The organism is Formosa sp. S-31 (assembly GCF_051172795.1).
Lineage (GTDB): Bacteria > Bacteroidota > Bacteroidia > Flavobacteriales > Flavobacteriaceae > Formosa.
This window is the reverse complement of the sequence record NZ_JAENDK010000007.1, coordinates 48,528-163,870: the sequence shown is the minus strand read 5'-3', so window position 1 is coordinate 163,870 and position 115,343 is coordinate 48,528. Positions and strand designations below refer to the sequence as shown.

Annotated in this window: 89 protein-coding genes and 1 pseudogene (1 of these 90 only partly in view); 48 read left to right on the top strand and 42 right to left on the bottom strand. The window is 36.0% G+C overall.

Features of this window, described 5'->3' with window-relative positions; all coding sequences use genetic code 11:
* Positions 1 to 1,741: the 5' portion of a pectinesterase family protein gene (locus I3217_RS09005; RefSeq protein ID WP_435049430.1), read on the bottom strand. The gene continues 2,210 nt to the left of window position 1, outside the view; 1,741 of the gene's 3,951 nt are visible here — the first part of the coding sequence; the start codon lies at positions 1,739 to 1,741; its stop codon lies beyond the left edge, outside the window.
* A 152-nt stretch (positions 1,742 to 1,893) separates the two neighbouring features.
* Positions 1,894 to 3,219, bottom strand: a complete 1,326-nt coding sequence (locus I3217_RS09000) for a T9SS type A sorting domain-containing protein (protein WP_435049429.1) — start codon at positions 3,217 to 3,219, stop codon at positions 1,894 to 1,896.
* 528 nt (positions 3,220 to 3,747) lie between these two features.
* On the opposite strand from I3217_RS09000, the gene I3217_RS08995 reads away from it, so the two are divergent.
* The 8 genes from I3217_RS08995 to I3217_RS08960 all read left to right on the top strand — a co-directional run bounded on the left by I3217_RS08995 (position 3,748) and on the right by I3217_RS08960 (position 12,569).
* Entirely contained in the window at positions 3,748 to 5,361 is a 1,614-nt protein-coding gene (locus tag I3217_RS08995) for a CTP synthase (RefSeq protein WP_435049428.1), read from the top strand.
* Between the two features lie 103 nt (positions 5,362 to 5,464).
* Positions 5,465 to 7,366, top strand: a complete 1,902-nt coding sequence (gene yidC, locus I3217_RS08990) for a membrane protein insertase YidC (RefSeq protein ID WP_435049427.1) — start codon at positions 5,465 to 5,467, stop codon at positions 7,364 to 7,366.
* 70 nt (positions 7,367 to 7,436) lie between these two features.
* On the top strand, positions 7,437 to 8,132 hold the full coding sequence (locus I3217_RS08985) for a toxin-antitoxin system YwqK family antitoxin (protein WP_435049426.1): 696 nt from the start codon (positions 7,437 to 7,439) through the stop codon (positions 8,130 to 8,132).
* Positions 8,133 to 8,168: 36 nt separating this feature from the next.
* Positions 8,169 to 9,356: a tRNA 2-thiouridine(34) synthase MnmA gene (mnmA, locus tag I3217_RS08980; protein WP_435049425.1), complete on the top strand. Its 1,188-nt coding sequence runs from the start codon at positions 8,169 to 8,171 to the stop codon at positions 9,354 to 9,356.
* A gap of 14 nt (positions 9,357 to 9,370) precedes the next feature.
* The gene (locus I3217_RS08975; protein ID WP_435049424.1) at positions 9,371 to 10,312 is read left to right on the top strand and encodes an NAD(P)H-dependent flavin oxidoreductase; all 942 of its coding nucleotides are present in this window, start codon (positions 9,371 to 9,373) and stop codon (positions 10,310 to 10,312) included.
* Positions 10,313 to 10,377: 65 nt separating this feature from the next.
* Positions 10,378 to 11,757, top strand: coding sequence for an MATE family efflux transporter (locus tag I3217_RS08970; RefSeq protein WP_435049548.1), 1,380 nt, complete (start codon positions 10,378 to 10,380; stop codon positions 11,755 to 11,757).
* Positions 11,758 to 11,761: 4 nt separating this feature from the next.
* Positions 11,762 to 11,992 carry a hypothetical protein gene (locus tag I3217_RS08965; protein WP_435049423.1) on the top strand — a complete coding sequence of 77 codons (231 nt, stop codon included), beginning with the start codon at positions 11,762 to 11,764 and terminating at the stop codon, positions 11,990 to 11,992.
* A 4-nt stretch (positions 11,993 to 11,996) separates the two neighbouring features.
* Positions 11,997 to 12,569, top strand: coding sequence for a phosphatase PAP2 family protein (locus I3217_RS08960; RefSeq protein WP_435049422.1), 573 nt, complete (start codon positions 11,997 to 11,999; stop codon positions 12,567 to 12,569).
* Here I3217_RS08960 and I3217_RS08955 read toward each other — a convergent pair.
* The 4 genes from I3217_RS08955 to I3217_RS08940 form a co-directional block, all read right to left on the bottom strand.
* Positions 12,559 to 14,178 carry a phospholipid carrier-dependent glycosyltransferase gene (locus I3217_RS08955; protein ID WP_435049421.1) on the bottom strand — a complete coding sequence of 540 codons (1,620 nt, stop codon included), beginning with the start codon at positions 14,176 to 14,178 and terminating at the stop codon, positions 12,559 to 12,561. The genes I3217_RS08960 and I3217_RS08955 overlap by 11 nt on opposite strands.
* A complete protein-coding gene (locus I3217_RS08950; protein ID WP_435049420.1) occupies positions 14,175 to 14,795 on the bottom strand; it encodes a lipid-A-disaccharide synthase N-terminal domain-containing protein in 621 nt (206 codons plus the stop codon). The genes I3217_RS08955 and I3217_RS08950 overlap by 4 nt, the downstream gene beginning before the upstream one ends.
* Positions 14,795 to 15,508, bottom strand: coding sequence for a glycosyltransferase family 2 protein (locus I3217_RS08945; protein WP_435049419.1), 714 nt, complete (start codon positions 15,506 to 15,508; stop codon positions 14,795 to 14,797). The genes I3217_RS08950 and I3217_RS08945 overlap by 1 nt, the downstream gene beginning before the upstream one ends.
* An 81-nt stretch (positions 15,509 to 15,589) precedes the next feature.
* Positions 15,590 to 16,144, bottom strand: coding sequence for a DUF2911 domain-containing protein (locus tag I3217_RS08940; protein ID WP_435049418.1), 555 nt, complete (start codon positions 16,142 to 16,144; stop codon positions 15,590 to 15,592).
* 167 nt (positions 16,145 to 16,311) lie between these two features.
* On the opposite strand from I3217_RS08940, the gene I3217_RS08935 reads away from it, so the two are divergent.
* The 3 genes from I3217_RS08935 to I3217_RS08925 are packed head-to-tail and all read left to right on the top strand — an operon-like array spanning position 16,312 to position 19,010.
* Positions 16,312 to 16,866: an RNA polymerase sigma factor gene (locus tag I3217_RS08935; protein ID WP_435049417.1), complete on the top strand. Its 555-nt coding sequence runs from the start codon at positions 16,312 to 16,314 to the stop codon at positions 16,864 to 16,866.
* Positions 16,850 to 17,449 carry a hypothetical protein gene (locus I3217_RS08930; protein WP_435049416.1) on the top strand — a complete coding sequence of 200 codons (600 nt, stop codon included), beginning with the start codon at positions 16,850 to 16,852 and terminating at the stop codon, positions 17,447 to 17,449. Before I3217_RS08935 ends, I3217_RS08930 begins: the two co-directional genes overlap by 17 nt.
* 13 nt (positions 17,450 to 17,462) lie before the next feature.
* Positions 17,463 to 19,010 carry a hypothetical protein gene (locus I3217_RS08925; RefSeq protein WP_435049415.1) on the top strand — a complete coding sequence of 516 codons (1,548 nt, stop codon included), beginning with the start codon at positions 17,463 to 17,465 and terminating at the stop codon, positions 19,008 to 19,010.
* Positions 19,011 to 19,236: 226 nt separating this feature from the next.
* On the opposite strand, the gene secA is transcribed toward I3217_RS08925, so the two are convergent.
* The 6 genes from secA to I3217_RS08895 all read right to left on the bottom strand — a co-directional run bounded on the left by secA (position 19,237) and on the right by I3217_RS08895 (position 27,220).
* Positions 19,237 to 22,596, bottom strand: a complete 3,360-nt coding sequence (gene secA / locus I3217_RS08920; RefSeq protein WP_435049414.1) for a preprotein translocase subunit SecA — start codon at positions 22,594 to 22,596, stop codon at positions 19,237 to 19,239.
* Between the two features lie 171 nt (positions 22,597 to 22,767).
* Positions 22,768 to 22,989: a DUF2795 domain-containing protein gene (locus I3217_RS08915; RefSeq protein WP_019387375.1), complete on the bottom strand. Its 222-nt coding sequence runs from the start codon at positions 22,987 to 22,989 to the stop codon at positions 22,768 to 22,770.
* Between the two features lie 156 nt (positions 22,990 to 23,145).
* Entirely contained in the window at positions 23,146 to 23,718 is a 573-nt protein-coding gene (locus I3217_RS08910; protein ID WP_435049413.1) for a cob(I)yrinic acid a,c-diamide adenosyltransferase, read from the bottom strand.
* A 25-nt stretch (positions 23,719 to 23,743) separates the two neighbouring features.
* Positions 23,744 to 24,448 carry an ABC transporter ATP-binding protein gene (locus I3217_RS08905; protein WP_435049412.1) on the bottom strand — a complete coding sequence of 235 codons (705 nt, stop codon included), beginning with the start codon at positions 24,446 to 24,448 and terminating at the stop codon, positions 23,744 to 23,746.
* A 126-nt stretch (positions 24,449 to 24,574) separates the two neighbouring features.
* Entirely contained in the window at positions 24,575 to 25,348 is a 774-nt protein-coding gene (locus I3217_RS08900) for an O-methyltransferase (RefSeq protein ID WP_435049411.1), read from the bottom strand.
* Positions 25,349 to 25,360: 12 nt separating this feature from the next.
* The gene (locus I3217_RS08895; protein WP_435049410.1) at positions 25,361 to 27,220 is read right to left on the bottom strand and encodes an ABC-F family ATP-binding cassette domain-containing protein; all 1,860 of its coding nucleotides are present in this window, start codon (positions 27,218 to 27,220) and stop codon (positions 25,361 to 25,363) included.
* Positions 27,221 to 27,326: 106 nt separating this feature from the next.
* Between I3217_RS08895 and I3217_RS08890 the strand changes: the two genes are divergently transcribed.
* The 4 genes from I3217_RS08890 (at position 27,327) to I3217_RS08875 (ending at position 33,009) form a co-directional block, all read left to right on the top strand.
* Entirely contained in the window at positions 27,327 to 28,121 is a 795-nt protein-coding gene (locus I3217_RS08890; RefSeq protein WP_435049409.1) for a polysaccharide biosynthesis/export family protein, read from the top strand.
* Between the two features lie 3 nt (positions 28,122 to 28,124).
* The gene (locus tag I3217_RS08885; RefSeq protein WP_435049408.1) at positions 28,125 to 30,614 is read left to right on the top strand and encodes a polysaccharide biosynthesis tyrosine autokinase; all 2,490 of its coding nucleotides are present in this window, start codon (positions 28,125 to 28,127) and stop codon (positions 30,612 to 30,614) included.
* Positions 30,615 to 30,727: 113 nt separating this feature from the next.
* Positions 30,728 to 32,020, top strand: a complete 1,293-nt coding sequence (locus I3217_RS08880) for a nucleotide sugar dehydrogenase (protein WP_435049407.1) — start codon at positions 30,728 to 30,730, stop codon at positions 32,018 to 32,020.
* An 11-nt stretch (positions 32,021 to 32,031) separates the two neighbouring features.
* Positions 32,032 to 33,009: an SDR family oxidoreductase gene (locus I3217_RS08875; protein WP_435049406.1), complete on the top strand. Its 978-nt coding sequence runs from the start codon at positions 32,032 to 32,034 to the stop codon at positions 33,007 to 33,009.
* Between the two features lie 86 nt (positions 33,010 to 33,095).
* Here I3217_RS08875 and pckA read toward each other — a convergent pair whose 3' ends face one another.
* The 3 genes from pckA to I3217_RS08860 are packed head-to-tail and all read right to left on the bottom strand — an operon-like array spanning position 33,096 to position 35,832.
* Entirely contained in the window at positions 33,096 to 34,733 is a 1,638-nt protein-coding gene (gene pckA / locus I3217_RS08870; RefSeq protein WP_435049405.1) for a phosphoenolpyruvate carboxykinase (ATP), read from the bottom strand.
* Positions 34,734 to 34,740: 7 nt separating this feature from the next.
* Positions 34,741 to 35,034 carry a hypothetical protein gene (locus I3217_RS08865; protein WP_435049404.1) on the bottom strand — a complete coding sequence of 98 codons (294 nt, stop codon included), beginning with the start codon at positions 35,032 to 35,034 and terminating at the stop codon, positions 34,741 to 34,743.
* Between the two features lie 12 nt (positions 35,035 to 35,046).
* Complete coding sequence (locus tag I3217_RS08860) at positions 35,047 to 35,832, bottom strand: universal stress protein (protein ID WP_435049403.1); 786 nt, start codon at positions 35,830 to 35,832, stop codon at positions 35,047 to 35,049.
* Positions 35,833 to 36,007: 175 nt separating this feature from the next.
* Here I3217_RS08860 and I3217_RS08855 point away from each other — a divergent pair, with 175 nt between their 5' ends.
* The gene (locus I3217_RS08855) at positions 36,008 to 37,390 is read left to right on the top strand and encodes a hypothetical protein (protein ID WP_435049402.1); all 1,383 of its coding nucleotides are present in this window, start codon (positions 36,008 to 36,010) and stop codon (positions 37,388 to 37,390) included.
* A gap of 103 nt (positions 37,391 to 37,493) precedes the next feature.
* On the opposite strand, the gene I3217_RS08850 is transcribed toward I3217_RS08855, so the two are convergent.
* Entirely contained in the window at positions 37,494 to 38,159 is a 666-nt protein-coding gene (locus I3217_RS08850) for a YceI family protein (protein ID WP_435049401.1), read from the bottom strand.
* Positions 38,160 to 38,311: 152 nt separating this feature from the next.
* Between I3217_RS08850 and I3217_RS08845 the strand changes: the two genes are divergently transcribed.
* From I3217_RS08845 to I3217_RS08820, 6 genes are all read left to right on the top strand, one after another.
* Positions 38,312 to 38,857: a nucleotide exchange factor GrpE gene (locus tag I3217_RS08845; RefSeq protein ID WP_435049400.1), complete on the top strand. Its 546-nt coding sequence runs from the start codon at positions 38,312 to 38,314 to the stop codon at positions 38,855 to 38,857.
* A 57-nt stretch (positions 38,858 to 38,914) separates the two neighbouring features.
* Complete coding sequence (gene dnaJ / locus I3217_RS08840; protein ID WP_435049399.1) at positions 38,915 to 40,042, top strand: molecular chaperone DnaJ; 1,128 nt, start codon at positions 38,915 to 38,917, stop codon at positions 40,040 to 40,042.
* Positions 40,043 to 40,455: 413 nt separating this feature from the next.
* Complete coding sequence (locus tag I3217_RS08835) at positions 40,456 to 41,385, top strand: ABC transporter ATP-binding protein (RefSeq protein ID WP_435049398.1); 930 nt, start codon at positions 40,456 to 40,458, stop codon at positions 41,383 to 41,385.
* A 1-nt stretch (position 41,386) separates the two neighbouring features.
* Positions 41,387 to 42,700, top strand: coding sequence for an ABC transporter permease (locus I3217_RS08830; RefSeq protein ID WP_435049397.1), 1,314 nt, complete (start codon positions 41,387 to 41,389; stop codon positions 42,698 to 42,700).
* Positions 42,701 to 42,702: 2 nt separating this feature from the next.
* The gene (locus tag I3217_RS08825) at positions 42,703 to 43,554 is read left to right on the top strand and encodes a mechanosensitive ion channel family protein (RefSeq protein WP_435049396.1); all 852 of its coding nucleotides are present in this window, start codon (positions 42,703 to 42,705) and stop codon (positions 43,552 to 43,554) included.
* 48 nt (positions 43,555 to 43,602) lie between these two features.
* Positions 43,603 to 44,766: a sigma-54-dependent transcriptional regulator gene (locus tag I3217_RS08820; RefSeq protein WP_435049395.1), complete on the top strand. Its 1,164-nt coding sequence runs from the start codon at positions 43,603 to 43,605 to the stop codon at positions 44,764 to 44,766.
* 51 nt (positions 44,767 to 44,817) lie between these two features.
* On the opposite strand, the gene I3217_RS08815 is transcribed toward I3217_RS08820, so the two are convergent.
* Positions 44,818 to 45,561: a hypothetical protein gene (locus tag I3217_RS08815; protein WP_435049394.1), complete on the bottom strand. Its 744-nt coding sequence runs from the start codon at positions 45,559 to 45,561 to the stop codon at positions 44,818 to 44,820.
* 116 nt (positions 45,562 to 45,677) lie between these two features.
* Here I3217_RS08815 and I3217_RS08810 point away from each other — a divergent pair, with 116 nt between their 5' ends.
* The 5 genes from I3217_RS08810 (at position 45,678) to nadB (ending at position 51,326) form a co-directional block, all read left to right on the top strand.
* Positions 45,678 to 46,556 carry a PPK2 family polyphosphate kinase gene (locus tag I3217_RS08810; protein WP_435049393.1) on the top strand — a complete coding sequence of 293 codons (879 nt, stop codon included), beginning with the start codon at positions 45,678 to 45,680 and terminating at the stop codon, positions 46,554 to 46,556.
* A 74-nt stretch (positions 46,557 to 46,630) separates the two neighbouring features.
* Positions 46,631 to 48,001, top strand: coding sequence for a M20/M25/M40 family metallo-hydrolase (locus I3217_RS08805; protein ID WP_435049392.1), 1,371 nt, complete (start codon positions 46,631 to 46,633; stop codon positions 47,999 to 48,001).
* Between the two features lie 2 nt (positions 48,002 to 48,003).
* Positions 48,004 to 48,594, top strand: a complete 591-nt coding sequence (locus I3217_RS08800) for a hypothetical protein (RefSeq protein WP_435049391.1) — start codon at positions 48,004 to 48,006, stop codon at positions 48,592 to 48,594.
* 159 nt (positions 48,595 to 48,753) lie between these two features.
* Positions 48,754 to 49,749: a quinolinate synthase NadA gene (nadA, locus tag I3217_RS08795; protein ID WP_435049390.1), complete on the top strand. Its 996-nt coding sequence runs from the start codon at positions 48,754 to 48,756 to the stop codon at positions 49,747 to 49,749.
* A gap of 2 nt (positions 49,750 to 49,751) precedes the next feature.
* Entirely contained in the window at positions 49,752 to 51,326 is a 1,575-nt protein-coding gene (gene nadB / locus I3217_RS08790) for an L-aspartate oxidase (RefSeq protein ID WP_435049389.1), read from the top strand.
* 59 nt (positions 51,327 to 51,385) lie between these two features.
* On the opposite strand, the gene lysA is transcribed toward nadB, so the two are convergent.
* The gene (gene lysA, locus I3217_RS08785) at positions 51,386 to 52,591 is read right to left on the bottom strand and encodes a diaminopimelate decarboxylase (protein WP_435049388.1); all 1,206 of its coding nucleotides are present in this window, start codon (positions 52,589 to 52,591) and stop codon (positions 51,386 to 51,388) included.
* Positions 52,592 to 52,768: 177 nt separating this feature from the next.
* On the opposite strand from lysA, the gene sucC reads away from it, so the two are divergent.
* Positions 52,769 to 53,959 carry an ADP-forming succinate--CoA ligase subunit beta gene (sucC, locus tag I3217_RS08780; protein ID WP_435049387.1) on the top strand — a complete coding sequence of 397 codons (1,191 nt, stop codon included), beginning with the start codon at positions 52,769 to 52,771 and terminating at the stop codon, positions 53,957 to 53,959.
* A 38-nt stretch (positions 53,960 to 53,997) separates the two neighbouring features.
* Here the strand turns inward: sucC and I3217_RS08775 are convergent, their stop codons facing one another.
* Positions 53,998 to 54,333, bottom strand: coding sequence for a DUF1456 family protein (locus tag I3217_RS08775; RefSeq protein ID WP_435049386.1), 336 nt, complete (start codon positions 54,331 to 54,333; stop codon positions 53,998 to 54,000).
* Between the two features lie 380 nt (positions 54,334 to 54,713).
* Here I3217_RS08775 and I3217_RS08770 point away from each other — a divergent pair, with 380 nt between their 5' ends.
* A complete protein-coding gene (locus tag I3217_RS08770; RefSeq protein WP_435049385.1) occupies positions 54,714 to 55,115 on the top strand; it encodes a TerB family tellurite resistance protein in 402 nt (133 codons plus the stop codon).
* Between the two features lie 2 nt (positions 55,116 to 55,117).
* On the opposite strand, the gene uvrB is transcribed toward I3217_RS08770, so the two are convergent.
* The 5 genes from uvrB to I3217_RS08745 form a co-directional block, all read right to left on the bottom strand.
* Positions 55,118 to 57,118, bottom strand: a complete 2,001-nt coding sequence (gene uvrB, locus I3217_RS08765) for an excinuclease ABC subunit UvrB (RefSeq protein ID WP_435049384.1) — start codon at positions 57,116 to 57,118, stop codon at positions 55,118 to 55,120.
* Between the two features lie 56 nt (positions 57,119 to 57,174).
* Positions 57,175 to 61,545 (bottom strand): choice-of-anchor L domain-containing protein, encoded by a 4,371-nt coding sequence (locus I3217_RS08760; RefSeq protein ID WP_435049383.1) that lies wholly within the window; start codon positions 61,543 to 61,545, stop codon positions 57,175 to 57,177.
* A gap of 142 nt (positions 61,546 to 61,687) precedes the next feature.
* Positions 61,688 to 64,453, bottom strand: a complete 2,766-nt coding sequence (locus tag I3217_RS08755; protein WP_435049382.1) for a T9SS type B sorting domain-containing protein — start codon at positions 64,451 to 64,453, stop codon at positions 61,688 to 61,690.
* Between the two features lie 37 nt (positions 64,454 to 64,490).
* Positions 64,491 to 65,315 (bottom strand): ABC transporter permease, encoded by an 825-nt coding sequence (locus I3217_RS08750; protein ID WP_435049381.1) that lies wholly within the window; start codon positions 65,313 to 65,315, stop codon positions 64,491 to 64,493.
* Between the two features lie 11 nt (positions 65,316 to 65,326).
* Positions 65,327 to 66,223, bottom strand: coding sequence for an ABC transporter ATP-binding protein (locus tag I3217_RS08745; protein ID WP_435049380.1), 897 nt, complete (start codon positions 66,221 to 66,223; stop codon positions 65,327 to 65,329).
* A gap of 96 nt (positions 66,224 to 66,319) precedes the next feature.
* On the opposite strand from I3217_RS08745, the gene I3217_RS08740 reads away from it, so the two are divergent.
* Positions 66,320 to 67,381, top strand: a complete 1,062-nt coding sequence (locus I3217_RS08740; RefSeq protein ID WP_435049547.1) for a hypothetical protein — start codon at positions 66,320 to 66,322, stop codon at positions 67,379 to 67,381.
* On the opposite strand, the gene I3217_RS08735 is transcribed toward I3217_RS08740, so the two are convergent.
* The 5 genes from I3217_RS08735 to I3217_RS08715 all read right to left on the bottom strand — a co-directional run bounded on the left by I3217_RS08735 (position 67,378) and on the right by I3217_RS08715 (position 71,940).
* On the bottom strand, positions 67,378 to 67,899 hold the full coding sequence (locus tag I3217_RS08735; protein ID WP_435049379.1) for an IS1096 element passenger TnpR family protein: 522 nt from the start codon (positions 67,897 to 67,899) through the stop codon (positions 67,378 to 67,380). The two genes, I3217_RS08740 and I3217_RS08735, sit on opposite strands and share 4 nt — an antisense overlap.
* 36 nt (positions 67,900 to 67,935) lie before the next feature.
* Positions 67,936 to 68,952, bottom strand: a complete 1,017-nt coding sequence (locus tag I3217_RS08730; protein WP_435049378.1) for a COX15/CtaA family protein — start codon at positions 68,950 to 68,952, stop codon at positions 67,936 to 67,938.
* Positions 68,953 to 68,970: 18 nt separating this feature from the next.
* The gene (locus tag I3217_RS08725; protein ID WP_435049377.1) at positions 68,971 to 70,389 is read right to left on the bottom strand and encodes a CCA tRNA nucleotidyltransferase; all 1,419 of its coding nucleotides are present in this window, start codon (positions 70,387 to 70,389) and stop codon (positions 68,971 to 68,973) included.
* Positions 70,390 to 70,465: 76 nt separating this feature from the next.
* Positions 70,466 to 71,026, bottom strand: coding sequence for an L-threonylcarbamoyladenylate synthase (locus tag I3217_RS08720; RefSeq protein ID WP_435049376.1), 561 nt, complete (start codon positions 71,024 to 71,026; stop codon positions 70,466 to 70,468).
* On the bottom strand, positions 71,026 to 71,940 hold the full coding sequence (locus I3217_RS08715; protein ID WP_435049375.1) for a polysaccharide pyruvyl transferase family protein: 915 nt from the start codon (positions 71,938 to 71,940) through the stop codon (positions 71,026 to 71,028). The genes I3217_RS08720 and I3217_RS08715 overlap by 1 nt, the downstream gene beginning before the upstream one ends.
* A 193-nt stretch (positions 71,941 to 72,133) precedes the next feature.
* On the opposite strand from I3217_RS08715, the gene I3217_RS08710 reads away from it, so the two are divergent.
* Entirely contained in the window at positions 72,134 to 72,892 is a 759-nt protein-coding gene (locus tag I3217_RS08710; RefSeq protein WP_435049374.1) for a Kdo domain containing protein, read from the top strand.
* Between the two features lie 137 nt (positions 72,893 to 73,029).
* On the opposite strand, the gene I3217_RS08705 is transcribed toward I3217_RS08710, so the two are convergent.
* Both I3217_RS08705 and I3217_RS08700 read right to left on the bottom strand, forming a co-directional pair.
* Entirely contained in the window at positions 73,030 to 73,740 is a 711-nt protein-coding gene (locus I3217_RS08705) for a glycosyltransferase (protein ID WP_435049373.1), read from the bottom strand.
* A gap of 122 nt (positions 73,741 to 73,862) precedes the next feature.
* Positions 73,863 to 74,621 carry a glycosyltransferase family 2 protein gene (locus tag I3217_RS08700; RefSeq protein WP_435049372.1) on the bottom strand — a complete coding sequence of 253 codons (759 nt, stop codon included), beginning with the start codon at positions 74,619 to 74,621 and terminating at the stop codon, positions 73,863 to 73,865.
* A gap of 359 nt (positions 74,622 to 74,980) precedes the next feature.
* On the opposite strand from I3217_RS08700, the gene I3217_RS08695 reads away from it, so the two are divergent.
* The 3 genes from I3217_RS08695 to I3217_RS08685 all read left to right on the top strand — a co-directional run bounded on the left by I3217_RS08695 (position 74,981) and on the right by I3217_RS08685 (position 76,558).
* Complete coding sequence (locus tag I3217_RS08695) at positions 74,981 to 75,403, top strand: glycosyltransferase (protein ID WP_435049371.1); 423 nt, start codon at positions 74,981 to 74,983, stop codon at positions 75,401 to 75,403.
* 65 nt (positions 75,404 to 75,468) lie between these two features.
* Positions 75,469 to 75,741 (top strand): galactosyltransferase-related protein, encoded by a 273-nt coding sequence (locus tag I3217_RS08690; protein WP_435049370.1) that lies wholly within the window; start codon positions 75,469 to 75,471, stop codon positions 75,739 to 75,741.
* Positions 75,719 to 76,558: a glycosyltransferase family 2 protein gene (locus I3217_RS08685; protein WP_435049369.1), complete on the top strand. Its 840-nt coding sequence runs from the start codon at positions 75,719 to 75,721 to the stop codon at positions 76,556 to 76,558. Before I3217_RS08690 ends, I3217_RS08685 begins: the two co-directional genes overlap by 23 nt.
* On the opposite strand, the gene I3217_RS08680 is transcribed toward I3217_RS08685, so the two are convergent.
* A complete protein-coding gene (locus I3217_RS08680; RefSeq protein ID WP_435049368.1) occupies positions 76,555 to 77,379 on the bottom strand; it encodes a glycosyltransferase family A protein in 825 nt (274 codons plus the stop codon). The two genes, I3217_RS08685 and I3217_RS08680, sit on opposite strands and share 4 nt — an antisense overlap.
* 65 nt (positions 77,380 to 77,444) lie before the next feature.
* Entirely contained in the window at positions 77,445 to 78,260 is an 816-nt protein-coding gene (locus I3217_RS08675; protein ID WP_435049367.1) for a 2,3,4,5-tetrahydropyridine-2,6-dicarboxylate N-succinyltransferase, read from the bottom strand.
* 136 nt (positions 78,261 to 78,396) lie between these two features.
* On the opposite strand from I3217_RS08675, the gene ruvX reads away from it, so the two are divergent.
* The 9 genes from ruvX (at position 78,397) to I3217_RS08630 (ending at position 86,437) form a co-directional block, all read left to right on the top strand.
* Positions 78,397 to 78,807 (top strand): Holliday junction resolvase RuvX, encoded by a 411-nt coding sequence (gene ruvX, locus I3217_RS08670; RefSeq protein ID WP_435049366.1) that lies wholly within the window; start codon positions 78,397 to 78,399, stop codon positions 78,805 to 78,807.
* Between the two features lie 120 nt (positions 78,808 to 78,927).
* The gene (locus I3217_RS08665) at positions 78,928 to 79,212 is read left to right on the top strand and encodes a hypothetical protein (RefSeq protein ID WP_435049365.1); all 285 of its coding nucleotides are present in this window, start codon (positions 78,928 to 78,930) and stop codon (positions 79,210 to 79,212) included.
* A gap of 114 nt (positions 79,213 to 79,326) precedes the next feature.
* Positions 79,327 to 79,917 (top strand): peptide deformylase, encoded by a 591-nt coding sequence (gene def / locus I3217_RS08660; protein WP_435049364.1) that lies wholly within the window; start codon positions 79,327 to 79,329, stop codon positions 79,915 to 79,917.
* A 54-nt stretch (positions 79,918 to 79,971) separates the two neighbouring features.
* Entirely contained in the window at positions 79,972 to 80,409 is a 438-nt protein-coding gene (locus I3217_RS08655) for a DUF5606 family protein (protein ID WP_435049363.1), read from the top strand.
* A 95-nt stretch (positions 80,410 to 80,504) separates the two neighbouring features.
* A complete protein-coding gene (gene mazG / locus I3217_RS08650; protein ID WP_435049362.1) occupies positions 80,505 to 81,278 on the top strand; it encodes a nucleoside triphosphate pyrophosphohydrolase in 774 nt (257 codons plus the stop codon).
* Between the two features lie 501 nt (positions 81,279 to 81,779).
* Positions 81,780 to 83,288 (top strand): aminotransferase class V-fold PLP-dependent enzyme, encoded by a 1,509-nt coding sequence (locus tag I3217_RS08645; protein WP_435049361.1) that lies wholly within the window; start codon positions 81,780 to 81,782, stop codon positions 83,286 to 83,288.
* Positions 83,289 to 83,369: 81 nt separating this feature from the next.
* On the top strand, positions 83,370 to 84,251 hold the full coding sequence (locus I3217_RS08640; RefSeq protein WP_435049360.1) for a carbohydrate kinase family protein: 882 nt from the start codon (positions 83,370 to 83,372) through the stop codon (positions 84,249 to 84,251).
* 208 nt (positions 84,252 to 84,459) lie between these two features.
* Positions 84,460 to 85,116 (top strand): TetR family transcriptional regulator C-terminal domain-containing protein, encoded by a 657-nt coding sequence (locus tag I3217_RS08635; RefSeq protein WP_435049359.1) that lies wholly within the window; start codon positions 84,460 to 84,462, stop codon positions 85,114 to 85,116.
* A gap of 7 nt (positions 85,117 to 85,123) precedes the next feature.
* Positions 85,124 to 86,437 (top strand): ABC1 kinase family protein, encoded by a 1,314-nt coding sequence (locus I3217_RS08630; RefSeq protein ID WP_435049358.1) that lies wholly within the window; start codon positions 85,124 to 85,126, stop codon positions 86,435 to 86,437.
* Positions 86,438 to 86,551: 114 nt separating this feature from the next.
* On the opposite strand, the gene I3217_RS08625 is transcribed toward I3217_RS08630, so the two are convergent.
* Positions 86,552 to 88,123 (bottom strand): arylsulfatase, encoded by a 1,572-nt coding sequence (locus I3217_RS08625; protein ID WP_435049357.1) that lies wholly within the window; start codon positions 88,121 to 88,123, stop codon positions 86,552 to 86,554.
* Positions 88,124 to 88,284: 161 nt separating this feature from the next.
* On the opposite strand from I3217_RS08625, the gene I3217_RS08620 reads away from it, so the two are divergent.
* Positions 88,285 to 89,619 carry a globin domain-containing protein gene (locus I3217_RS08620; protein WP_435049356.1) on the top strand — a complete coding sequence of 445 codons (1,335 nt, stop codon included), beginning with the start codon at positions 88,285 to 88,287 and terminating at the stop codon, positions 89,617 to 89,619.
* A gap of 12 nt (positions 89,620 to 89,631) precedes the next feature.
* Here the strand turns inward: I3217_RS08620 and I3217_RS08615 are convergent, their stop codons facing one another.
* Both I3217_RS08615 and I3217_RS08610 read right to left on the bottom strand, forming a co-directional pair.
* The gene (locus tag I3217_RS08615; RefSeq protein WP_435049355.1) at positions 89,632 to 89,985 is read right to left on the bottom strand and encodes a DUF779 domain-containing protein; all 354 of its coding nucleotides are present in this window, start codon (positions 89,983 to 89,985) and stop codon (positions 89,632 to 89,634) included.
* Positions 89,986 to 90,054: 69 nt separating this feature from the next.
* Positions 90,055 to 91,551, bottom strand: a complete 1,497-nt coding sequence (locus I3217_RS08610) for an aldehyde dehydrogenase family protein (RefSeq protein ID WP_435049354.1) — start codon at positions 91,549 to 91,551, stop codon at positions 90,055 to 90,057.
* A gap of 206 nt (positions 91,552 to 91,757) precedes the next feature.
* Between I3217_RS08610 and I3217_RS08605 the strand changes: the two genes are divergently transcribed.
* Complete coding sequence (locus tag I3217_RS08605) at positions 91,758 to 92,675, top strand: AraC family transcriptional regulator (protein ID WP_435049353.1); 918 nt, start codon at positions 91,758 to 91,760, stop codon at positions 92,673 to 92,675.
* Here the strand turns inward: I3217_RS08605 and I3217_RS08600 are convergent.
* Entirely contained in the window at positions 92,662 to 95,205 is a 2,544-nt protein-coding gene (locus I3217_RS08600; protein WP_435049352.1) for a hypothetical protein, read from the bottom strand. The two genes, I3217_RS08605 and I3217_RS08600, sit on opposite strands and share 14 nt — an antisense overlap.
* A 10-nt stretch (positions 95,206 to 95,215) precedes the next feature.
* On the bottom strand, positions 95,216 to 96,550 hold the full coding sequence (locus I3217_RS08595; protein WP_435049351.1) for a Kelch repeat-containing protein: 1,335 nt from the start codon (positions 96,548 to 96,550) through the stop codon (positions 95,216 to 95,218).
* A 302-nt stretch (positions 96,551 to 96,852) separates the two neighbouring features.
* Here I3217_RS08595 and I3217_RS08590 point away from each other — a divergent pair, with 302 nt between their 5' ends.
* Complete coding sequence (locus I3217_RS08590; protein WP_435049350.1) at positions 96,853 to 98,325, top strand: glycosyltransferase; 1,473 nt, start codon at positions 96,853 to 96,855, stop codon at positions 98,323 to 98,325.
* Positions 98,326 to 98,413: 88 nt separating this feature from the next.
* Here I3217_RS08590 and I3217_RS08585 read toward each other — a convergent pair whose 3' ends face one another.
* The 4 genes from I3217_RS08585 to I3217_RS08570 form a co-directional block, all read right to left on the bottom strand.
* The gene (locus I3217_RS08585; protein WP_435049349.1) at positions 98,414 to 98,968 is read right to left on the bottom strand and encodes a sugar O-acetyltransferase; all 555 of its coding nucleotides are present in this window, start codon (positions 98,966 to 98,968) and stop codon (positions 98,414 to 98,416) included.
* Between the two features lie 98 nt (positions 98,969 to 99,066).
* Positions 99,067 to 100,290, bottom strand: coding sequence for a phosphoserine phosphatase SerB (gene serB, locus I3217_RS08580; protein WP_435049348.1), 1,224 nt, complete (start codon positions 100,288 to 100,290; stop codon positions 99,067 to 99,069).
* A 195-nt stretch (positions 100,291 to 100,485) separates the two neighbouring features.
* Positions 100,486 to 101,382, bottom strand: a complete 897-nt coding sequence (gene ypfJ, locus I3217_RS08575) for a KPN_02809 family neutral zinc metallopeptidase (RefSeq protein WP_435049347.1) — start codon at positions 101,380 to 101,382, stop codon at positions 100,486 to 100,488.
* Between the two features lie 214 nt (positions 101,383 to 101,596).
* Positions 101,597 to 110,383, bottom strand: coding sequence for a pectinesterase family protein (locus tag I3217_RS08570; RefSeq protein WP_435049346.1), 8,787 nt, complete (start codon positions 110,381 to 110,383; stop codon positions 101,597 to 101,599).
* Between the two features lie 542 nt (positions 110,384 to 110,925).
* On the opposite strand from I3217_RS08570, the gene I3217_RS08565 reads away from it, so the two are divergent.
* Entirely contained in the window at positions 110,926 to 113,718 is a 2,793-nt protein-coding gene (locus I3217_RS08565) for a M16 family metallopeptidase (protein WP_435049345.1), read from the top strand.
* Between the two features lie 101 nt (positions 113,719 to 113,819).
* Positions 113,820 to 115,343 (top strand): annotated as a pseudogene (locus I3217_RS08560) (protein-disulfide reductase DsbD family protein); the annotation flags it as partial.

Sequence of the window (115,343 nt, the reverse complement as noted above, 5' to 3'; positions counted from 1 at the left end):
TGGCATCTGTATCGATACTAACAATAGGGGTGTATATTTTATTAGCATTGGGGTCTGGAGTAAAAGTTAGTTCGAGATTTGAAATAATATCGTCGATACCTGAAATTGCTCCTGTTAAATCGAATAAATCTACTTGTAAGATGACGATGTCGTGGATGTTATTGTTTTCTGAAACTTCTACAGTGTCTCCGTTTGTAATGATATACCCGTTGGCATTACCAAGGCTTAGCATATAGGTATTGTCTGCGGGAAGATCTATGCTATACAAGTCGTTTGTAACTGAGGTTGACCAGGTTTTTCCAGCTTCATTTGTAAACTGGATGGTATAATCATCTGGTATGTTGGCTGCAGCACTAATATCAACTTGTCCTGATAAGGAAATATATTCAGCCGCTTGTCTGTAAACTCTGTAATAACTAGGTTTTCCTGAGCTATCGTAAATTTTATAAGAACCGGTTTCTTTTGCAGTGAATTTTAATTCAACGAAGTCCTTGGTCATTTCGACTTCATCTTTTTGCCCCGAACCGGTATCCATGTTTTCGAAGGTTAATAATCCTCCGGAATCAGTTTTTGTTGCAAGCGTCACAATATCATCAGCATTTAATTGTAATTCCAGATAACGATCTATAGCTCCTGCAGAATTCACATATATTCTACCGGTATGCCCGTTAGAATCGGAAATATTTTCGTCGTATCTTGTTAAATCAGTGTTTGTTGAACGCAGGCGGTCGTTAGAACCTCCGGTCCATGATAAATCTCCTGCGGTAAAGGATGAAGGTAAAACCGGGCCCACGGTTCCTGGAGTTATACTGCTATCATACCAGCCATTAATTATGTCTGCAGAAAGTTGGTTGTTGTATAGCGTTTCATCCAGTTGTTCTGCTCCAAAATCCCAAACATCTGTTTTGTTAATTACCACATCGTAAGGTAAAACCTCTAAAGCGGGCAAATACACATCTGTTCCAGGTTCTACTGCAACAAATTTTAAAGTTGTTGGTCCGCCAACATAAGTAAATTCATAGGTGTCGCTTAAATCGTTAACAACTTTCGTGTTTATAGTACCAAGGTCTCCCTGAGTAACAGCTGTACCTTCAAGACTTAAAGAAGAGTGTTTCGAACCGATAAAGCGTACAATAGCACTGCCATCTACTGCGATATCGATTTCGCCACCAGCTTTTAAATCTAAACCGTAATTCGAGCTGTGGTAATTAATAGAACCAATTAGGCTTAGTTTTCCATCAGCACTTTGTCCGGCATCAAAAATGCTTTTATCGGTAAAATCATAAATGGTGGTTTCCGGAATAACTTTTAAAGAAGGCAAGTATAAATCTGTTCCGGAACCTACTAATGTAAAAATTAAAGTTGTAGCCGTTCCTTTGTATTCAAAATCGAATGTATCGACAAGGTCATTTACTACAGTTGTAGATTGTGTGCCAAGATCGGTTCCGGTTTCTGAAGCACCTTGCATATCGAGTGAGGAATGTTTCGATCCCAGAAAACTTATTGTAGTACTGCCTTCAACTTTTATTTTGATGACACCATTTACTTTCATGTTTAATCCATAATTTGCAGAATGGAAGGAATAGTTGCCTTCTAAAGTAATTACGCCGTCAGGACTTTGACCGGCCGGAATTATGATTCCATCAGTGAAATCATATTCCATTGGGGTAGATAATTGTCCAAACATTAATGCAGAGCATAAAGTAAAGACGAACCCCAGGAAGAGTTTGTTTTTAATCATTTTGGTTGTTTTTTGTGTTAGTTAAATGTAATCCTAAGCTGTAGTTAGTACAGCTTAGGATGGATAGTGTTAGTTTGTTTTTTAGTTTGTTAGAGTGTAATAAAATTTAAAGGGTTAATAATAGGTTTGATAGGTTACATGAATATGTATCCTTATTTTTTTATGACTTTATATACTTTAGATTGATTTCCGTTTTGAACTTTACAGAAGTACATGCCTGAATTAAGTTGTCCTAATTGTAATTCTTGGGGCTCATGTGTAGAATGTTGGGAAGTGAATTCGAAAACGCGTTTTCCAGTAACCGAATAAATAGAAATTACAGTTTTGCCTGTAAATGAAGTCGGTAATTCAAAAAATAGTGATTCACTAAAAACAGTAGGGTAGAATTTTACTGCAAAAATAGCGTTGTCTTCAATACTTAATTTATCACAGGATGATGAAATGGTTCCGGCTTCATCTATTATTAATGTGGCACCGGCACCGCAACTTTCACTGGTTACGGCATCTTTAACATCTTCTACATTGTAGGTTGTATATTCGTAAGATGGTTTATCTACACTACCAATGTTGTTTATTCCGTTTAGGCAGTTTTCAAATTGAAGATAAACGACACCTCCATCGCTCCCGTTGTAACTTTTAAATATGGATTCAATATTATCGAAATTTGTATTTTCTACATAACAGGTTGTGTTATTAGGACCTCCTCCTAAACCGATAGCATTGGCGTTGTCGACAGAGGTGTTGTAATAACAGTTTAAAATATGTAACTCTGCATTTCTTGCTCTGGGCATACGGTCTTTACAACCATCGGCCCAATAACAGTTCTGGAAGGTTACGCTAAAATGACCGTCGGCTGGAGCATTAGTTTTACTGGAACCAACAAGATTTGAAAATCTGTGATCGTTAGAACCTCCGGATCCTCCGGCTTTAGGTGGTAATAGATAGGTGAATTTACACCAGGACACGGTTACATTATCTGTAGTGTTTTTAATATCGAAATTACCATCTAAGCCATCCTGAAATTCGCAATGGTCCACCCATAAATTATTACAGCCTTCCGAAGTTAATAAATCACGTCCGTCTACGTCGTACGCTCCCGGACCTTTAAAAGTCAAGTTTCGGATAATTACATTTTCAGAACCATTGGATAAATTTAAGATTCCTGATCCTGATTGGGTTTGAGACATGTTTTCTAATGTCGCTCCGGGAAGCCCTAAAATGGTTTTGTTTACCACACGTTTGCTGATAGATTGGTACTCGGGAATGGTTATAGTTCCTTTTACAATTATGGTGCGCGGACTAGACAGCCCTAAAGCGTCTTTGAAATCCTGATAGTTATCTACCAGAATTATTGGGGAGCCGTCTCCACCTCCTGTGGTTGCAGCACCAAATCCTTCCGGGGTTGTCATGTTGTATGTTTGGGCAAACCCATAGCTGGAAATGAGAAGGAGTAAATTAAAAAGTAATTTTTTTTTCATGCTTTTTTTGATAATAATTAGTTTGTTGTATTTTTAAATTGTGAATTTGGTTGAATTTTAGTTAAAAAACTTCGGTTAAATTATGTAAATGTAATCGATTACACAAGTATTTGTTCGATTTTTAAATGTATTTTTTAATAGATTCTTTAAAACACCTTGGTTTTATTGAGTCTTTGTTGATGTGCGAGGTGGTTTTTTATGAATTTGAAAAAAGCAAAAATAGTTGAGGTTGTAAGAAAAGTAGTTAGCTAACGCGGAATTCAATTTTATCTGTTCAAGATTTAATATTTGACGTTAGATACAGCTATATACCTGTTTTATGGTTGAATTTAACATTTTAGTTCACCACGAAATAGCTAAACAAATAAAACGACCTTCAGGTTTTAATGATTTTACTTTTTCAAAACTTATTATTATTTTACTTTAATTGTTAAAAAATAAGAATTGTTTATATGTGGAATTTATATAACTATCCTTAGTTAATTCTCAATAGTTCTTTGTAAATTTGCCTGCGTTTAAAAGCGCATCATGACAACGACTACAAAGTACATTTTCGTAACCGGAGGGGTTACATCATCTTTAGGAAAAGGAATTATTGCCGCTTCATTGGCAAAATTATTACAGGCACAGGGATACAGAACTACGATTCAGAAATTAGACCCTTATATCAATGTAGATCCAGGAACATTGAACCCATACGAACATGGAGAATGTTATGTTACTGATGATGGCGCCGAAACTGATTTGGATTTAGGGCATTACGAGCGTTTTTTAAATGCGCCTACCAGTCAGGCAAATAATGTAACTACCGGACGTATTTATCAAAGTGTTATAGAAAAAGAACGTCGTGGTGAGTTTTTAGGGAAAACAGTACAGGTTATTCCTCATATTACAGACGAAATTAAAGAGCGTATTCAGATTCTTGGTAAATCAGGAGACTACGATATCGTAATCACAGAAATAGGAGGAACTGTGGGAGATATTGAATCTCTGCCTTATGTAGAAGCAGTAAGACAATTACGCTGGGATTTAGGTGAAGATAACGGTATTGTTATTCATTTAACCTTAGTGCCATATTTATCTGCTGCGGGAGAATTAAAGACAAAACCAACGCAGCACAGTGTTAAGACTTTGATGGAGAGTGGAGTTCAGGCCGATATTTTAGTGTGTAGAACAGAACACAATTTACCAAAGGACTTAAGAAAGAAATTAGCTTTATTCTGTAATGTAAGAGAAGAAGCGGTTATCCAGTCTATAGATGCGTCTACAATTTACGATGTTCCTAATTTAATGCAGGATCAGGGGCTTGATAAAGTTGTTCTTAAAAAACTAGGCTTAAGCGGACATACTCCTGATTTAACCCAATGGAATGAATTTTTAAAGCGTCATAAAAATCCGAAAACAGAAATCACTATTGGTTTAATAGGAAAGTATGTAGAATTACAGGATTCATATAAGTCTATTTTAGAAGCTTTTATTCATGCAGGTGCAGAGAATGAAGTAAAAGTAAATGTAGAGCCTATACATTCTGAATATATAAATGAAGAAAATGTAAAGTTAAAACTTGGCCATTTACAAGGGGTTTTAGTAGCTCCTGGATTTGGTGAACGTGGAATTGAAGGTAAAATTGATGCCGTTCGTTTTGTGAGAGAAAATAATATTCCGTTTTTAGGAATTTGTTTAGGAATGCAAATGGCAGTAATAGAATTTGCCAGAAATGTTGTAGGACTTAAAGAAGCAAATTCTACAGAGATGGATGCCAAAACCAAACATCCTGTAATTAGTATTATGGAAGATCAGAAATCCATAACTAATATGGGTGGGACTATGCGTTTAGGTGCCTGGGATTGTAGTATAAAACCAGATAGCATTGCTTATAAAGTATACAAGTCTGAAACCATTAAAGAACGACACAGACACCGTTACGAATTTAACAGTACTTATAAAGACCAGATTGAAAAGGCCGGTATGATAGCTACAGGAGTTAACCCGGACACGAATCTTGTAGAAATTGTAGAAGTTAAAGATCATCCTTGGTTTGTAGGAGTACAATACCACCCGGAATATAAAAGTACGGTAGCAAATCCACATCCATTATTTGTGGCTTTTGTAAAAGCGGCTTTGAAAAACAAGAAAAAATAAGTGTCAAATTGTCAAAAAGTCAAGATTGGTTGATTTTTTGACATAACAATCTACTGGAAGTACAAACAAATTTTATTTCCTGTTATACTTATATTATAAATAGATGGAAGAAAAGAAATTAGACCTGAATTCGGTTATAGGTTTTATCCTGATTTTTGGTATTTTAATGTTTATGCTTTGGCAAAACAAGCCAACAGAAGAAGAATTAAAAGCTCAGGAAGAGGCGAAGCAGGAACAGATTGCAGCAGAAAAAAAAGCTGCAGAAGAAAAAGAAACCATAGTAACTTCTGGCGAAGATTTTTCTGTAACATCAGCTTCAGATTCTTTACAATTAGTACAGTTAAAAAATAAGTTGGGAGCGTTTGCATATGCTTCAACTTTACCTTCGGCTACAGATGCCGAAACAATTGTAGAAACAGAATTGTTCGAATTAAAGTTTAGCAATAAAGGAGGGTATCTTTCTCAGGTTCGTCTTAAAAAGTTCGATGATTATAATGCAAATCCGGTTTACTTAATTAAAGATAATAACTCGGCTTTCAATATAAATTTTGGAACAACAGATAACAGAATTTTAAATACACAGGATTTATATTTTCAGCCAACAGTATCTAAAAACGGAGAGAACACGGTGGTTTCCATGAAACTTAAGGTGTCAGAATCTAAGTTTTTAGAATACCGTTATGAATTGAAGCCGGATGAGTATATGATGGACTTTACCATTCGTTCTCAAGGTTTAGGTGACGTCTTTAATAGTGCTCAAGCTGTTAATTTAGACTGGAAATTAAAAACGTACAGAGGCGATAAAAGTGCCGATTACGAAAACCGTTATACCCGTTTAACTTATCAGCATGATGGTGGTAAAATCAGTAAATTAAGTCCGACGAGTAGTGATGATGACATAGAAGAAGATGTTACCTGGGTATCGTACAGACAGCACTTTTTTAGTAGTATTTTGGTTACCGATAATCCTTTTAAATCTGTAGAATTAACTTCAGAGAATTTACTACAAAAGGATGATGATGATGCAGTCTTCACCAAGCTTTATGCTTCTAAACTGTCATTAGAATTACAGGGAGGTGAATTAAATGCACCTTTAAAATTCTATTTTGGACCAACAGATAACAAAGTGCTTAATCAATATGGTTACGATTTAGATGACAGTATTCCATTTGGTTGGGGGATTTTTGGTTGGATTAACCGCTATGTCTTTGTGCCTTTATTTGCCTTTTTGAGTGGCATTTTACCTTATGGAGTTGCTATTATTGTAATGACTATTTTAGTTAGAATAGTAATGTCTCCGGTAACTTATAAATCGTATGTATCTCAGGCTAAAATGAAAATTTTAAAGCCAGAAATTAATGAGATTAACGAAAAGTATAAGGACAACGCTATGAAAAAGCAACAGGAAACCATGGCACTTTACAGTAAGGCAGGAGCAAGTCCTATGGCTGGCTGTTTACCAGGTTTGTTGCAAATCCCAGTGTTTTATGCTTTATTCCAGTTCTTCCCGTCTGCTTTCGATTTAAGACATAAAAGCTTTTTATGGGCAGAAGATTTATCATCGTATGATACTATTGCTGAATTACCATTTAAAATACCGTTTTACGGAGATCATATAAGTTTATTCCCGATTTTAGCTTCGGTAGCTATCTTCTTTTATATGAGAATGACAACTGGTCAGCAAGTGGCTTCTCAGCCTACTCAGGAAGGGATGCCAGATATGGGGAAAATGATGAAGTATATGATTTATTTTTCACCGATAATGATGTTGATTTTCTTTAACAATTACGCTTCGGGATTAAGTTTATATTACTTTATCTCTAACTTAATTACTATTGGTATTATGCTGGTAATTAAGAATGTTATTATAGATGAAGATAAAATTCATGCTAAAATTCAGGAGAATAAAAAGAAGCCTAAGAAGGAGAATCGTTTTCAGAAGAAAATGAAAGAAATGATGGAGCAGGCAGAACAACAACAGCAAATGCAAAAACGTAAAAAGTAATAAGGAGCTGCCAATTTTGGCAGCTTTTTTGTTACTTGCAATTTATAATTTAGAATGCCGTTATATAATCATGAAAAATTTACTTACCCTACTTTTATTGGCCATAACCCCAATTTCTTTGGCCCAAACAATTAATCAGTTAGATGCTAACGGAAAGCGCCATGGTGTCTGGAAAAAGAATTTCGAGAATACTAAAGTGCTTCGTTACGAAGGTCAATTTGATCATGGAAAGGAAATAGGCACTTTTAAATTCTATAAAAATATTAATAAAAAATCGGTATTAACTGCAGTTAAAGAATTTAACAAGGATAATACTATCGCAGAAGTTACCTTTTTAGCTTCCAATGGAAAGGTGATTAGTAAAGGGCAGATGGATGGTAAAAAATATGTAGGAGACTGGGTGTACTATCACAATAATTCCGATAAAATAATGACTACCGAACATTATAATGCTAATGGTAAACTAGATGGAGAAAAGTTGATTTACTACCAAAATGGTCAGATAGCAGAACGAGCGAATTACAAAAATGGACTGTTAGATGGTAAATCGACCTGGATTTCCGAAAAGGGAGTAGTGCTTAAAGAATTTCAGTATAAAGACGACCAGTTGCAAGGAGTCTCTAAATATTACGACTTAGACGGGAATTTATTAGCAGAAGGCGCTTACAAGAAAAACCGGAAAGACGGTATCTGGAAGTATTATAAAGATGGAAAACTGGATGAAGAAAAGGATTTTACGCAATACAGTAAAAATCCTGGAAAGTAAAAGTTAAGCGGATCAGGCGCATCAAAATATTAAAAAATGAAACGAGTAATTGTAGGACTATCTGGCGGTGTAGACTCTAGTGTTGCGGCATATTTATTACAGCAGCAAGGCTACGAAGTTATTGGCTTGTTTATGAAGAACTGGCACGACGACTCTGTAACCATTTCTGATGAATGTCCATGGCTGGACGATAGTAATGATGCCATGTTAGTGGCAGATAAGTTGGGAATTCCGTTCCAGACAGTCGATTTAAGCGAGCAATATAAAGAACGTATAGTAAACTACATGTTTAACGAATACGAAAACGGTCGAACTCCTAATCCGGACGTGTTATGTAATCGCGAAATTAAGTTTGATGTTTTTATGAAAATAGCGCTTGATCTGGGGGCAGATTATGTGGCTACAGGACATTATTGCAGAAAAGGAACTATTGAAAAGGAAGGAGAAGACATCTATCAGTTACTTGCAGGGGTAGATGGAAATAAAGATCAGTCGTATTTTTTGTGTCAGTTATCTCAGGATCAGTTATCTAAATCTTTATTCCCAATTGGAGAATTAACCAAGCCGGAAGTGAGAGAAATTGCTAAAGAATTAGATTTAATTACGGCAGATAAAAAGGATTCCCAAGGTTTGTGCTTTATAGGAAAAGTGAGATTGCCGGAGTTCCTTCAGCAGCAATTAAAACCTAAAGAAGGTGTGATTGTAGAAGTTGATAAGAGTAATGAATTATATGTGAATGAATTTCAATCTTTTTCGTCAAAAATAGAAGAGCTTGAACATCTCGCTGCTAAACGAAAATATGCCATTACAGATGGTAAAATTGTAGGGAAGCATCAGGGAGCACATTATTTTACTAAAGGACAGCGTAAAGGGTTGGCAGTAGGTGGAACAGTAGAACCTCTGTTTGTAATAGATACCGATGTTACTGAAAATGTAATTTATACAGGTCAGGGACACGATCATCCGGGCTTATTAAAATCGGTGCTTTTTGTTAAAGAATCAGAAGTACATTGGATACGTGAAGATCTTGCTTTGAAAGTGGATGAGACTTTAAGTGTTATGGCGCGTATTCGTTATCGTCAACCATTGCAAAAAGCAAAATTACACAAAGTGGAAAACGGACTTTATGTCGAGTTCGATGCTTTACAGAGTGCTATAACCGAAGGACAGTTTGTAGCCTGGTATCAGGACGATGAGTTGTTAGGTTCCGGCGTAATTGCTTAACCATTTATTTCATTATGACCAATAAAATCACCTCACTTTTTAATATTCAATATCCCATAATTCAGGCGGGAATGATCTGGAATAGTGGATGGCGCTTGGCCTCTGCTGCCAGTAATTCCGGAATTTTAGGCTTAATAGGAGCGGGGTCTATGTATCCCGAAGTGTTAAGGGAGCACATACAGAAATGTAAAAAGGCCACAGATAAACCTTTTGGAGTAAATGTCCCGATGTTATATCCGAACATCGAGGAAATTATGAATATCATTGTTGAAGAGGATGTGAAAATAGTATTTACTTCAGCTGGAAATCCAAAAACCTGGACCACTTGGTTACAGGAACGCGGGATTACAGTAGTTCATGTGGTTAGTAGTGTGAAGTTTGCTTTGAAGGCTCAGGAAGCCGGTGTAAATGCAGTTGTTGCCGAAGGTTTCGAAGCAGGAGGGCATAATGGAAGAGAAGAAACGACAACACTTACTTTAATTCCTATGGTAAAAGAGCAGTTACAAATTCCGCTTATAGCAGCAGGAGGTATTGCGACGGGGAAATCCATGTTGGCGGCAATGGTATTAGGTGCCGATGGTGTGCAAATTGGAAGTCGTTTTGTGGCTAGTCATGAGTCTTCAGCTCATATTAATTTTAAAAATACAGTTGTAAATACTAAAGAAGGAGAAACGCAACTGACATTAAAAGAACTGGCGCCAGTGCGTTTAATTAAAAATAAATTTTTTAATGATGTTGAAGCGCTTTATAAAGAATGTCCTACTAAGGAAGAACTTATCGCTTTACTCGGGCGTGCACGCTCTAAACGGGGAATGTTTGAAGGCGATTTGGATGAAGGTGAATTAGAAATTGGCCAGATTGCCGGGCTTATTCATGAAATAAAATCGGTCCAAGACATTGTTTCGGAAATTGTAGCCGAATTTAAAGCTTCAAAACAACACGTATCTGCATTGTAAAAAAATACAATTCTTTACGTAATAAGCAGTTTTAAAAATTACCTTTGCACAACAAATATTTTGTCGTGCTTCTATCTCAATATACCAAAGAATTTAAATACAACTGGCAACTGGCAGCACCTGTTATGCTGGGTATGCTGGGGCATACCTTTGTTAGTTTTGTAGATAATATAATGGTAGGTCAATTAGGTACTGCCGAACTTGCGGCTGTATCTTTAGGTAATAGCTTTATGTTTATTGCTATGTCGTTAGGCATTGGTTTTTCTACCGCTATAACACCACTTGTTGCTGAGGCCGATGCTGCTAAAAATTTCAAACAAGGAAAATCTGCATTAAAACACGGATTGTTTTTGTGTACCGTTTTAGGTATTATGTTATTCCTGTTAGTATTTTTTGCGAAACCTTTAATGTATTTAATGAAGCAGCCTGAAGAGGTGGTAGAACTGGCAATACCGTATTTGGATCTTGTTGCATTTTCATTAATTCCTTTAATTGTTTTTCAGGCTTTTAAACAATTCAGTGATGGCTTGTCTATGACAAAATATCCGATGTACGCTACAATTATAGGAAATGTGGTGAATGTCGTTTTAAATTATATTTTCATTTTTGGAAAATTGGGTATGCCGGCATATGGCATTGTTGGTGCGGCGTATGGAACTCTTGCTTCCCGATTTATAATGGTTGGTTTTATATGGTGGGTTTTAAAAGTAACCGAAAAATCCAAGCATTATGTATCGCAAATAAAGCTTTTTGTTTTAGATGGATTTATGCTTAAACGCATTATTAACCTGGGGATGCCGAGTGCCATGCAGATGTTTTTTGAAGTAGCTATTTTTACTTCAGCCATCTGGTTAAGTGGTTTATTGGGGAAGAATCCTCAGGCGGCAAATCAGATAGCTTTAAACTTGTCTTCAATGACATTTATGGTGGCTACAGGTTTAAGTGTAGCTTCTATGATTAGAGTAGGAAATCAGAAAGGATTAAAAAGGTATATGGAATTAAGACGTATTGCTTTTTCCATTTTTTTAATGGCAACCATGTTTGCAATAGGCTTTGCCCTTTTATTTTTAATGCTTCATTCGCAGCTACCGAAAATATATGTCGATTTAGATGATGTTAAGAATTTTGCTGATAATTCCGAAGTAATTAGTATTGCTTCTCAATTACTTATCGCTGCAGCTATTTTCCAGATTAGTGATAGTATTCAGGTTGTGGTTTTAGGGGCTTTACGCGGATTGCAGGATGTAAAAGTACCAACACTTATAACCTTTATAGCCTATTGGGTAATAGGGTTTCCTATTAGTTATTTTTTAGGGAAAGAACATGCTTATGGTAGTTTTGGTATTTGGCTTGGCCTGTTAGCCGGACTGACTTCGGCTGCGATTTTACTATATTTTAGATTTAATTATCTAACAAAACGATTAATTTTACAAAAAGAAGATTAAATATATGGAACTTCCAAAATTTATTTTAGGCGATAATACTGACTTGCCAAACGCTATATTTGTGATTCATACTGAGTTTCCGCGCTTTATTATCAATTTAGAAGATGATGAGGTGGAATGGTTGGAAGATTTTTCTCAGGAGGACCAAAAGGAATTAGAGTTGGAAGCAGAACGTTTAATTCAGGAGGCTTCAGAGTTTTACGATAGAGAGGTATCTCGTTACGACGAAGAGTAAGAGTATGCTAGAACAACTTATTGAATCCGACAAGGCTCTATTTTTATATTTAAACAATTTAGGAACTCCAACCTGGGACTTTATGTGGTTGGGTATTACGCATGAGGTTACGTTTGCTCCTTTGTATGCCTTATTACTTTATCTTATTTATAAAAAAAGAGGCTTGCAATCTTTAATTGTAGCAGTAATTTTAATAGCACTTATGATTACTTTTACTGATCAGATTACCAATATTTTTAAGCATACCGTAAAGCGACCAAGACCGTGCCGAGCTGAAGGTGTAATGGATCAGATGCGATATATAGCTGTACGTTGCGGGCGGTATGGATTTTTCTCAGGGCATTCCTCTAACTCTATGGCTGCTGCTATTTTTGGAGGATTATTATTACGACCTTATTTTAAATATATCCTTTACATTTTAATCGGATGGAGTTTTATCGTGGCCTACAGTCGTATTTATGTAGGAGTACATTATCCACTGGATATATTATGTGGCCTGACTTTTGGAGCGATTTCCGGGTTTATGTTTTTTAAATTGTATTTGTACGTTATTAAACGCCGCGGAATTACTTCTTAGTAAGAATGTAGTAATTGTTTTTTAAGCGTTTATTTGGTTTTTTTCCGGTGTTTAAATCGAAAGACTTTTGGAATTCTACCTTGTAATGTGCGTTTAGGGACTGCATTTCCTCTTCGTTTAAATCGTTTGTTAATAGCCCAAACGATTTTTCATCGGGAAAGTCAATTTTATTTTCATTAGAGATATTCAGAATTTTATCGCCATATAACCAGAGCATTTCAGGAGATACATAATTATAGCTGTAAATTTTAAGATCCTCTTTTTCTGCTTCTTTTTTTAGCGTCGTAATCTCGTAATATTTCTCTGGAATAGTTGCTTTGTATAGCGGAAGGCCAAACATGAGTATAGCTGCAAAAAGAAGTACACTTAGAAAAAATACTTCTTTGATGGTTTTACGTTTTAAGTAAATAAAAATAAAGCTACCAATAGTAAATAAAACAGCTGAAGCCAAAGCGAAGGCTACCCATTGTCCGTTTAATTTGTCTTTTAGACCGAGATAAGCAATAACAGGAAAAAGTACTCCAATAGCTCCTAAAAGGCCAAAATTAAAGTACACAGGAAGCGTTTCCTTTTTATTTTGAAGTGTTTTAAAACGCTGGATCAGATAATCAATGTAAAATCCGGTATTTATGGCCAACGGAATTAAGACCGGCATAAGATATCTCGATTTTTTTTCAGGAATTATAGATAGTAGAATAACTGCGAAAATGGTCCAGTAAAAACTGAATTTATATGCTTTAAGGTTACGGACTTTATTTTTTAAATAAGGAAATAACAAGCTAATAAATGCTGGAATGGTCCATATCCCACTTTGCGTAAAGAAGCTCCAGTAATAATAAAATGGACGAATGTTATAACTTCCCCAATTACTGGTTTCTTTTTCTGTAATTAGTGCGAATGTGGCAGGATCTTGTAATCTAACGTAAATAAACCACCAGCCACCAATACAGCACATTAAAATTAGGACACTAAAAAGAGAGAAAGTTTTAGGCCTCATTTTTTTGAATTTATAGGTAAAGGCGTAAGCCAGTAAAAACGGTAAAAACAAAGCATAAAGAGAAACAGGGCCTTTACTTAAAAAAGAAAGTCCAAGGCAGATACCGGCAATCAGAGTATGTTTCCAGTATTTATTTTTTTTATCGAATAACTGAAACATGTGATAAATGGCAATGAGCATAAAGCCATGTGTATAAATATCCCACGGGGCTTCAACGGTAATACCTATGGTGTAAAATGAGGTTACAACCAGAAAGGCATTAATTAAACTATGCAGATTGTTTTTTAGTAAAAGGAACGATAAACGATAAGTAAATACGCCTACTATCATAATCATAAAAACAGTAGGTAATCGTAAGGCAAAAAGACTGTTAATACCAAAAATACTTGCGGATATTGCTGATAACCATGTTGGTAATGGTGGTTTTTCGTAGCGAGCCTCTCCATTCATACTCGTTAGCAGCCAATGCTGATCGGTAAGCATTTCCCGGGCAGTTATAAAGTTTCGGGCTTCCATTATGGTTACCTGCATAACATCTAAATTTGGAAGTAGCATTAAGGCTACTAAAATACAAATGGATATTACCGGGTGTTTCTCAAGAACTTTAATCATCGTGATTTTTTTAGTAAAAACAAATTGCGACTATAAATTACGGCACCTAAAATGTGGCCAACAAATAAAACCGGGTCTTTTCGTAAAACAGCATAAATTAAAATTAAGATAGATCCGGTTAAGCTTAGTGCCCAGAAACCAAAAGGTAAAGTTGATTCTTTTTTTCTTTCGGAGTACAGCCACTGGTAAACAAAACGTAAGGTAAATACAATCTGAGAAATGATGCCTAAGCTTAATAACCAAATCGGGATGTCTTCGTTTTTAAATAATAAGGCCATATCTATACGGTTATTATTGTAGTAGTAAATTACAATAAGAACAGGTACAAATAATAAGAACCATTGCATTAATTTGGGGAATTTTTCCCATTGGTTTTGAAGTTGCAGATTGCGGATATATATAAAGTAAGTTAAGGCTTGCCCCAGCATAATTGCAAAGTCCTCTCGCAAATATCCATATATAAAGAGTAGGAATGAAGCGAATAAACTAAGTGTCCAGAATAATGTGGGAGTAATTACTTTGCGCTCTTTTTCCGAAGTAATCCATTGAATAATTAGTCTTGAAGAAAATAAGATTTGAGCTACAAAACCTATGCTGTATATTATCCAGTTGTTCATTAATTACGTTTCGCTATTTCGTAATTAATATATTTTTTCTTCATCCAAACGTAGGCAAAGCAATCTACTAATGGGCCAATTAATCTATTCCGCAAACCAAATTTTGCCTGTCCTGCAATGCGTGGAAAATGCTGTACCGGAATTTGTGTGATTTTCCCATGTTGTAATAAAATCATTGCCGGTAAAAAGCGGTGAAGTCCTTTAAACATTGGAATGCGTTTAGCATAATCGGTTTTAATAACTTTTAAAGGGCATCCGGTATCATCCATCCCATCATGTGTAAAGGTTCTACGAATGCCATTGGCGATTTTCGAGGACATGTTTTTTACAAATTTATCCTTTCTGTTTGCTCTAACACCGGTAACAAGATCGTAATCTTCTATGTGTGCTAACAGTAAATTAAAATCGGAAGGTGCCGTTTGTAAATCGGAGTCAATATATCCTAGTAAAGGGGTGTCTGCGTAATCAAAGCCGGCTTTTATGGCTGCACTCAGTCCTCTGTTTTGTTTAAAGCTGATAAAGTTAAACTCGGGGTTACGCTGGCAAATGGTTTCAATTATAGCTTGGCTATTATCTGTAGATCCGTCGTTAACCAGTAAAATTTTGGTAGCCTTTGTTGCGATTTTAGTATAAGCCAATAGTTCTGTTTCTACCCGTAATAAATTGTCTTCTTCATTAAAAACAGGAACAATAATGGTAAATTGATAACTCATTAAATATAATTTGAGACTACAAATGTATTCTTTTTTGAGGAAAAGAATATTTTTTGAATTTAGTAATGATTAAGACCTAAGCTATTTTAATGGAACAGCGACTTTAACATCGTCCCAGGCCATGGTTAGCGCCAGGTTATCTGTAGAATTATCGAACGAGATAGTAAATTGTTCAACAGTATTATTTAAATGTTCTACAGGTACAGTTAAATCTAAAACGTCAAATGCAGGTTCTCGCATAGCATTCATGGTTTCATCAACTCCCCAAGGATATTGTTTACTATTAAACATTACATGCCAGGTGCTGTCGTTCGGAATGGTCCATAACGTATATTTTCCTTTAGGTAAGGAATCATTACCAATCTTTAAAGCTTTATTTGTTTCAAAAGTAGTAGCCTCGTTAGCACCTGTCCTCCAGACTTCGTTAAAAGGTACAAGGCCACCAAAAATTAAACGATCGCGTTTTGAGGGCCTGTTGTAAAACACTTCCAGTTTTAAATCGTTAAGTTTAAATTCAACAGTGTCTTTAGGAGACAAGGCTTTGTTAAACACTCCTTTTTCAAAATAGGCATAACAAAATACTCCAACGGCAACCACAAGAAGCAGTAACATAACCCACTTTAAAAATTTATTCATAGCATATATTTTTAAGGCTGTAAAGATACTCTAAAAGAAAAGTATCTTAAAAAGTAAACGGATAAATATTTTAAGATGTTATCTGTAAAATAAATTTTTTTTAACTTTTTGCAACACTTGTAAAAAAGCATCGTCTTTAAGGTGGATACTAACTTAATAAACCATAAGTGAATTCATTTTCTATAGATATCGTAGAAGAATGTAAACGGAATAACCGAAAGGCACAAATGCAGTTATACAACCAGTACTGCCAGGGCATGTATATTGTGGCGAGACGGTTTATTTCTAATACAGCTGAGGCCGAGGATCTGGTTCAGGATGCTTTTATTAAAGCTTTCGGAAAACTGCATCAGTACAAAGCTGAGGTTACTTTTGGCGCGTGGTTAAAACGTATCGTGGTTAATACCTGTATTGATTCACTTAAATCCAAAAAACTAAATATGGATCTTTTGGATGAGGTGCACCTCGAAGTGGTTAATCAGGATGACCATAGTTGGCAAGTCGAAGATGATGTCACCTTAGATGATGTAAAGCAAGCAATCGATCAGTTACCAGAAAAGTACAAATACGTTGTAATGCTTTATTTAATTGAAGGTTATGATCATCAGGAGATTTCAGAAATTTTAAATATTACCGAAATCGCATCGAGAACACAATTATCCAGAGGGAAAGTAAAATTGCAGGACCTTTTAAAATCTAAACGCTATGGCACGAGATATTAGACAATTATTTAAGGAAGAACAGGAGCAAACGGGGTTTGATCTGTTGCCTAAGGGGCACGAATCCAGATTCCTGGAAAAATTAGAAAATGAACTGCCACAAGCATCACCTAAATCAAAATTTAACTGGTTATCTATTGCGGCAAGTGTGGTTTTGTTTATAGCTCTGGGTTTTGGCGGGTATAACTATTTTAAAACGGATAATGCACAGGTTATTGCACCAACACCGGAACTTGTTAATACTGAAACTAAAGAAAAACCTGCAAAAACGAAAACTTTAGGCGATTTGTCTCCAGATCTTAAAAAAGTAGAAGATTATTATCTGGCCAGCATTCATAATGAGTTGTCTAAGGTGGAATTGACTCCGGAAAATAAGGAATTAATAGATGGTTATATTCAACGTTTGGAGGTGCTTTCTAACGAGTATAAAGCTTTGTCTTTAGAGTTAACAGAATCAGGTCCTAGTGAATTAACAGTAAATGCCCTAATCGATAATTTAAAAATGCGATTAAACCTATTGTATCGTCTTCGCGATCAGCTTAAAGATTTAAGTTCGGAACTAGACGAGACACAATTATCAATGTAAACACAATTAAAAAATGAAACAGTTATCAATACAATCGCTTTTTAGTGCCCTTTTAATAAGTTGTATAGCTTTAGGAGTACAGGCACAACAAAAATTAACCAAGGCTTCCCAGTCCTTAAAGGTTGATAAAAATGTTACGATTAAATTAAAGTCTGATTATACAACAATTAAAGTGGATACCTGGAATAAGGATATTATAGAAGTAGAGGCTTTTATCGAAAGTGATAAGTTAAGTAAGGAAGAGCTGCAACAAGCTTTGGAGCAATGGCGCGTTGACGTTAGTGGATCAGATGATTATGTAACCATTACTTCCAGTGGAATGAGTGGTAATATGGGAAACCTTGAGTTTTATGATTTGGCCTCTTTGGAAGCACTTAAGGATTTGGAATCTGAACTCGCGCCAATTCCTCCATTACCTCCAATTCCTAATCTAGGTATGTTACCAATGCCGAATATACCTGAAATGCCACAAATGCCGGCGTTACCGGAATTGCCAGAAGGGATATCCAGTTTCGATTTTGACTATGATACTTATAAAAAGGAGGGTGAAGCTTATTTAGATAAGTGGAGTAAAACCTATCAGGATAAATATGGTAAGGAGTATCAGGAAAAAATGAAGAAATGGGCCAAAGAATTTGAGAAATCCGGTTTTGGTGATTACGAAAAGGAAATGGAAGCCTGGGGTGAAAAATTCGGTAAAGAATATGGCGAAAAAATGGAAGCCTGGGGAAAACAATTTGGTGAGAGTTTCGGAAAAGATTTTGAAAAAAATATGGAAGCCTGGGGTAAATCATTTGAGAAGCAAATGGAAGCTAGAGAAAAGCAAATGGAACTTCGGGAGAGCCAGAGAGTCGCTCGAGAAAGCCAAAGAGATGCACAGATTGCTGCTAGGGAACATAGCCGTATAGCAAGAGAACATGCTAATGAAAACAGAAAATCGGTTATTATTAGAAAAACAAATAGAGGTGAATTGAATCCGAGTGTTAAAAAGACGCTTATTATTCACATGCCTAAAAAAGCTAATTTAAAGGTCGATGTAAAGTACGGGGAATTACAATTTGTATCGGCTGTAGAAAACTTAAATGCAGAGATGTCTCATACTAAATTAACAGCAAACACTATTGATGGAAGTAAAACTTCCATCAATGTGTCTTATGCTCCTGTTGAAATTTCGAACTGGAATCAGGGAAATCTGGTTTTGAATTTTGTAGATCAGGCGCAGTTACAATCCTGCAAGCGTATGGTGTTAAATTCGAATTCTTCTAATATTGATGTCGTGAATTTAACAGAAAATGCAATTATAAACGGTAGTTTTGGAGATCTAAAGATTAAAAACATAACAGATACTTTTCAGAATCTAAGTATAGTGTTAGAAAATAGTACGGCTGTAATTTCGTTACCCGAATCCGATTATAATTTACAATACCAGGGAAAGCAAAGTAAATTTATGCACCCCAAAAAGACAGCTACAGATCAGGTGGCTAATTTCTCTATAGGAGATGCTTTTAGTAATAAATCTATTATCGTAAATGCGAAATACAGTAAGGTGTTGATGGAGTAATGTAATATATATTCTTTAGTTTAATTGTCAGGAGTCTGGTCTATAATACGTTTATAGTCTGGATTTTTTTTTGATACATAATTGAACTTCTTTGAATTTTAAAGGCTGCTTTAATTAAGAAAACTACGATTTATAACTTACACTTTTTGGGATACTGTCAAAAAAAAATCTAGACTAAAAGAATAGCCTAGATTTAATTTTAATTATAACTTTTTTTAGAAGTGAATTACTGTTCTGTAATTACCCATTCTCCTTTGTCTAAAAGCGGTTCTGCCTGTTTAAACTTAACCGTTTTGTTTTCGCCGGTTCTAATGTTTTTTATAGTAACACGATCGTTTCTTCCAATCTTCGGCTTGTCTCTCACTATGGTTTCTACTACTTCAGGCTGACGTTGCGTTTGACCCGCCGCACGGTTTTGAGCTGCGCGTTCATCTAAATTAGGGATTTCTTCTTTAGACGTTTCAAGTTTTTCCTTTTTAGGAGCCTGTTGTCTGGCTTCACTAATAGCATTGGTGTCCTCAGTAGGTAATTCACCTTTAAATAAGAATGAAATTACATCCTTGTTTACCTGAGTAATCATGCCTTTAAACAGTTCGAAAGCTTCGAATTTATAAATAAGTAAAGGATCTTTTTGTTCGTGAACCGCTAATTGTACAGATTGTTTTAATTCGTCCATCTTGCGTAAATGCGTTTTCCATGCATCGTCAATAATGGCCAAAGTAATATTCTTTTCAAAATCTGTAATTAATTGTTTCCCTTCACTCTTATATGCTTGTTCTAAATCGGTAACCACTTGTAGTGTTTTTACACCATCGGTAAAAGGGACTACTATACGTTTAAATTTATCGCCTTGATTTTCGAAAACATTTTTAATAATAGGGAATGCAATTTCTGCATTTCTAGCCATTTTAGTTTTGTAATGGTCTAAAGCAGCAGTGTAAATTTTAGATGCAATTTCCTGAGTAGATAATTTAGCGAATTCCTGCTCGGAAATTGGGTTGCTCATAGAAAAATAACGAATTATTTCGAATTCGAAATTTTTGAAGTCATTAGCATCTTTATTCGTCTCAGCAATACTTTCGGCGGTGTCGAAAATCATGTTTGCTAAATCTACACTTAATCGTTCACCAAATAAAGCATGGTGGCGACGTTTGTAAACTACTTCACGTTGCGCGTTCATAACGTCATCATATTCTAATAGACGCTTACGCACACCAAAGTTGTTTTCTTCTACTTTTTTCTGTGCACGTTCAATAGATTTTGAAATCATAGAATGCTGAATAACTTCGCCTTCTTCTAATCCCATTTTATCCATCATTTTAGCAATACGCTCAGAACCAAATAAACGCATAAGGTTATCCTCTAACGACACGTAGAACTGAGAACTACCAGGATCTCCCTGACGACCTGAACGTCCTCTTAACTGACGGTCAACACGACGCGAATCGTGACGTTCTGTACCAATAATAGCTAAACCTCCAGCCTTTTTAACGGCATCGGTTAATTTAATGTCTGTACCACGACCAGCCATGTTTGTTGCAATGGTTACCTGACCCGGTTGACCAGCTTCAGCAACAATATCGGCTTCTTTTTTATGTAATTTTGCGTTTAATACATTGTGAGGAACTTTACGTATGCTAAGCATTTTTCCTAATAGTTCACTAATCTCAACATTAGTTGTACCAATTAATACCGGGCGACCAGCCTGAGATAATTTAGTCACTTCCTCAATTACGGCATTATATTTTTCACGTTTGGTTTTATAAACCAAATCTTCTCTGTCGTGTCGGGCAATAGGACGGTTGGTAGGAATCTCTACAACATCTAATTTGTAAATTTCCCAGAATTCACCAGCTTCAGTAATCGCGGTACCTGTCATACCAGATAGTTTACGATACATTCTGAAGTAATTCTGAAGTGTTACCGTTGCAAACGTCTGAGTCGCAGCTTCAATCTTTACATTTTCTTTAGCTTCGATTGCTTGGTGTAATCCGTCACTATAGCGACGTCCATCCATTATACGACCTGTCTGCTCGTCTACAATCATAACCTTATTGTCCATAACCACATACTGAATGTCCTTTTCGAAAAGAGCATAGGCTTTAAGCAATTGGTTAAGGGTATGAATACGTTCCGACTTTATGCCAAAATCTCTGAACAGGTCTTCTTTTTCATTGGCTTCTTCTTCCGGACTTAATCCTTTAGCTTCAATTTTAGCCATTTCGATTCCAATTTCAGGCATTACGAAGAAATTAGGATCGTCTTTTCCAGATAGATATTCTACACCCTTGTCGGTTAATTCTATCTGATTATTTTTTTCGTCGATAACATAATATAACGCGTCGTCTATCTTAGACATTTCACGGTTGTTATCCTGCATGTAAAAGTTTTCTGTTTTTTGAAGCAATTGCTTTATCCCTTCTTCACTTAAAAACTTAATTAATGCTTTGTTTTTAGGTATACCACGGTACACACGAAGCAATTGGAAACCACCTTCTTTAGTGTCGCCTTCAGCGATTAATTTCTTGGCTTCAGCCAGTACTCCTGTTAAAAATTTACGCTGAATCCCTACGATGTCATCTACCTTAGGTTTCAATTCGTTAAATTCGTGACGATCGCCTTGTGGAATAGGTCCGGAAATAATTAAAGGTGTTCGCGCGTCGTCTACTAAAACCGAGTCAACCTCATCGACGATGGCGTAATGATGCGGACGTTGTACTAAATCGTTAGGGGAGTGCGCCATATTATCACGTAAATAATCGAAACCAAATTCGTTATTTGTTCCGTAAGTAATATCTGCGTTATATGCTTTTTTACGCGCATCAGAATTAGGCTGATGATAATCGATACAGTCTATCGTTAAACCGTGGAATTCGAAAATAGGAGCCATCCAGGCGCTATCACGTTTTGCTAAATAGTCGTTTACTGTTACCAGGTGTACCCCTTTACCAGCCAAGGCATTTAAATACACCGGAAGTGTTGCTACTAAGGTTTTACCTTCACCCGTTTGCATTTCTGCAATTTTCCCCTGGTGCATGGCAATACCACCAATTAGCTGAACATCGTAATGTACCATGTCCCAGGTAATGGCTTTACCGGCAGCATCCCAGGAATTAGCCCACATAGCTTTGTCGTCTTCTAAGCTAACATAGTCTTTGGTGCCTGAAAATTCACGGTCGGATGCGTTTGCAGTAACTGTAATTGTAGTATTGTCTTTAAAACGTTTTGCAGTTTCTTTCACAACGGCAAAAGCCTCAGGTAAAATATCGTTAAGTACTTTTTCTGTCGCTTCGTAAGCATCGTCATTCAATTTATCAATTTCCTGATAAATATCTTCACGCCTGTCAATATCGTCGGTGTTGTTAGCTTCCTCTAGAAGTTGAGCTATCTGATCTTCGAACGGTTTTCTCCCCTCAGCAATCTGCGATTTAAAAGCTGTAGTTTTAGCTCTTAATTCGTCGTGAGATAGGGCTGAAAGCGCCGATTCAAAAGATTTAATTTTATTAACTATAGGCATTATGGCTTTTACATCTTGTTTAGATTTATCACCAACAAATACCTTTAATACAGAATTTAAAAAATTCATGAGAATATGTGTTTTTTTATATTAAGTATATAACTTAATCGATATGGTTAAGGTCTTTAAATGCAATTTTTTAAGGCATTCAAAGATACGGTTTGTTGTTATTTTTAATAAAGAATAGCACAAAAAAAAGTCTCATGCAGAGACTTTTTAACTTTTCTTTATATAATGTTTTTAATATTCATCCTCGTTCCAGAGGTAATCTTCATCAGTAGGATAATCTGACCAGATTTCTTCAATAGAATCATAAGAATCGCCTTCGTCTTCAATAGATTGCAGGTTCTCAACAACTTCTAAAGGTGCTCCTGTTCTAATTGCGTAATCTATAAGTTCGTCCTTTGTCGCTGGCCAAGGTGCATCACTTAAATAAGATGCTAATTCTAAAGTCCAATACATCTGTAATTCGTTTTAATTTGTTGCAAAAATAATTTTTTAGTTTAAAAAGTCAAGAAAAAAATGAATTATTTCATCATTAAATAAAAGAACATGGTGTTTTTGTTAAACACGTGGCTTAAAGCTTGTTGCTAAATGCCATGTTGCGGTTAGTATCTTTTACTGCTTCTCAGGAATCCATTTTACTTCGTCCGCTTTTAGGTCATGAGTCAACTTTCGTGCCAATACAAAAAGGTAGTCAGATAGGCGGTTTAAATAGGTTAGAACTTGCGGTTCTACCGGTTCAATGTCGTTTAAAGCAGTGGCTAAACGTTCGGCTCTGCGGCAAACACAGCGTGCAATGTGACAGAATGACACAGTTTGATGGCCGCCTGGTAGAACAAAGTGTGTCATTGGCGGTAATTCGTCATTCATTTGGTCTATGGCGTCTTCTAAAACCGTAATATTCTCTTCTGAAATTTTAGGAATATTAAGGCGTTCTTTGCCATTCTTTAGAATTTTCTTTTCCATAGGGGTAGCAAGCATGGCTCCTAAGGTAAATAAGCGATCCTGGATTGTTATTAATAGTGTTTTATAATTCTCGTTGATGCTCTGGTCGCGAATAAGGCCAATATAAGAGTTTAGCTCATCTACTGTGCCATAACTTTCTATGCGTATATGGTGTTTTGGAACTCTGGTACCTCCGAATAAGGCTGTAGTACCTTTGTCTCCGGTTTTAGTATAAATTTTCATAATACTCTATTTTTTTTTGGGGATATTATAGCTGGGCATGCATTTTTGTATTTCTGGTATCGCTTTCTATCAAGCCATCTCTAAGTCTAATAATGCGATGCGCGTGTTCGGCTATATCTTCTTCATGGGTTACTAAAATTACTGTGTTTCCCTGTTGATGGATGGTGTCGAACAGCGACATGATTTCTACCGAAGTTTTAGAGTCCAGGTTTCCTGTAGGTTCATCGGCTAAAATTATGGATGGGTTATTTACCAGTGCCCGACCTACAGCAACGCGTTGCCGCTGCCCTCCGGAAAGCTGATTGGGTTTGTGATCCATACGATCGGCAAGACCAACCTGGGTTAAAACTTCTTCAGCCCGTTTGTTTCGGTCTGATTTTGAATATCCGGCATAGACCATTGGTAGGGCTACATTATCTATAGCAGTAGTTCTTGGTAGTAAATTAAAGGTCTGAAAAACAAAACCAATTTCGGTATTTCTAATATCTGCCAGTTCATCATCAGACATTTTACTAACATCTTTTCCATTTAGAATATAAGTACCTCCGGTAGGTGTGTCTAAGCAACCTAATAAATTCATTAAAGTGGATTTTCCCGATCCGGAAGGACCCATTATGGCTATATAATCACCTTTTTCTATAGTTAAATTTATACCTTTTAAAACATGAACAGTTTCTTGTCCGAGTTTAAAATCACGAATAATATTGGAGATTTCAATAACGTTACTCATACGTAATACTTATGTTAGTCTTGCTGCAAGATACAGGAAATTTAATTAGTAGTAAGACGTATTAATAAAGGAAATGTTACAGGTTTTATACTTTAATCTAACTAAATGTAAATTTTAGCTTTTGTACTATAACCGTATGGTAAAATGTTCTTTTTCCTGTTCTTTTCTAAAGAAGACAAAACCGTAATGAAAGGTATCTATAGTAACTCTAACCATGGGATGATTTTTAATAGTCTCCCAGGCATCTGTCATGTCTTTGGACCAATAAATATCGTCGAAAATAAATACGGTGTCGTTATGAATTTGCGGGAGTAATAAATTAAAATAGCTTAAAGTAGCATCTTTGTTATGGTTACCATCAAAAAAAACAAAATCATAGGTGCTTTTTGGTAATTCAGGGATTACAGTTTTAAAATCACCACAAATTATAGAGGTGTTCTGTATGTTGTTGGTATTTAAAGTTTCCTTGGTAAATTTTGATACTTCCGGACAGCCTTCAATGCTGGTAACTGTTCCTTTTTTATTGCCTAAAGCAACAGCTAAAGTAGATATGCCTAAGGATGTGCCTAGTTCTAGGCTTTGTTGGAATTTAAAATAAGCCGTAAGGCGAAATAATAGTTTTGCTTGTTTTATTGAAGCCCCTGAATTTTTAGCAATGGATTTAATCTGTCTCAGATTTTGTTTGGTGTATTTAGAACCAGAGCCTAGATCGGTAATATTTAAGGTGATGTTATTTTTTAACAGTTCTGATTTGTACTTTTTTATCTGTTTATATTCCGGATATCTTTTTTTGTCGTAAAAACATTGAGTGACCAGATTGTAAACGAATGGTGAATGAACACCATGCTGATTGGAAGAACGCCAGAGAAACTGAAAGTATTGTTGAATTTGATATATCACTGAAACCAGATTTTATTCGCCTTCAAGTTTTGCAGCCAATTCGAACCAACGGTCTTCTTTTGCTTCAATGTCCTTAATTATCGTTTCCAGTTTTAACGACAATTCGTTAATCTGGTCCTGAGTCAGGTCCGGATTATTAAATTTAGCCTCCAGTTCTGTTTTATCAAAAGCCAGAGATTTTAATTTACTTTCTATATTGTTGTATTCCTTCTGCTCATTGTACGACAGTTTAGCACCTGAATCCTGTTTCCAGTTTTTCTTTTCTTTCTTTGTCGTTTCCGGTTCAGCTTCGGGACTATCTTCATACGCTCTAAAGTCACTATAGTTTCCAGGGAAGTCTTCTATAACACCTTCGCCACGAAATACAAAAAGATGGTCTACAATTTTATCCATAAAATAACGGTCGTGGGTAACCACTACCAGACATCCAGGAAAGTCTAAAAGAAATTCTTCCAGAACATTTAAGGTTACGATATCCAGATCGTTTGTAGGTTCGTCTAAAATCAGGAAATTAGGATTCTGAATTAAAACAGTACACAAATAAAGGCGTTTGCGTTCGCCTCCACTTAGTTTTTCTACAAAATCGTATTGTTTTTTTCTGTCAAAAAGAAAGCGTTCAAGAAGTTGCTGGGCACTAATTTGTCTTCCTTTTTTTAAAGGAATATAATCTCCAAATTCCCTTACGACATCAATAACTTTCTGATCGGGTTTTACGTCTATTCCTGCTTGTGTATAATACCCGAATTTTACAGTTTCTCCCAATGTTATTTTTCCGCTATCCGGAGCTGAGGTCTGGGTGAGTATATTTAAAAAAGTAGATTTGCCTGTGCCGTTTTTTCCAATAATTCCTAAGCGTTCACCATGTTGAAAATTATAGGAGAATCCATCCAGAATGGTTTTATTTTTGTAGGCTTTTTTAATATTGTGTAATTCCACAATCTTATTGCCAAGGCGTTCCATATTAAGTTCTAACTGCACCTTGTGTTCCTTACGGCGTTTGTGTGCTCGTTGTTTAATATCGTGAAAGTCGTCTATACGTGATTTTGATTTTGTCGTTCTGGCTTTTGGCTGTCGACGCATCCATTCCAATTCTTTTTTGAAGAGTTGTTTGGCTTTTCCTGTTTCTACCGCTTCCTGTTCTATTCGTGCTTCTTTTTTCTCCAGGTAATACGAATAGCTGCCTTTATAACCGTAAAGTTCGCCTTGATCTAATTCTATAATTTCATTGCAGACACGTTCCAGGAAATATCTGTCATGAGTTACCATAAACAGTGTCATGTTTTCTTTAGCAAAAAACTGTTCCAACCATTCAATCATTTCAAGATCAAGATGGTTAGTGGGCTCGTCCAGAATTAATAAATCCGGTTTATTAATGAGTGCATTGGCAAGGGCGAGACGTTTTTTCTGCCCTCCGGATAAGGTGCTGACTTTTTGGTTGAAATTATCCAGTTTTAGTTTAGATAGAATCTGCTTGTATTGCGTTTCGAAATCCCAGGCGTTAAAACGATCCATTTGCTCGAATGCCTTTTGGTAAGCATCGGTATCTTCAGGATTATTTAAAGCGTGCTCGTAATTTTTAATCACTTTTAAAATGTCATGATCGGCATTAAAAATAGTGTCTTCAATTGTAAGAGAAGGATCTAAATCTGGTTCCTGAGGTAGAAATGAAACGGTAATATTTTTTCTAAAAATAACCTGTCCGGAATCAGGCTGATCCAATCCAGCCAGAATATTTAAAATAGAGGTTTTTCCTGTTCCGTTTTTTGCTACAAAAGCTACTTTTTGGTCTTTATGGATGCTAAACGACAGGTTTTCGAACAAAGTAAGTTCGCCGTATGATTTTGATATGTTTTCTACTGTTAAATAATTCAACGGATCGTATTTTTAGATTGCTGTGCAAATATCCAAAAAGTAAACGATTAGTTTTGATATTCCGGCTGAAAAGTTATATTTGTGAGTAAATCACTTTTAACCATCCATGACCAAATCGCTATTAATCACCTGTGTAGTCTTGTGTTTTTTTCTTTCCGGCTGTGTGTCTCATAAAGAAATGGTGTATTTACAGCCATCAGTAAATGAAACAGATTCCATAGCAAAAGTGGTAGCTTCACAATCGCCTTATCGCATTCAGATTTATGATATTTTGAATATTAGAGTAAAGGCACTGGATCAGGATGCCGTTCAGATATTCAATCCAATAGGGGAGTCTTTGTTAAATGCAAATAGTAATGAAAGAGCCTATTTTGATGGGTTTACCGTGGATTTGCATGGAGAAATTAGAATCCCCGCCTTAGGAAAAGTAAGTGTTTTAGGGTATACAACCGAGGAAATAGAAAAAATACTGGAGGAGAAGTTGCTGGAGCAACAGTTTAAAGAAACAGCTAACATATTTGTTACTGTAAAACTTACGGGACTACGTTATACGGTTAGCGGAGAGGTAGGCTCTCCGGGTACCAATACCTTATTTCAGGATCGGGTGAATATTTTTGAAGCCTTAGCTAATGCCGGAGAAGTTACTATGGTTGGAGATCGGAAAGATGTTATGATTATTCGGCAATACCCGCAAGGACAAAAAGTGCATCATATCGATATTACGCAGGAGGATGCTATGAACTCCCCTTATTATTATATTCAGCCAAACGATATTATTTATGTGAAGCCGCTGCCGCAAAAATCCTGGGGGACAGGAGAAACAGGTATGCAGACCTTAACCGCAGTCGCTTCCATTTTAACTTTAGGAACGACAATTTTATTATTAATAGATCGCTTGTAATTTATGACTCAATACGAAATTGACGATCAGGAGCAAATGGAATCAGGAGGGATGACCTTCGATTTTCGAGGCTATTTGTTTAAGGTTTTAAACCTCTGGAAACTGGTGTTATTAAGTATTGGAGTTGCATTAATTATAGCCTATTTAATAAATGTTAGAAAGCAAAATGTTTATCGACTTGATTCGTTAATTTCTGTAGAAAACGATCAAAACCCTTTCTTTACTGCAAACACAAGTATTTCGTTTAACTGGGGCGGGGTTTCCGGTAAAGTAGGTAAGGTGATTACAACCTTGCAAACGCGAAGTCATAACGAGAAAGTAGTCGATTCACTACAGTTCTACATCGATTATTTAAAAGAGGGTAAATACCGTAAAGAGGATATTTACAAGAATGCACCGTTTCGGATTGTTATAGATAAAAATAAGGGGCAGTTACTTGGTTTTCCTTTGGGAATACGTTTTCTCAATAATCAACAGTATCAGGTTTTTGCAAATTTTGAAAATCCAGGGGGAACCGTCCAGTTTTATGGCGATAAACATACAGAACGGGTAAGCCTTCCTGTAGGACTTTTTGAAAAAGCGTTTAAAGTTGGTGAGCCGGTGGAATTGCCTTTTGCGAATTTTACTTTGGAAGTAAAACCGGGACAGGATATGGTCGAGAATTCGGAGTATTTTGTTAGGTTTTTGAATTTCGATCAGGTTGTAAATAGCTACAAAAACACGATAAGTGCAGGACCGTTTTCTAAGGAATCCTCTTCGGTTTTAAAACTGTCATTATCTGGGCATAATAAAGCTAAAATTGTAGATTATTTAAATGCAACAACCGAGATTTTAAGTAAAACGGAGTTGTATAGAAAGAATTTGTACGCTACAAACACGATAAAATTTATAGATAGTAGTCTGGCTCAGGTAAATTCTAATTTAAAAGATGTTTCTGATGAGATGAACTCATTTCGAAAACAGAATAAGGTTTTTGATGTGGGAGCGGAAATGTCGGAGGTGTCTTCTCGATTAAGGGAGTATGAAATGGCGAAAGAGGTAGAGCAAACCAAATTGAATTATTTGAATGCTCTGGAAGATTATTTGCGCACAAAGACCAATTATGTAAATATCGCTGCACCGTCTTCTGTTGGAATAGAAGAGCCTAATATTCAGCAAAGCGTTGGTAAGATTACTGCTTTGGCTATAGAACGACAAAGTCTGGAGTATACCATAAAAGAAGGATCAGATCTGTTTAAGGATTTAGATCGGCGAATTAATGCTGAGAAGAAAGTGCTGTTGGAAACCATTGATGCTACAAAAAGCACCATAAGATTGCAATTAAATACTTTATCACGGCAGGTGGCTAGTCTTGAAGCAAAACTTAGTGATTTGCCAGAAGATCAGCAGCAATTTTTAAAAATTCAGCGTAAGCTGGATATCAGTCAGGAAGCCTATAATGTTTATATGGCGAAACGTAGTGAGGCAGCAATCGTTAAGGCCGCGAATATTTCGGACATCACGTCTATAGATGATGCTAAAGACATAGGAGGTGGTTTAATAGGACCGAATAAGTCACTAAATTACATGATGGCGCTTATGCTGGGATTTTTTATTCCGATGTTTTTCATTTTTGTAATTTATTTACTGGATAATACCATTCATGGTTCTGATGAGGTGGAACGCTTATCTCGTATTCCTATTTTGGGATTAATTGGAAAATACAGGTATCATAACAATCTTGTGGTGTATGAAAAACCTAAATCGGCAGTTGCAGAATCTTTCAGATCTATACGCTCAAGTTTACAGTTTATTTTTAAAAGTCAGGGAATAGATCAGAATTTAGGTAAGACCATTTTAATTACTTCTTCAGTAAGTGGAGAGGGAAAAACATTCACGTCTATTAACATGGCTACGGTGTATGCCCTGTCGGGCAAAAAAACAATTTTGCTGGGACTGGATTTGCGTAAACCTAAAATTTTTGGTGATTTCGGAATTTCCAATGATTTAGGAATGGTAAATTATCTGATAGGTGAAAATAAGCTTGAAGAAGTAACGTTCCATACAGAAATTGATAACCTGGATGTGGTTCCTTCGGGGCCAGTGCCGCCAAACCCTTCAGAATTATTAATGAGTGATGTGATTAGCGATCTAATAGCTAAATTACGTAAGGAATACGATGTAATTATTTTAGATACTCCTCCGTTAGGTCTGGTTACCGATGCCTTGCAGTTAACACAATTTGCAGATGCCACAATGTTTATGGTGCGTCTGGATTACACTAAAAAAGGAATGCTTTCTCTAATTAATGCGAAATATCGTGTGGGAGAGGTAAAGAATATTAGCTTTGTTTTAAACTTCTATAAGCATAAAACAAATCATAATTACGGGTATGGCTATGGTTATGGATACGGTTATGGCTATGGTTATGGTGTTTATGGAAATGCGTACCATGATGGGGATAAAAATAAGGGTGTTATAGGTCGAGTAAAACGCTTTTTAAAACGAATTTAATAGGATAAAACATTTAAACATACGTACTTAGTGTGTAATAGCTTTATTACTGAAAGCTTATGAATTCAAATGAGTATTAGAATTTTTAAAATATACGTTTTTCATCAGTTTATATGGGAGAAAAAGATACAATTACAATAATTGGATTAGGATATGTAGGTTTACCCTTAGCGGTAGAATTTGCTAAAAAATACACCGTTATTGGTTTTGATATAAATGCTAAACGTATTGAAGAATTAAATAATGGTTTAGATAGAACCTTAGAAATAGAATCTTCTGAATTGAAAGCGGTTTTAAAACCATCAAATTCGGATGATACAGGACTATATGTTACTTCAGATATAAAGGAGTTACACAACAGCAATATTTACATTGTAACGGTGCCAACACCAACAGATGCTTTAAATAAACCTATTTTCACCCCTTTGTTAAAGGCAAGTGAAACCGTAGGGAAAGTGTTAAAGGCGGGAGATATTGTTATATACGAGTCTACAGTTTACCCGGGAGTAACCGAGGATATCTGTATTCCAATCCTTGAAGAATATTCTGGATTAAAATTTAACACCGATTTCTTTGCGGGCTATTCTCCAGAACGTATAAATCCGGGAGATAAAGTGCATACTGTAACAAAGATATTAAAAGTAACCTCCGGATCCACACCTGAAGTAGCTACTAAAGTAGATCAACTATATAAATCTATCATTACAGCAGGAACACATCTAGCGCCTTCAATAAAAGTTGCAGAGGCTGCAAAAGTGATAGAGAATTCCCAGCGCGATATTAATATAGCTTTCGTAAATGAATTATCTAAAATTTTCAGAATTCTTGATATTGATACCAAAGCGGTTTTGGAAGCAGCAGGGACAAAATGGAATTTTATCAAGTTTACGCCTGGTCTTGTCGGTGGACATTGTATAGGAGTAGATCCGTACTATCTGGCACAAAAGGCTATTGAGTCCGGTTATAATCCTGAAATTATTCTTGCGGGACGAAAAATGAATGACAGTATGGGCGCTTATGTGGCAACCGAAACTGTTAAATTAATGATTAAAAAAGGTGCTACAATAAAAGGCTCTAATGTGTTGGTGTTAGGAATTACTTTTAAAGAAAACTGTCCGGACATCAGAAATTCAAGAGTTATAGATATTATAGAGGAATTGAAAACATATCATGTTAACGTTGATGTTTTTGATCCCTGGGCGTCTGAAGAGGAGGTCCAGCATGAATATGGTTTAGGATTGCTTACCGATAAGGAGCAACTAAAGTCAAATTATGACGCTGTGATTTTATCAGTTTCACATAATGAATTTTTGGATCTGGATATTCAGAAGTTGAAGTCTGAGAATGGTGTAATATTTGATGTTAAGTCTTTATTGCCAAAAGAAACGGTCGATGCCCGTTTATAAAAACTAATGCCATGTACGATACAGTTTATCATCCATACGATTTATCCGACACCAGTTTTTTAATTACCGGCGGCGCTGGATTTATTGGTTCTAATATTGTAGAATATTTGCTTAAATACAACGCCAAAAAGGTTAGAGTACTGGATAATTTTTCCAATGGATATAAGGAAAATTTGTCGGCGTTTAAATTTAATCCGGCATTCGAACTTCTGGAAGGCGATATAACAGATCTGGAGACCTGTAAAACAGCGGTTAAAGGTATGGACTATGTAAGTCATCAGGCAGCTTTAGGATCAGTTCCGCGTTCTATAGAAAACCCAATAGCAACTAATAATGCCAATATTAACGGGTTTTTAAATATGCTTGTAGCTGTAAAAGACAGCGATTCAGTTAAACGCATGGTATATGCGGCCTCGAGTTCTACCTATGGCGATAGTAAAAATTTACCGAAATTAGAATCGGTTATAGGGAAACCATTATCTCCATATGCTGTCACAAAATATGTAAACGAATTATATGCCGATGTTTTTGGAAAAACTTATGGAACTGATGTTATAGGTTTACGTTATTTTAATGTATTTGGTCCTAAACAGAGTCCCAATGGCGCTTATGCAGCGGTAATTCCTTTATTTATGCAGGCATTAAAAGAAGATAAATCGGCAAAAATTAACGGAGATGGGGAGCAAACTCGCGATTTTACTTTTGTCGATAATGCAGTGCAGGCTAATATAAGAAGCTTTTTTGCTCCTAAGGAAGCGTCTAACGAAGTTTTTAACGTGGCTTGCGGAGAACGTATCAGTGTTAATCAATTGTGGGATGCTTTGAGAGAGGCAGCAAATTCAAATTTAAAACCGGAATACGGACCGGCACGACAAGGTGATGTTCGCGATTCGCTTGCAGATATTTCTAAAGCAGAGACTTTGTTGGGATATAAACCTCAATTTACAGTTGCAGAAGGATTAAAAATTACCTGGAACTGGTTTTCTTAATTTACAAGACATCAGTTTTTATTTTACTAAGAGTTAAAAAGGCTGCCTCCCGGCAGCCTTTATATAAAAATAATTCAAAAAGTACATCAGAAATTTGCGTCTAATGTATGATGTGTATCAATTAGTGGACCTCCTTGAACAATTTCATCTGAAGCTTGATTTGCAAACTTGTCGAAGTTAATGTGGAAGGAATGTGCTAATTGAATGGATTTACTTATGTATTCTCCTTTTTGTAACCAGGTGTTTATAGGGTCTAATATTTCTGTAGGAACACCAGGGCAATATTCCGGCATGTGCAGGCCGAAAATCGGATGCGTTTTATAGAGCACATTATCCAGCTGACCTTTAAGGATAGCTGTAATCATAGCTCTGGTATATTTTAGTTTAATTCTCGAACCAACACCATATGGGCCGCCACTCCAGCCAGTATTAATTAACCACACATTTACATTGGCTTCTACCATCTTAGCGCTTAACATTTCTGCATAGTTTGCAGGATGAAGCGGCATAAACGGTTCGCCAAAACAGGCAGAGAATGATGGAACAGGTTCTGTTATTCCAGCTTCGGTTCCAGCAACTTTTGCAGTGTAACCAGAAATAAAATGATACGCTGCTTGTCCGGGAGTTAATTTGGATACAGGAGGTAAAACACCAAAGGCATCACAGGTTAAAAAGAAAATGTTTTTTGGATTAGCTGCGAAAGACGGACTAACGATGTTGTCTATATGATTTATAGGATAGCTTACTCTTGTATTTTGTGTAATGGAACTGTTTGAAAAGTCAACTTCTTTTGTGCCCGGTTTAAAGCAAATGTTTTCTAACATGGCTCCGGGTTTTATGGCTCGAAAAATATCAGGTTCTTTCTCCTCGGTTAAGTCTATAACCTTGGCATAACATCCGCCTTCAAAATTAAAAATGATATTTTCTTTTGTCCACCCGTGTTCATCATCACCTATTAATTTTCTGTTTGGGTCTGCAGACAGTGTGGTTTTTCCTGTTCCCGACAATCCAAAGAAAATAGCTGTATCGCCGTCTTGTCCCACATTGGCTGAGCAATGCATAGGTAATACGTCTTTTTCTATTGGTAATATTAAATTTAAGGCAGAAAAGATGCCTTTTTTAATTTCGCCGGTATAGGCACTACCTCCAATTAATGCAATTTTTTTACTAAAGTTTAAAATGGAAAAATTTCCGTCATTTAATCCTAGTTCTGTTGGGTTTGGAGCTAAATATCCAGGTGCACAGACAACTAACCATTCTTCTTCAAAGTTTTCCAGATCTTCCTCGTTGGTAAATTGTAAAAACATGTTTTTTACAAAATAGTTAGACCAAGGGTATTCCGTAATGGTTCTTACATTCATCTGGTAATCCGGATGCGCACAAACATAACCGTCACGGATGTAAAGTTCCTTGCCAGATAAATAATTTGTGATTTCGTCATAAAGTAACTCAAAATTCTCGGGAGAAATTGGTTTGTTTATGCGTCCCCACCATACTTTATCTTTAGTGTAATCGTCTTTAACTAAGTAACGATCCTTAGGGGAGCGACCAGTAAATTTTCCGGTGTTGACACATAAAGTTCCGTTTTCAGTTTCTGTACCCATGTTTTTATCAAGGGTAATTTTTTGTAGTTCTTCAGGAGGTAAATTCCACTTTAATTTAACACCATTAAAACCATATTGTCTTAAATCATGAACTTTTTGTTGTTCTAATATTGTTTCCATAATGTAATTATTTAAATGTTAGGTTTTCCTCTTGAATAACCAGCGAATCAATCAGTCGTTTACTTATATCATGTTTGCCAGAGTGGTTTGGTATATATGTGGTTTTGCGTTTGTTTTTTAATTTTAAAGCATAAAATAGGCCTGTAACGGGCAGTATTACAGGCCTTGTTGCTATTAATTTGTCTGATAGTTTTTCAAAAAAGCATATCTGCATTTTTACCATAACAGCTAAGTTTGATGTGTAACTTTGCTGGTTTAGTACAGGTGATGGCATACAGAATTTAAGGGCTAATGCAGACATGCTTTTTTGTTTTTAAAGGTCTATTGCTAATAATGGTATTTTAGTTTGCTGACTCAAGGCTTTTGTTAGTTTTCCTTGTGATGTTATAGGGGTTTCTGCATGATTTTTTGGTAAAATGGCCACGAGATCTATGTCGTTTTCTTCAACATAATTAAATAAGCCATGTACTATATCTTTATCTTCAATAAAGGCATGATGTGAGTAGAAATTTTCTAAATGATAAATAATATCATTTTCATTCTTCTCATCATTTTCTGTATATCCATAACCGCCGTCTTCTTTCACTATGGTTAATACACTAACAATGGCATTAAATCGTCTTGAAACGTCAAGAAGTACATTTAATACTTCGTTGTTATGAATTTTTTCTTTGTCAATAATTAATGCTATTTTCTTAACATCGATTTTTGTGTAATCTGTAGGAATAACTATTACCGGACATTGGGCTTCAAGAACAAAATCAGACGTTTTAGATTGTAAATGACAATCGGATTTGTCCGGGCAAGTTCCCATAATTACTAAATCTACAGGAGTTTTACTTTGTAAATGAAGTAGGGCATCTATTATTTTTCCTTTTGCAATGATTGATACAATTGGATTTGTTAGTGAATTACTGTATTGGGTTACAATTTGCTCTAATTTGTCTTCGGTTTCCAATGAAATATCTCCTTCGACTACATGTGCCAATATAATTCTTGCATTAGGGTCATTTTGAATAAAATGAACCGCATACTTCAAAGCATTGGTAGCCACTTCAGAAAAATCAAATGGGACTAAAATTGTGGATATCGTTTTCATGTCGAATTATTTTTATACTATAAAGATACGACCTATCCTAAGGAGAAATAATGACAAAAGTCATAGATTAGTCTCATGCGATGTATTAATTTTGTTGGTTATGTTGTTGAAAAACAGCAATTTGTGAAAATAAGACGTTTTCAAACGTTTTAGTTTTAGAATTTAAATTATCCAAATGCAATACTTAAAAATCTATCTTCAAAAAGCGTTTTTTTTCGATCTTTTAACCTTAAAAAATCTTGTTTTTATTTGTTTTTTATTCATTCTGAATGGAAAACTTTTAGCTCAGGAAAAAAAAGTTGCTAAAAAAGGAAATTTAGCCTGGCAGTTAAGCGAAAATCCCGATATAAAATTGGCGTTAAGTGCATCTGGACAAGTTTGGTACGCTTACACTCAATGGAATCCGGGAAGTCTTGATGACGATGGACATTTTAAATCGTATAGCTACGATTTATCGCTTAGAAGGTTGCGTTTGGGTTCTGTCTGGAGCGTGGGGGACAGATTTAAGTTTTACGCTATTTTTGGAGAAAATAATTACAATAAAGTTACTACAAAATCGCCTCTAATTAAAGAGATGGATGTATATGGAACTTATAAATTTTCAGATGCAATAAATTTGGCTGTAGGGAAATCTACATGGGATGGTTTATCCCGATTAACAGCGCCGTCTACAACCACAATGTTGGCTATTGATTTACCTTTGATAGCTCAGCCTACATTAAACAGAACTGATGACATTACAAGAAATACTGGAGTGTTTTTGTTTGGCGATATCGGGCGTTTAGATTATAGAGTCGGAATCATCGATCCTTATAAAAATTCATATACCGGAGCCAGCATCCCTGCTTTAGAAGAGGGGAAATACGAATTTGAATATGATAAGTTGAATTTACAATACACAGGATATTTTAAATACGATTTTTTAGAAAAAGAACGCGCTTTAAGTCCTAATTTTAAAGGAACTTATCTGGGAGAGAAAAAATTATTGTCTGCCGGATTGGGATTTAAATATCAGAAAGACGCTTTAGTAGGACTCGAGCAAGGAGAGCAGACTTATAAAGATATGAAATTGTGGTCTGCCGATGTATTCTGGGATTTACCAATACAAACGTCTTTTGCACGATTATTTTCCGGGTATGTCGGGTATTTTAATTACGATTTAGGTCCGGACTATATTCGAATGATTGGTGTGGATAATCCGGCAAGTGGTTTTGATAGTTCAGTAGCTGAAATTAACGGAAAAGGAAATGGTTTCCCCGCTGTAGGTACTGGGAATTCTGTGTTTTACCAAATGGGATTATTGTTAGGACAAAATACATCTAAAGGGCAATGGAAAAATATCCAGATGTATGCTAACGGTCAGTTAAGCGATTTTGACGCTTTGGATGAGTTGATGTATTGTTATGGTTTCGGCCTGAACTGGTATGTAAAACATCAGAAAGTAAAATTCTCTTTAGGTGCAGAACATCGTCCTGTATTCTCTGAAATAGATGGATTAAATGTTCAAACCGACAGAAAATGGATGGGCGTTTTACAGGCGCAATTTGTTTTAAAATAGTTTGAATTGCATTAGAGTTAAGGTTAGCAAAGAGTATAATTAAAACGGCACCATTGAAATATCATTGGTGCCGTTTGTTTTTTAGGTTATACTTAATTTGTTATTAGATAGCGTTAACCGTAATTTTTAATTCTATATCATCGTTTATAAACTTGTCTCCAAGGTCATCGAACACAGATTTCGATTTAAAATTAATACCCCATTGCGTTCTGTCTATAGTAAAAGGTTCGCTCACCAAAGTTAATTGGTCTCCTGTTTTTGAAATAGTCACCGGAAACGAAACGTTCTTTTTAATTCCTTTTAAGGCAAGATTGCCAGATAAAATATCCTTACCGGTCTCGTCTTTTGTTAAACCAGTAATTTCAAAGGCTGCACTAGGGAATTGCGTTACATTAAAAAAGTCGCCTTCTTTTCCTTCAACAGTTCCTTTTAAATGGGCTTCAAGATTGGTTTTCATATTACCTTCAGCATCAAGTACATTTATGCTGTTCATGTCAATAAGGGCTGTACCACTTATTAGTTCTCCATTCTCTGTGTTTAAAACACCGTTTTCAATTTTTATCGTGCCAAAATGGGTTCCTGTAGGTTTAAAACCTTTCCATTCTATTGTCGATTTCTCGGTGTCAATTTTATATTTTACAGCCGTATTATCGGCTACTGCAACTGGCTCGGCAGCCGTAGCTTCGGTTTTTTTGGTGTCATTTTTGCAGCTAATTTGAGTTGTAGCAATGCATGCCATTGTTAAAACGGTTAAAAGACCTTTTTTCATAATGTTTATTTTAGGGTTTAATCTCAAAAATAAATAAAATAGTATGCCGATATAAAATTTATATCGAAAATGTTTGTGACATTTTGGCAAATATCGAAACATGGCAGTACTTTTGCCATTCATCGATAGTGTTTATTTAAAGTAAAAAAGACATGAGTACAAAAGATAATCAGGAAGACATTCTAAACGAAAATATAGAAGAGCAAGTAGAACAGGCAGAGGAGCAGGCTGCTGAAACTGAAACTGTTTCTGCTGAAGAGGAACTGCAAATAAAACTTAAAGAGGAAAAAGATAAGTTTTTACGTTTATTTGCAGAGTTTGAAAATTATAAAAGACGAACTTCCAAAGAGCGTGTAGAGCTGTTTAAAACAGCGAACGAAGATGTTATGAAAGCACTTTTACCGGTAATGGACGATTTTGACAGAGCTTATATTGAAATATCTAAAACTGAGGAAAAAGACCTGTTAAAGGGTGTGGAATTAATAAGTAATAAACTTAAAAGCGTTTTAAAAGGCAAAGGTTTAGAGCAAGTTGAAGCTGCCGCAGGAGATGCTTTTAATGCAGACCATCACGAGGCAATTACTCAAATTCCGGCACCAAGCGAAGAGTTAAAAGGTAAAATTATAGATGTTATTGAAAAAGGTTACAAATTAGGAGATAAGGTTATTCGTTTCCCTAAAGTTGTAATCGGACAATAAGTACTTGTAATAAAATATTACGAAAACATTTTTTAAAGGTCGAAAGTGACACACACTATGAAGAGAGATTATTACGAAATTTTAGGAGTTAGTAAAAGCGCTTCTGCAGCAGAAATAAAAAAGGCGTACAGGAAAAAGGCGATTGAATTTCACCCTGACAAAAATCCGGATAATAAAGAAGCTGAAACTAAATTTAAAGAAGCAGCCGAGGCTTACGAGGTGTTAAGCGATGCCGATAAGAAGGCGCGTTACGATCAGTTTGGTCATCAGGCTTTCGAAGGCGGTGGCGGATTTGGTGGCGGCCATATGAATATGGACGATATCTTTAGTCAGTTTGGAGATATTTTTGGCGGCGCTTTTGGCGGTGGTGGCGGATTCTCAGGCTTTGGTGGGGGATTTGGTGGCGGTCAACGTCGTGCCAAAGGAAGTAATCTTAGAATTCGTGTAAAACTTACTTTAGAAGAAATTGCAAACGGCGTAGAGAAAAAAGTAAAAGTAAGACGTAAAGTTCAGGCAGAAGGAACAACATATACTACATGTTCTACGTGTAATGGATCTGGACAAGTTACTAGAATTACAAATACTATTCTAGGGCGTATGCAAACCGCATCGCCATGTACGGCCTGTGGTGGTTCAGGACAGACTATAGACAAAAAGCCTAACGATGCAGATGCACAGGGTTTAATTGTAAAAGAAGAAACCGTTTCTATTAAAATTCCGGCTGGAGTTGTAGATGGTATGCAGTTAAAAGTTACCGGTAAAGGTAATGAAGCACCGGGAGCTAATGGTTTGGCAGGCGATTTGTTGGTGGCTATAGAAGAAGAAGAGCACAACAGTTTACAACGAGAAGGCGATAACTTACATTTCGATTTATATATTAGCGTGCCTGATGCTATTTTAGGAACTTCTAAAGAAATAGAAACTGTAACGGGTAAGGTTCGAATTAAAATTGAGGCAGGGACGCAATCTGGAAAAATATTACGCTTACGCGGAAAAGGAATTCCAAGCATTAACGGCTATGGAAAAGGTGATCTTTTAGTACATGTTAATGTGTGGACACCAAAAACGCTAAGTAAGCAACAAAAGGAATTTTTCGAGGCGATGAAGGAAGATGACCATTTTTCTCCAAAACCAGAAAGTTCTGATAAGTCATTCTTTGAGAAAGTAAAAGATATGTTTTCTTAAACAACTAAGTAGATTATAAAAAAAAAAGCTCCACCGTATTCGATGGAGCTTTTTTTTATGTAGGGTATTAAACAATGTCTGTTTTAGTTCTGAATTGCGATTTTAATGTTTTAAGGAATTGATTTTGGTTATTTTTTAAAAAATATATTAAAATTTTAAAGCATTTTTAATTTAAAGTATTATATTTGGAATATTACTAATTGACTTTAGTGATAATTTTTCTTTTTCATAGCAATTTTTTTCCCACCCTTAAATGTAAGTTTAAGGGTGGGTTTTGTGTTTTTAGGGATTTTTTTGAGATGCCATAATTTAATAATCGGTTAAAAAGTGGCTTTGAGCCACTTTTTTTGGTTATGTTAATACGGTTGGTTTACATTTAATATATTTACATCCTCAATTAACTAAACTCGCGAATGAGCAACATATTAGAAGCGCATACCATTTCTAAAAAATTTGGTGAATTTACTGCGCTTAATAAGGTCTCTATACAAGTTCCTAAAGGCAGTATTTTTGGTTTGCTGGGACCTAACGGAGCAGGAAAAACCACATTAATTCGTATTATAAACCAGATAACAGTTCCAGATCAGGGACATGTTATATTAGATGGCGAGCCTTTACAGAACCATCATATACAGGATATCGGGTATTTACCAGAAGAACGCGGTCTTTATAAATCGATGAAAGTAGGGGAGCAGGCTTTGTATTTAGCTCAGTTAAAGGGTTTAAGTAAATCTGAGGCTAAAAAACGCTTGCATTTCTGGTTCGATCGTTTAGAAATTGGCGACTGGTGGAATAAAAAAATTCAGGAGTTATCTAAAGGGATGGCTCAAAAAATACAGTTTGTGGTTACCGTATTGCATCAGCCAAAATTATTAATCTTTGATGAACCTTTCTCAGGGTTCGATCCTATAAATGCCAATTTAATTAAAGACGAAATTTTAAGATTGAGAGATGAAGGTGCTACGGTAATTTTTTCAACTCACCGCATGGAATCTATAGAGGAGTTGTGCGACCATATTGCGTTAATTAATAAGTCGAATAAAATTCTCGATGGAAAATTGACAGATATTAAGCGCCAGTTTAAAAGCAATACGTATGAGATTGGAATAAAAACACATGAGGTGGAGGCTTTACACAAAGAAATAGCTACATCCTTTAATGTATCTCCGGCTCAATTTAAAACCATAGACGAACAGTTAAAATTAAATGTGCGGTTAAACGAAAGTCAAAGACCAAACGACTTATTGAGCTATTTAACGACCAAGGGGGAAGTATCTCATTTTGTTGAATTATTGCCTAGTACTAACGATATTTTTATAAAAGCCGTAAAGAATAATAGTTAATATGAATCATCTGTCACTTATTATTAAACGCGAATATTTAACTAAGGTTAGAAATAAAGCGTTTATTGTTATGACTATTTTAAGTCCTGTTATATTAATTACACTAATTGCAGTAGTGGCTTACCTGTCTCAGGTAAATAGCGAAAAGGTGCGTACTATTGCTGTATTGGACGAATCCGGTTTGGTAAAAGATGCTTTTGTAGATACAGAAACCACCAAATATAAAATATTAGACAGGATAGAGCTTGAAGCGGCTAAAGTTTTGGTAAGGGCTGAGGAAGATTATGGTTTGTTGTATATTGAAAAAAGTCTGGATGTCAATTATCTGGAAGATCATATAAAGTTTTATTCTGAAGAGTCTCCTTCTCTTTCTGTGATTTCAGATTTAGAAGATAAACTGGAGAAATCGTTAACCGATGTTAAATTGGTTCAGGAGGGTGTAGATCTGGATAAAATAGCATCTTCAAAAATAAACGTTGATATTTTTCAGGAAAATTACGCCGGGGAAACTACTTCTAAAGAAGAAAGTATTATAAAACTGGTATTTGGTGGGGCTGCCGGATATTTGTTATTTATGTTTATCATTATTTATGGAAACATGATAATGCGTTCTGTTATCGAAGAAAAAACAAGCAGGGTTATCGAAGTCATTATTTCATCGGTAAAACCAATTCAGTTGATGCTGGGTAAAATAATAGGAACTTCATTGGCTGGAATCACTCAGTTTATAATCTGGATTATTTTGGGAGGAGTGCTCATGTTTTTAGTGAGTATAATTTTCGGAATAGATTTAACACATATGCAAACACCTCAGCAGGAAATAGTACAGCAGACAATGGAAGGACAGGCTATGAGTGAAAATACTCAGGCGGTCATAACTGCTTTCCTGAATTTACCAATGGGTAATTTAATTCTGGCTTTTGTGTTGTTTTTCATAGGTGGTTATTTGTTATATAGTTCTATGTACGCCGCTATTGGAGCTGCTGTAGATAATGAAACAGATACGCAGCAATTTGTGCTGCCACTGCTTATGCCGTTAATTTTAGCAGTGTATATTGGGTTTTTTACCGTGATAGAAGATCCGCACGGAACGGTCTCTACAGTATTCTCGTTTTTACCTTTTACCTCTCCGGTAGTTATGCTCATGCGTATTCCTTTTGGTGTTTCTATTTGGGAGCAATTACTGTCTTTATTAATTTTGTTAGGAACATTTTTGTTCACCGTGTGGTTTGCCGCCAAGATTTACCGAGTTGGAATTTTAATGTATGGTAAAAAGCCAACATATAAAGAATTAATAAAATGGATTAAATATTAGGGATGAAGCAAATTCTGGATTTTCTTAATTATACATTTCACATCACAAAAGACATTTCTGTTTCTGTAAAAGGAATATTTGTCATAATAATAGTAATTATAATAACTAAAAGACTACTTAGATTTTTTAGTAAAGTTGTTTCTAAAAAACTGCCTGAAGATGACAAAGTAAAGTTCGATATGTTGTTTTCTTATGGTAGCTGGATTATTTATCTTATTATATTATTAATAACATTTCATTCCATAGGAATAAATGTTACCGCAGTTTTTGCGGCTTCAGCAGCGTTATTAATAGGTGTAGGTCTTGCCTTACAGACTTTGATTCAAGATATCATTTCAGGTGTTTTTATTTTAGTAGATCAATCCGTACATGTTGGAGATATCATTCAAATTGAAGATAAAGTTGGGCGTGTAGAAGAAATTAAATTAAGAACGACCAGGGCAGTTACCATAGATAATCGTGTTATTATAATTCCTAATCATATTTTTCTGGCGAACAGCCTGTATAACTGGACACAAAACGGAAAGGAAACAAGAGATTCTGTTACGGTTGGTGTGGCTTACGGTAGCGATGTTCAGTTGGTAAAACGTTTGCTGCTAAAATCTATAGAAGACATTCCTGAAATTTTAAATTTCCCTGAACCTAAAGTGCATTTTTTAGATTTTGGAGACAGTGCACTTACCTTTAGGGTGGTATTTACTTTACGGGATAGTTTTTTGGGGGAAGGCCCGAGAAGTGATGTGCGATTTAAAATAGATAAACTGTTTAGGGAACATAATATTGCAATTCCATTTCCGCAACGCGATATTCACGTGGTGTCGACTCCTGATTTAAAAAAGAATAATCTTGTTTAAAATTCTTACTTTAGAGCTAATAAGATACTAGAGTATAAATAAAATTATATGCCAAAAATATTAATAGTAGAGGACGAAGCGGCGATCAGACGGGTTTTGACTAAAATTCTTACAGAAGAAAATGAAGCTTATCAGGTTGAAGAAGCTGAAGATGGCTTAATTGGAATCGAAAAAATAAAGAACGAAGATTACGATCTGGTGCTTTGTGATATTAAAATGCCTAAAATGGATGGCGTTGAGGTTTTAGAAGCAGCAAAACTTGTGAAGCCGGAAATACCAATGGTAATGATATCCGGGCATGGCGATTTAGATACAGCAGTGCAGACAATGAGATTAGGTGCTTTCGATTATATATCGAAACCACCGGATTTAAACCGTTTACTAAATACCGTTAGAAATGCCTTAGATAAAAAAGATCTTGTAGTTCAGAATAAAATTCTGAAAACCAAGGTAAGTAAGAATTATGAAATGGTAGGAGAAAGCGAAGCCATTTCAAATATAAAAGACATAATAGAAAAAGTTGCCGCTACCGAGGCCCGTGTTTTAATAACGGGGTCTAATGGGACAGGAAAAGAATTAGTAGCGCACTGGTTACATCAGAAAAGTGATCGCGCTAAAGGGCCTATGATAGAGGTAAACTGCGCAGCTATTCCAAGCGAATTAATAGAAAGCGAGCTTTTTGGTCATGTAAAAGGGGCTTTTACCAGTGCAAATAAAGATAGAGCCGGGAAGTTTGAAGCTGCTAATGGAGGAACTATTTTTCTGGATGAGATTGGAGATATGAGTTTGTCTGCACAAGCAAAAGTGCTACGGGCTTTACAGGAAAATAAAGTGCAGCGCGTAGGTAGCGATAAAGATATTAAGGTGGATGTTCGTGTAATTGCAGCTACAAATAAAGATTTAAAAAAGGAAATAGAAGACGGGAAATTTAGAGAAGATTTGTATCATAGATTGGCCGTGATTTTAATTCCGGTACCAGCTTTAAACGACAGACGCGAGGATATTCCGTTATTAATAGACTATTTCTCGGGAAAAATAGCTGCAGAACAGCGTATAGGTAAAAAGGAATTTTCGAAAAAGGCTGTAAGTCTGCTTCAGGATTATGACTGGACAGGGAATATTCGGGAATTAAGAAATGTGGTGGAACGCCTAATTATTTTAAGTAACACAGAAGTTACAGAGCATGACGTAAAGCTGTACGCCTCTAAGTAGTAGAATGAAAAAAGCCCTTTAATAAAATATTAAAGGGCTTTTTTATTGAGATTAATCGTTATCGGCACATTGATTTAACTGCGATAAATAACTTGCAGTTAATTGTTTTAATGTATTTAAGTAATGCGATTTAATCTGGTCGATACTTTTTGATATCAATTCGTTTTCTTCTTCGTTTTGAGTAATATCTAAAACTTCAGATTTACAATCACAGATTTCAAGCGCCTTGTTATACACTTCAATATTAGATAATACGATTGCTTTATTTTGCCCGATTAACAATTGTTTAATCTGGCGTAATTCCAGTTCTTTTTGCTCGGCAAGTTTCAGTTGATCATTGCTAACAGAACTTGACGTTATAATCGGAGCAGAGGGTGTTGCAGAGGCTAAAGATGTAGAGTTGTTGACTAATGGTAAGTCTGAAGCTCCTACAGCCGTACATTTATCCAAGGCATTCATTGTGTTTTTAGCGCCTTCAATGGCACGTTTGATAAAAAAACGGGCGTCTTCAAAAGTTTTAGCTCGATCTACTTTTTCCAATGTTTCAATATTGTCGTAAGTTAGATTGTTAGCCACTTCGCATTTGCAGGTTTTAAATTTGTCCTGAGCACGTTCAAAAGCTTTTAAAGATCGATTAGCGTAATATTGCAGATGCGTTAAATTATTCGCTTCGAAAGCATCTTTAACATGGGAGTACGCATACGATAAATCGGATTGAACATCAGAACATTGGGAAAATCCTTTAAAAGGTGTGCACAAGAGTAAGGCCACACCAAGAGTGTAGAGTTGTTTCATAGTATTTGGGGTTATGAATAGGTAGCATAAAATTAATAAAAAAATAGAAACAGGCTGTTTTTTAAAGCGTTTTTGTTTTTACTATCTTTAGAAGACATAAACCGATGTAATGCCTTATGAAGAAAATTGAAATTAAAGACTTCGAAATAGACTCTCAGATATTCATTAAGAACCTTCAAACTAAAGTTGATCTGAATACCTCAGCAAGGAAAATTCAGAAGAAAATGGAAAAGGTTAGGATGAAACTGGGGAAACTTCAGGATAAAATGTATGCTCATGGAAAGTATTCGGTTTTATTGTGTTTACAGGGTATGGATACTGCCGGTAAGGATAGTCTGATAAGGGAAGTTTTTAAAGATTTTAATGTCCGGGGAATTGTAGCTCATAGTTTTAAATCGCCAACCGATTTAGAACTTAAACACGATTATCTGTGGCGTCATTATATCTGTTTGCCGGCCAGAGGTAAGTTTGGTATTTTTAACAGAACACATTACGAAAATGTTTTGGTTACCCGTGTCCATCCTGAGTATATTTTAAATGAAAACATTCCCGGAATTAATGAGGTAAGCGATGTAAATGATGCGTTTTGGGAACGTCGTTTTAGAGAAATAAATAATTTTGAACAGCATGTAGCCGATAACGGTACCATTATTTTTAAATGTTTCCTTAATCTGTCTAAAACAGAACAGCGAAACAGACTTATAAGACGCTTGAATAAGCCTGAGAAAAACTGGAAATTTTCTGCAGACGATTTAAAAGAACGCGATTTGTGGGATGCGTATCAAAGCTGTTATGAAGATGCGATAAACAGAACCTCGAAACCTCATGCACGCTGGTATAACATACCTGCCGATGATAAACCTACAGCTCGTCTAATAGTGGCAACAATTCTTTATGAAACTTTGAAAACCTATACTGATATAAAAGAACCGGAACTGGAAGAAAGCGTAAAACGAAATCTTGAATTATATAAATCTGAACTGGAAAACGAATAAATTTATTTCAGGTTCTGTGTTAAAAAACGGTTTATACTGTTATATTTAAGCCTTAAATCTTACAAATATTCCCCATGAAAAAAACAATAGCTGCATTAGCCTTAAGTTTATCATGTTCGGTTTTCTCTCAGACCGACGAAGCTGTGTTTAAAACTATCTATAATAAAGCCCTGCAAGACCATCAGGCTTACAACTGGCTGGACTATTTGTCTAACAATATAGGAGGACGTTTGTCCGGATCTTTAAATGCACAACGTGCTGTAGACTGGGGTAAAGCATCTTTAGAAGAAATAGGACTGGATAAGGTATGGTTACAACCGGTTATGGTGCCAAAATGGATAAGGGGAGCAAAAGAGTATGCTTATTTTGAATCGTCAAGTGGACAAACTACAGAAGTTAATATTTGTGCTTTAGGTGGCTCTGTGGCAACACCGGCTTTGGGATTAAAGGCAGAGCTTGTTGAAGTTCATAACTTCGAGGAACTTGAAAAACTCGGGGAAGCCAACATTAAAGGGAAAATAGTATTTTATAACCGCCCTATGGAAGTCGAATTAATAGATACCTTTAGGGCATATGGTAATTGTGTGAATCAGCGCTATAAAGGGGCTGAAGAAGCTGCAAAATATGGTGCGGTTGGTGTTATCGTGCGATCCATGAGTCTGAAAATTGATGATTTACCACATACAGGGAGCATGTCTTATGGCGATTTGCCTGTGAGTAAACGAATTCCTTCAGCAGCAATTAGTACCAAACAGGCTGATTTATTAAGTCATGTTTTAACTCTTGATAAAACCGCTAAGTTTTATTTTAGACAAAATTGTAAGCAGTTAGAGGATGTAAAGTCGTATAACGTTATTGGTGAAATTACAGGTTCGGAAAAACCGAATGAATATTTAATTGTAGGGGGGCATCTGGATTCCTGGGATCTGGGAGACGGAGCACACGATGACGGGGCTGGTATTGTACAATCTATGGAGGTTTTAAGATTGTTTAAAACTTTAAACATTAAACCTAAGCACAGTATTCGTGTGGTAATGTTTATGAACGAAGAAAACGGGCTGCGCGGTGCAACAGAATATGCTAAAGTAGCTAAAGAAAAAGGGGAAACTCACGTGGTTTCTCTAGAAAGTGACTCTGGAGGATTTACACCCAGAGGATTCTCTTTTGATTGCCAGGACTCTACTTTAGACAAAGTTTCAACATGGACGACATTATTTAAACCCTATTTAATTCATTATTTTGAGAAAGGGCATGGCGGAGCTGATGTGGGACCATTAAAAACAAATGCTAATGTTACTGTTGGTCTGCGGCCAGATTCTCAACGCTATTTTGATCATCATCATGCCGAGAGCGACACGTTTGAGGCTATTAACAGCAGAGAATTAGAATTAGGAGCTGCTTCGATGACCGCTTTAATCTATATGTTTGATAAATACGGGATTTAAATATGAAATTTAAACTGTTAATTGCCGTAATACTGTTCATGCAATTTTCAACAATGAGAGCACAGGAAAATTCAGAATTACCATATTATGAAATTACGGAGTATGCCCAGAATTATACAGCAGGAACTGTTGCAGCACGTCTAATAGACGGGTTGGGCTTTCGGTACTACTGGGTTTCTGAAGCTTTAACATCAAAAGACCTAGAATATAGATTAAACGAAGAAGGCAGATCTACTTTGGAAACCCTTCAGCATATATATGACTTGTCGACAGTAATTCGGGATGCAGCTTTAAAAGTTCCACACATAAAAGAGACTTTAAAAAAGCCAATGACTTACGTGGAGTTAAGGTCTGAAACCCTAAAGAATTTAAAAACAGCTTCAAATATCATATCAAAAGAAGATAATCTGGAGCAGTTTAATATGGTGTTCAGAAGTCCTAATGGCGATAAAACCGTGCCATTCTGGAATGCTATAAACGGTCCAATAGAGGATGCTGTATGGCATTGCGGACAAATTGCTGCGTACAGAAGAGCTTCGGGAAATTCAATAAGTTCGAAAGTAAATCATTTTATGGGGACTGTTAATAACTAAGACTTTCATTATTGATTTGATAAAACGCAATCAAAACACATGCTTCTAAATTTTAAATCCTTAACGTAGGCCTGACTATTAATGGGAAAATACCTTAAGTAAAGATTAAAATAACGTTATAAAATTCATTATTTTTGATGCTTATTTTATAATGTAATTATGGACTTTGTAGAAGATAGTATAAAGGAGCTGGGATATATTCCTGTAAAGGAAACAGCTCAGGAGATTGATTATGTAGCGGAAATCAAAAAGTTAAAAGAAGAGAAAAACGCCGTAATTCTGGCGCATTATTATCAGGAGCCTGTTATACAGGATTTAGCAGATTATGTAGGAGATAGTTTAGGGTTGTCTTATAAGGCAGCTGAGACTGATGCAGATTTAATTGTATTTGCCGGAGTGCATTTTATGGCCGAAACAGCAAAAATTTTAAATCCATCTAAAAAAGTAATCTTACCCGACTTAAAAGCAGGTTGTTCTCTTGCCGATTCTTGTAGTGCAGAAGATTTGGCAGCATTCAAGAAAAAATATCCAGACCATTTAGTTATCACTTATGTAAATACTTCGGCAGAAGTTAAGGCAATCAGCGATTTATGTGTGACGTCATCCAACGCAAGAAAAATTGTAGATTCAGTGCCTTTAGATCAGCCTATTATTTTTGCACCGGATAAAAATTTAGGGGCCTGGATACAAAAGGAAACAGGACGCGATATGGTATTATGGGACGGCGCCTGTATTGTGCATGAAGCTTTTTCTATGGATAAATTACTGGCGGTTCATAAAGAACACCCGAAAGCCAGAATCATAGCGCATCCAGAATCGGAAGCACATTTATTGAAGATAGCCGAATATGTGGGGTCTACAGCCGGACTTATTAATTATGTAAAAGAAAGTCCTGCAGATGAGTTTATTGTAGCTACTGAGGCAGGAATTCTTCATGAAATGCAGAAAGAGGTGCCAAATAAGCATTTAATTCCTGCGCCTGCAAAAGAAAATAATACCTGTGCGTGTAGTGAATGTGCCTATATGAAAATGAATACTTTGGAAAAACTGTATACCTGTATGAAGTATGAGTTACCGGATGTGCATGTGGATGAAGCTATTCAGAAACGTGCCTTATTGCCAATTCAGCGTATGCTGGAGATTTCATCAAAATAGACATGAGTACATTTAAAACAGACGTTTTAATTCTGGGGTCTGGAGTTGCAGGGTTAACCACAGCTATTCGCCTGGCAAAGGAGATGCCGGAAAAGGAGGTTTTTGTAGTAACAAAAGCCAACGAGAGTGAATCGAATACCAAATATGCTCAGGGAGGTATTGCGGTAGTCTGGGATAAACTTGATTCTTTTGAAGATCATATTAAAGATACTTTGATAGCAGGGGAGTACTACAACGATCCTGAAGTTGTAAAAATGGTAATCGAAGAGGCGCCAGCCTGTATGAATCAATTATTATCCTGGGGTGCAGATTTTGACTACGGGAAAGAAGGAGAATTTGATTTAGGTAAGGAAGGCGGACATTCAGCTAACAGAATTATTCATCATAAAGATATTACCGGGCTGGAGGTGGAGCGTACATTGTTAAAACAAGTAGCGCGCTTAACCAATATAAAATTGTTGCCTTACCATTTTGCAATAGACCTAATTACAGATCATCAACTAGGTGAAAATGTTGATACGAAAGAAAGTATTGGCTGTTACGGGGCCTATATTTTAAATCAGAAAACCAACGCTATAGAACCATATATTGCGGCCAAAACCATTATATGTACTGGAGGAATCGGTCAGGTATATGCTTCAACTACTAATCCGTTAATTGCTACGGGAGATGGTATTGCTATGGCTTGTCGGGCCAAGGCAAAGATAAGGGATATGGAATTTGTTCAGTTTCATCCAACGGCTTTGTTTGAGCCGGAGCAAAGTCCGTCATTTTTAATTTCAGAAGCAGTCCGTGGTTTTGGTGCCTATTTAAGAAATAAGAAAGGCGAACGTTTTATGCTCGATATAGATGAACGTGCCGAACTTGCCCCGCGCGATGTGGTTGCACGTGCCATAGACCATGAAATTAATGCCACAGGAGACCGGCACGTATATCTGGATTGTAAGCATTTAGACTATAACGCTTTTATAAAGCATTTTCCAAATATTAATGAAAAATGCCTGGAGATAGGAATCGATATAAGAAAGCATATGATTCCGGTTGTGCCAGCTTGCCATTATGCCTGTGGAGGTATAGAAGTCGATAAAAATGGATTGACTTCAATTAAAAATTTATATGCGGCTGGGGAATGTTCCAGTACAGGATTACATGGGGCCAATCGTCTGGCTTCAAATTCTTTACTGGAGGCTTTGGTGTATGCAAACCATATTGCGGATGATATTATATCAGTTCAGAATAATTTGAATGTGGATGAGGTAGATGTTCCGGCTTGGAACGATGAAGGAACTTCGAAACCTAAAGAGTTAATATTAATTACGCATTACAGAAATACCATACAGCATATAATGTCCGATTTAGTGGCAATCGTACGTACTGATAGTAAATTAAGGGAAGCTGCGAAACACTTAAAATATGTGGAAGATTCAACACATGAATTATATGTTGGATCTAAATTATCAGTTCAGATTTGTGAACTCCGTAATTTAAATACAATAGCTAATTTAATTGTAGAACAATCTCAAGGTAGAAAAGTTAATATGGGAGGTTTTTACAATACAGATCTAATCAAAAACTAGTGAAATAGAATTGGTAAGACATAAAAAAAGCGTTAACCTCGGTTAACGCTTTTTTACTGTTATAAAGTTACTTCAACTTGATTTTTAATAATGTCGTCAAAAGTTTCGCGCTCTCTAATTAATAACGCCTGATCTTTGTGCCAAAGCACTTCGGCAGGGCGGAAACGAGAGTTGTAGTTTGAAGACATGGAATAACAGTATGCTCCGGCATTGTCGAAACATAAAATGTCACCTTCGTTAATCTCGTTTATTCTGCGGTTGTTCGCAAATGTGTCAGTTTCACAGATATAACCCACTACTGAATAAAAACGCTCACGACCTTTCGGGTTCGAAATGTTTTTGATTACGTGTTGAGATCCGTAAAGCATCGGACGAATTAAGTGATTAAAACCAGAATCTATCTGAGCAAAAACAGTAGAAGTAGTTTGCTTAACCACATTAACTTTAGCTAAGAATTTACCAGCTTCACTAACCAAGAACTTTCCTGGTTCAAAACCTAAAGTTAAATCTTTGCCATATTCTTTACAGAACTGGTTAAAACGTTTGGTTAGTTTAGTACCAAATTCTTCTATATTGGTTTCAATGTCACCTTCAGAATAAGGTACTTTAAATCCTGAACCGAAATCTAAAAATTCTAAATCTTTAAAATGTTTAGCAGTGTCAAACAAAATTTCACTAGCATATAAGAATACGTCTATATCAAGAATATCACTTCCTGTATGCATGTGTATACCATTAATGTGCATCTTGGTGTTTTCAACTATTCGTAAAATGTGAGGAATCTGGTGAACCGAAATTCCAAATTTTGAATCGATATGACCAACAGAAATATTAGCATTACCACCAGCCATAACATGAGGGTTTATACGGATACAAACCGGTATTTTAGGATGCTTAGTTCCAAATTGTTCTAAAATAGAAAGGTTGTCTATATTAATTTGTACACCTAAACTAGATGCCATTTCAATTTCTTCTAAAGACACTCCGTTAGGAGTAAAGATAATCTGTTCCGGCGCAAATCCGGCTTTTAAACCTAACTGCACTTCCTGAATGGAAACCGTATCTAATCCGGCGCCAAGCGTATGCATTAATTTAAGTATAGAAATATTCGATAAGGCCTTTACTGCATAGTTTATCTTTAACTGTTTCACCTTATTAAATGCAGATGTTAAACGTTTATATTGAGACACTATTTTTTCAGAGTCGTACACATACACCGGACTTCCAAAGTCGTTTGCAATTTTTAATAAAGTGTTATTATTCATTTTTTAGTTAAATTAAATTCGGCGCAAATTTATGAAGTTTTTATTAGTTACAATCGTATTATTTGTCATAAAATCAAATAAAAGGACATCTAAATAATAAACAGGGAATAGATGAGAAAAAATATTGGTAAAACGATATAGGATGTTTACTTTTGTTTGCATTAAATTTAGACACTAATGAATTTACACGAATATCAAGGAAAAGAAATTTTAAGTAGTTTTGGCGTACGTATTCAAAGAGGTATTGTTGCTCAAAATGCTCAAGAAGCCGTTACAGCTGCAAAACATTTAACATCAGAAACAGGAACCAGCTGGTATGTTGTTAAAGCTCAGGTTCACGCCGGTGGACGTGGAAAAGGTGGTGGAGTTAAACTTGCCAAAAATTTACAAGAAGTAGAAGCGCTTTCAGGTCAAATTATAGGGATGAACCTTGTTACACCTCAAACTTCTGCTGAAGGTAAAAAAGTACACCAGGTATTAATTGCCGAAGATGTTTACTATCCTGGAGAAAGTGAAACAGAAGAATTTTATATGTCTGTTTTATTAAATCGTGGTACTGGTCGTAATATGATTATGTATTCTACAGAAGGTGGAATGGATATTGAAACTGTTGCAGAGGAAACTCCACATTTAATTTTTACTGAAGAAGTAGATCCTGCAGTTGGAATTTTACCATTTCAGGCCAGACGTATTGCTTTTAACTTAGGTTTGTCTGGTAATGCATTTAAAGAAATGACTAAGTTCGTTACAAGTTTATATACTGCTTATGTAAAGTCTGATTCTTCTTTATTTGAAATTAACCCGGTTTTGAAAACCAGTGATAATAAAATTTTAGCTGTAGATGCTAAAGTAACTATCGATGATAATGCACTTTACAGACATAAAGATTACACAGATTTACGTGATTTAAGAGAAGAAAACCCTATTGAAGTTGAAGCTAAAGAAGTAGGATTAAACTACGTAGATTTAGATGGAAATGTGGGATGTATGGTAAACGGTGCAGGCTTAGCTATGGCAACGATGGATTTAATTAAGCAGGCAGGTGGAGAACCAGCTAACTTCTTGGATGTTGGTGGTACTGCAGATGCTGCTCGTGTTGAAGCTGCGTTTAAAATCATTTTAAAAGATCCTAACGTAAAAGCTATCCTTATTAATATTTTTGGTGGTATTGTACGTTGTGACCGTGTGGCACAAGGTGTTATTGATGCTTATAAAAATATGGGTAACATAAACGTGCCAATTATTGTACGTTTACAAGGAACAAATGCTGATATTGCTAAAGAATTAATCGACAATTCCGGATTAGCCGTTTTAAGTGCTACTGAATTCCAGGAAGCTGCTGATAAAGTACAGGAAGTTTTAGCTTAATATTTTAAGCAATCATAATATTTAAAAAAGCGTCTGACTTAATTGTCAGACGCTTTTTTATTTGATGGTGAATTTTTGAAATTCTTTTTGGTTCCGGATTTTAATTTCTTGGAATCTTTTTCCAAATTATCTTTTTTAGGTTTCGTTTCCTTTTTAGGCATTGGCCCTCGTAAATGAATTACCAGCCCGTTTAAAAAATTACGAAGAATCTGGTCGCCACATTCCATATATTTAGGATGGTCTTCTCGTCTGAAAAATGCGCCCAATTCACTTTTGCTAATTCTAAAGTCTACAAGGGCTAAGATATTTACTATATCTTCGTCTCTTAGTTTATGGGCAACACGTAATTTTTTTAAAATATCATTATTAGTCATAATTCTTCTGTTTTTCTATAATCCAAATAGTTGAACTTAAACCTTTTTAGAAAAAGTACAGTTGACGTTTTGGAGAATTTTCAAAATTAGCCATTTTTTTGTCGTTTTTTCTCTAAAAGTTTATTCAAAATATCAATTTTGTTAAATGATTTAACTTATTGTTTTTCAGGTGTTTATGTGTTTGTTTTTTAGTGCTTTTTATTTAGAAAAGTTTAAAATAATATTTGTAATCATCACATTATTAATGTGTTAAGTTGGATGAAAGCGGTGGAATAACCGATTAAAAACATACTACTTTTCGATAAGATACATTTTATGCATGATTATAAAAAATCTATTATCGGTAACTTTATGATATTATAAATTTTACTCCCTCTTTTATGATAAATCGTGTTGAAAAATTGAGTTTGTTATCGGAAATGATAGCATTCGCAAAAACAGATGCAAGTATTAAATCCATTGAATATAATTTTCTTTTAGGAGTATCTCAGCAATTGGATATTTCAAAGGAAGATTTCGATTATTTAATTAAACATCCTATCGCTTACAAGCATGTTGAATCATACAGTGAACGCATCGTGCAGTTTCACAGGTTGGTGCTTTTAATGAATTTAGACAATCAACGTACCGAAAAAGATATTATAAAATTATTCGATTTTGGGTTACGAATGGGGTTAAGTCATGAATCTATAAATAAGGTGCTTTATTTAATGGATGGATTTCCTAATAAAATAGTACCTCCAGATGTTTTGATTGACATATTTAAAGTTCAGTATAATTAAGACTACTTTAACTGGTCTAATTTATCCTGATAGTTTTTTATTTCGTCTCTGTATTTTGCGGCTAACATAAAATCAAGTTCTTTGGCAGCATTTTCCATGAGCTTACGTTTTTCTTTTATTTTTTTCTCTAACTGGGGTTTAGATAAGTATTCGCTTTCTGGCTCAGCGGCTTTTTTAGCTTCTATTTCGTAATGGTAAGTGCTTACAGAATTTTTGGCAAGAGCACTATCCAAGTTTTTATTAAGAGCTTTAGGCGTTAAATTGTGTTTAGTATTGTAATTGATTTGTTTCTCTCGTCTGTAGTTCGTCTCATCTATGGTTTTTTGCATGCTGTTTGTAATTTTATCAGCATACATAATAGCTTTTCCGTTGAGGTTTCTTGCGGCTCGTCCTACAGTTTGAGTTAAAGATCGTGCGGATCTCAGAAAGCCTTCTTTATCCGCATCCAAAATGGCCACTAAGGAGACTTCCGGTAAATCCAGACCTTCTCTTAACAGGTTTACACCAACTAAAACGTCAAACAAGCCTTTTCGTAAATCCTGCATAATTTCTACACGTTCCAGAGTATCTACATCGCTGTGTATGTAACGGCATCGTACTTGTATGCGATCCAGATATTTTGTTAATTCTTCTGCCATACGCTTGGTTAACGTCGTTACTAAAGTGCGTTCATCTTTTTCTACCCGAAGCTGGATTTCTTCAATTAGATCATCTATTTGATTTAAACTTGGCCGCACTTCGATAATCGGATCTAAAAGTCCTGTTGGTCTTATGACTTGTTCCACATAAATTCCGTCGCTTTTTTGTAATTCGTAATCGGCAGGCGTGGCACTCACATAAATCACCTGATTTTGAAGCGCTTCAAACTCTTCAAATTTTAAAGGACGGTTATCCATTGCAGCAGGGAGTCTAAATCCATAATCCACTAAATTTTCCTTTCTGCTGCGATCTCCACCATACATGGCGTGAACCTGAGAAATGGTAACGTGGCTTTCGTCTACAACCATTAAGTAATCATCGGGGAAATAATCCAATAAACAGAACGGGCGTGTCCCGGGTTGTCTGCCATCAAGATATCTTGAATAGTTTTCAATACCAGAACAATACCCTAATTCTCTAATCATTTCCAGGTCAAATTCAGTACGTTCTTTAAGTCGCTTGGCTTCTAAATGTTTTCCAATCTCTTTAAAGTAATCGTGTTGTTTTACTAAATCATCCTGAATATCTTTAATAGCGTTTTGAAGGACTTCCGGAGAGGTTACAAACATGTTCGCCGGATATATGTTTAAACGGTCGTATTTTTCAATAACCTCATTGGTCTGAACATTAAAAGCTTCTATTTCTTCTATTTCATCACCAAAAAAATGAATTCGGAAAGCATCGTCAGCATAACTAGGAAACACATCTACGGTATCGCCTTTTATTCTGAAATTTCCATGGTTAAATTCAGCTTCAGTTCTGGCATACAAACTCTGTACTAAGCGATGTAATAATTTAGTTCTAGATATAACCTGATCCCGTTCCAGAGAAATCACGTTTTTTTGAAATTCAACAGGGTTTCCAATACCATATAAGCAGGAAACTGAAGCGACAACTAAAACATCTCGCCTTCCCGATAACAGTGATGATGTGGTGCTTAATCGTAATTTTTCAATCTCTTCGTTAATCGATAAATCCTTTTCGATATAGGTTCCGGATACCGGGATATAGGCCTCCGGTTGGTAATAGTCGTAATAGGATACGAAATATTCTACCGCATTGTCTGGAAAGAATTGTTTAAATTCAGAATACAACTGTGCCGCCAGAGTTTTGTTATGTGCCAATACTAAAGTAGGCTTTTGTACTTCCTGTACTACATTGGCAACGGTAAAGGTTTTACCCGATCCTGTAACACCCAAAAGTGTCTGGTATTTTTCATTGGCATTTATGCCTTCTGTTAATTGCTTTATAGCAGAAGGCTGATCTCCTGTAGGTTCGAACTCTGATTTTATTTTGAATCGCATAGGTCAAAAATAATGTATTTCTTTGGCAGGATAAACTGTAGAAGTAATTTTTAACCTTATCGTTTTAAGGAAAAATGCCCTTTAACCTGAAATTCTTCTCCGTTCTGAACGATGTCGGCTACATACCAGTAATCGTCTGTAGGCATTGGCCGACCGCGATAAAGACCATCCCAACCAGGAGCATCCGATTCTAAAGTAGTTAAAATTTTTCCAAAGCGGTCATAAATATATACCATTGTACCGGGCAGGTTTTCTATACCTATAATGTGCCAGGTATCGTGAAATCCATCGTGATTAGGTGTAAAGTATTTCGGGATATCTATTACCTGTACTAAAACTTCGCCTTCAGCACAACCGGCGATATCTTTTACGGTAATACTGTGCTGACCCAGAGCTACGTTCTCAAACTGATTTGAAGCTTGTGGTGTGCCGTTGTCAATACTATAAACGTAATCACCACTTCCTCCAGTTACAGAAACACTTACTGTGTTGTTCGATAAAAATGATGTCGCATTTGCTGTTACAGTTAAATCAGGACCATATGGAGTAGAATACGGAAATAGGGTTAAGGCTTTAATAAAGTAGCAGCCGGTTTCAATACTTTGTATGCGGGCAAACAAAGACACTCCATTTGCAATATAATTGTAAAAGGAATCTACTGGGTTAATATTATCAGATGGATCTGTATTGTTAGAAAAGTAGGTGATAGTGACGTCTTCCAAATTATAAACCAAACGGTTGTTAATAGAACTTAAATCAATAGTTCCCGAGCCATCTTCGCAGAATTGAAATTCACTTAAATCTTTGGTAGGAGGCGGAGGGATACTTATTAATTCAATAGGCTCAGCTTCAAAACATCCAGTGGCCGTATTTATAACCACGAGGTAAACTTCTGTCTGAGTGTTAGAGATTTTTAAATAGGCTTCAGGGTTATCAATATCTGTTGTAATACTGTCAGGAGCTCTTAAAATATGAGGTTCAGGAATATCGCTTAAAGATTCGAAGTATTTTACAATTAAATCGTCTGGTCTTACATCGTATATTTCGAAACTGGTTGCAGTTAAATCGAATACTACGTTATCTCCAGAATAGTCTGTAGCGCAGGCAGTAACAGGTGTAGCCTTAGAAATGTTTGGCATGAGGGCGGAATAGACTCCAAAAGATACTATTTCGTAACAATCTGTGTTGCCCTCGTTTTCAATTCTGGCATGTAATTCGAAAAGATCCTTGGAATTACTGTATAATAGCGGAAGTTGATTGATACGCATTTCAGCATTTTGTACAGTCTCGTAAAACGTAATATCCAGTGGACGTGAGTGACCAGAACTTATTTCGTCAATTTTTTCATTTAAATCTAAAATAACATCTATATTATTTACCTCGAGACAGACATAAAAGTCGGTTGGTTCAGAATATTCCGGATAACTATCTGTTGAAAGTGTTATGGTTTTAGAGATTTCGCAGGCTCTGTTATTTACGTTTGTTGCCAGACAAAAAATAGTTACAGGGCCGGAAGAAACATCAATTTTTTTAGTTCGGCTGTATGGCGCTTCTCCATTAATGTAAGCTTGCTCGCTGTCATAGAATTTAATGTCAATTTCCGAAGAAAAATTGGTAAGTAGTTTTGTTGGCGAAATATCGGCGATAAGAAAGGTGTTTAATCCGCATTCAAAAAAAGTGTCCTGATCGGAAAATTCTGGTTGTTTGTAAATTTCCACATTTATCTGGTCTATAAGGGCACAGGAGCTATTGTCTGCATTACTTACCCGGCTAAATAATGTTGCAGATGAAGTTTCAAAAGATTCTGGATTTGCAATAAAGTTGGAGTTCCCTTCTATGGCATCTGCCTGATTTAGATATAACATAATGATGACATCGGCCGGAGAGGAAATGGATTTTAGTTCGTCCATCACCATGTCCAGTGTAATGAGCTGAGTTGTTCCGGGAACACAGTACTGAAAGTTATTAGAAGTTAAATCTACAGTAGGGAGTGTATTAATTTCTATGTTAAAATCGATGTCGTCAAAACATACGCCCTCATTGGTTATATTGTCTTTAATATTTTGTGTAATTCTGGCCCAAAGTTGAATCTCGTTCAGAGATTTGTCGTAATCGAAATAGGGTTGGAGCTTGTTTGTGTTAAGGTCTCTGTCGGTTTCATTTAAATAGAATTGTATATCGTAGCCGTTTGCGTTATAATCAATTAAATCTGAAATTTCATTCAGGTCTATAGTTGGCGAGTTGCTACAGTGCTGCAAGTTTTCAGGAACGTAATAATCCATAGCATCAGCTTCATAAATATCAAACTTTCCTTCGGCAGGTGTTGGGCAGTTGTCTAAACTTAAAGACAGATAAATTGTTTGTCGCGTGGCATTATTTGGTATGGTATAATTATCTGTTTTAATAATTTCAATAGTTCGGGCAGCATCTTCATAAAAGGTAATTTTAATATCTTCTATGCCTTTAACGATGTCGTTAGCAATAATAAACAAGTCGAAAGTAGATCCACCACAGTTGGCATAATCTGTTAATTCCGATTCCAGAGTAAGTAAAATGTTTGGGTAAACATCAACCAGAACTATAGAAGGACAACTTCCGTTTTTAGGGATAATGCGTATGAAAATAATTTCCGGGTCACTGGTAAGATAATTTGTAGGGTCGGTAATTTCGTCGTTAGGATCTTGTGTTTGGGCTCCTGCTTCGGTGTAATAGTAGCTAATGTCAAAATCATTTGGATTTAACCCATTTAGAATATCATCGAGGGATTCAGTTAAATCGAAGTTTACATTGCCGGTAGTTATTTCACATCCTGCTACAACCGAATTGTTAGTTGTATTAAAATCAGGACTTGGGATTTCCGAAATCTTCAAGGTTGTTAAACTGATACAGCCAGTATTTTCATCTTCTACACGAACGTATAATGTGTCTTCCGGGTTTGTGTTCCTATATGAGTCGGTTATGGGTCTAATACCGAGTTCCGCTTGTTCTCTGGTATAATGATAGGTTACTTTTAAGTTTGAATCTCCGCTTATAAATTGATCGTCTAAACTATTAAGGCTAAACGTTACATCATCTTCGCAGCGGAAGGCTTCAATATCTGTATTAATATTGGGTTTGGTATTAACAACCAGATCGAATTTCACATAGGCTATACAGTCGAATTCTTTTCCGGATATGCGAGTGAAAATGGGCTTTGTATTTCCGGAGTTAACTGTAACCGATGTAGTGATGGGATTGCTGTTGCTTTCAGCGTCCTGCTGTGAATTGTGAAAAGATATATTATAGCCGCTATCCTGAATGGCTGTTTCAATCTGGTCTATTACATCCTGATTATAATTGGAGAGATCAAAAATTTCAGATCCATTGCCATCGTTATCGCATCGGGTAAAATCTAAATCAGAATCTATGAAAATAGCATCATTAAACTGAATTTTAATCTCATCTTCTATCGGGCAGGATAAACCATTTAAATTAATGTCTATTTCAACCTTATAAGTTCCGGTAGCATTCACTGCAAGTTTAGGACTGTTTGCTCCAGAAATTATTATACCATCTTTGTACCAGGTATAACTGGCATTAGGGTTACCTATATCTGCATCTAGAGTTTTGGGAATACAAGTTGTAAAATCTTCTCCAAGATTCACAGAAGCATTGAAACTATTTCCTTGTATAAACACTGCAGAATCGTAAAAACTATCGCCCTGGTCGGCGATAATTAATTTAATGTGATATTTGGTATTTGGCTTAATACTTGCAGTTGCCGTTAATACTTTCGTTCTACCATTAAAATTGGTGTCGCCTAAATTTAAACCATCAAAATAATCGATATTAGAGGGAGGACATTGACCTGGATAACCACCCTGTACCGTACTTGTGTTGACAGCTGTACCATTAGGTAATACGGCAATGTTTTTATAACTACCACCGATTTCCTTAATTAAAAAAGCAAATCCATCTGCATGCGTACAAGGAAAGGGGGTGCCGTATTCTTCTGAGGCTAAAATGTAATTAAACTCTAAGGTATTTGTGATTGATTCAAAATCAAATTCGATTGTGGTGGCATTAAGCGTATTGTTGGTTCCTGTAACCGCAGATAAATCGGGGTCGGTTCCCCAACTTGGATTGCCTTCATCTAAATTGGTCTCAATTTCGGGGCTACCTATGGAATTTACATTACCAGTGGTGAGTACCAGACCATTTTCGAATGGGAATCCAGAATTATTTTGTTCAAAATAACCATAACTCGACAATCCGATGACACTACCGTTATAAGGTGAGTTTATATTGGAAATTTCTACACAGCCATTAATTAAATTATTTTCAATAATATCTTGTAAACCAATGGAATTGTTTATGGAAACTTGTTGTGAAAATACAGATTTACCCATCAATAAAAATAGACATACAATGTAAAAATGTATTTTCATAAACAACTAAAGTTCAGTTTGTTTCTTTAAATGTACTCGAAGTAGGTTGGGTGGTGAATTTATGAATTACAAATATATGGTTTTTAGGTAAATCACCTTATAATAACGCCAAAATACCTATAAGATTGTTGTACGTAATAACTTAGCGTTTTAAGGTAAAGTGCGATGTGTAATTCCTTCCGTCTGTTAAGGTTGCAGAAAACCAATAATCGTCCTGTGGTAAAGGTATGCCTTTAAAGGTGCCATCCCAGCTGACATCGTTTGCCGTCATTTCTTTTATTAGCTTACCAAAGCGGTCAAAAATATAGACTTTAGAGTTGGTCATGAAGGTTTCGCTGGCGCCTTCTATTTTGAAAGTATCGTTGTAGCCGTCTGCATTCGGACTGAAATATTTAGTAAAGCCTACGACGTATACCGTTTGTTCTGCAGTACCACAATTATTTTTTATGTCTCTAACTGCTAAAGTGTAAATTCCCGGATGGAGATGCGTGAAAACAGAATTGTTTTGAAATTCGCGATATATGGATTTATCAATAGTTTCTTTTTCACCGTAGTATAACGCGTATTCATAAGAGCCTTTTCCGGTAACAGTACAGGAAATGGTGTTGGTAGCAGAAACATCATTAACCGCAATATTGTCGAGTATTGCCGGACCAGATTCTTCAACTACAAAGGTTTTTAATTCAACACAATTACTTGTATTATCCCTAACAGCTATTTGATATTGTCCGATAGTATCTGTTGTAAAGTAATATTGCGTGGCGTTGGAAATTTCTATTCCGTTTTTAAACCATTTATATGAGTATCCTGTAGTAGGTGCAGATAAATTTGAAATATTTAATGTGATTTCTGAATTGGTACAGAAATAAAGTGTTTCGGTTTGGTTGCTGGCATCGACAGCATTTAAAATAAATGAATCATCAGAGTAACAACCTGTTTTATTATTTGTTGCTCTTACATAAATCCTTTGTGCTTGAGTTGAATTTTCAAATTGAGAAAGTGTTGATATTGGACTGGTAGAAGGATTGTCCTCAGGGTCTTGTTCGTAAAACGTGAGGTCTCCCTCCGAAGAAACTATGCCTTTATTTAAATTAAAAATACTTAAACCATCGTTAAAAGGGAAGCTAACGTCGCAGGAATTAATGTCTTGTGTCGCTAATTTGGGGCTGGGTATGAGTGAAATGTTGAAATCTGTAAGGTCAAAACAATTCGGATTGTCAATATTTTCTATTCTTGCATAAATGGTTTGGATAGCAGATTCGGTTTGGAATGTTTCCGGGCTTGCAATTACCTCAATATTGGAGAGGGCATTTAATTCACTTGTAAAATATTTAATTCTGAATTGATTTGGGTTTTGAGTGTCTAAAATCTGGGCGTTTTGTAAAGTTAGATCTATAACTTCTGTATTGTCGTTATTTGTATCGCAAATGTCTGTTAAGTCAGAAGGTGCATTAGCCACTGGAATTTTCGATAATGAGACATGGGCTTCGCCTTCCAGATTATCACAAATAGTGCCGCTTTGTGGAGAAATGAGAACCTTATATAAACCGGGAGTACTAACAGTCATAGTCCATGGAGTAGAAGCATTAGTGAGAGGAACTCCATTTAAAGTCCACGAATAGGTCGCGTTGGCAATGCTATCTGCTTTTAAAATGTATTCTTCTCCTTCACAAATAGAAAGCTGATTTGTAGGAACGCCATCGCTGGCATGTATAATGTCAATTTTCTGATTAAAAAAAGATTGTATAAAAGGCGGCAGGCCCTGTGTAGAGCGTTTTCCTTGCAGGTCTATAGCTTTGTGTTTGTAATTTGCAGCCGTTCCTTTAGCGTTCGGGTTTTCTATAACGCCCAGATACGGTAACCCCTGATCGTAAGTCGCAGATAAAGCGCGGTATATTTTACCATCCGGACCAAGTTGTAATGCTCCTCGGTAAAGGTTCTGATTATCAAGAATTATTTGAGAATTTGAAATGTCTTCAGCTTCTAAATCATATTGCACCAAAACAGAATTATGACTGGAAGCTAAATCTGCATTATTACCATTATTATCGTTAGAGGCATGAATATACAGAAAACGGTTGTTGGGCGAGAAGGCTACGCCATAGGGGTTGTTACTGTTATAATCCTTTATACTAAGAGATTTTTGATTAGAAACCTTTCCTGTATCTGCATCAAAATCGAATAGAAATAAACCTCTTCTCATGTTTGCACAAGCGAGTTTTGTGCCGTCAGGGGAAAATTTTAAAGCTCCTCTGGAGTCATCTATACTGGCGTTAATAGTAGAGGTTACGGGTGTGGTATTTAATTCTGTATCGGAAATTTCATAAGCATAAAATGTGTTAAGCGGAGTATTATTGTTTATCCCAGCAGCAGTAGAAAGTGTAATCACCCAGATAGATTTTGTCTGGCAATCTTTTACCACAGCACTAACTTTCTCTGAACTATGAGAAAGAAGATTTTGATTTTTTAGGGTTACAGATCCTAAACCGCTTTCAAGAGATAAGTCGACCACAGAGTAATTGAAGCCGTAATTGGGGTCGTCTTGGTGTATTTGGGTGTCTACAGTAAATACATAAAAAATATCCGTAGAATTCGGAGAAGGTACAACTAAAGCCGACTGAGTACTTGAAACGTCTCCATATAAACCCGTCCCATTTTGCATAACGGTGTGGTGCTTGGTGAAAATGGTACTGCCATCGGTATAAAACAAAAGGTTGCCATCTTTATCAGAAATGGAAGAAGCTCCTTCTTTGGTCGTTAATTTTCCATTTGTATGCGCTGAAACTTTTCCGCTGTTGGAGTCGAAATGAATACCTGCATAATCGCCAAAATACCAGTTAGCAGCTTCATATTGACCGTAGGATAAACTGTAAATTAAACATACAATCGCTATTAAAGTATATTTCATGAATATTTGAGAACTAGGCTATTAGTTCTTAAATATATCATAAATCTCTATTTTTTAATAATTTGTAAGATAGAAATACAAAAATAGCGGTCCAAAGTAGCACAATAAAAACATCTGTGGCGTGTACTGCATAATCGTACATCATATCTGTTTTTTCCGGGAATTTGGTAATCATAACTCTTTGAAACGGCTGCTTAATTAAATTGTACATGGATTTTAAAGGAAAGAAGCTTTGAATTTTCTCCGCTATCTCCATGTTTAACTGCCAGGTCATTAAGCCAAAAGCAATCCATTCTGCAATAAATAAAACAAAAAGTGCTCCAAGTGCAAAAGCAGACCGTTTTACCAGCATAGCCAAAAATAAACAGAGACTAAAGAAGCCCACAAGCTTTACAAAATAGGCTAGTAAAAAGCTGGTTTCTCTAAAAATAATCGATAATTCAGTATAACTGGAATAATATAACCCGATAAAAAATGTGGCTAAACCAATTAACGCCGTTGCAATTAATGAGAAGAAAACAATGGTGTAAAATTTAGAGAGTATAAATTCCTTTTTGCTTAAGCCGTCTATTAAATTTTGCTTTATGGTTTTGTTGCTATATTCATTTCCTATCATGCTCACTACTACTATTGCAAAGAAAAATTTGAACTGAGAAGCAAAAAACGTGGTAATATGCCAGATTATAGGAAAATTAAATATGCCTAATTCACCCAGTTCTAAGGTGAAAAGACCGAAGAAGTTAATTTTTATAGAGGATAAAATAAGTACAGTAAACGGTAAAATAAAAGAAATAAAAATCAATATTTTACTGGCCCTGTTAAGTAGAAGTTTCTGAAGTTCTAAATTTAAAAGTCGTAACATATTGGTTTTTCTTAATTATTATCGGTTAGTTGTAAAAATTGCTCTTCTAGACTTTGTTTGCGTTTAACCAGATGGGATAAAACGATTCCTTTTTGAAACATGAGCGCATTGAATTCCGATGCCTCCATAGGTTCATTTAAAAACACTCGAATGACATCTTGTTCTTCAGAAATACTTCCAAATTTCGGATTGTCTTTCAAACTCTCAATAAGCTCCGAAGTGTTATTTGATTTTAATTCTAAAAACCCGTGACTTGAAATCATTTCGTCAACACGTCCCGAATAGAGATTAACACCTTTTCGCAACACAACAACATGCGAGCAGACTTTTTCAACTTCATCCAGCAAATGAGATGCTAATAGAATAGTGGTGCCTGTTTTAGCAATTTGCTTTATAATTTCACGAATCTGATGGATACCCTGAGGATCCAAACCGTTTGTTGGTTCGTCTAAAATTAAAATTTCCGGATCGTTTAGAAGGGCAGAAGCAATAGCTAATCGTTGTTTCATCCCTAAAGAATAAGTTTCGAACTTGCTGTTTTTACGTTCCTGTAAACCAACGATCGTAAGTTTTTCATCTATTTTACTAAATTCAATACCTTTAATTTTACATACCAGCTTAAGGTTTTGCTCTGCTGTCATGTAGGGATAAAAATTTGGACGCTCTATAATGGCTCCGACTTTTTTTAAAGCTTCATGAGTACTAAGAGTGCCATCGAACCAGTTAAAACTTCCGGAAGTTTTATTCACGACATTTAAAACAATGCCCAGTGTAGTAGATTTTCCACTGCCATTAGGTCCCAGAATACCATATACATTGCCTTTGTTTATAGTAAATGATAGGTTGTTTACGGCGGTTAATGGACCAAATTTTTTAGTGAGATTGTTAATGGTTAAAATAGATTCCAAAATTGGATGAGTTTTAGTTATGCAAGTATGACGACTCGGCATCAAATTTGTTACAAGCTAAGAAATAAAAGCTTAAATTTGAGTAATATTTTGGCTATGGATGATTTAAAGATTTCAAAAAAGAAACCCGCTTACCCAATAACCCCGAGATTAAATAAGTATTTATCTGAATATAACAGGAACTTTAAGTTACCTATTTTTTATGAAGATTTACTGCGCTTTCAAGGTTCTATCGTGGTGTATGATAAAGATGATGAAGATACGCTTTGGTTGCGTGTGTATTACAGTGAGTTTGAACGCGAAGAAATAGATTTGTGTTTAAAACGCGTCTATTCCAATCTGGTATCCGATGGTAATGAAAACATATTTCAGTATTTGAGTGTAGACCATATTGACTTTTGTACTTTCGGAAATTCCAAGCCTTTTCGAATAAAAGTCAGAAATACGCTGAACGATAACTATACACATTTTTATGTTAAAAAAGCCGACTCTTCCCGTATTTACGGATTGGAGCTGGAACATATGTTATCGCCCAACAGCCTTAACTTTTTGGTGTATAAGGATACTTTAATCGAGGAACATATTGCAGGAATCCCAGGGGACGAGTTTATAAAGAATATGCTTCCTTTTTGTTTGCCTTCAGAAAAATCTCAGATAGCTAAGGAGTTTGTTAAGTTTAACGAACGTTGTATGATTCGGCTATTGGGAGATATGAGATCTTACAATTACGTAGTGGTGCCAACCCATGATTTCGATCATGTGGTGTATAAAATCAGGGCAATAGATTTCGATCAGCAATCTTACGAAGGGAAATTTAATATTTACAGACCTCAGTTTTTTAAGGAAAACAATACTATGGTTAATCTTGTAAGGGATAAAATTACCAAAGCCTCCATTGATCAGTATAAGGTAGAGGAACGCTCCATTATAGCGAAGAGGGCTATAAGTTACCAAAAGCGACTTACTAAATTAATTCATTGTATGAAATACGACACTATTTCTACACCTGAAAATATTGAGCAACTCGCTTTAGATATCTATAATTATACTCACGATATGCATATAAAGCATAGTACGAGTATGGGGGAAATTTTAAAGTACGCTTTAGATTTTGTTAAGCGTAATTACGAAGATGTTAATATGAAGAGTTTTTCTTAATTCCAGTTTTCGTCAAAGCCCATCTGGTCGTAATCATCAAAATCCAGTTCGTCGTCACCAAAATCGTTGAATTCATCAAATTCGTCTTCAGCTTCAAATGATTTTTCCGGTGCCTGTTCTGGAATTTGACCGTGAACAAACATAAGGTTGGGGTAGTCCACACCTTCAATTTCGTCTACAATCTCGGCAAGTTCCACGAAAAATGTCCACATGCTAAAGAAATCGTAAACGTAAATTAATTTGGTCTGGTTTTCATCTAGAATACTGTCTAATGTAGTTTCGTTCATTAGTCTTACATCGTCCAGACCGTCACTTAAATCAAACAGAGAAAATTCTTCACCTTGATTCCATTGGTCGTCACTCATGTAAAATGAAGCCATTTCAGCACCATCAAACCCAAAAGACTGGGTAATTACATTGTGTAAATCTTCTAAAGTATCGGTGTTTCGGATTTCTAAATCGCGGAAAACATCGTCTTCGGTATCGTTGTCTAGGATAACTCTAAATCTGTAAATCATGCTGAAATTTTAAAGCGCAAATATACTATTTTATACTTATTTGCTAAAGCGGTGCAGGGTAAATGTCATGGTGCTTAACAGGAAAAAAGCGCCTACCTGATGTAGTACGCCCAACCAGATAGGGACGTAAAACAATAAGGTTAAAACTCCAAGTAAAAACTGAACTCCAACCAGGACGACAAGTAAATTAACACCTTGTTTTTGTTGACTCGTAAGTGTAGTTTTTCTTGCTTTATACCAAAGCATCACAATTAAAAATACTACGACATAAGCGAATGTGCGATGTATAAATTGTATGCCGCTAGGGTTCTCTATCCAGTTTTTATAAAACGGTTCCACAATGTAGGCCGACTCGTGTATAAATTTGCCTTCGTTCATTAAAGGCCAGTGGTTATGCACTAAACCGGCTTTTAGTCCTGCAACAAAGGCACCGTAAATGATTTGAACTATTAAAGCAATATAAGCTACGATAGTAATATTTCGAAATTTAATGTTTGCCGGTTTGTGTTCGGGGTAAATTAAATCCAGTGCCACCCATAGTGTGGCTGCAAAAGTTAAAAATGCTGTTGTAAGGTGCGCAGCCAATCTAAAATGGCTTACATCGGGCATGTCTACCAATCCGCTTTTTACCATGTACCAGCCCAAAAATCCTTGAAAAGCACCTAAGCCCATAAGGATAATACTCTTTTTTATTGTGGATTTGGTGAGTTGTTTGGTCACTAAAAAATACACAAACGGGAAGAAGAATACCAGACCGATAACTCTACCTATCAGGCGGTGTAACCATTCCCAGAAGTAAATGCTCTTAAAATCCTCTAACGTGAAATGTGAATTGTAATGTTTAAACTCAGGATGTTGCTGATAAAGCTTAAAAGCTTCCTGCCATTCTGCTTCTCCTATGGGCGGAATGGTTCCGGTAATTAATTTATAGTTGGAAATTGAAAGTCCGGAGTCTGTAAGTCGTGTAATACCACCAACAATTACCATGATAAAAATTAAAAAACAACCCGTTAATAACCAGTAAATAACCTTCTTATTGTCTTTTGTTTTCATAGCTTTAATAGTGGGGGATTAGGAAACAACTTGTAAACCAAGACGTTTTCCTTCTTTTAACATAAGTTCGAATGCGGCCTCATATTCGTTTGGTATATCACCTTCCAGAATAGCCTCTTTAATACTGTCTTTTATAATACCGATTTCTCTGGATGGCTTTAAGTTGAAAGTTTGCATAATTTCTTCGCCTGTAATAGGAGGTTGGAAATTACGCACATGGTCGCGTTCTTCAACTTCAACAATTTTATCTCTTACAATCTTAAAATTGTTGTGGTATTTCTTGAATTTCTTCGGGTTTTTAGTTGTAATGTCGGCTTCACAAAGCGTCATTAAATCTTCTACGGCATCTCCTGCATCGAAAATTAAACGTCTTACAGCCGAATCGGTAACTATGTCCTGAGCTAAAACTATAGGGCGTGAACTCATAAGCACCATTTTCTGAACAAATTTCATTTTGTCATTTAATGGCATTTTTAATCGTTTAAATAAGCGATATGTCATTTTTGAACCTTCAAACTCGTGACCGTGGAATGTCCAACCTACTTTTTTATTGAATTTTTTGGTAGGTGCTTTTCCTATATCGTGTAATAAAGCAGCCCATCTTAACCATAAATTATCGGTGTGCTCTGCAATGTTATCTACCACTTCCAGGGTGTGGTAAAAATTGTCTTTATGGCGCTGACCTTCAACTTCATCAATCCCTTTTAATGCGGTTAGTTCGGGTAAAATATATTTTAAAAGCCCGGTTTGTTCCAAAAGTAAAAAGCCAATAGATGGCGTTGTGCTCTCTAAAATTTTGTTTAATTCTACGACTATGCGCTCCTTGGTAATTATTTTTATACGATCGTTATTACGTGTAATAGCCTTTAACGATTCGTCTTCAATTTTAAAATTAAGCTGTGTGGCAAAGCGAATGGCACGCATCATTCGTAGCGGATCATCACTGTAAGTAATATCCGGATTTAAAGGCGTTCGAATGATTGCATTATCCAGATCTGCTAAACCGTTAAATGGATCGAGCACAACTCCAAAACGGTCTTCATTTAAATCTAAAGCAAGCGCATTTATGGTGAAATCGCGACGGTTCTGGTCATCTTCCAAAGTGCCGTCTTCCACAATAGGGTTTCGGCTATCTTCCTGATAAGACTCTTTTCTGGCTCCAACAAATTCTATTTCGATGTCGTTATAGCGTAACATTGCAGTACCATAGGTTTTAAATACCTGAACTTTAGGTTTTGTAGGTAAGTTGTTTGCCACCTGCTTAGCAAGTTCTATACCACTGCCTATGGCTACTATATCTATATCTTTTGCTGTACCGCGTTCTAAAATATAATCGCGAACAAAGCCTCCAATAACATAGCTGTCTAACTGAAGTTCTTTAGCCGATTGCGAAATGATTTTAAATACAGGGTTTTGTAATGCTGCTTTGTAATTCATTGATGAAATTCCAATACTCAAAATTCAAAATCCAAGAGGTTTGTGTCTTAAGATTCTGTATCTGAAATTTGAGATGTTACTCTCGTATAACTTTTACAATACCATCGTTACTTAATTTAATAATAGACGATGGTTTACCGTTCTTTTTTTCGTGGTGCAAATTTACGACATAGTCTACACCTTTTAAAATCTCTGGTGCTATTTCTTTAAAGGATTTAGGCGTAGGTTGTCCGCTTATATTTGCTGAGGTAGAGACTATAGCGCCATTAAAACGACGCATTAACTGAAAGCAGAAATCATCGTTAGGGATACGGATGGCAATAGTGTTGTCTTCGGCAATTAGATTTTGCGCCAGATTTTGAGGTTCGTCGTATATTATAGTTATAGGGTCTTCCGAAATATCGAGAATACTATAAGCTGCATCTGGAATTTTTTTGATGTATTTTTTTAGCATTCTGTCGTCGGCAACCAGACAAATAAGAGCTTTACTGTCTTCGCGTTGTTTTAACTCGAAAACTTTTTTAACGGCTTCCGGGTTACTTGCATCGCAACCAATTCCCCAAACCGTATCGGTGGGATATAATATAAGTCCGCCTTGTTTTAAAACGTTTAAAGCGTTGGTAACTTCCTTTTGCATTACAGATTTAAATAATTAAAAACAGTTTCTGCAAATTTAAGATTAATCTCTCTACATTCTTCTAATAATCCGGTATACGATTGTGTATTTTTTAATTGGGTATCGAAATCATTAAATGAAGAGAAAACAGGTTGGTATTTAAAATCGTAAAAATTGGATGAATTAGGAATAGCAATTACTTTTTTACCAAGCAACATAGACCAGTACATAGCGTGATAACTGTCTGTAACTATAGTTTCCGATTTACCGATAAAGGAAATCATATCGTCTAAATTAGTGGTGTTAGAAGTAGAAGGGTATTCTTTAAGTTTTTTTAAAAGCGTTTTGTCTTTAATCGTTTTTTTGTGGAAAATAATTCCGGTTTCCTGAGAAACCGAATATGGCGTGTCAAAAATAGGATGTAAACAACTCACACAAGGTACCCAGGTGTTTTTTGTACTGAAATCTCTAACGCCAACCATTCCAAATTTATCGGTGGCAATATTATAAGAATTTACTTTGCCGAATCTGCTTTGGTCTTTTTCATTATGACCAACGCCCCAAAGTACTGTTTTCTTTCCTTTTGCCGATAAGTTTTCGAATACTTTTAATTGTTGGGCAAAGCTACCGCGGTTCAATAGACCACCTCCACCAATAATAAGACTGTTATTTGAAACTGAATTGATAAAATTATCAGAAACAGATTGGTCGGTGCTTTTGTAGTCAAAAATATCCAGAGATTTTCCTTTCAATTCATCGAAATATAAATGTGGAGCACAAAAAAAATCACCTACATTGTTTTCATCTATTCGATGAATATTTATTACATCTTCATTTTTTTGTTCAGTATTGTAAATCGTGGAAATGACTTTCTTTTTCTGTTTAGATCTTTGAAAAGAAGTTAAGTTCCGTTTTATAAATTTTGAAATACTCATGGGATATTTCTTTTAAATTTTAAGTTAGTATATAGTCTTATTTTGAAAACTGGCAGGGCCTTATAATTTCAAAGTTTCAGTAATGCAAAGGTACTGTCGTTTATTGAGTATTTAGCATATTTATAAATAAACATGTTTCAGGTTGTTTTAAAATTTCCTGTAAACATTACTTAAAATAACGTAATTTCGCCACATGACAAAGACATTTCAAGAGGCGTATAAAGACTATCAAAAAGAGATAGATCAGTTTATCAGTCAGTTTTCAAATTCTGGAGAAGTGTTTGGTAACCAACCCCGAAATACTATTAAATTATTTCCGTTAAACGGCAAGCAAATAAATATTAAGTCGTTTAAAGTGCCTAATCTGGTTAATCAAATAGCATATAAATTCTTTAGAAAAAGTAAAGCGCAGCGCTCTTTCGAATATGCAAATGTCTTAAAGAATCGTGGTATTGGAACACCAGAACCTATTGCGTATTACGAGTCTTCAAATCCGTTGTTGTTTAAACATAGTTTTTATGTTAGTGAACATCTGGATGTTGATTTGACTTACAGGGAGCTCAGTCATAATTTAAATTATCCCGATCATGAAAATATTCTCCGAGGTTTTACAAGATTTACTTACAGGTTACACCAGGAACAAATTCATTTTTTAGATCATTCACCAGGTAATACTTTGATTAAAAAGGTAGGAGAAGGTTACGAGTATTTTCTGGTAGATTTAAATAGAATGGAGTTTGGACCTATGGATTTTGACAAGCGAATGAGAAATTTTGAGCGTTTAACCAAACAGGAATCTATGGTGAAAACTATGAGTGATGAGTATGCTAAGTGTTCTGGGGAAGATCCAAAGAAAGTTTTTGATGCTATGTGGACATATACTCAGGAGTTTCAGGAAAAATTTCAGCGCAAAAAGCGATTGAAAAAGAAATTGAAATTCTGGAAGAAGTAAAAGAGCGTATCAGTTGTAAAAGCCTAAGTTTTTTTTCAGGGTTTTAAAATGAAAATTCCATTTTGAATTCCAGTAATTTAAAATGCTTGTAAAGCGCCATGCCGCTTCGGGCTGCAGATTGGTGTTTAATTGATGTTTTATTGTTCGGGACAACTCAAATTTTTTAAAAACTGGTTAATATTTACCAATCCATAACCTACAAATTCATTGACTTTATTTTCGCTGTGAATAACAGAGCACCACATTGGCTCGTCTTTTATTTGTAAAATAGAAGCTTCCCGTTTCCAGTCGGCATGATTCATACTCCAAATAGTTTTTGGGGAATTATTCTTTTCAATTAAACTTAAAAACGGATTAAACTGATGTAGACGCTTTCCTATACGCATATCTGTTGAAGTTTGCATAGTGTAGCCATTTATATAATCCAGAGCCATGAAATCCTGGTGTTTAAATTTGGCTTGTATGCTGTTTATATAATGTTTAGATATACAGTCGTCGTTATCTAAACGCGAAGTAATAATATAATCGGATTTGCAGTTTTGCACCTGTTTTTTGATTTCAGGTAAAAAGGCAGACATGCCATCAATAAACAGCGGTTTAAAGTTTGGGAGTTGAGACTCAATTTCAGAGATTAGGACTTTAAACTCCGGTGTTGTACTCTTGTCGAAAAATACCAGCCACGTAAAATTTGTATTAGTCTGGCTCGCTACACTCGGTACACAAAAATTGGTAAATAACTTAAACCTGTTACGATGCCATTCATCGGTAAGCACTTCAACTCTGTTCTTATTGGTTTTCCAATCTTCTTTTCTTAGGTTAAAGCGTGTAATTAAAAAATGAGAGAACATGCTGTTTTTAATATTTTAAGTCACCGGTGTGGTAAAAATATCAAAACTTCAATGTAAGAAGATTACTTAGTAGGTGTTAAATTAAAATTAAATAAATGTCTGGTATCAGTTTCTGATAGCATTTAAATTCTTCCTTTGCGTAGCAGCCAAAGCTTTACATATCGCATAAAAATAACATAGCCTTGTATATAACCTATAGTCAGGCCTACCATACCATCTCTGAAACCGCCTTGAATAACGTAGTGTTTAAAGAAACCCCAGAAAGGTTTTAAAACCAGGTGGTATGGGGTGAGTTTTCCGGTTTTTTTATCGTAATCTTTCGCTTGCCACCAGGCATAACGATTCATTTTTTCTAAATAGTGATCGAAAGATGTATAGGTGTTATGGTAAAACTTGTTTTGTAACTGGCCAACCTGTCCGTTAACTTTAATTTCGGCATGTACGTGTTTATCTTCATATGTGCAGAAATCCCTTTTAAAAAGGCGGATTACTTTATCGTTATGCCATCCGCTAAAGCGCACATGCTCCCCCATAAAGTGATTTTTTCGACCTATCCAATAGGCGACCGTATTATCTTCAGGTGGATTTTTAAGAATGTTTATAATTTCAGCCTTAAGCTCCGGAGTTACGCGTTCGTCAGCATCAACCAATAAAATCCATTGGTGTTTGGCTTGAGGAATGGCCCAGTTTTTTTGTGATGCAGAATATTGATATTCCCGTCTAATTACCTTAGTGGCCAATTTACAGGCCTTGTCGTAAGTGCCGTCGGTACTGTAACTGTCGGCCACCAGAATTTCATCGGCAAAATCGACAGATTTTATAACGGCTTCAATGTTATGAATTTCGTTTCCGGCGGGTATTAGGGCTGTTAGTTTTTCCATATTTCAGGCAAAACTAAATAGAATTGTAAAATAATCGAGGTTTTAAATGAAAATAAAATGCTTTAGCTAACAATAAATGTAATGGTAATAAGAAACCACTTCAGAAATACTTCCCTTTGTTTAAAGGAACTAAAAAAAAATATTATTAGATACATAGAGATAAACTTAAAATAATGTTATTTTTTTCTTTTAGGGCAGAGTTTTTAAATAAGTTTATACCATTAAATGTAGGTTTATAACTGATATCTGCTCAGATGGGTATTGTTAAATTTCATAACAAGAAGTTGAGAATTGAAAATGGAAAGACCAGAGATTTCGATAATAATAAGTACGTATAATTCTGAAGCCTGGCTGGCTGGGTGCTTTGGAGTTATGAGGCTCAGGCCTTTAAAGCGTTTGAAATTGTTATTGCAGACGATGGCTCAAAACAACCTACTTTTGACGTATTAGAACGTTTACGTAAAGATTTGAGTTACACGATAATTCACGTCTGGCAGGAGGATCAGGGATTTCAGAAATCTCAAATTCTAAATAAAGCCATTTTAAAAATGGCTTCAGATTATCTTATTTTTACCGATGGTGATTGTATTCCACGAAATGATTTTGTAGAAACGCATTTGAAATTACGTAAGCCTAAAACTTTTTTATCTGGTGGTTATTTTAAACTTCCGCAACAGATTTCAAATGCAATTTCAAAGGAAGATATTGAAAAATATAATTGTTTTCATTTAAATTGGCTTTTGGAACGCGGACTTAAAAAATATTTAAAACGAATAAGTTAACAGCCTCTGAACGAAAAGCCTAGCTTCTAAATACGTTTACACCAACGAAAGCGACCTTCGAAGGAATGAATGTTTCAGGAAGGAAACAGGATGTACTTAATGTTAATGGTTTTGATGAGCGTATGCTGTATAGAGGGGAAGACAGAGAGATTGGCGAACGCTTAATGAATTGTGGAATTAAATTTAAACAGATACGATATAGTGCCATTTGTGTACATTTGCATCACGATAGACCCTATAAAAATGACGAAGCGATAAAGCTTAATCAAGCGATTCGTAAAGCGACTAAAACAAATAAATACAAGATAACTAAGTTTGGAATCAAAAAATATAAATAGTAAACCTGAAATTTCAATAATCATTAGTACTTACAACTCTGAAGCATGGTTAGAAAAAGTGCTATGGAGTTATGAAGCACAAAGGTTTAAAGGTTTTGAAATTGTTATAGCCGATGATGGTTCGAAACAACCAACCTTCGATTTAATCGAGCGAATGCAAAAGAAAGTGCTTTATCCAATTATACATGTCTGGCATGAGGATAATGGCTTTCAAAAATCTCAAATATTAAACAAGGCCATTGTAAAATGTAATGCCGATTATATTTTAATGAGCGATGGTGATTGTCTTGCCAGAGAAGATTATGTTCAGGTACATATCGACAATAAAGAACAAGGGTATTTTCTTTCAGGTGGGTATTTTATGTTGCCATTGTCAATTTCTGAAGCTATAACAAAAGAAGATATTCTGTCTCAGGATTGCTTTAAGTTATCATGGTTAAAATCTCAAGGATTAAAATCATCATTCAAAAATAATAAGTTAACAACTTCTGGAATAAAGGAGAAATTATTGAATAAACTAACCCCAACCAATGCCAGTTGGAATGGGCATAATGCTTCAGGTTGGAAGTCTGATATTTTGGCGGTTAATGGTTTTGATGAACGTATGCAGTATGGTGGTCAGGATCGTGAATTAGGTGAACGTTTATTCAATTTAGGTATAAAATCAAAACAAATACGATACAGTGCTATTTGTTTGCATTTAGACCATCCACGAGGGTATAAAAATCAGGAATCTATCAATAAAAATTTAGCCATTCGATCTACCACAAAAAGCGAAAAAAGAAAATGGACAGATTTTGGGATATTGAAGCCTTAATTTTCAAACTTAAAATTAAAGTATTTTATTATTTGTTCCCATTGAACGCGTTTGTAATCTAGTTTGTTATTTACACTTTTTAAAGATATTTTTTGTGATCCAATAATAGGAACAGGTTCGGGAGCAACTTTTTCAGGAGTTATACTTAATGTGTTATTTAATAGTGCGGTAGTTTTAAACCATAAATCATCGCTTTTAGGAGATAATTTGTTTATTAATTCTACATCATTAAACCTTTTGTCTAATACATTTGGAGGATATAAAACTAAAAAAGCCCCAACAGGCATTAATAATTTTTCGCCAGGAGTTGTTTTTTCTATAAATGGCCATTGTAAATATGGTAGTGGTTTGCCATTATTATCAAAACTCATTTTTCTGCAACGGTTACCAATTATAACTTCTGGATTTTTAAGGTGTTCATGGTATAATTGGTGTAAACTGTTTGGGTGATAAATTAAATCATCATCACAAGTAATAATTATTTTATCAGGAAAGTTTTCAATACTATGAATTAATTTTCTATGTGAAAATGTATATGGAGAAAATTTAATTTCAAAAGTGCTTCCAATTAGTTTTTCTAATTGTGGTGGAATATTGTTTATGAAGCTATTATTAAGCCAAAGAATAATTTTTTCAGGTAATACATTTTGATTTAGTAAACTCCTAATTGTAATATGAAGAGTTTTTATTCTAGAAGGAATTGTTGTAAGAGATACAAATACAGGGATTCTTTCTTTGGTACCTTCATTAAATGCTTTTACTGGTTTTAAAGTAAGTTTAATACTTTTAAATATCGAAGAGGGAATTTCTGTAAGCTTCATAGTTTGAATTAAATTGACTACCTTGATAAAAATACTCAAGGTAGTCAATATTTATATTTTTTTATTTAAACGGCAACATCGTTATCACGAAGTGCGTCATTTAATGAAGTTTTCTTATCTGTACTTTCTTTACGCTTTCCAATGATTAAAGCACAAGGTACCTGATATTCTCCAGCAGCGAATTTTTTAGTGTAGCTTCCAGGAATTACAACTGAACGAGCAGGAACACGACCTTTCATTTCAACAGGGGCGTCACCAGTAACGTCTATAATTTTAGTACTCATAGTTAATACTACATTAGCACCTAATACCGCTTCTTTTTCAACGTGTACACCTTCTACAACGATACAACGAGATCCAACAAATACGTTATCTTCAATAATTACAGGAGCAGCTTGTAACGGTTCTAATACGCCACCAATACCAACGCCACCAGATAAGTGAACGTTTTTACCAATTTGTGCACAGCTTCCAACAGTAGCCCAGGTGTCTACCATAGTACCTTCATCAACATAAGCACCAATATTTACATAGCTAGGCATTAAAATAGTTCCTGCAGAAATGTAAGCACCATGACGTGCTACTGCATGAGGAACAACACGAATACCTTTTTCTGCGTATCCGGTTTTTAATGGAATTTTATCGTGGAATTCTAACGGACCACATTCTATGGTTTCCATTTTTTGAATAGGGAAGTATAAGACTACGGCTTTTTTTACCCATTCGTTTACCTGCCAGCCATTTTCGGTTGGTTCTGCAACGCGTAATTCTCCGGCATCTAAAAGAGAAATTACTTTTCTAATAGTTTCAATAGTGTTATTTTCAGATAACAACGCTCTGTTTTCCCAGGCTTGCTCTATAATAGATTGTAATTCTTTCATTGTAAATTTTAAATTTTTGGCAAAGATACTTTTATAATTTATCTCCTTAAAACGGTTTCCATAAAAAATACTTAAATCTTTATTTATAGAATCTATTACAATAGTTAATAGTAACTTTGCAAAATAAAATTCTACTATGGCACGTATACTGGCAATAGATTTTGGTAAAGTAAGAACAGGGCTAGCAGTAACCGATGAGTTGCAGATTATCGCTTCGGGGTTAACTACGGTACCAACCAAAGAACTGATACCGTTTTTAAAAGATTATATCGCAAAAGAAAAGGTAGAATGCTTTGTAGTTGGCGAGCCAAAGCAGATGGATGCTACAGCGTCTGAAAGTGAGGCTTTAATAATTCCGTTTTTAAAAACACTTTCTGATACTTTTCCAGACCTGCCTGTACATAGGGTAGATGAGCGTTTTACTTCTAAAATGGCCTTTCAGACCATGATAGATAGTGGTTTAAAAAAGAAGCAGCGAAAAAACAAAGCATTAGTCGATGAAATTAGTGCAACCCTGATTTTACAAAGTTTTTTGTACTCGAAATAGGGGTAGAAATATAACTTTTTCTTTCAATTTTAACCCTTTATCGAAAAATAAATAAGGTTGACCTAAAAATTTTACCATTACCAATACAGCAGATTATATTTGATGTAAAATAGAACTAAGGTGATGAAAATTAATGTGTTAATGTTGTTTTTTGTTTTTGCAGCATTCGGATGTACTAAAGGCAATGCTCAGGAAGAGAAAAACATTAAAAATGATTTAAAACGATCAGAAGTTTCAGTTAAACAAGTTTGTACCGCAGAGAAACAAGAAGTTTTATTAATAAATGCAAACCCTACAGATGCAGTAGTGAGCAAAAAAAGAGAACAGATTAATTATAAAGTTAATTCTAAAATTAAGTGTACTGTAGACTTGTTTACAATTATAAATGACAAAGTAACCTGCTAAAAATATTTTTCCTTAACCAAAATTAAAACTCCTTTTCGAAGGAGTTTTTTTTATTATAGGCATTTCGGCATAAGAATTGTACTTTTGCATTTCAAAAATTTACAACTTACAAAAATGATTTTACCAATTATAGCCTATGGCGATCCTGTATTAAAAAAAGTAGGTCAGGAAATCGATACAAATTATCCGAAATTAGACGAGCTTTTAGATAATATGTTCGAGACAATGTATAATGCGTATGGGGTAGGATTGGCCGCACCACAGATTGGTTTAGCGATTCGCTTGTTTGTTATTGATGCATCTCCGTTTGCCGAAGATGAAGATTTAAGTGCAGAAGAACAGGCGGAATTAAAGGACTTTAAAAAAGTATTTATAAATGCTAAAATTGTAGAAGAGACTGGCGATGAGTGGGGCTTTAACGAAGGTTGTTTAAGTATTCCGGATGTGCGCGAAGACGTGTTTAGAAAACCAACAATAACCATAGAGTATCAGGACGAAAATTTTGAAACTCATGTAGAAACTTACGACGGATTAATAGCGCGTGTTATCCAGCATGAATACGATCATATAGAAGGGATTTTATTTACAGAAAAACTGTCGTCACTTAAAAAACGATTAATAAAAGGACGCTTGGATAACATCTCTAAAGGGAAGATTAAAGTAGACTACAAAATGCGTTTTCCTAACCAAAAAAAGAGACGATAATATTTGTTTAACACTGGCAAACATAAGATATTTGCCATCTTTAAAAATTAACTTATGAGCTTAGATAAAGTATTAGCCATTTCGGGGAAACCAGGATTATATAAATTAGTAATGCAAACACGTAACGGGTTTATTGCAGAATCTTTGTTAGACAACAAAAGAATGTCTGTAAATATGAATCATAACGTTAGTGTTTTAAGTGAAATTGCTATTTATACGCTTACAGAAGAAGTGCCTTTAAAAAATGTATTTAAAGCCATTTCAGAGAAAGAGAATGGAGCTGAAACAAGTATCAGTCATAAAGACAGTAAAGATAAACTGGAAGAATACTTCTTTGAAGTATTACCAGATTATGATGAAGATCGTGTTTATGCGAGTGACATTAAAAAAGTAATTCAGTGGTACAATTTACTGCATAAAAACGATTTGTTAACTTTTGAAGCAGAGACTCAGGAAGAAGTAACTGAAGAGGTTTCAAAAGAAGAAGAATAAATTCAAAAAAAACATCAGATTTTAAAGTCCAGCTCAAAAGGTTGGACTTTTGTTTTTTAATACCTTAGCAATACATATAAACTCCATTTTAAATTATGACAACCAGAGCACAACAATTACAAGCCTTCGATAGATTATTAACCATTATGGATGAATTACGCGAGCAATGTCCGTGGGATAAAAAACAAACCATGGAATCCTTACGTCATTTAACAATCGAAGAAACTTACGAACTGGGTGATGCAATTTTAGATAACGATTTACAGGAAATTAAAAAAGAACTGGGAGATGTGTTGTTACATATTGTTTTTTATGCCAAAATAGGAAGCGAAACCAATGATTTCGATATTGCTGATGTCTGTCATTCCATCTGCGATAAACTCGTAGAGCGCCATCCGCATATATATGGAGATGTCAAGGTTGAAAACGAAGAGGATGTAAAACGAAACTGGGAGAATTTAAAGTTAAAGGAAGGCAATAAAAGTGTGTTGCAGGGCGTGCCTAATAGTTTGCCTGCTTTAGTAAAAGCCAGTCGAATTCAGGATAAAGTAGCTGGAGTTGGTTTTGACTGGGAAGAACCACATCAGGTCTGGGAAAAAGTTGAAGAGGAACTTCAGGAATTAAAAGAGGAAGTCGATGCAGGACATCAGGAAAAAATAGAAAGTGAATTCGGAGATGTGTTATTCTCTTTAGTCAATTACGCACGCTTTTTAAAGGTGAATCCCGAAAATGCTCTGGAGCGTACCAATAAAAAATTCAAAAAAAGATTCGAATATCTCGAAGCCAAGGCAGCGTCTAAAAATCTGGCTTTAAAGGATATGACATTGGCCGAAATGGATGTGTTCTGGGAAGAAGCAAAAAAACTTTAATTTTTTACTATTTTAAAAATCCATAAGGAAGTTCAAACCGTATATATACTAAGAATGGCATAATTCTTCATAGATAAGATTAATAGCATAATACTTACAATACATGTCATTCTACATATTGTTATTTCTAATAGGTTAAGGGAATAACGGTTTAGTTAGTTTAGTTAGTAACTTCATCCTACTTGCACATTGGTTTTAATACCAATCTCTCAGGTAGGATTTAGTTTTTTATATACCCACCAAATTAGCAGTAGTGCTAAATTCAATTTGTTTTTATGTGCTTTAATCCGTTTTCATGATTATTTTATGGAAACTATCTCAGAACAAATCCTATCAATTTACAAGGGTTTAAGACGCTTTCTTTAAAATTTCATGATAAACCAGTTTTTTGCCTTTTAAATGCGTTTACGAGTGTTAATTTTTGCAAAAAATATGTGATATTAATTAGTAAACTCGAATACTAAGCTTAATTTTGGCGAAATTTTAAAAAGCGCCTTAATAATGAACGAAAACGTGAACGACACAAAAACGATACAATCTAGTACAGAATTAGAACATTATTTTCAAGAATTTTCTAAACACGTAATAGGGAGTAATCATAATTTTAAAAGTGTTTGTGGTGAGCAAAAATTATTGTACGCCGATTGGATTGCGAGCGGAAGATTGTATCAGCCAATAGAAGATACTATGCAGCGGGAAATTGGTCCGATGGTAGCTAATACACATTCGTTTTCAAGTGAAACAGGAAAGGCTTCTACCTACGCGTACAGACATGCAAGAAGCATTATAAAGGAGCATGTGAATGCCGATGAAAATGATGTGCTTATTACCGCAAATACTGGAATGACTGGTGTTTTAGCACATTTTCAAAGAATTATCGGTTTCCGTTTCCCGGATGCAAAAATTAAAAAGGAAAGCTTACCTGAGCATGAAAGACCGGTGGTGTTTATTTCTCATATGGAACACCATTCTAATCATGTGCCTTGGATGGAGACTATAGCCGATGTGGTTATTCTGGAAGGTAACGACAATCAGTTAATCTGTCCGGATAATTTAAAAAAGGCATTAGAGTGTTATAAAAAAAGAACAGTTAAAATAGGATCGTTTACAGCCTGTTCTAACGTAACCGGTATTATTTCTCCGTACCAGGAGCTGGCTAAAATTATGCACCAGCATGGCGGTTATTGTTTTGTCGATTTTGCGGCGTCTGCGCCTTATGTAGATATTGATATGCACCCTGAAGATTCGGAAGCCAGACTTGATGCTATTTTCTTTTCGCCTCATAAATTTTTAGGTGGACCAGGAACCTGTGGTGTTTTAGTTTTTAATAAAGAATTATATAAAGCAAAATGTCCGGATGTACCAGGAGGTGGAAATGTACAATGGACTAACCCTTGGGGAGACTATGCATATTTTAAAGATATAGAAGTTAAAGAAGACGGTGGTACACCTGGTTTTTTGCAGGTTATGCGTACCGCTTTGGCTATTCGTTTAAAAGAAAAAATGAATACCCGGAAAATAGCCGATCGTGAAGACGAATTATTAAACTTATGTTTTGAAGAATTAAAACAGATTCCTAATTTATTTATTCTTGGTTGTACAGAAGTAAAACGTATAGGGTGTATTTCTTTCGGAATTAAGAATGTGCATTATAATTTAATTGTACGTTTACTTAATGATCGTTTCGGAATTCAGGTGCGTGGAGGCTGGTCTTGTGCCAGTACTTATGGACACTATTTATTTGAATACGATAAAGCAAGCTCTCAGAATCTGGTAAATAATTTAAATGAAAAAGACTTAACCGAAAAGCCAGGTTGGGTGCGTTTATCATTACATCCAATTACAACTAATGAAGAAGCTTTATTTATTTGTGACGCCATTAAACAGGTGGCTGAAAACCATGAGGTTTGGGGTGAAGATTATACTTATAACAAGGCTAATAATGAGTTTGAACACAATTCTAAAGATACGGAAATTATTACTAAAGTTAAAAACTGGTTTGTGATGTAAGCTAAGCGTATCACTATAAATTATTATCTTTAAAAAGCAGGAATTTATTCCTGCTTTTTTTGATTCCAAATGAAAGAAAAGATGAATTTTATGTGTTTTGGCGAGGTGTTGTGGGATGTTTTTCCAGAGTATCAAAATATTGGAGGAGCACCTTTGAATATGGCTTCTCGTTTATCTTCTTTTAATAATCAAGTTTATATGGTTAGTCGGGTTGGACGGGATAAAAAGGGAGAGGAGCTATTGCATTATATGGATCATATGGGAGTTAATACAGCGTTTGTAAGCTCCGATGAGGTCTATAAAACGGGAGAAGTTTTAGTAAATCTGGATAACCTTGGCGTGGCGACTTATACTATTTTAAACCCTGTGGCCTGGGACTTTATTCCTGATTCTCCCAAATTAAAATTTGTAGCCAGTAAAGTAGATGCTTTTTTTTATGGAAGCTTAGCAGCAAGAAGTCCAGTTTCAAGAACGACGTTATTCAACCTTTTAGAATTAAAGTGTTTTAAGGTTTTTGACGTTAACCTGCGTTTTCCACATTATTCCAAAACCGTACTTTTGGAATTGATAGAAAAGGCCGATTTTATAAAAATGAATGATGAAGAATTGTATTTCATTGCAGATATGCTGGGGTCTAAGTATAATTCTATAGAGCAAAATATCACATTTATTTCAAGAGTTACTAAAACCGAACATGTTTGTGTAACCAAAGGGAGATACGGAGCTGTATTATGGTACAATCAAAAGTTTTATTACAATAGTGGTTATCGTATTAAAGTTAAAGATACCGTTGGGTCAGGGGACTCTTTTTTAGCATCATTAATTACAAAATTGTTATCAGGAGAAGCTCCGCAGTCAGCTATTAATTTTGCCTGTGCCGTTGGTGCATTGGTGGCTCAGGAAAAGGGGGCTAATCCAGAGCTTTCCATGGAGTCTATTAAACAATTCATATATCCTGAATAGTTAAGAATCGGGGATTAACAATTAATCTGACCTGTTCTGGGTAAATTAAAACTTGTTATAGCGTTTTAACAATTGTAAGGACGCTGAGTTTTTAAGTGTAATAATTTTACAGCGTTAATTTCTTCTTAAATAACTATAGTTTACGAATTTAAAAGCATTATCCATTGTATTTTTATAAAAAAGCGTTGTATAAAATAAATGTAATGTTATGCCAAAGAAAAAGAATATAACAAAAGAAGATTTGATTTCATTCTATATGGATTATGTTCTGGAATTTAATGAACAACCAAAAACGGTTTATGCGTTTGCTAAACAGAACAATTTTGAAGAGCAAAAGTTTTATGAGTTTTTCGGTACTTTTCAGGCCTTAGAAGCTGTTGTATTTAAAACTTTTTTCGATAATACGTTAGCGGTTTTAAATTCGAGTACAGATTATCAGTCTTTCGATTCGAGAAATAAATTATTAAGCTTCTATTTTACTTTCTTTGAAAACCTAACAGCCAATAGAAGTTATGTAATGTTTGCATTGCAGAATCATAAAAATGTACTTAAAAATTTACAAAGCCTAAAGCAGTTACGACAGGAGTTTATCAATTTTATAGACAGCTTAGAGATAGAGGTATTGGAAACTAATCAGGAGCAGTTAGATAAAATTCAAAAGCAAGGGCTTAAGGAAGGTGCCTGGGTACAGTTATTATTAACTTTAAAATTTTGGATGGAAGACGAGTCTCCAGGTTTTGAAAAGACAGATGTATTTATAGAGAAATCGGTTAATGCAAGTTTCGATGTTTTAGATATAACGCCTTTAAAAAGTCTGATTGATTTTGGTAAGTTTTTGTTTAAGGAAAAGGTCCAAATGCAATAGGAATTATATGAAAGCGATTAATAAAATTCCTGTGTCTAAAATAGAACGCGCTTCAAAATTAGTATCTACAGGAGCTAAAATTGGGGTTAATTACATTAAATATTACGGCGATAAAATTACAAAAACGGAGATTGAAGCAAAAGAAAAGCTCAACCAGAATAATGCCTCTGATATTTATGATGGATTAAAGCAATTAAAAGGAAGTGCTTTAAAAGTGGCCCAGATGTTAAGTATGGAGAAAAGTATAATGCCACAAGCTTACGTTGAAAAATTTTCTTTAGCTCAGTTTTCTGTGCCGCCTTTATCACCACCTCTTGTTTTAAAAACGTTTAAAAAGTATTTTGGAAAGCAACCTCAGGATTTGTTTGATTCGTTTGATTTAAATTCTGTTAATGCAGCAAGTATCGGACAGGTGCATGTTGCAGAAAAAGACGGAAAAAAATTAGCAGTAAAAATTCAATATCCGGGAGTAGCAGATAGTATAGCATCAGATTTGGCTATGGTAAAACCAATAGCGATGAGTATGTTTAATATTAAAGGTGAAGGTTCCGAGAAATATTTTAAGGAGATTGAAAATAAACTAATGGAAGAAACCGATTATGTTTTAGAAGTAAAACAAAGCCGGGAAATCTCTGAGGCCTGTAAAGGCATTCCGCATTTAAAATTTCCTGAATATTATGAGGCATTATCTTCGGAGCGTATTATTACTATGGATTTTATGGAAGGTGAGCATTTATCTGAATTTGCAGCTCATAATATCAATCAGAAACGTGCTAATCAATTGGGACAGACGCTTTGGGATTTTTACATGTTTCAGATTCATCAATTAAAAAAAGTACATGCCGATCCGCATCCGGGTAATTTTTTAGTCTCGCAAAGAGGTGATTTAATTGCTTTGGATTTTGGCTGCATGAAACACATCCCGGAAGATTTTTATATCCCTTATTTTGATCTGGTTCTTCAAACTAATTTAAATAACCCAGAACATTTTAAAGAAAAGTTATACGAACTGGAAATTTTAAGGTCAGACGATTCCGAAGATGAGGTGTCATTTTTTACGGCTATGTTTCACGAAATGTTAAGTTTATTTACGCAGCCTTTGCATCAGGAACAATTCGATTTTTCTGATGCCGAATTTTTTGGAAAGATTGCCGATTTGGGAGAAAAATATTCTAAAAATACACAGTTACGAAAATATAATGCCAATCGTGGTTCTAAGCATTTTATTTATATGAATCGGACCTTTTTTGGTTTATATAGTTTAATGTTCGATTTAAAAGCAGGTGGAATTAAAATTAATAATTACAGACGATTTAAGTAACTGTAAAGTTAAAGACAAAAGGTAGTTCTTACTGCGAATACAAGTAATGAACAAAATAAACACGGGCTGAAAATTAATTTTCAGCCCGTGTTTATTTATAGATGTTATAATAGCTTAGTCGTGTCCTTTTTTAACAACCGCATCCATAACCGAAGACATATCAAAACTCTTACCGCCTTGTACAGGAGGATAATCAATTAAGGTTTTAATATGAGCGTTCATCTGTTCACCCATAGGAGCCATTAACCAGGAAACCTTTTGCATAAGGTGTCCGTAGGCATCTTCCGTGTCGTAACTTTCAAACGGATCCATTCTTAAGTTAAAAATTAAAGGAGCTGTTCTGGCTTCTGCAGTGCCGTAATAGGTTTCTTTATAGATAAAATGGAATTTCCACGGTCCCATTCTAACAGCATTTAGTTTGCTTTCGTAATAATAGTAGAACATATCTCTGGCCGACTTGTCGGATTGTCCTTTCCAATATGGCAGGTTGTTTACCCCGTCAATATATTGTTTTTTAGATTTCATTAAATCAGCAGAAACGTCTGAAACACCTGCTGCAGCAGCTAAAGAGGTAAACATGTCCATATGTGCCTGAATCCCATTTTTTACTTGTCCGGCCTGTAGAACACCGGGCCACTTAATCATACTCGGTACTCTAACTCCTCCTTCTGTAGTTCCCATTTTTTCACCTCTAAAAGGCGTTGTTCCACCATGTGGCCAGGAATTGTGCTCTGGGCCATTATCGGTAGAATACCAGATAATGGTGTTTTCATCCAGACCGTTGGCTTCTAAAAAGTCTAATATCAAACCAACATCATGGTCATGCTGCATCATACCACTACCATATAAATCGACTTCCGATGTATAATTTTCAGCAGCATAACGCCAGGTATCATTTAGGCGAGTATAAAGGTGCATTCTACTGGTGTTTAACCACACAAAAAATGGTTTGCCATCGGCTTTGGCTTTTTTCATAAAGTCTTCGGCTTTAGGAATCACTTCAGCAGCATCGAAATTCTTCATACGTTCCTGAGTCAATGGCCCTGTGTCTTCAATGCGTTGTTTTCCAACAACTCCAAATCTAGGATCTTCGGTATTGTCCATTTTTGTTGTTGCCCAGGAGTGAATTACACCACGGGTACCAAATTTCTTTTCGTAATCTTCCAGATTTCCGGAATAGGCTTTAGCAAAGTTTTGGTAATCGCGTTGTTCTGATTCTTCCTGAGTGTTTAAGTGGTACAGGTTACCGTAGAATTCGTCGAAGCCGTGGGCAGTAGGTAAGTGTTCGTTACGATCGCCAAGGTGGTTTTTACCAAAATGCCCGGTTGCGTAGCCTTCAGCCTTCAGTACTTCTGCCAGACAAGGTGAAGCTGCTTGCAAACCTAAAGCATCTCCTGGCTGACCAACCGTAGTCATACCGCTTCGTATAGGATATTGTCCTGTAATAAATGAAGCTCTACCCGCAGTACAGCTGGGCTGCGCATAATGGTCGGTAAATTTAATACCTTCGTTTCCAATTTTGTCAATATTAGGTGTGGTGTAACCCATAGTACCCATTCCATAGGCACTTAAGTTTTGCCACCCCACATCGTCTCCCCAAATTACTAAAATGTTGGGTTTTTTTTGTGCTAAGACCGCTGTGGTTAACAACAGGCATAAACTCAAACTGGTAAGTTTTAAATTCATAATTAATAGCGTTTTAATGGTTTAAAATTAAATAGACTTAAAGATAATGAAAATTGTTTTAATTTTTTGTTTAGAATAAAAGTAAAGTTTTTCTTATACAGTTAGTTATAGGTGTTATGATGTAATTTTTTTAACTTTATGAGAGCGCATTACAATTGGATATGGATCATCAAAATTTTTCAACCGTAACCTATACCGGAATTAATGAAAAAGTGTCTGTAACAGACCCTGAGGGGACGCTTTTAGACTGTTCCATTATGAATCAGATTCCTCATATGCATGAGTGTGGTGGTAATGGGTACTGTACTACGTGCAGAGTGCGCGTTATTACCGGGTTAGAAAACGTGTCTCCCAGAACACAAAAAGAACAGGAAACCGCACAATTACGTAAATGGGATCCAACCATTCGTTTGGCTTGTCAGAGTTACATTCAAGGCGACGTTGCAATTCAGCGGCTGGTGTGGAATAGTGCAGAAATTAATAAATTACAATTAGAGACACTTTTAGATCATACAGCCGATGAGCGGGCAATAGCGTTTTTGTTTTGCGATATCAGGGGATTTACTAAAATAGCACTGGAAAATAAAACTTTCGATACCGCACATATTTTAAATCGGTTTTATACGGTTTTAGGCGATCCTATATTGTTTAATAATGGGGTGATTTATCAGTATGCCGGCGATGAAATTATTGGGTTATTCGGCGTATCCGGGGGGATTAAACATAAAACCTGTAGCGATGCCGTTAGAGCTGCTTTGGGCATGCAATATGCGGTGGAACGTTTAAATAAGTTTGAATTAGTGGATTTTGATACCGAAATTAAAATAGGTATCGGCATTAATTTTGGCAGGGCATTTATTGGAAATCTGGGGCATCCAAAATATAAACAGTTTGCAGTAGTAGGCGACCCGGTAAATACCACCAGCAGAATTCAGGATTATAATAAAGCTGTTGGTACGAATATTTTGATTTCTGAAGCTATTTTAAAAAGTTTTAACCCTGAAACTTTAAATATAGGACGAGAATTTGAAATTCAGTTGCAGGGGCATGAACATCTCACTAAAATTTTTGAGTTACTCGGGTTTCACGATATGGATATTCAGTTGGAGTTACAACACTCTCTGGATTATTTATTGCGTAATGAAGATGAATTTGTAACCAGGTTTTACGATAGAGTATTTGAAAAATCAGTAGAAATTAAAGCCCTTTTTAAGCATAATATGAAAGCGCAGGGCAGACTCTTAACGCATATGCTTGGCAGTATTGTGTATTCTATGAGCAGACCCGAATATCTGGAACTGGGATTAAAAACTTTAGGAAAAAATCATTATCGATATGGTGTTCGAGAGGAGCATTATCCTATAGTTTTAGAGTGTTTAATGGAAACTATAAAAGAACAGCTGGGAGATTTGTATACCGAAAAAATGGGAACAGCCTGGCATCAGGCCCTGGTTTCTGTTACCGACGAAATGAAAAAATATACAGAGCGTTCGTAAATTATAATATTATCAAGGGTTTAAAATGTTGTTTTCTTCGTCTGTTAGTAATCTAGAATGAATAATGAATCGCAGGCCTAAAGGGATTTCCAGAGAAAAACTGGAGCCACGCCCCGGTGTAATATCTACAGTTAAATGTGTGTGTTTCCAATAGTCAAACTGGTCTTTATTCATGTAAAATGCTACACCTTCCAGGTGACCTAACAGAATATCGCTGTCGTCTAAATACATGTCTTCCTTTTCGAAAATCATAGGCGAGGAACCATCACAACAACCACCGCTTTGATGAAAAATCAGGTCGCCATGTTTCTGTTTTAATTGTTTTACTATGTCGGCTGCCGGTGCCGTAATCGCTATACGTTCCATAATTGTTTTTTTATTGAAAAAAGGCTGAGGTAGATAAACGCTCAGCCTTAATTACTACTAACTAAACTACTAAAAGAAACCTAATTTATTTTTATCGTAAGAGATTAACATATTTTTGGTTTGTCTATAATGGCTAAGCATCATCAGGTGATTTTCTCTACCGAATCCAGATTTTTTATAGCCACCAAAAGGCGCATGGGCAGGATAAGCATGGTAACAATTCACCCAGACACGTCCTGCTTTTATAGCACGCGGAATCTGGTAAAGCTGGTGCGCATCTCGGGTCCAGACACCAGCACCTAGACCATATAATGTGTCGTTTGCAATTTCAATAGCTTCAGCTTCATCTTTAAATTTGGTGACACAAACTACCGGACCAAATATTTCTTCCTGAAAGACTCTCATTTTATTATGACCTTCTAAAATGGTAGGTTTAATAAAATAGCCTTTAGCCAAATCACCCGCAGTATTGGCTTCACCGCCACAAAGCACTTTAGCACCTTCTTCTTTTCCGATGTGTAAATAGGATTGTATTTTTTCGTACTGGTCGTTCGATGCCTGAGCACCAACCATGGTGTTTACATCATACGGATTATTTTGTACTATTGCTTCTGTACGTTCTATAACGCGTTTCATAAAGGCATCATAAATATCTTCCTGAACGAGAAGTCGGGAAGGGCAGGTACAAACTTCGCCCTGATTAAATGCAAATAAAACCGCTCCTTCTATGGCTTTGTCCAGATAGGCATCATCTGCATCCATTACACTATTAAAGAATATGTTTGGTGATTTTCCGCCGAGTTCCATAGTTACCGGATTTAAATTTTTAGAGGCGTACTGCATTATTAACTGTCCTGTAGTAGTTTCTCCTGTAAAAGCAACCTTGTCGACTTTAGAACTGGAGGCTAATGGTTTTCCTGCTTCAGGTCCAAAACCATGAACCACATTAACTACGCCGGGAGGAAATACATCTGCAATTTTTTCCATTAAAAGTGTCGCTGAGGACGGTGTTTGCTCTGCAGGTTTTAGCACGACACAATTTCCTGTGGCCAGTGCCGGAGGTAGCTTCCAGGACAACATAAGCAGTGGGAAATTCCACGGTATTATTTGTCCGATTACCCCCAAAGGCTCCTTAATATTCATGGAGAGCGTATTAGCATCTAATTCTGTAGCAGAGCCTTCTTCTGCGCGTATGCAAGCGGCAAAATAGCGCCAGTGGTCTACAGATAATGGGACATCGGCATTTAAGGTTTCACGTATCGGTTTCCCGTTATCACAGGTTTCTACCAAAGCAAATTCTTCCAGATTAGCTTCAATAATATCGGCCACTTTGTTTAGTAATGTAGCGCGTTCTGTTGCTGAAGTAATTGCCCAACTGGTTTTTGCGGCATTGGCGGCATCTACAGCCAATTCGACATCTTCTTTTTGCGATCTCGGATATTTTGCAATAAGACTGTTGTCTATAGGAGACGTGTTTTCGAAATATTCTCCACCTATTGGTTCTACAAATTTTCCGTTTATAAAATTACCATAGGAAGCTTTAAATTTTGGTTTTGAATAGCCCATAATGTTCTGAATTTTTTAAGTTAAGTACTAGGTTAAATAAAATTGATTGCTGAGTTATATTTATTTTTTTAGCTATAATATTTTTTAATATTCATTTTATGTAAAGTTATTTTGTTAAATTGTTAAAAAATTGAACAGAAATATTATATTTTAGTACAATTCTATTATTGAAGAATTTACCGGTATTATTTTTTGAGTTATTGAATATGAGTCATCTTTTAACACGACATAACAGCCGAAGAACCCTGACAACTTTGGTAGAAAACAGGACGACATATCATGCTGATTGGGCAGAACTGAATATTTTTGAAACTCATGATTTTGCAGAAAAAGTGGAGTTACAATTTGGATTTCCTGTTATCGCCAGTATGCTTTCAGGAAAGAAAATTATGCATATTGAAGGTCTGCCAGCCTTCGACTTTTATCCAGGGGAGTCTGTGGTTATGCCTAGTTATAAAAAAATGGTGATTGATTTTCCTCTGGCTAGTTTTACAAATCCTACCAAATGTCTGGCTTTGGGTATAGAAGAATCTAAAATTAAAGCAGTTGTTTCCCGGTTTAATGAGCACGTACAAATAGAAAATGAAAATAATACCTGGTCTATCGATAGTACTGCCAATCATTTAATTAATAATCCGCAAATCAATCAATTGATTGAACGCTTGGTGGTTACTTTTACAAACAATAACCGGTCTAAAGACTTGCTTCTGGATTTTATGATTCAGGAACTCATTGTCCGTCTGTTACAAACGCGTGCCAAATCTATATTACTGAATGAAACAGATCTGGTTTTAGACGATAATAGAATTGGTATGGTTATAAAGTTTATAAAGGATAACCTTACCAACAAGGATATTACCGTTGATATTCTTGCAGAAAAGGCCTGTATGAGCACCTCCCACTTTCATAAAAAGTTTAAAAGTACTTTAGGGGTTTCTCCTATAGATTACATAAACGCCGAGAAAATTAAATTTTCTAAAAAACTTATTAAAGAGAGTAAAGATTTTAGAGTATCGGATATTGCATTTAAGACCGGATTTAATAATATCAGTTATTTTAATCGTCAATTTAAAAAACTTGAACTTATGACGCCTTTGCAGTTTAAAAAATCTATTTCGGCCTAAAGTTTATACCTTCTGCTTCTGCCTTAATATAATTAATCATCGTGCTGCTTCCGCCGTTGTATTCTATGCCAAAGCTATTAAAAGGCAATGGGGGTATTTCGGTTTCTATGTCTATTTTGGGTAAAATGTAATCCGGGTAACCGTTTTTAGGGTAATCTTCAAGACATTCAGCTTGAGCTTTTAAAGTGTTTCCATTTTGTTCCAGTACGATTTGGCAAGGCGTTCTAAAACAGCTTGTGGTTACTGGTTCCGAAATGGCTTTAGTAACATTGTTTTTATAGGACACAAAATAACAATCTACCGCATTACCGTGTTTTGAAGTTCGAATGAATCGCAAACCATAACCTGATTTTGTGTTCGGGTCGAAGTTTATAACAATATCCATATAAAGCGGCGCTACGCTAAATCCCTGTCCAGCAGTTTTAAATGGTGATACTTCCAGTGTCAGTTTTAATGGGGATACAATTTTATTTTCTGGCGTATAACTCATAGAGGCTGTTCGTCCGGTTTGTAATAGACCATATTGATTTTTAGACCCCTGACTTCCCATTTTATAGGTCCAAGCATTTTTAGTTTCGCTTCCGGGTGTTGCATTTTCGTTATTCAAAGGAGAAAAGGTCCACATTCCGGGAATAATTTTAGTTTGATTCTCTGCAGGAACGGTTTTAAAATCGGTGAAAAGCAGGTTAGGGTTTTCTTTTATATTCTTTTCTGTTATTGGTTTTTCAAATACGAAAGATTGCGGCGAACCATAATCTGAACGTTGATGTTTAGGATGTACAGTTACCATAATATATTTCCCGATATCGGCACCTGTTAACTGATAAGAATTTAGTGGTTGATTTAATCGACTTACGGCAATTTTCAATGGGTTGCTGCCTTTCGAATCTAGGCACCTGTACCAGGTAATTTGAGATTGGTCTGTATATTGAAAATCCTTAAAAAGGTAATCAACTTCAACTGTGCCAGAATCAGAATATAATTCTATTGTAGGTGAGTTTTCAAACTTAGGAGGAGACAGTTTACTGGGGTTAACCGTTATTATACAAGCAGCCTGGAGGCCGGAAGCAGTTTTGGCAGTGATACAAACCTCTTTTTTAAAATCGGTGAAATTTTGGGGTATAATGAAGCAACTCGTTCCGGTTTCACTGGGGTTTAAGAGAAGAAATGATTTGTCAGATTCTGGAATGTACCAGATTATTGGTTCTGTGCTCGCCGGAATGTTTCCAAATTTGAATAATTCAGCAGTGAGTTTTAAACGGTCTCTATTGGTTTCTAAAGTAGCCTGGTTCAGTGTGATTTTTAACTGTGTTGGTAAGTCGGTTAAGGAAATATTTAAATCTTTTTCAGCTTTTAACACCAGTGGTTTAATGTGCTCCGGATCCCAGTCGTCTTCGCCTCTTAGTAAATTGTAGGTGTTGTAAATTGTTTTACCCTGATAAATAAATTTATACGCATTTAATGTAGCTGTGTTCTCTAGGTTCACGGTTGTTTTTGGGTGTTCCTGATCTATAAAAATTGACTGATTATTCAGTGTGTTGTTGAGCTGATAATTTTTAGTCGTGGGATTTATTTCATCACACCACCCCAGATATGTGATGTCATTCCCGGTAAATTTAGTGTCTACCACAGCCAGCTGGCCATTGGCTTTCGTAAAGTATTGGGGGCCTTTGGTTAATACACGAATATTACAGTTTAAAAAAATGGCACCAGTGCCAGTTGTATGATAAAAGGGTTTTGAACTGTAGAATTCAAAGCTGGAGTTTTTATATACCGCTGTTCCGCTCAAGGCATCATCGGTAGATTCGAAATGGCAATTGTTAAAAAACACACGTTTAGCACCAACAAAGGGACAAAGATTCAGTCGACTAATAAAGTGGGTGTTTCGGGCATAAATTTTATCACCATTACATATAATAAGTTGCGCCTGTACTATTGCCGAACCTCTTTTTTTTCTGTTGAAATCCGGTTTTAAAGGATATACTAAATCAACATTGCAGTAGTTTCCAAAAGTTATATTTTCGGAGGCTGTTCCGTCACCATCTATATGAAGCATTGTAAAGTTACCCTTTGCTCCAAGTGTTTGTCCACGGTTACAGGCCAGAACCACGTGTTCAGGGTTTTCTGTAAGTCCGTTAAATTTAAGCCAGTCGCATTTAATTTTCAGGCCATAAGGTATATTTCCTATTTCAGGAATTCTTATTTCAGGATCGTCGGGATTGTCTATCCAGTACACATAAGGTGCAATATGCAATACCATTGGTGATGTTTCGGTTCCGTCTTTTAGATGCTTTACAGCTTCGTTTACCGAATTGAATATATAGGGCGAACTTGCGGTTTGGTCGTCTGAAAGTTGCCCGTCGATAAAAAAAGAAAGAGGTCCTAAGGTTATGGTGTCCTGCTTGTAAACAATTTTGTTTTCCAGTAAAGTTATAGGGTTAGAAGTGTCCAGACTTTTATATTCCTGTACTTGGGCAGATAAAATAAAGCAATATAGAATGCTAATTGTTAAGAAAATATGTTTTTTCATTTTTTTTATCTTAAGGATTTTCCAGATGCTTACTAGCCTTAATTTTTGTATTTAAAAATTCATCAATGTCTATACTGTATACCTGTGCAGAAGGGCTTTGTAAAAAGTTATTTTCGGTAAATCCTCCTATAAGATACAGGTGGTTTTCGCAACAATATAGCGCGCACTGCTTCTGAGTTAAATTGATGTTGTAACAGTTTAAAATGGTAGTTAACGTGTTGAAAGTGATTAACTGTCCTTTATCATAAATGTATATCATGTGCTCGTTTGCTGTTACAGCGGGAGCCTCCATGGCATTAACGGTGTCGCCCATATGCTGCCAGTTTCCAGTATTAATATTATAAGTGTCAATATGCGCTAAGGGCTTTCCGTTATTTCCACCAATTAGATAAATAATGTTTTTTATTAAAACCCCTTGGCTTGCTTTTGCTTCTGGCATGTTTTTTAAAGCGTACCAGTAACCTGTTTCCAGATTGTATAAATGCGCAGCGTCGGTAAATGTTTTTTTACCATTGGGACTTATTTTAGTAGAACCACCCAGAACTATTATTTTATTCTGATACCGAAAAGAAGCAGCATTTGCTGTCTGATGTGGATTAGTATCGTCTATAAGTTTCGTGTTGTTTACTATATCTATTACTTCAATTTTATCATCCAGATACTGCAATTTATGGTTAGTGGAAAGTCTGATGCCTCCAAAAATATACAGCTGGTTATTGAAATGCTCAACGGTTTGGTAGGCGCGTTTTCTTAGTTTAAGGTCCGATGTAGTCCAGCTGTTAGAAGCGATGTCATAAATCTGTAGTACTGTCGAAAACGATTCCCAGGTGGAATCGTATCTAAGATCCTTCATAAGATCTGAAAGAGAGGCTCTGGCGTTATTACTTGTATTGTGCAGGGCACTTTGAACAACCTGATCTACTACGGAAGCATCTCCGCCTACCACATATATTTTATTATCAATTCGAGTAGAACCAAAAGCCGATACGGCTTCGGGCATAGCTTGCAGCTGTTTAAAAGGTAAACTGCTGAATAAGTGTTTTGATCCTGTAAGTTGTATTGTTTTAAGTGATTCGATTTTAGGTTGTAATTGTATGATGGATTTTTGTTGTTCAAAATCGGAATAACTGATGGTTTTGGGGTAATACCCCAAATGCGAGCAAAGTATGCTATCGGTTTGAGAAATGTGTGATGGAATAGAGATCTTAAATTGCCCTTTGGTATTAGTGCTTGCTCCGGTTTTTAAAGATGTTATATACAGGTTGGCACCCTCCAATGGTATTCCGGTATTATTATCCAGAACAGTGCCTTCAAAGGTTTGAGAAAAAATGCTATAGCTTATCAAAAAGCAGAAAAAAATAAGAGGTTGTGTTTTTAAGCTGAACATCATTAGTCGAAGTGGCATTTTCCTCTAAGATAACCAATGCAATCGAATGTATCTAAACAGATGTTTTCTATTTCAAATTGTATACCCGTACACATTGTGTAATTAAGTGACGCTGATTATCCTGTTTTTGTGTAAATATTACACATGTGAAAAACGGGGTTGTGGTCTAATGTGTTGTAAATAAAGAAGTTTCGGTGTTGGCATGTGACTTGCTTAATACATTACCGAACAGTGGGATGGTAAAATGGTTTACCAGAAAAATGAAAATAAAAAGTATTGCAGATATGAAAAGTCAATCAATCACTTCTAATCAATTAAAAACAACAAAAAATAACTTGAATTTTGCAGGTTTATTTCCTGCCTTATTTCAAAAAGAGAATGAAATCTCAAAAGATAAATCAAGCCGGGTTAATACTTTGGTGTTATTAGGAACATTTTTATTAATGCTGGGTGGCGCAATTACCGTTTTTGCTCTTCAACATGAGTTTGAGAAATTTAATTTCGAACGTATGAATTCAACCATCGGTTATGCCTTCTTTGTAATAGGAACCATTTTATTCGCCTTTCATGCAGGGTTCTTCTTATATAAATTATATCTGTATTTTAAATATAAACCTGTAAGTTCTGTAAGCGATGAAGAACTTCCAAGCTGTACGGTAATCGTGCCTGCTTATAACGAAGGTAAATTGGTATTTGACACTTTAATGAGTTTAGCCGAAAGCGAATACCCTGAAGAGAAATTACAATTATTAGCCATAGATGATGGTAGTAAGGATGATACCTGGTATTGGATGAAAGAAGCTAAGAATGTATTGGGAGATCGCGTAGAGATTTTTCAGCAGCCTGAAAATAAAGGTAAGCGTCATGCCTTATACAGAGGTTTTCATTTAGGAACCGGAGATGTATTTGTAACCGTAGACAGTGACTCGGTAGTAAATACAGATACGTTAAGAAATCTGGTAAGTCCGTTTGTAACGAACGAGCAATGTGGTGCTGTAGCTGGGAATATTCGTGTATTAAACAACGAAAAAGCTATTTTACCAAAAATGTTAAACGTGAGTTTTGTTATGAGTTTTGAATTTGCAAGATCTGCAGAGAGTTCATTAAACTCTGTACTATGTACCCCTGGAGCATTAGCGGCTTACAGAAGAACTTCGGTGTTTGCTTGTCTGGAAGAATGGATAAATCAAACGTTTATGGGGCAGCCTTCTGATATTGGAGAGGATCGTGCTATGACAAACATGATCTTAAAGCAAGGGTCTCATGTAGTGTTCCAAAGAAATGCTTACGCTTTTACTAAAGTACCAGAAAGCTATAAGGGACTTTATAAGATGTTTATCAGATGGGGTAGAAGTAATGTACGTGAGAATCTGGCGATGACTAAATATGTGTTTAAAGATTTTAGAGAAGATCATAAAGCAGGTACACGATTATTATTTATTAACCAGTCGCTTAAAATTATTATGAGTTATCCTCTGGTATTATTTATGCTGTATTTTGTGGCTGTTCACCCGATATTATTTGTAAGTTCATCGCTGTTAAGTATTTTAATTATATCTAGTTTTTCAGCCTTCTTTTATTCAAAACGATACAATCTAGAAGAATCCTTATGGGCGTATTCTTATAGCATACTATACACTTTCGGTTTATTCTGGATTACGCCTTATGCCATTGCAACGGCAGGAAAAAGAGGATGGTTAACCAGAGAACTGGCGGTAGCAAAAGTTAAATAACTATTTTTATATCCATTAGCTATTTAGTTCAAAGCCTTGCAGCATTTATGTTGCAGGGCTTTGTTATTAATATTTGGTGTTGAATGTATCAGGTATTTAGTGTTTTTACTACTCTGGCAGGATTGCCTACAGCGAGGGTATCGGCAGGAATGTCTTTGGTAACAACGGCACCGGCCCCAATAACGGCGCGATCTCCAATTGTTACTCCCGGGCAAATGGTGGCATGACCCCCAATCCAGCATTCTTCTCCGATTGTTACAGGTAAACAGTCTTCCCAGACTCTGCGCTCTTCAATATTTAATGGGTGCCTTGCGGTGTAAATATGCACTCCGGGAGCTATCAGGGTTTTTCGGCCAATGGTGACTTTTGCGCCATCCAGAATTACAGCTCCAAAATTAATAAACACATCATCTTCGGCGAAAATATTTTCACCATAATCGCAGTAAAAGGGTGGTTCTAAGTGGATGTTTTTAGCAGAGTTAGGACACAGTTCGTTCATCGTGTCTTTAAAATTATCGGAATAATACTCTGTTACATTTAATTTGTGCAATATGCGTTTTACCCGTGTTCTGATAGCAATCATTTCCTCACAATGGGCATCGTAAGGTTCTCCTGCCATCATTTTTTCTTTTTCCGTTTTCATCCTTAAATAGTTTGATATCAATTTAAGAAAAAAACGAAAAGAATTACAGTTGAATAATTACTAAATATTAGTCAGTAAACTAAAGTAATAGGCTAAAACTATTCGATCAGATCGATATGTCTGTCGTGGTATCCTAAAAGGTATAACACACCATCCAGACCGATACTTGAAATTGAACTTTGAGCATTTTCTTTAACCGTAGGTTTGGCATGGAAAGCAATACCCAGTCCCGCTAAATTAAGCATTGGTAAATCGTTAGCGCCATCACCAACTGCAATAGTCTGACTGATATCTATACCTTCTTTTTTAGCGATTTCTTTTAGATATTCGGCTTTTTTGTTTCCGTCTACAATTTCACCTAAATAGCCGCCTGTAAGGGCTCCATCTTTAATTTCCAGCTGGTTGGCAAATACATAATCGATACCCAGTTCCTTTTGAAGGTAGTGGCCGAAATAAGTAAATCCTCCAGAAAGTATAGCCGTTTTAAAGCCGTAACTTTTTAAGGTGTTTATTAAACGATGGGCACCTTTGGTAATAGGCAGATTAATCGCTACGTTATGAAGCACATCTTCACTAAGGCCTTTTAGGAGCTTCATACGGCGTTCAAAACTTTCGTTAAAGTCGATTTCGCCTTGCATAGCTGATTCAGTAATGGCTTTAACTTCTTTTCCAACACCGGCTAATTCAGCCAGCTCATCGATAACTTCGGTTTGAATTAAAGTCGAATCCATGTCAAAACATACCAGACGTCGGTTTCTACGGTAAATATTATCTTCCTGAAAAGCAATATCTACATTCAATTCTCTGGAAATATCCATGAATTTAGCAGTTAAATCTTCTTTACTATCTATCCCTCCACGAATGGAAAGCTGGATGGAAGCTCTGGGATATTCTTCTTCTTTTATTAAGGATAAACGCCCTGTAAGTCGCGTTATAGAGTCAATGTTCAGATTTTTATCGGCAATCACTTTGGTTACTGCAGATATCTGTACTGCAGAAAGGCGTTCGCCCAGAATGGTTACGATATAACGGTCTTTACCTTGAAGGGCAACCCAGTTTTCGTAGTTGTCGTTTGTAATAGGGGTGAATTTGGCACTAATGCCCAGTTCGTAAGCTTTAAAAAGTAAATCTTTTAAAACTGCGGCGGATTTTGATCCGGATTTGGTTTTAAACAGGATACCTAAGGATAAAGTATCGTGAATATTTGCCTGACCAATATCCAGAATTTTGGCGCCATATTGCGCTAAAACGCCTGTTAAACTTGAGGTTAATCCTGGTTTATCCTGTCCGGAAATATTTAATAAAATGATTTCATTAGCCATAGTCTGATGTTTACTTTTTAAGCGTTGTAAAATTCATTATTCTATTTGAATTATGAAAGTTTTTTAGGTGTAAACTGTGTTAATAATGAAATGAGATTAAATGTTTTAAAGTAGAAGAAAGGCAGATGTAATTGTATTAAAAACAGAAAGACCACCAAAATTTGGTGGTCTTTGAAATATTGTGGATTTGATTTTTTAAAGCGGATTTGCGTTAAAAGTGTCTCCTTGATTTACATCGCCGGTTTCAAACCCTTTTTTAAACCAGCGGATACGTTGCTCGGAAGTCCCGTGAGTAAAGGAGTCAGGAACCACATGACCAGTAGACTGTTTTTGCAGACGATCGTCCCCAATGGCAAAGGCAGCGTTAAGGGCCTCCTGAAGGTCGCCGGTTTCCATCATTTGGGTCATTTGCTGAGAATGATGCGCCCAGACTCCAGCTAGAAAATCAGCCTGTAGTTCCAGACGAACGGAATATTTATTGTATTCGGTCTGACTCATTTGCGAACGTAGTTGGTTCATCTGGTCCGTTATCCCCATAAGCTTTTGAACATGGTGCCCCACTTCATGCGCTATAACATAGGCCTGAGCAAAATCTCCGGGAGCATTTAATTGCCGTTCCATTTCGTCGAAAAAACTAAGGTCTAAATATAACTTTTCGTCGCCAGGACAGTAAAACGGTCCGGTGGCGCTGGATGCTGTTCCACAGGCAGAGGCTACCGCTCCGGTAAATAATACCATGGTAGGCTTGCGATAATTTTGAATTAAACGACTCCATACATCTTCGGTGCTTGCCAGAATGGTAGCGCTAAAATCGGCCAGTTCTTCTTCTTTGGCAGAACCTTGATACGGTGCTGAGGATTCCGTTTGAACCGGGCTTCCTGTAAATAACTGACCAATAAAACTCAGCGGATTGGTGCCCGTAATAAGGGAAATGACAAGTATAATACCTACTATAACAAGGCCGGCTTTGGAAAAGAGTAGTTTTATAAGTGGAATTAATAACATTGGACTTAATCTGCCCAAACCTCCTGAGCCGCCTTGTCCACGGCGGTCTTCTACGTTAGAACTTTGTCTTTGGCCTTTCCACTTCATAATATTGATTTTTAGCGTAAAAATTGAATCTCTAATTTAGTTAATAATTTTGTTTTGAGGTGGTATTTTGAGTAGAAGTTTCGGTGGAAATTATTCGTTTTAGTTTGTAGGTCTGTTTGGTAAGGTGGTGATATACAGGTTTTAAGTGTGGGTTTTTAATGAAATAAAAAGGCCGAAACTTAAGTTTCGGCCTTCAGTTTTAAAACTACAAGTTTTAAAACTTGATTAATTGCTTATTAATCAATTCTCCAGAGAGTAAATTCTGAATTCTGAAAATATAAGGACCCATTTCCAGCTTATTCAGATTGTCGATATGCAATTCTTGGGTTGTACCGGGAAAGCGTTTATAATAAACAGACCTGCCGTTGAGGTCGAAAATATGGACTTCTACGGGAGCGTTGTGATAGCTGGAAGGTAGATCCATATTGATATAGGTTTTAAACGGGTTTGGAGAGAATTCAAATTCACTAATTGTTTCAGTTTTTAGTGGAGCTTCGTAATTGTCTTCAGGAATAACTCTTGATGTTGTTGTTTGTGTGTCTATAATTTCAAAAGTTATTATATAAGGTGTGCCTGAAATTCCAGATTGATTATTTTGAGAATATGGGGTAACCGTTAAATAATAAGTCCCTAATCGGAACTTACTACCTGAATATCCGTTATTTTTATAACCATATAAAGTGTAAGGGAGATGGCTTTCATTTCTGAGTTTTGATTTCGATCCGGACATTTCAAATCTTACACTTTCCACATCTTCGGTAGTAAATGCCTGAACACTTAAATACAAATTAGGCAGAGTATTAATGTCTATTTGCAGGCCATCTGTTAAGGAACCTAAAGAACTATTGTTTTTCGTATCGATTAATTCGAGGCTTAATATATTTAGTTTTCCGGAACAGTCAGAATTACTGTCTTCAGCATCTATTAATCCATCACAATTATTATCAATACCATCACATATTTCGATGGCATTAGGATGTACTGAAGCATTCGAGTCATCACAATCTAAACTATTAGAAACGTAGCCAGTCCAAGGTACACATAAATCGACAGCGGATTCAGGATCTCCAAACCCGTCACCGTCGTTGTCTGCAAAATAGGTGCTTTTTTCAAATCCTTCATCAATAATACCATTACAGTTGTTGTCTATGCCATCGCAAATCTCTTGAGCTTCTGGATGAATTGAATTATTTTGGTCATTACAATCTAGTGCATTTGAAACATAACCGTTAGTCGGAGAGCATAGCTCGGTAGCCGCGAATAAATCACCATAACCATCGCCGTCTAAGTCGGCATAAAATATGCTAGGAGTATAGCCTTCGTCAATCTGTCCATCGCAGTTATTATCAAGGCCATCACATATTTCTTCGGCTCCTGGATAAATTAAGGCATTTAAGTCGTCACAGTCCTCATCTGCGGAATAGCCGTCATTATCGTTGTCAATATTTACTAAATCATTATCTACGATTTGAAAGGATATGGTTTTAGGAGTTCCCTGAGTACCTTCCTGATTGTTTTGGGAGAAGGTATAGATCGTTAAAGTATAATTTCCAATATAAAACTGACTACTGGAATATCTGCCATTTTTATAACCATACAAGGTATATGGCGGACTGTTTTCATTTCTAAGTTTCGATTTAGCCCCAGCTAAAACCATACGGGTACTCTCTACATCGCTTGTTACAAAGACTTCGATACTTAATTTCATAGTGGAAGGGAGTTCGGTAGTGCTGATAACCCGTCCATTATATAGCGGACCTAAAGATAGCTGATTTTCTGCATCGATGAGGTTTGCATTTAAGACAGTAAATTGAGACTCACAATTGCTGTTACTATCTTCGCTATCAATTAATCCGTCGCAATTATTGTCTATACCATCGCAAATTTCTGATGCATTAGGGTTTATGCTGGCATTGTTGTCGTTACAATCGGTATTGTCCAGAACGTACCCTGTTACTGGTTCACAAAGTAAAATTCCACTTTCGGGGTCACCAAACCCATCCTTGTCATTGTCGGCGTAGTAAATTGTTTTTGTAAATCCTTCATCTATTATACCATCACAATTGTTATCTATACCATCGCAGATTTCAATAGCGCCTGGATATATTTCAGGATTATTATCATCACAATCAGTATGGTTCAGAACGTACCCTATTACAGGTTCACAAAGTAAAGTTTCGTTTTCAGGATCACCAAAGCCATCTCTATCATTGTCGGCGTAATACATTGTTTTTGTAAATCCTTCATCTATTATGCCATCACAATTGTTATCTATGCCATCACATATTTCGATAGCATTTGGATATATCTCTGGATTACTATCATTACAATCAGTATAGTCTAGAACGTATCCCGTTACAGGTTCACAAAGTAAAGTTCCGCTTTTAGGATCACCAAAGCCATCATTGTCATTATCGACGTAGTAAATTGTTTTTGTAAAACCTTCATCAATTTCGCCATTACAGTTATTGTCAATACCATCGCAGAGTTCGTTAGCTCCTGGAAAAATTAAAGGATTGGAATCATCGCAATCAATATCGTCGGTAAATCCATCTTCGTCTAGATCAAGAGGAACAGCACCTTCGATAATTTTGAAGGATAAGGTAACAGGGGGACCTGAAATACCAGATTGGTTATTTTCTGAATAGGTAGTAATAGTAAGTGTATATTCACCAGTGTAAAATTTACTGCTGGAATATCCTAATGATTTATATCCATACAAAGTATAAGGTAAGTAGCTTTCATTTCGAAGTTTAGATTTAGCTCCAGAAAGGACCATTCTTACACTTTCAACATCAGTAGTTGTTGAAACTTCAACGCTTAGTCTCATGTCTTCGGGTAAGTCCTGGGTACTGAATATTTTATTATCTGTGATTGTTCCAAGTGTTTCATTATTGGTAGCTCCTATTAAAACAATATCCTTAATTTCAAGTGTGGGCGGAACAGGAATGACGTTTACGGTTCTGGTGACTTCCTGGGCCGGGTTATTGGCGTTGTCACTAACATTGTATGTTATGACATAAGTTCCCAGAATATTGGAGTCTACAATATCTCCGGCAATTGCAATGAGTTCAGTAATATCTCCATCGGTATCATCTGAAGCTGTAGCCCCCGGATCTTGAAAATTTTCGAACTGGTAAATATCCATAGTGGTTTCCCCTAGCAGTGTGATCACCGGAATAATTTGATCGGGAACAGGAATGACGTTTACAGTTCTGGTCACTTCCTGGGCCGGATTATTGGCACTATCACTAACATTGTAGGTTATAACATAAGTTCCCAGAATGTTGGAGTCTACAATATCTCCGGCAATTGCTATGAGATCAGTAATATCCCCATCGGTATCATCTGAAGCTGTAGCACCCGGGTCTTGAAAATTTTCGAACTGGTAAATATCCATAGAGGTTTCACCTAGCAATGTGATCACCGGAATAGTGGTGTCTGGAACAGGAATGACGTTTACAGTTCTGGTCATTTCCTGGGCCGGGTTATTGGCACTGTCACTAACATTGTAGGTTATAACATAAGTTCCCAGAATATTGGAGTCTACAATATCTCCGGCAATTGCTATGAGATCAGTAATATCTCCATCGGTATCATCTGCAGCTGTAGCACCCGGATCTTGAAAATTTTCGTATTGGTAAATATCCATAGAGGTTTCACCTAGCAATATGATCACCGGAATAGTGGTGTCGGGAACAGGAATGACGTTTACGGTTCTGGTCATTTCCTGGGCCCGGTTATTGGCACTGTCACTAACATTGTAGGTTATAACATAAGTTCCCAGAATATTGGAGTCTACAATATCTCCGGCAATTGCTATGAGATCAGTAATATCTCCATCGGTATCATCTGCAGCTGTAGCACCCGGATCTTGAAAATTTTCGTATTGGTAAATATCCATAGAGGTTTCACCTAGCAGTGTGATCACCGGAATATTTGTGTCGGGAACAGGAATTACGTTTACGGTTCTGGTTACTTCCTGGGCAATATTTCCAGCTATATCCACGACGTTGTAAGTAATACTATAGGTTCCCAATATGTCCGTATTTAAAGTTTCTTTATTTATAACAATTTGGGCTGTAAGGTCAGTATCAGGTAAGTCTGAAGCTGTAACTCCTGGTTCGGAGTAAATTTCGCCTTCGTATAGATTTAATGGGTTTTCACCAAGCAGTGTGATAATCGGGGAGATGGTTTCGATATGAATCTCTAAGGGGAGCGAGTTCTCAGTTGTTGTATCTTCAGATAAGAGATGTACACTTAAATTATAAACACCATCTGAGAGTTCTTCGGTTATAGGTATTTCATATGTTCCATCTATTTCGGCTATACCTGTTCCTATAACCAATTCATTACTTACAATTTCAATGGTTTTTCCTGCATTTAGAGCTGATACATTGCCAATTAGGGTTGGAGATTTGATGTTGGTAATATTATCTGTATTAGAGACACCTGTATCAGAACTATCTGCCAAATCAGGAATATCTGGTGTGTATTGTACAGTAACGGTGCGTTCTACAGTTACAGCAATATTTCCAGCAGCATCACTCACGTTGTAGGTTACTAAATAATCTCCAATAGCATATGGATTAAAGTTAGAGGAGTCTATAGTAATCGCTTCAGAAATATCACCGTCAACAACGTCTACAGCTGTAGCACCAAGTTCAGTGTATTCAGATCCTAATTCGATGATTTGAGGATTATCACCTATAAGTGTGATTGTTGGAGGTGTAGTGTCTGTCATTAATGCCGTTAGTGGATCCCAATTGTCATCTCCTTTAGTAAAATTTAATGGGGTTATTGCTGTACCATCGAATAAAACAGGTTCAGATAAAATGGTAGACCAAGACGCTCTGGAACTGCTATTGTCTATGCCTGAATTTTCGATAGTACCGTATTCATACATAAATTCAGATTCACCACCCAAAGAGTTTTTCCAACCTTCGGGGTCTATTAGAGACAACCCTTCATATCCAGGAAAACCAGAAGTTTCTACGGTTGTATTGTAAAACACAACTTCACTGGTTTCAGCAGCCCAAGGACGACCAAAAAATCCAGGTTTAGAGCTGTTTTCAGAGGCTGTTTCTTCACCAGGTATAGTAGACTTTACTAGGCATTCATACATTAAATATCCTCGCATACCACTGGATTGTTGTGCTGCAGTAAAGTAGGTGCGGTCACTACTGTTGTCACTGGTATTCATAATTAAATTTGTTTTGTAGAACACAGCGGTCATTCCTCCAAAAATGTAATCTACAGCCCCCATTACAGCGCCTTTGTAAATAACAACTCTTGCGTTTCTTCCTCCGTAAAACGTGTCCTGACGTCCAACAATTCTACATTGGTTTAAAATCACCTTATCTGTATTATTGGTAATAGCAATTGCAGCAGCACGTTCTACAAAACTTCTGTCCTGTACCTCTGTATTTCCGACCTCGGTAGGGCGTATGCCTTTATTGCCATCTGCTAATTCTAAAATATCTTCAGATTCTTTTTGAGAAATATATTGGTTGAACGAATTTTCAATAATAATGTGCTCAGCTATAAATCCATCTCCTGAAATCACAACGGTTGCATTCCAAAAAGAGCCATCTGTAGTACCAGCACCATCGTTAATATTACTGGCACTTCCGTTTAATTTACTGTTTGCTAAAGCGGTGGAACTCCACTTGTTGTTTTCATCCTGACTGTAATAATTATAGCCATGTCCGTAATACGATGTAATCCGTACGGCATTTGGATCGATATCAACACCTTTGTTGGTTAGATTTGTACTAGGGGTAGGTGACGCATTTTTTAGTGTGATATTAGGTAAATTTATAACCAGCATTTCTTCGTAATTACCAGGATCTATCAATATCGTAATTCGTTCATTTTCGGTTCTGGCCATAGTAGCGACCATGTCTAGAGCTTCATTAATGGTTTGAAAATCCTTATCAGTACCTACCGTAAGTTCTGTTGTTAACGGTATATAAGGTTCTACAGTAATTTGAGTAAAATATGTGGTAGCATCTATGTTTATGTCCACAGTTCCTTCGGTTGTTCCGGTATAAATAAAGGTAGCTATTTCTTCTGTTGAAGTGGAACCGCTATTGGTTGTAATATGTGTAATTTCATCATTAAAATAGAAATCGGCGGCATAATAATAAGAAACATTTAATTTTTCTCCAGGAGATATGGGAACGGATATTGTACTACCTGTCTGTGCTAAAAGATGGATTTTAGGTAGCTGATTGTAAAGAGAGCCAGTAAAAAGTAAGCCTCTGTAACTTGTGCTTCCTTCTAAAATTTCATCTGTTCCGAAAGTCCAGGTTTTAACAGGTACGAAGTTGAGTGTAATATTAGTATCAGATGCTGAAACTGTTAAATCTGGGGTTTCTTCTAATTCTATAGGAGTAAGTTCTAATCCGTTTACATGAACCTGATAAGTACCATCTCTCAATTGTATATTAGATGGGTCTGTAAAAGTATAAGTGTAATCCGGTTCGTTTATGTTAGTAAAGCTATACGTGAGGTCTGTGTATGTATTTAAGTCTATCCCTGTTAGGTTTAATGAAACATTCCAAAGTGGTTTTAAAGTAAAAGAAATATCTAAGGCCGTGTCTTCGCTGAGATTGATAAGATTTGTATCTAAATTATAATCATTCACACCCTCAGTAGAAATGGTATAATTCAGACTAGGTTCTAATTGTACAGTGTAAGTGTTTTCTTCTAAATTAATTTCTGCTATTGGGAAATACGCAGTTTCTGATTCTGGGGTAAAAATTAAATTTAGACTGGAAATGTCCGTGTCTAGGCCCAGGATAGTTCCACTTAATATATTAAGGTTAATCCCTTGAATAATAAGATCTTTTTCTTGAGACGTTTCACTGGTAGTAATGGAAGTTTCGTTTGTTATAATAAAGCCATTGGCATCTAATAGATTTATATCATATGTGTAACCTAAAGGAACTGAAACATTATAAGTGCCTGATGCATTCGTGGTAACCCATGATTTTCCGAAGCTATTGGTGAATGCTATTTGGTAGTCTGAAGAGATATTAGCCGCTTCCGTGAGATCTATAGTTCCAGAAATAGTAGTGTACTCAGCAGGTTTAACCTGAATTCTATAAAAACTGGGTTTATCCTGACTGTCGTATATTTTATAGGTGCCAGGTGTGCTGGCTACAAAATCGAGCTGCGAAACAGAGTCAGAGAGGTCGGCTTCGTCATTTTGGATGCTGGTATCAGATTGATATTCAAATTTTAATTTCCCAGTGGCATATTGCGAGAGCGCCCAAATTGTAACTTCATCATCTTCGTTTAGGTTTAAATTAAAGTAGCTAGAACCCGAATTATTGTTGATGTATAGGCGTCCGGTAAAAGCATCTGAATTGCCTAATTCATTATCCCAACGTGTTAAATTGGTATTTGTGGTTCTTAATCTATCACTGGAGCCAGTTGTAAAAGATAAAGCACCAGCGGTAAATGACGGTAGATTTACCTGAGTTGTTACTTCAGAGATACCATCATACCAGGAGTTTATAATGGTTTCTGATAACTGGTTGTTATAGCTATTTGAATCTAATTGTTCTGCTCCAAAATCCCAGACATCAATGAGACCGTTAGAAATGGCTGAATTTGCAATGCTAACTTGATGCATGTAAATGGAGCCTCCTGCTGTTAAAGTGGCAGTTACTGTTCCTGGTGATCCTGAATATATGAAGTTAATTATTTCTCCGTCAGTAGATGAATAAGCTGGTAAATCACCTATTTCTAAGCCATTTTCATCTGTAAAGGAGAGTATAGCGTCGGTAGAGCTGTATGCACAGACTGTGAAGGAAATAATAGCATTATCTGTAACAACTAATTCAAAATAATTGCCGTTTTTTAGACTTAGCCCGTGGGTTGTATCATTAAACTTAAAGGTGTTACCTGTTCCTTTTTTTAGATAAAGTATTTGATCTTCAGAATTGATTTGGTCATAATTTATACTGTTATCTGTTGGAACTACAGAGCCGTCTGTAAAATTATAAGTGTAAGTTTCACCTGATTCGGCAGTGACGATACTATCACTTTCATTTTCTATACTCAGGTTATGCATATATATGGCGCTACTGGCAGATAATGTAACGGTAATAGTTCCGGCATCTCCAGTATATTCATAAGTCATAATCTCTCCATCATTAGCAGAATAGGCAGGGATATTACCTATTTCCGTTCCGGATTCATCTTTAAAGGTAAGAATCGCATCCGAAGCGCTGTATTCACAAACTGAAAAAGAGAATACGGCATTTCCGGCGACTACCATTTCGAAAAGATTACCATCCTTTAAGCTTAATCCGTGAGTAGTATCGTTGAACCTGAATGTACCACCAGAACCGCTTTTAATATTTAGGATACCATCGTTAGATGCTATTTGATTATAATTTATACTGCTATCTGTTGGAACTACAGAGCCATCTGTAAAATCGAAATCGTAAGTTGTTCCTGGTTCGGCACTGACCTCTAAAATGTTATCAATAGTTACACCGTGTAAGTATGCATATCCACTGCCTGATGTGGAGGAATATGTAACGGTGAGTGTTGTGGCCTCTCCTTCGTAACTATAAACACTAGTGCCTTCTCCCGAATTTCCGTTATTAGTTCCAGAAATAACACCGAGCACGGTATTGGAAGTATCAGTAATTGTAAATTGGCCATCCGCTGGTGCATAAGCACAAGTTAAAAAGGTAATATCTGCATCTCCAGCGACATCTAATTCAAAATAATTGTCATTATATATATAAATACCATGACCACTACTATGGAACCAGAACTGTTGTCCGGTTCCTGAATTCAAGGTTAGGTATCCATCAGTAGATTCCACAGTATCGTACCTGAAAGACGTGTCCTGAGGTAATACAGAACCATCTTTAAAATTGTAAGAGTAAAATGTTCCTGCTTCTGGATAGCTTTGTGCAGTTAGCACCTGGCTTAGCCCGGAATACATTACGATTAATAGCATAGCGATTTTTTTCATAGCAAATGAATTTATAATTGGTTGGTTAAAATTTTAATCGACTAATTATGCTATTAACTAGACCTTTTGGTTGGTTAACTACAGGAAGAGCGGGACAGATTACTGCCAGAACATGAAGTGTAACGAAATGTACTTTGAATTAAGTTTTAGTAGAAACGAGCAAAAACTATTTAGTGTAAATTAAACACTTAATAGTTGTGATTTGAATTAAAACGTTGAAATGCAGTCTTTTTTGGTGAATTGCAACTTGTTGCATAAAAAAGAGGAATGTGATTACTTTTATAGATGTAAGGTGTTTTAATAAGAGAAGGATTGGAGAAATCCTCTGCTTTTGGGCTTAAATTCGTTATTGTGAAATTAGTTTAAATATGTTGATCAGGTTTTGGTGTCAGATCAATTAAAATAATGCAAATTATTGATAGTGAGTATTTTGAGTTTGTGTTGTGTTTTTTTGTAAAATTTTAACATTTTCTTATTAGTTGTAAATACATAACAATCAGTCTTAATAGGGAATAATAACTAATTAATAAGCCCAATTTCAAATGGTAAAAAAGTATATCAAATTAGCTGCTGTTGTTTTAACAGTTATGGCGTCTTCAGCAATGAAGGCTCAGGATTACACCGCAAAATTTAAAAAGATTAAAACGCTGGGAGGCGTTGAGGAATTTATGTACGAACCCAGCGGCATGAATGTCCTTTTAGTACAGGATAATTCCGCTCCCGTTGTCACCGTTCAGGTGGTTTATCGGGTAGGGTCTAAACACGAAGTTCCTGGAAATACCGGATCAACACATTTACTGGAGCATTTAAATTTTAAAGGAACCCCAACCTTTAACAAGAAAAATGGGAATAGTATTTTTGCTGTTTTACAGGGTATTGGTGCACAGATGAACGCTACAACCTGGAACGATCGTACTAATTATTACGAAACGATTCCTAGCGACAAAATAGAACTGGCGCTGCATATCGAAGCCGATAGAATGCGTAACTCCTTATTGTTAAAAGAGGATAAGGATTCTGAAATGACAGTGGTTCGAAATGAATTTGAACGGGGAGAAAACAGTCCCGGCAGTTTGTTAAATAAGGAAATCTGGGCCACAGCTTATATGGCTCATCCGTATCACCACTCAACAATTGGCTGGCGTTCGGATATCGAAAATATGCCAATAGAGGTATTAAGAGATTTTTATAATACGTATTACTGGCCGGATAATGCGACATTAACTATTATTGGAGATTTTAAAAAAGATGAGGTTTTTAATCTGGTTGATAAGTATTTTGGGCCTATTACAAAAGCACCGCATAGCATGCCACAACCCTATACCACCGAGCCGGAACAATTTGGTCCCAGACGTTTAATCATTAAAAAAACGGGACAACAGGCTTTAGTAAACATAGCCTATAAAATACCGGGACGAATGCATGACGATTTACCTGCACTTCAGGTATTAGGTCAGATTTTGGGAAGTGGAACATCTTCTGTGATTAATAAAACGTTTGTAGATACAGGAATTGCGAATAATGGTTATGCTAACGCCTCAAATTTTCAGGAGGTAGGATTATTTACCATTGCTTTGGGACTTACGCCGGATAAGGATATAGAAGCCATTTCTACGCAGATGTTAGCCATGGTGGAAACCATAAAATCAGAGGGTGTAGCTCAGGAAGATGTCGATAGAATTGTATCAAAATTAAACGCTAATACTATTTTGTCAAGAGATGGTTCCGGTAGTATTGCCGGGGATTTAACCGAAGCCATTGCCGGAGGAGACTGGACCGATTATGTAACGGCTTCCGAACGCTTATCCAAGGTTACTGCAGCTGATGTTAAACGTGTAGCAAACACGTATCTAGAGGAAAACCAAAGTACTACGGGGTATTTTATCCCTGCAAATGAAGATGGAGGAAGTTCAGAAACTAAAGACGAAGTTTCTAAGTTTACCGCAGATTATGATAGTAAATACTATTACAGACACCCGGAGAATACTGGGAGTCACAGTAATCAAACAGTTTCAGGGAGAGAAAACTTTACTTCGGGGTACGAGACCATACAATCGTCTGCTTCAGGAGAAAAGTTTACAAGAAAGGACGTTGTCGGAATCGATGTGGTAACTGCAAAAACGGGTGCTAAAGGTTTCGTTAATGTTGCGGCTAGTTTTTCAATTGAAGCTTTTAGAAATACGCATAAAAATGAACTGATTCCGGATTTTACTGTAGGCATGCTTAGTAAAGGAACAACGAAACACAATAAGTTTCAGTTTTCTGAAAAACTGGAAAAATTAGGTACTAATATTAGTCTGTCTTCTAATGCAAATACAGTAACTATTCGATTTAAATGTTTAACTGAAGATTTAGATACAGTAGTAGCTTTACTTGCAGAAGAATTACGCCTGCCTTTATTCGATGAGAAAGAGTTTGATTTATTAAAACAGCAGAGTATAAACGGACTTAAACGAGGGTTGACTGATCCAGGAACACAGGGAACTATTGCTTTGTTAGAAGCAATTTATCCTAAAGACCACCCTAATTACAGAACAGATATAGAGACTTCTATAAAGAACATTGAAGCTCTTACTCTTGAAGACTTAAAAGCATTTCATAAAACATATTTTGGTTTAGCAGATATGCATTTGGTTGCAGTTGGAGATGTGAATACTAAGGAATTGTACAATGCTTTAAAGCAAAATTTTAAAGGCTGGAACAAAGGTGTAGTGGAGAAAGCTGATTTTAAGGCACCTGTTAAAGGAGAGGGGAAAACCAAAGTAATTACCATTCCAAAAAAGCCAAGTGCACAAATGTACATCGGACAGTATACAGGCATAGAGCGAAATGATGCTGAATATTTACCATTTTATTTAGGTACAAGCATTTTAGGTGGTGGATTTTCCGGAAGATTAATGCAAACCGTTCGTGATAATGATGGTTTAACTTATGGAATTTCTGCAAGCCATGCCGGAGATAATAAAAGAGGTGGTTATTGGTTGGTAGATGCTACGTTTAACCCGTCTTTATTTGAAAAAGGGTTAGATGCTACTATGGTGCAGCTGAAAAAGTGGGTGAATGAAGGCGTTACAGCGGATGAATTACAAGCTAGAAAAAATAATATTACAGGAAGTTATAAAGTTGGAATGGCTACTACGTCTGGTATGGCAAGAGCACTTCTAAGTGTGTTAGAACGTGGTTTGTCTCCGGATTATCTTGAGCAGTTTCCGAAGGATGTGGAAGCCGTTACTCTGGAAGAAGTAAATCAAGCCATTAAAAAGCACATTGATTTAAATAACTTAATTATTATTAAATCGGGGTCTTTGAAGGAAGACGGAACTCCTTTGGAATAGATAATGTCTTTCTGATTTAGAATTAGTCACACTGCGAATTAGGAAAGATGAATAAACGGGTTGTTTTATCGATAACCCGTTTTTAAATACTTAAACAAAACATGAAACAATTACTAATAGCATTATTTTTTGTCGCCTTCGGTACTGTAAATTCACAAATTTTAGAACCTGTAAAGTGGACAACATCTGTTGAAATGGTTTCGGATACTGAATACAATTTAGTTACTGTAGCCACCATCGAATCTGGCTGGCATTTATATTCGCAGACTGTTCCTGCCGACGGTCCGATTGCAACTACTTTTACCTATGATGATAGTCAGGAAGGAATACAAATTGTCGGGAATACTTCCGAAGAAGAAGGCCATACAGTTGATGATCCTGTATTTAATATGAAGATTAAGTTCTTCGAAGTTAAAGCGACGTTTAGGCAGAAAGTTCAGGTAGCTCCGGGAGTTAAAAGAATTTCCGGATTTGTGGAATATATGGTTTGCGACGACACACGTTGTTTACCACCTACCGAAGTAGATTTAACTTTTAATCTTGAACAAAGTGGCACTGTTTCAGCTGCTGCGGTAGCTTCTGCTGAAACATCAAAAGACCAAGCGACAGTTCACACTATCGAAAAGGAAGATAAAGAAGCCGATAACAGAGGGCTGTTTAGTATTTTCTTTATCGCCTTTTTATCCGGGTTTGCAGCCTTGTTAACACCTTGCGTGTTTCCTATGATTCCTATGACGGTAAGCTTTTTTACCAAGCAGAGTAAAAACAAAGCCATAGGGATTAAAAATGCCGTGATTTACGGACTTTGTATTATTGTGATTTATGTGCTTTTAGGAACTGCAGTAACCGGAATTTTTGGAGCCGATGCCTTAAATGCTCTGGCAGCCAACCCATGGTTTAATATCATTTTCTTTATTTTACTGGTGGTGTTTGCAGTGTCTTTCTTAGGGGCATTCGAGATTATGTTACCAAACTCCTGGGCAAACAAAGTAGATTCTCAGGCCGACCGTGGCGGATTAATCGGAATCTTCTTTATGGCTCTGGCCTTAGCCATTGTATCGTTCTCTTGTACCGGACCTATTGTTGGAACTTTATTAGTAGAAGAGGCGTCTAAAGGAGGAATTGCTCCAATTGTTGGAATGTTGGGCTTCTCTTTAGCAATTGCTTTGCCATTCGCTTTATTTGCAGCCTTCCCGGGTTGGTTAAACTCTTTACCAAAATCAGGAGGCTGGTTAAATACCGTAAAAGTAGTTTTAGGATTCTTAGAACTTGCTTTAGCTTTTAAATTCTTATCGAATGCCGATTACATTATGCAATGGCATATTTTAGAGCGCGAAGTGTTTATCGCAATCTGGATTGCTGTGTTTGGAGCTTTGGCCTTCTATTTATTCGGAAAGATACATTTACCACACGATTCACCATTAACACATATTTCAGTAGGGCGTTTAAGTTTAGGACTTATCACCTTAACCTTTACAATATATATGATTCCGGGACTTTGGGGAGCGCCTTTAAACTTAATAAGTGCATTCCCTCCACCACCAAACTATAGTGAATCACCATACGGTGTAGGTTATAAAAATTCAGGAGGAGGCGTAGCTTCAGATAGCCATGAGGCCTTACCC

Excerpts from the sequence above, each read along its gene's own strand:
- I3217_RS09000 (WP_435049429.1), bottom strand. The coding sequence starts at position 3,219 with ATGAAAAAAAAATTACTTTTTAATTTACTCCTTCTCATTTCCAGCTAT.
- I3217_RS08995 (WP_435049428.1), top strand. The coding sequence starts at position 3,748 with ATGACAACGACTACAAAGTACATTTTCGTAACCGGAGGGGTTACATCA.
- yidC (WP_435049427.1), top strand. The coding sequence starts at position 5,465 with ATGGAAGAAAAGAAATTAGACCTGAATTCGGTTATAGGTTTTATCCTG.
- I3217_RS08985 (WP_435049426.1), top strand. The coding sequence starts at position 7,437 with ATGAAAAATTTACTTACCCTACTTTTATTGGCCATAACCCCAATTTCT.
- mnmA (WP_435049425.1), top strand. The coding sequence starts at position 8,169 with ATGAAACGAGTAATTGTAGGACTATCTGGCGGTGTAGACTCTAGTGTT.
- I3217_RS08975 (WP_435049424.1), top strand. The coding sequence starts at position 9,371 with ATGACCAATAAAATCACCTCACTTTTTAATATTCAATATCCCATAATT.
- I3217_RS08965 (WP_435049423.1), top strand. The coding sequence starts at position 11,762 with ATGGAACTTCCAAAATTTATTTTAGGCGATAATACTGACTTGCCAAAC.
- I3217_RS08960 (WP_435049422.1), top strand. The coding sequence starts at position 11,997 with ATGCTAGAACAACTTATTGAATCCGACAAGGCTCTATTTTTATATTTA.
- I3217_RS08955 (WP_435049421.1), bottom strand. The coding sequence starts at position 14,178 with ATGATTAAAGTTCTTGAGAAACACCCGGTAATATCCATTTGTATTTTA.
- I3217_RS08950 (WP_435049420.1), bottom strand. The coding sequence starts at position 14,795 with ATGAACAACTGGATAATATACAGCATAGGTTTTGTAGCTCAAATCTTA.
- I3217_RS08945 (WP_435049419.1), bottom strand. The coding sequence starts at position 15,508 with ATGAGTTATCAATTTACCATTATTGTTCCTGTTTTTAATGAAGAAGAC.
- I3217_RS08940 (WP_435049418.1), bottom strand. The coding sequence starts at position 16,144 with ATGAATAAATTTTTAAAGTGGGTTATGTTACTGCTTCTTGTGGTTGCC.
- I3217_RS08930 (WP_435049416.1), top strand. The coding sequence starts at position 16,850 with ATGGCACGAGATATTAGACAATTATTTAAGGAAGAACAGGAGCAAACG.
- I3217_RS08925 (WP_435049415.1), top strand. The coding sequence starts at position 17,463 with ATGAAACAGTTATCAATACAATCGCTTTTTAGTGCCCTTTTAATAAGT.
- secA (WP_435049414.1), bottom strand. The coding sequence starts at position 22,596 with ATGAATTTTTTAAATTCTGTATTAAAGGTATTTGTTGGTGATAAATCT.
- I3217_RS08915 (WP_019387375.1), bottom strand. The coding sequence starts at position 22,989 with ATGTATTGGACTTTAGAATTAGCATCTTATTTAAGTGATGCACCTTGG.
- I3217_RS08910 (WP_435049413.1), bottom strand. The coding sequence starts at position 23,718 with ATGAAAATTTATACTAAAACCGGAGACAAAGGTACTACAGCCTTATTC.
- I3217_RS08905 (WP_435049412.1), bottom strand. The coding sequence starts at position 24,448 with ATGAGTAACGTTATTGAAATCTCCAATATTATTCGTGATTTTAAACTC.
- I3217_RS08890 (WP_435049409.1), top strand. The coding sequence starts at position 27,327 with ATGACCAAATCGCTATTAATCACCTGTGTAGTCTTGTGTTTTTTTCTT.
- I3217_RS08885 (WP_435049408.1), top strand. The coding sequence starts at position 28,125 with ATGACTCAATACGAAATTGACGATCAGGAGCAAATGGAATCAGGAGGG.
- I3217_RS08880 (WP_435049407.1), top strand. The coding sequence starts at position 30,728 with ATGGGAGAAAAAGATACAATTACAATAATTGGATTAGGATATGTAGGT.
- I3217_RS08875 (WP_435049406.1), top strand. The coding sequence starts at position 32,032 with ATGTACGATACAGTTTATCATCCATACGATTTATCCGACACCAGTTTT.
- pckA (WP_435049405.1), bottom strand. The coding sequence starts at position 34,733 with ATGGAAACAATATTAGAACAACAAAAAGTTCATGATTTAAGACAATAT.
- I3217_RS08865 (WP_435049404.1), bottom strand. The coding sequence starts at position 35,034 with ATGTCTGCATTAGCCCTTAAATTCTGTATGCCATCACCTGTACTAAAC.
- I3217_RS08860 (WP_435049403.1), bottom strand. The coding sequence starts at position 35,832 with ATGAAAACGATATCCACAATTTTAGTCCCATTTGATTTTTCTGAAGTG.
- I3217_RS08855 (WP_435049402.1), top strand. The coding sequence starts at position 36,008 with ATGCAATACTTAAAAATCTATCTTCAAAAAGCGTTTTTTTTCGATCTT.
- I3217_RS08850 (WP_435049401.1), bottom strand. The coding sequence starts at position 38,159 with ATGAAAAAAGGTCTTTTAACCGTTTTAACAATGGCATGCATTGCTACA.
- I3217_RS08845 (WP_435049400.1), top strand. The coding sequence starts at position 38,312 with ATGAGTACAAAAGATAATCAGGAAGACATTCTAAACGAAAATATAGAA.
- dnaJ (WP_435049399.1), top strand. The coding sequence starts at position 38,915 with ATGAAGAGAGATTATTACGAAATTTTAGGAGTTAGTAAAAGCGCTTCT.
- I3217_RS08835 (WP_435049398.1), top strand. The coding sequence starts at position 40,456 with ATGAGCAACATATTAGAAGCGCATACCATTTCTAAAAAATTTGGTGAA.
- I3217_RS08830 (WP_435049397.1), top strand. The coding sequence starts at position 41,387 with ATGAATCATCTGTCACTTATTATTAAACGCGAATATTTAACTAAGGTT.
- I3217_RS08825 (WP_435049396.1), top strand. The coding sequence starts at position 42,703 with ATGAAGCAAATTCTGGATTTTCTTAATTATACATTTCACATCACAAAA.
- I3217_RS08820 (WP_435049395.1), top strand. The coding sequence starts at position 43,603 with ATGCCAAAAATATTAATAGTAGAGGACGAAGCGGCGATCAGACGGGTT.
- I3217_RS08815 (WP_435049394.1), bottom strand. The coding sequence starts at position 45,561 with ATGAAACAACTCTACACTCTTGGTGTGGCCTTACTCTTGTGCACACCT.
- I3217_RS08810 (WP_435049393.1), top strand. The coding sequence starts at position 45,678 with ATGAAGAAAATTGAAATTAAAGACTTCGAAATAGACTCTCAGATATTC.
- I3217_RS08805 (WP_435049392.1), top strand. The coding sequence starts at position 46,631 with ATGAAAAAAACAATAGCTGCATTAGCCTTAAGTTTATCATGTTCGGTT.
- I3217_RS08800 (WP_435049391.1), top strand. The coding sequence starts at position 48,004 with ATGAAATTTAAACTGTTAATTGCCGTAATACTGTTCATGCAATTTTCA.
- nadA (WP_435049390.1), top strand. The coding sequence starts at position 48,754 with ATGGACTTTGTAGAAGATAGTATAAAGGAGCTGGGATATATTCCTGTA.
- nadB (WP_435049389.1), top strand. The coding sequence starts at position 49,752 with ATGAGTACATTTAAAACAGACGTTTTAATTCTGGGGTCTGGAGTTGCA.
- lysA (WP_435049388.1), bottom strand. The coding sequence starts at position 52,591 with ATGAATAATAACACTTTATTAAAAATTGCAAACGACTTTGGAAGTCCG.
- sucC (WP_435049387.1), top strand. The coding sequence starts at position 52,769 with ATGAATTTACACGAATATCAAGGAAAAGAAATTTTAAGTAGTTTTGGC.
- I3217_RS08775 (WP_435049386.1), bottom strand. The coding sequence starts at position 54,333 with ATGACTAATAATGATATTTTAAAAAAATTACGTGTTGCCCATAAACTA.
- I3217_RS08770 (WP_435049385.1), top strand. The coding sequence starts at position 54,714 with ATGATAAATCGTGTTGAAAAATTGAGTTTGTTATCGGAAATGATAGCA.
- uvrB (WP_435049384.1), bottom strand. The coding sequence starts at position 57,118 with ATGCGATTCAAAATAAAATCAGAGTTCGAACCTACAGGAGATCAGCCT.
- I3217_RS08760 (WP_435049383.1), bottom strand. The coding sequence starts at position 61,545 with ATGAAAATACATTTTTACATTGTATGTCTATTTTTATTGATGGGTAAA.
- I3217_RS08755 (WP_435049382.1), bottom strand. The coding sequence starts at position 64,453 with ATGAAATATACTTTAATAGCGATTGTATGTTTAATTTACAGTTTATCC.
- I3217_RS08750 (WP_435049381.1), bottom strand. The coding sequence starts at position 65,315 with ATGTTACGACTTTTAAATTTAGAACTTCAGAAACTTCTACTTAACAGG.
- I3217_RS08740 (WP_435049547.1), top strand. The coding sequence starts at position 66,320 with ATGGATGATTTAAAGATTTCAAAAAAGAAACCCGCTTACCCAATAACC.
- I3217_RS08735 (WP_435049379.1), bottom strand. The coding sequence starts at position 67,899 with ATGATTTACAGATTTAGAGTTATCCTAGACAACGATACCGAAGACGAT.
- I3217_RS08730 (WP_435049378.1), bottom strand. The coding sequence starts at position 68,952 with ATGAAAACAAAAGACAATAAGAAGGTTATTTACTGGTTATTAACGGGT.
- I3217_RS08725 (WP_435049377.1), bottom strand. The coding sequence starts at position 70,389 with ATGAATTACAAAGCAGCATTACAAAACCCTGTATTTAAAATCATTTCG.
- I3217_RS08720 (WP_435049376.1), bottom strand. The coding sequence starts at position 71,026 with ATGCAAAAGGAAGTTACCAACGCTTTAAACGTTTTAAAACAAGGCGGA.
- I3217_RS08715 (WP_435049375.1), bottom strand. The coding sequence starts at position 71,940 with ATGAGTATTTCAAAATTTATAAAACGGAACTTAACTTCTTTTCAAAGA.
- I3217_RS08710 (WP_435049374.1), top strand. The coding sequence starts at position 72,134 with ATGACAAAGACATTTCAAGAGGCGTATAAAGACTATCAAAAAGAGATA.
- I3217_RS08705 (WP_435049373.1), bottom strand. The coding sequence starts at position 73,740 with ATGTTCTCTCATTTTTTAATTACACGCTTTAACCTAAGAAAAGAAGAT.
- I3217_RS08700 (WP_435049372.1), bottom strand. The coding sequence starts at position 74,621 with ATGGAAAAACTAACAGCCCTAATACCCGCCGGAAACGAAATTCATAAC.
- I3217_RS08690 (WP_435049370.1), top strand. The coding sequence starts at position 75,469 with ATGAATGTTTCAGGAAGGAAACAGGATGTACTTAATGTTAATGGTTTT.
- I3217_RS08680 (WP_435049368.1), bottom strand. The coding sequence starts at position 77,379 with ATGAAGCTTACAGAAATTCCCTCTTCGATATTTAAAAGTATTAAACTT.
- I3217_RS08675 (WP_435049367.1), bottom strand. The coding sequence starts at position 78,260 with ATGAAAGAATTACAATCTATTATAGAGCAAGCCTGGGAAAACAGAGCG.
- ruvX (WP_435049366.1), top strand. The coding sequence starts at position 78,397 with ATGGCACGTATACTGGCAATAGATTTTGGTAAAGTAAGAACAGGGCTA.
- def (WP_435049364.1), top strand. The coding sequence starts at position 79,327 with ATGATTTTACCAATTATAGCCTATGGCGATCCTGTATTAAAAAAAGTA.
- I3217_RS08655 (WP_435049363.1), top strand. The coding sequence starts at position 79,972 with ATGAGCTTAGATAAAGTATTAGCCATTTCGGGGAAACCAGGATTATAT.
- mazG (WP_435049362.1), top strand. The coding sequence starts at position 80,505 with ATGACAACCAGAGCACAACAATTACAAGCCTTCGATAGATTATTAACC.
- I3217_RS08645 (WP_435049361.1), top strand. The coding sequence starts at position 81,780 with ATGAACGAAAACGTGAACGACACAAAAACGATACAATCTAGTACAGAA.
- I3217_RS08640 (WP_435049360.1), top strand. The coding sequence starts at position 83,370 with ATGAATTTTATGTGTTTTGGCGAGGTGTTGTGGGATGTTTTTCCAGAG.
- I3217_RS08635 (WP_435049359.1), top strand. The coding sequence starts at position 84,460 with ATGCCAAAGAAAAAGAATATAACAAAAGAAGATTTGATTTCATTCTAT.
- I3217_RS08630 (WP_435049358.1), top strand. The coding sequence starts at position 85,124 with ATGAAAGCGATTAATAAAATTCCTGTGTCTAAAATAGAACGCGCTTCA.
- I3217_RS08625 (WP_435049357.1), bottom strand. The coding sequence starts at position 88,123 with ATGAATTTAAAACTTACCAGTTTGAGTTTATGCCTGTTGTTAACCACA.
- I3217_RS08620 (WP_435049356.1), top strand. The coding sequence starts at position 88,285 with ATGGATCATCAAAATTTTTCAACCGTAACCTATACCGGAATTAATGAA.
- I3217_RS08615 (WP_435049355.1), bottom strand. The coding sequence starts at position 89,985 with ATGGAACGTATAGCGATTACGGCACCGGCAGCCGACATAGTAAAACAA.
- I3217_RS08610 (WP_435049354.1), bottom strand. The coding sequence starts at position 91,551 with ATGGGCTATTCAAAACCAAAATTTAAAGCTTCCTATGGTAATTTTATA.
- I3217_RS08605 (WP_435049353.1), top strand. The coding sequence starts at position 91,758 with ATGAGTCATCTTTTAACACGACATAACAGCCGAAGAACCCTGACAACT.
- I3217_RS08600 (WP_435049352.1), bottom strand. The coding sequence starts at position 95,205 with ATGAAAAAACATATTTTCTTAACAATTAGCATTCTATATTGCTTTATT.
- I3217_RS08590 (WP_435049350.1), top strand. The coding sequence starts at position 96,853 with ATGAAAATAAAAAGTATTGCAGATATGAAAAGTCAATCAATCACTTCT.
- I3217_RS08585 (WP_435049349.1), bottom strand. The coding sequence starts at position 98,968 with ATGAAAACGGAAAAAGAAAAAATGATGGCAGGAGAACCTTACGATGCC.
- serB (WP_435049348.1), bottom strand. The coding sequence starts at position 100,290 with ATGGCTAATGAAATCATTTTATTAAATATTTCCGGACAGGATAAACCA.
- ypfJ (WP_435049347.1), bottom strand. The coding sequence starts at position 101,382 with ATGAAGTGGAAAGGCCAAAGACAAAGTTCTAACGTAGAAGACCGCCGT.
- I3217_RS08570 (WP_435049346.1), bottom strand. The coding sequence starts at position 110,383 with ATGAAAAAAATCGCTATGCTATTAATCGTAATGTATTCCGGGCTAAGC.
- I3217_RS08565 (WP_435049345.1), top strand. The coding sequence starts at position 110,926 with ATGGTAAAAAAGTATATCAAATTAGCTGCTGTTGTTTTAACAGTTATG.